Consider the following 115,343-nt stretch of genomic DNA (forward strand, 5'->3'; position numbering starts at 1 on the left):
GCGGCGACGGCAGCGGCGAGCATCCGCTAAGTGTCGCCCGGCGTGGGCATAAAGGAAGCCGTCAGATACCGGCTTCCTTTACCGACTGCATGACGACGAATGTCGAGGTATTTGCGACAGACGGCAGGCTGGAAATCTTTTCGCCCAGCACCCGCCTGTACTTGCGGATATCGCTTGTCCGGACCTTCAGCAGATAGTCGAAAGCGCCTGCGATCATGTGGCACTCTTCGACTTCCTTTATCTTGCGCACCGCTGCGTTGAATTCCTCCAGCGCCTTTTCCCGCGTGTCCGACAGCTTTACCTCGGTAAAAGCGATATGATCGACCCCCAGCTTCTGCTGATTCAGTACGGCGCGAAAGCCAAGAATGTAGCCATCATCCACCAGCCTTTTGAGGCGTGTCTGACAGGGTGTCTTTGAAAGACCGACTTTCCTGGCGAGTTGCAAAACGGACATACGTCCGTCTTCGCTGAGCGCTTCAATGATCTTGAGATCGAAATGATCCAGATCGGCTTCTTTTTTTGAAATTGCCATTCTTATTGACGCCTTTCAGGCCAAATAAAAGTTCGTATTTCCTATTTTACAGAAGAAATAAGGACATATCAATTTATCGGGCGATGATATTGTCACGGCAGAAAAATCACGGCCAGCTGGCGAGGAGCGGGCGCCGTCGATTTTAGCGAAACACCTTCTTCAGGATCATTCGAATGGCCGATGGCGTCAACACGACAGGTTTGAATACACCGCAGCATGCGGTTGGCATTTTTGAACAATTTGCGCCGCCCGTGCGCGAACAGAACGCGTTGCGCCAGGCGATCACCGCCGCCTATCGCCGCTCGGAACCGGAATGCCTCGTTCCGCTGCTGCAGGCGGCGACCGTCTCGTCCGAACAGGCAAGCGCCATTCGCGCCACGGCCCGCAGGCTGATCGAATCCCTGCGCACAAAGACCAAGGGTACGGGTGTCGAAGGTCTGGTGCAGGAATATTCCCTTTCCAGCCATGAGGGCGTGGCGCTGATGTGCCTCGCAGAAGCCCTTTTGCGTATTCCCGACACGGCGACGCGCGACGCGCTGATCCGCGACAAGATCGCCCGCGGCGACTGGAAATCCCATATCGGTGGCGGTCGTTCCCTGTTTGTGAATGCTGCGACCTGGGGTCTGGTCATTACCGGCAAGCTCACGTCCACCGTCAACGATAGCGGTCTTTCCTCCGCCCTCACAAAACTCATCGCACGCGCCGGTGAGCCGGTGATCCGCCGCGGCGTGGATATGGCCATGCGCATGATGGGGGAGCAGTTCGTCACCGGCGAAACGATCGCCGAGGCGATCAAGCGTTCGAAGCCGCTGGAAGAACAGGGCTTTCAATATTCCTATGACATGCTTGGCGAAGCCGCCACCACGGCGAAGGACGCGGAACGCTATTACCGCGATTACGAAAACGCCATTCATGCCATCGGCAAGGCCTCTGCCGGTCGAGGTATTTACGGTGGCCCGGGCATTTCCATCAAGCTGTCCGCCCTGCATCCGCGCTACTCGCGCTCGCAAGCAGCGCGGGTCATGGAAGAGCTTCTGCCGCGTGTGAAGTCGCTGATGCTGCTCTGCAAACAGTACGATATCGGTCTCAACATCGACGCAGAAGAAGCGGATCGCCTTGAACTGTCGCTCGATCTGCTCGAATCCCTCGCTCTCGATGCGGATCTGTCAGGCTGGAACGGCCTCGGCTTTGTCGTGCAGGCTTATGGCCGCCGCTGCCCCTTCGTGCTCGACTATATCATCGACCTGGCGCGGCGTGCCAACCGCCGCATCATGGTTCGCCTCGTGAAGGGCGCATACTGGGATGCGGAAATCAAACGTGCGCAGCTTGACGGGCTTGAGGATTTCCCGGTCTTTACCCGCAAGGTCCACACCGACGTCTCCTACATCGCATGCGCCCGCAAGCTGCTTGCAGCCCGTGACGTGATCTTCCCGCAATTCGCAACCCACAACGCCCAGTCCATGGCGACGATCTATCATCTCGCCGGCCCGGATTTCAAACTTGGCGATTACGAATTCCAGTGCCTGCACGGCATGGGTGAGCCGCTTTACAGCGAAGTCGTCGGCAAGAAGAATCTTGACCGACCATGCCGCTTCTATGCGCCTGTCGGCACGCACGAGACGCTGCTTGCCTATCTGGTCCGCCGCCTGCTGGAAAACGGTGCAAACTCCTCCTTCGTCAACCGCATTGCCGACCCCGCCGTGCCAGTCGACGCTCTGCTGGAAGATCCGGTTGCCGTGGTGAAAGCCATGCCGCAACCCGGCGCGCAGCATGACCGCATCGCCTCTCCCACCGGCCTGTTCGGGTCGGATCGAGCCAATTCCGCCGGTCTGGATCTGTCAAGCGAAACCACATTGACGACGCTGAACTCGATACTGAAGGAAAGCGCTGCCACGGAATGGAGAGCCTCCGCACCGGAGGCAACCGGTCAGACACGCCCGGTCCTCAACCCCGGCGACCACAAGGATATCGTGGGCTACGTGACGGAACCGACGGAAGCAGATGCCGAAAAGGCGATGCAGACGGCGGCGGCCTCCAGCTGGGCATCCACCCCGGTTGAGGAGCGCGCCGCGTGCCTTGATCGCGCCGCGGACCGGATGCAGGCGGATATGCCGATTCTCCTCGGCCTCATCATCCGTGAAGCTGGGAAATCCATGCCTAACGCTATCGCCGAAGTGCGCGAGGCAATCGACTTCCTACGTTATTACGCTGGAGAAGCTCGCAAGAACATTGGCGTACAGCAGCAGGCTCTTGGCCCGGTCGTCTGCATCAGCCCATGGAACTTCCCGCTGGCGATCTTCATCGGCCAGGTTGCCGCAGCGCTGGTTGCCGGCAACCCTGTTCTGGCAAAACCTGCCGAGGAAACACCTCTGATCGCAGCGCAGGGTGTGCGTCTGCTGCATGACGCGGGTGTTCCGCCGGATGCGGTGCAGCTTTTGCCGGGTGATGGCAAGACGGGTGCGGCTCTCGTCGGTTCGCCGCTCACCGCTGGCGTGATGTTCACCGGCTCGACCGAAGTTGCGCGACTGATCCAGCGCCAGCTTGCCGGGCGAGTTCTTGCCAACGGTCAGCCGGTACCGCTCATTGCCGAAACCGGCGGGCAGAACGCAATGATCGTAGACTCCTCGGCTCTTGCCGAACAGGTCGTTGCCGATGTGATCGCCTCGGCCTTCGACAGCGCCGGCCAGCGCTGCTCGGCGCTTCGCATCCTGTGCCTGCAGGACGACGTGGCGGACCGCACGCTGACAATGCTCAAGGGCGCCCTGCATGAATTGACAATCGGCCGCACCGATCGCCTGTGTGTCGATGTCGGCCCGGTCATCACCGCAGAAGCCAAAGGCATCATCGAAAACCACATCGAACAGATGCGCACCCTCGGCAATCGCATCGAACAGATCGATCTTGCAGGCGAAACCGGCAAGGGCACGTTCGTTCCTCCAACGATCATCGAGATGAAATCGCTTGCCGACCTGAAGCGCGAAGTCTTTGGACCGGTGCTGCATGTCATCCGCTTCAAGCGCAACGATCTCAACGGCCTGATCGACCAGATCAACGCCACGGGCTACGGCCTGACATTCGGCCTGCACACCCGTCTGGACGATACGATCAAGCACGTACTGTCACGCATCGAGGCAGGCAATCTGTATGTAAACCGCAACATCATCGGCGCAGTGGTTGGCGTACAGCCCTTCGGTGGACGTGGCCTTTCCGGCACCGGCCCCAAGGCCGGCGGTCCGCTCTATCTCGGCCGCATGACGCAGAAAGCACCCAAAATCGACCGAATTGCCAGCCAGCAGGATGAAGCAGCGACCGATCTTGCCCGCTGGTTGACGGAGAACGGCGACACCGTTGCTGCCGAGGCGGCACACGAAGCAGCCGCGCTCTCCGGTCTTGGCTTCGAAACCGAACTGGCCGGTCCTGTGGGCGAGCGTAATGTCTACGCGCTGCATCCACGCGGCAAGGTTCTCCTGATCCCGCAGACAGAGCAGGGACTTTATCGCCAGCTTGCCGCCGCGCTCGCGACTGGAAACAAGGTTGTGATCGACAATACTTCCGGGCTGGAAAAGACGACCTACGGATTGCCGGCAACCGTCACCTCCCGCATCACCTGGGTCGATAACTGGGAAAAATCCGGGCCCTTCGCGGGAGCGCTGGTGGAAGGTGACGCTCAGCGCGTTATTGAGATCAACAGGAAGATCGCCGCCCTCCCCGGCCCACTCGTTCTGGTGCAGGCAGCGACGACGGAAATGCTTTCAGGCGCAAGCCAGCCCTACACTCTCGACTGGCTGGTGGAGGAAGTGTCCGTCAGCGTCAACACCACCGCCGCAGGCGGCAACGCCAGCCTCATGAGCATTGGCTGACAATAAAAAGGCAGGGCTTCGGCCCTGCCTTTTCAAATGTCAGGCGCCATTTTCGCCGCGACCGAAAAGCTGGTCGAGAACCTGCTCCTCAAGTCGTGCGAACTCCGCCGTGCCATGGCGACGTGGACGCGGCAGCTTGACATCGAGATCGAGTGCAATACGGCCCTCATCGATGACGACGATGCGATCAGCAAGCGCCACCGCCTCGGAAACATCATGCGTCACGAGGACTGCGGTAAATTTCTGCTTGCGCCAGATGCGCTCCAGCAAAAGCTGCATCTCGATACGGGTCAACGCATCGAGGGCGCCGAGCGGCTCATCCAGCGCGAGAATCTGCGGATGGGCAACCAGCGCCCGTGCCAGCGCGACCCTCTGCTTCTGCCCGCCGGAGAGCACGTATGGCCACTCCCCTGCCCGGTCTTTCAACCCAACTTCCTCGAGGATCGCGAGCGCCTGTTCCCTTGCCTGTTCACCTTTGGCGATGCCAGTCAGGCCAACGGAGACGTTGTCCGCGATCCGCTCCCATGGCAACAGCCGGGGCTCCTGAAACATGATGCGGGTCCGATGTTGCGGATCCTTCGAAACGGTTCCCGACGTCGGCGCCTCAAGATCGGCAAGAATACGCAGCAGGGTACTTTTCCCACAGCCACTCTTGCCGATGATCGCTAGAAACTCACCTTCGCGAACATCGAGATCAATGCCGCGCAACACCGGCTTGTCGCCAAATGTTTTGACGACATTCCGGAAGCTGAAGGCGATCCTACCCTTCTCCTTGCCACCCGTCTTCGGCTCGGCTTTTGCCTCCACCGTTTCCGCCCGTCTCAGCGGCGTAACATTCCCCGTCGACATGGATATACCTCTCAGGCTTTCTTGAAGGCCGGATGCCATTGCAGGAAAATGCTTTCGAGGAAGCGCGCGAAACTATCCGCGAGCTTGCCGAGAAGCGCATAGATGAGGATCGACAGCACAACGACATCGATCAGCAGGAACTCTCGAGCCTGCATCGCCATGTAGCCAAGTCCCGAGGACGAAGAAATCGTTTCCGCCACGATGAGCGTGAGCCACATGATGCCCAGCGCGTAACGCAAGCCGGTGAAGATGGCCGGCAGAGCACCAGGAAGGATAACGCGGCGAAACAGGGTGAAAGGCGACATTCCGTAAGTACGTCCCATTTCCACCAGTTGCGGATCAACACCCTGAATACCAAGCAGTGTGTTGATGTAGATCGGGAAAAACACACCGAGAGCAACGAGGAAGAGCTTAGCCTCCTCATCGATACCGAACCACAAGATGACCAGCGGAATAAGCGCCAAATGCGGAATGTTGCGGATCATCTGCAACGTCGTGTCGGTAAAGCTACGGGAAAACCTCGACAGACCGTTGGCAAGCCCGAAGACGAAACCAATGGAGCCGCCGATTGCAAAGCCTGCCAGCGCACGCGCGGAACTCACGCCGATGTTGTTCAGGAGTTCGCCGGAAAGCAGCAAACGCCAGAAGGCTTCCGCCACGGCCGAAGGCGCAGGCAGTACGTTCGCGGAAATTAGCCCCGCCCGCGCTGCAACCTCCCACCCGACTATAATCAGCGCGGGTAAAAGCCAGCCAATGATGCTGCCGTTCACCGTCTGGATTTTCTTGCTCATGAAACTTCCCCAGCGCCGCGTTCAGTTCGTTGCGCCGGACCAGACGGCATCTTTGATGCTGATCTGCTTGGGAAGCAGGCCCAGACGATAGAACCGGTCGGCTGTTTCCTGCTGTCCGGCGATAATCTTGTCGTTGATCTTCGTAATTCCGAATTCCGAGCGGTTCGCTGCCAGCGTTTGCGCCTCCAGCGGCACACCCGTCACCTCATGCAACGCAGCAGCGACCTTGTCGCGGTTGGCAGCAGACCATTTTGCCGCCTCGCCGAGCGCATCCAGCGTGATGTTGATGGTGTCGGCATTGGACTTGGCGTAGTCACGGTTGGCGAGGAAATAAGTGTTCACATCCAGAACATCGGATGTACGGGCAAGCGTCACCGGCTTGTAGCGCGTTTCAGCAATCGCATAAAATGGATCCCATACGGCCCATGCGTCGATCTTGTCGCTGGCGAAAGCGGCTGCGGCATCGGCGGGGCTAAGATACACGACCTCGATATCTGAAAATTTCAGGCCGTTCTTTTCCACCGCGGCAACAAGAAGATTGTGCGCGCTGGTGCCTTTGCCGACGCCGACCTTCTTGCCCTTGAGATCGGCCACCGATTTGATGCCGCTTGTTTCCTTGGTGAAAATCGCCTCGCCTTTTCCGTTCGAGGGAAGTGCTGCCACATAAACAATTGCGGAACCGGCTGCTTGACCGAAGATCGGCGGCGCGTCGCCCGTCCAGCCGACATTGATGGAACCGACATTCAGAGCTTCCACCAAGGGTGGGCCTGCCGTGAATTCGACCCAGGAAACCTTGACGCCCTTCGCTTCAAGCGCCTTTTCAATAATGCCTTGCTGGCGGGCAATAACCGGCAACCCGGTCTTCTGGTAGCCGATTTTCAGCTCCTCGGCAGCAGCCGCCTTAAATGGCAGAAGGGAAGAAAGAACGGCAGCGAAAACGCTTCCGGAAAAGATACGGCGGGTGATGCGCTGCATTGCTGTCTCCTTTTCACTGACACGCTGCCAGTTTGCGATGTGGAGACATGCTAGGTTTTTCAATTCAATCGATAGAGAGAGGATTATTCAATAAATCGCGGGCAGCGGAAATATCATTCCGCGCAGGCCATCCTTCCGAAAAATTCCATGAGATGCCGCTGTCCGCACGATCCAAGTCCTCTGACACCAGGCATGCCCGCACGACGGTTTTATTCTCCACCGGGATGCGATAAGACCCTGCGACGCCCGCTTTCATTCACACCCGCGGGAACGGTTTATGCGAGAACGGAATGGATCCACGCAGACGGCTAATTCCCGATATCGTCACCTTGCAGGCTTTCGAATGCGCCGCAAGACATGGGAATTTTACGCGCGCGGCCGAAGAACTCAATCTCACGCAAAGCGCCGTCAGCCGACAGATCAGCGATCTGGAAGCACAGACGGGTATGCAGCTCTTCGAACGTATCCGCAAACGTGTGGTCCTGTCCGAAGCCGGGCGGAAATTTCTGCCCGACGTCCGGCGTCTGTTGCAGCAATCCGAACAGCTCATGGTCCGCGCCGTCTCGGCTGGCACCTCACACTCTTCGCTTTCGATCGCCACTCTGCCAACCTTTGGCAGCCGCTGGCTTATGCCGCGCCTGCACCACTTTCTGAGGGCCAACCCGCAGACCACTGTAACCGTCGGGTCGCGTTCTCATCCTTTCGATTTCGATGAGGAAGGCTTCGATCTTGCGATCCACTATGGTCAGCCGGTCTGGGCACACGGAACCTGCACCTTTCTTTGCGACGAGGTGATCGTGCCCGTCGCCAGCCCGGCATTGCTGCCACCAGACGGTAAGATTGCGCCACAAGAACTTGCAGACAAACCGCTGTTGCACCTGACCACGCGGCCGAAGTTGTGGACCGAGTGGATGGAGATGAACGGCGTCGTCACACAGAATGCCTATCGAGGCTGCCGTTTCGACCAGTTCTCCATGATTATCGAGGCGGCGGTCAGCGGCATCGGCTTTGCGCTGCTGCCGAAATATCTCATCGAAACGGAACTGGCTTCACAGCGCCTGACAATCGTTTTCGACGCTCCCTTGCAGACAGACAAGAGCTATTACGTTGCCTTACCGGAAGGCAGACAGGACAACGCGCTTGCCCGCTCGTTCCAGAGTTGGCTAGTGGAACAGGTTAGCAAGCCGATCTGAACTCCACCAGAGATCAGGCGCCGAACGCCTTTTGCAGGAAGTGACCGGCAATCATCGCGCCGTCCCGGGAAATGCTATGGCCGAGGCCCGGCATGACATGCAATTCGCTAACAACACCCGCGTCCATCAACACGGCGGAGGCCTTTTCGCTTTCACCGACCGGCATAATGGGATCGGCATTACCATGGATCAAAGCGAGCTTCGTCCTCACGGAGGGCGCCAAAGGCTGTGGGGAGGCGAGTCGTCCGGAAAAGGCAGCGACCGCCGCCACCGGCAACCGTCCCGAGGCAAGGACATCCAGAGCCATGATAGAACCCTGCGAGAAGCCGACGAGCGCCACACGCTCTAGGTTCTCTGAAAGCCGATGCGTGGCTATGATCTCACCGATCACGCGGTCGAACTCGCCACGTGCCGCCAACACGCGGCCTGCACGGTTTTCCTCCGTCACGCCTTCAATGCTGAACCATTGGTGTCCCGGGCCGCGACCGAAGGCAAACGGGCCATCGGGGCTGACAAAATCCGTATCAGGCAGCATGTCTTTCCAGAGGTTGCTAAGTGGGGCAAGATTGGCGCCACTGCTGCCGACGCCGTGGAGAAGGATAACGAGATTGCGTTGCCCTTGCGCGGTCATTGTGCAGCCCTTTGGACAGTGATGTCGTCAAGTCCCGGAAGATCGGGACCAACTGGCACGATTTTAGTCGGGTTCAGTGCCTTGATGGAATAATAGCCGCGTTTGATGTGATCGATATTGACCGTCTCGCGGACACCAGGGATGGCCAGCACGCCCATCATGTAGTCTTGCAGGGCAGGATAATCCGCTATGCGGCGCAGGTTGCATTTGAACAAGCCGAAATAGGCCGCATCGAACCGCACCAGCGTTACGAAAAGCCGGACATCCGTTTCGGTCAGGCTATTGCCAAAAAGGAAGGGGCCACCCGACGAGAGGCGATTTTCCAGCTCGTTCAGCGTAGCGAAGACGTCGGCGAAAGACTCCTCATAGGCAAGCTGTGTCGTGGCAAAACCTGTCCGGTAAACGCCGTTGTTCAAACGCGGATAGATGTAATCGTTGAGAACATCGATCTGGGCCTGCAAGTCCGCGGGATAAAGATCGATGCTGTTGTCGGCGAGATCCCCAAAACCTGAATTCAGCATGCGCAGAATGTCGGCGGATTCGTTGTTGACGATGGTTTTCGTTTTTTTGTCCCACAGGACAGGGACAGTTGCCCGGCCGGTATAATGCGGGTCGGCGCTCGTATAGACTTCGTGCATGTAGGTGAAGCCGTTCAGCGTGTCGCGATCCGCGCCCGGATAATCGCCAAATTTCCAGCCTTCGTCGGAGAGCGCCGGTTCGACCACCGAAACGGAAATGACATCCTCAAGCTTCTTGAGCTTACGACCGATCAGCGTGCGCGACGCCCATGGGCAGATCAACGCCACATAGAGGTGATAACGACCGGCCTCTGCCTTGAAGCCGCCTTCGCCTGTCGGCCCGGCAGAACCGTCCGGCGTGACCCAGTTGCGAAAGCCGGATGTCTGGCGAACGAAACCGCCTTTTTCATCGGTCGCCTGCACGGGATGCCATTCGGCCGTCCACTTTCCGTCCACGAGCATTTCCGGCTCTCCCTTCATCTATCGATGAAGGTCTTATGCCGCCGGTCTTGCCGTTACGGCAAGGCACACTCCGGTTGACACAGTGTTTCCCAACGGCGCGACAACGCGCAATTTGGCACTCATAGACGATTACGGAAGAATGGATTCCAGCGTACTGTCCCAAGCCTGACCTTCTCGCGGATCATCGTCAGAAGTCCCGATGCGGCGATGACGCCAAGCCCCATTATGGCAACCGCATCCGGGTATTCGTGAAAGAAGGTTGCGCCAATCGCCACAGCCCAGAGGATCTGCGAATAATGCGATGGCGCGATCTGGCTCGCGGGCGCGATTTTCGTTGCCACCAGAAGGGTGATCTGCCCGGTCGCGGTGCAAAGGCCGATAAAGGCAAAGGCAAGAAGCTGATGCAGATCAGGAATGACGAATTCGGGAATGGATGCGAGGCCGTTGAAGATAAGACCATACATCAGGAGCACTCCCATGATTGACGTCCGTTTTTCTTTTCCCGCGAGCGACCGTAGCAAAACGATGGTCAAAGCCGCCAGAAATGCGACGCCGATGGCTGCCACATGGCCCAGTTCGAGAGCCTTGAAACCCGGCCTCACGACCAGAAACACCCCAACGATACCCGCTAGCACCGCCGCCCAGCGCCACGGCCCGATATCTTCTTTCAACACGACGGCTGAAAGCACGGTCACGAACAGCGGTGACAGGAAGATCAACGCGTAGGCTTCCGCCAGCGGAATGGTCGTGAACGCATAAATACCGAGAATACCCGCAAAGAGGCCGGAGATCGCGCGACCATGCACGGCGAAAGGTCGGCTCATGCGCCAGAAATCACGCCACCTTTCATCACGTGGTCTGCTGAAATAGATAAAGATGCCGGAAAAAAGGATGCTGAAAAAACCGATCTGAAAAACGCCTATCTGCGACCCCAGCGATTTGATTGTAGCATCGCCGAAAGAAAAGCTGGCATAGGCAAACAAGCCGAGCAGAAAACCTTTTTGCATTTCACGAATCCCGAGCATCGGACAGGCGGGCAAGAAGGCTATCCGCGCAGGGAGCAATGGGCCGACAATGACGCTCATCAAGCATCGCCATAAGCACAATCGGTGCAGATTTTCTCCTCGTACCCATGGCTAGACCCGGCTTTCGCCGAGTGCAAGTCAACAAATGACGAAAACAAACCCGTTTACATGCGTGACGGCAGATCACCGGGAGGTGCGACAAATTTGTCCCAAAACATCGGGGAAGACAGCCCTTTAAAAGCGCATTTGCCGCGTCACATCCAATGCCGAAGCGTCATCACACAAGCTTCATGCAAAGCAAATAGGGCACTCTGAAGCTAGTGCTTGGCGGCTGACGTGAAGGCGGCTAAACAGCACGTGTGCGAAACGTCATCGTGTCCGACTCTTGCGGTACGCGACGCAAACGAAACGCGAGATGTCCGAAAGGAAAAAGAATGCGGATAGTCATGATCGGCTCTGGTTATGTGGGCCTTGTATCCGGCGCTTGCTTTGCCGATTTCGGCCATGACGTGATCTGCGTCGACAAGATGCCGGAGAAAATCGAAGCTCTGAAAAACGGGCATATCCCGATCTTCGAACCTGGCCTTGAGACAATCGTCGCCAGCAATGCCAGAGCAGGCCGCCTGAGTTTCACGACCGACCTCAACGAGGCTGTCAGCAATGCCGATGTCGTATTCATTGCCGTTGGCACCCCGTCGCGACGCGGCGATGGCCATGCCGATCTTGGGTACGTCTATGCGGCGGCCAAGGAAATTGCCCACGCGATCACCGGCTTTACCGTCATCGTCACCAAATCGACGGTTCCGGTTGGCACCGGCGACGAGGTTGAACGCATCATCCGCGAAGAAAATCCGTCAGCCGACTTTGCTGTCGTTTCCAACCCGGAGTTTCTGCGCGAAGGTGCGGCAATCGAGGATTTCAAGCGACCCGACCGCATCGTGGTCGGACTGTCGGACGAACGCGCCCGCCCGGTCATGACGGAAGTCTATCGTCCACTTTACCTCAATCAGTCTCCGTTGCTCTTCACGACAAGACGCACATCCGAACTCATCAAATATGCCGCCAACGCATTTCTGGCCATGAAGATCACCTTCATCAACGAAATGGCTGACCTGTGTGAAAAAGTTGGCGCAAACGTTCAGGATGTCTCGCGCGGCATCGGCCTCGACGGGCGCATCGGCGCAAAATTCCTGCATGCTGGTCCAGGCTACGGCGGATCCTGTTTCCCAAAGGATACGCTGGCGCTCGCCAAGACAGCGCAGGATTTCGACAGCCCGGTAAGATTGATAGAAACCACCATCGCCATCAACGACAATCGCAAACGCGCCATGGGACGCAAGGTCATCAACGCCGTAGGCGGCGATGTGCGCGGTAAAAAGATCGCCGTGCTCGGCCTGACCTTCAAGCCGAACACCGACGACATGCGCGACAGCCCGGCCATCGCCATCATCCAGACCTTGCAGGATGGCGGTGCGAAAGTGGTTGGTTACGACCCCGAAGGCATGGCAAATGCCCGCCACGTGATGGAAAGCATCGACTACGCGGAGGGGCCATACGAGGCCGCTGAAAACGCCGACGCCGTGGTGATCGTGACGGAGTGGAATCAGTTTCGCGCGCTCGATCTGCCGCGCCTGAAAACCATCATGAAAAGCCCGATCCTGGTCGATCTGCGCAACATCTATCGCTCCGACGAGGTAACGGCACATGGCTTCGCCTACGCCGCAATCGGCCGTCCACAATAGGGTCTTCCGGCATATGCGTTATCTGATAACCGGTACTGCGGGCTTCATCGGCTTTCACGTAGCAAAGCGCTTGCTCGATGAAGGACATTTTGTTGTCGGCTTCGACGGCATGACGAAGTACTACGATGTCAGCCTGAAAGAGAAACGTCATGCGATTCTCTGCCGGTCCAACGGCTTCAAGGCACAGATCGGAATGCTGGAAGACGCTGACGCGCTGAAAAAAGCCGCGGAAGCTGCAGAACCTGAAATCATCATTCATCTGGCGGCACAGGCGGGCGTTCGCTACAGCCTTGAAAACCCGAAAGCCTATATCGATTCCAACGTGACCGGATCGTGGAACGTGCTGGAGCTGGCCAAAAACCTCGGCGTCAAGCATCTGATGCTGGCGTCCACCTCCTCCATTTACGGCGCGAACGAGAAGGTTCCCTTTGCGGAAAGTGACAAGGCCGACGAGCCGATGACGCTTTACGCGGCGACGAAGAAATCCGTGGAGTTGATGGCGCACAGCTATGCGCATCTCTACCACTTGCCGATCACCGCATTCCGTTTCTTTACGGTCTACGGCCCGTGGGGGCGCCCCGATATGGCGCCGATCAAGTTCGTGGATGCGATTGCAAACGATAGGCCGATCGACATTTACGGCGAAGGCAACATGAGCCGCGACTTCACCTATATCGATGATCTTGTCGAAGGCATCGTGCGGCTGAGTCAGATCGTTCCGTCCGAGGACAATCGCGTGATGAACGAGGGTGTGGTCGACACGCTGTCGCGCCATGCTCCGTTCAGAATCGTCAATGTAGGCGGCGGCCAGCCGGTCGAACTGATGCGTTTCGTCGAGACGGTCGAAAAGGCTGTCGGGAAAGCGGCCATCCGCAACATGCTGCCCATGCAGCAGGGCGACGTGCCGCGTACCTTCGCCTCGCCCGATCTGTTAAGGGCATTGACCGGTTATGTGCCGCAAACCTCTATAGAACAGGGAATTGAGGCACTGGTGACCTGGTACCGTGACACGCAATCAGGCCGGGTCTGACCCGGGCCTTTCACGGACGTCGTCGCAACGCGTTCATGGCAATGTATATGCAATAACGTAATCGCCCGGCTTGGTTCCGACCGAACCGTGACCGCCCGCAACCATGACGACATATTGCTTGCCATCATCCAGCGCATAGGTCATCGGTGTCGCCTGACCGCCAGCTGGAAGGCGCGCATCCCAAAGTTGCTTCCCGGTCGTCAGGTCGTAGGCGCGCAGATAGTTGTCGACTGCGGCCCCCAGAAACGCAACGCCACCTTTGGTAATCATCGGCCCACCAATGCCCGGAACACCGATCTTGAAGGGAAGCGGCAGAGGCGTCATGTCGTAGACCGTGCCGTTCTTGTGTTTGTAAGCGATCTCTCCGGTCCGCAGATCGGCACCGGCAACATAACCCCATGGCGGCGCCTGGCACGGGATTTTCAGCGGGCCAAGAAACGGACCCATGAACACACCATAAGGTGCCCCATCGTTGCGGTTCAATCCCTGCTCGCTGCCCTTTTCATCCTGACCTTTCGGCGGGATCTGGTCGCGCGGCACAAGCCGCGAGGTGAAGGCGAGGTAGGTGGGCATACCGAACATGACCTGACGTTCGGGATCGATCGCCACACTACCCCAGTTGAAGGTACCGAAATTTCCGGGATAGACCAGCGTGCCCGTCAAGGACGGCGGCGTGTAGCGCCCCTTGTAGTTCAGCTTGTGGAAGCTGATGCGGCACGCCAGCTGATCGAACATGGAAACGCCCCACATGTTCTTTTCCTGAAGCGGCTCTGGCTTGAACGTCAGGGCGGAAGTGGGTTGTGTCGGCGCACTGAAATCCTCCGGTATCGCGCCGGCCGGCGCGGGCTCTTCGGTTATCGGCAAAAGCGGCTCGCCGGTGCGACGATCGAGCACATAGATGTCGCCCTGCTTTGTCGGCCCAACGAGAGCCGGCACAGTGGCGCCGTCCTGCCTGGTAATATCGAGCAAGACTGGCTGGGCGGGCACATCCATATCCCAGAGGTCGTGATGAACGGTCTGGCGGACCCAGCGGTCCTGGCCGGTGTTGATATCCAGCGCGACGATGGAGGACGAATATTTCTCCACGTTTTCGCTGCGCCCCATGCCAAGCTGGTCCGGGACCTGATTACCAAGCGGAATGTAGACGAGGCCCAGCCCTTCATCATAACTAAAGACAGACCAGCTGTTGGGCGAGTTGGTAGTATAGGTTTCCCCCGGCGCGAGCGGCTCGGTTCTCGCTGGGTTTCCCGAATCCCAGTTCCAGATAAGCGCTCCCGTATTGACATCGAAAGCGCGAATGACGCCGGACTGCTCCTGCGTCGAATAGTTGTCATTCACCGCTCCGCCGATGATGATCTTTCCCGCGACGATTACCGGTGGCGATGTGGAGTAGTAATATCCTGCGGGATTGTATTTCATGCCTTGCTCGAGATGCAGAACACCCTGATCGGCAAAAGACGTGCACACCTGACCCGTTGCAGCGTCGAGTGCTATGAGGCGGGCATCTGACGTGGGAAGATAGACCCGTTGCGCGCAAGCCGAACCCGGTGACGCTGACGGTTCGGCGTAATAGGATACGCCGCGGCAGGTTTGATGCTGACGATCCGGATTTAGTCCAACGTTGGGATCGTATTTCCACTTCTCCTTGCCGGTTGCCGCATCGATGGCAATCGCCCAATTGTGTGGAGTGCAGATGTAGAGCGATCCGCCGACCTTGAGTGGCGTGACCTGATAGGTCGTTTCACCGACATCATCCGGAAGCTTCACGTCGCCGGTCTGATAACGCCAAACTTCCTTCAGCTGGGAAACATTGTCGGTATTGATCTGGGCCAGGGGCGAATATCGCTGTCCATAAGGCGTGCGGCCATACTGGTGCCACTCGTTATCCGGTACATTTCCGCCATAGACAGGCGACGATACTAGCTGCTCCTGTGAAAGTGTTCCCGCCTGATCATGTGGATCCTGTGCCATCGAGTAACCCGCAACGAGGATTGCCGCCAGCACGGAAACGGCCAGTGGCCAGGCATTGGGACCGTACATCGTCCCTGTAGGGCTGGAAAAACCGAGCGGCCGCTTGATCCACGGCGTCAGTAGCCACATGCCGATCAGAATGATGATGCCGCCGCGTGGTCCAAGCTGCCACCAGTCAAAACCGACTTCCCATATTGCCCAGGCAAGTGTCGCCACTATGAGGACGGCATATGCGTGCAAGGCAGATCGGTCGCGCTTGAACAACAGTCCGGCTGTCAGAACAAACGCCAGTCCGGACAAAACGTAATAGAAGCTACCACCCAGCATAGCCAGCTGGGAACCGAAGCCAAACAAGGCCAGTCCCATAAGCGTGAGAATGACCGCAGTCGCCGTAACTGCCATGAAACGCCCCCAATCCTGTCACCCCGCACGTAACGGGATCAGAGGCATTTGGTTCCATGCCGATGTTTTTTTTCAATCAGAGCGGGATCAACGGTCTACTTCGCTGTCCACCCACCGTCGATGGAAATGGCCGTTCCCGTGATGGAACGGGCCATATCGCCACACAGATACAGCGCCATTTCGGCAATTTCCTCCGGTTGCACGAAGCGCTTGGTCGGTTGCGGCGCGAGAATGACCTTCTTCACCACCTCATCCTCGCTCATGCCATGGATACGGGCCTGGTCGACGACCTGCGCGGCTACCAGCGGCGTCCAGACATAACCGGGGCAGATTGCATTGCAGGTGATACCCTGTTCCGCCACTTCGAGCGCCACACTCTTGGTCAAACCCACCACGGCATGCTTGGTTGCAACATAAGGCGCCTTGAAAGGCGAGGCGCGCAGACCATGCGCCGATGCGATGTTGACGATGCGGCCCCATCCCCGTTTCTTCATGCCGGGCAAGGCGGCGTGGATGGTGTGAAACGCACTGTCCAGCGACACGGCAACGATGCGGGAAAAATCGGCGAAATCGAACTCATCGATCGGCGACACCTTCTGGACGCCAGCATTGTTCACCAGCACGTCGATACCGCCAAATTTGCCGATAACGGTTTCGGCAAGATGGGCACTCTCTTCGTATTTGGCGAGGTTTGCAGAAAAGTAGACAGGCGCATGCCTTGCGTTCTTCGCGACGGTTTCGACGATCTGGGCCGCGTCCGCGTTCGACTCTATTCCATGGACGGCCACAAGATAGCCAGCCTCCGCCAAGCGTTTTGCGATCGCCAGTCCTATGCCGCTCGTGGAACCCGTCACGAGGGCGATCTTCGGTTCCGTGTCTTCGCCCATGGCCTAATCCTTCAATTGCGGCAGGTTGCGAAATAGTTCGAGTGCTTCCGGATTGGCCAGCGCTTCGGTATTTTTCACCGGGCGATCGTGAATCGTGTCACGAACGGCAATCTCGGAAATTTTTCCTGAGCGGGTGCGGGGGATGGCGGTGACCGCGATGATTTTTGCCGGAACATGCCGAGGCGTAGCACCCGAACGGATACGCGCACGAATGGTCTTTTCCAGCGCCTCCGTCAGCACCTCGCCGTTCTTCAGACGCAGGAAAAGAATGACGCGCTGGTCGCCATCGATATCCTGCCCGACGGCAATCGCCTCCTCGACTTCAGGCACCGTTTCCACCTGACGATAGATTTCCGCCGTGCCGATACGAACGCCGCCCGGATTGAGAGTGGTGTCAGAGCGTCCGTGAATGACGTAACCTCCGGATGCACGTTTTTCGGCGAAATCGCCATGCGCCCAGATGCCCGGAAATCTGTCGAAGTAGGCAGCCTGATACCGTGAGCCGTCATCGTCACCCCAGAATTTGACCGGCATGGAGAGATGAGCGTTGCGGCAGACGAGTTCTCCCGGGACACCCATTATCGTCCGTCCCTCGTCGTCCAGCGTGTCGATATCCATGCCGAGCATCGCGCCCTGCAATTCGCCACGATGAACCGGCTGGAGAGGATTGCCACCGAGGAAGCAGGCGCAGATATCGGTGCCTCCCGATATGGAAGCAAGATGCACATCCGATTTCCAGTTCCGATAGATGTAATCGAACGACGCGGGGATCAGCGGCGAACCCGTGGAGAGAATCGTGCGCAGGGTTGAAAGATCATGGCTCTCCTGAGGCCTCACCCCGGCCTTGAGGCAGGCATCGATGAACTTCGCGGACGTTCCGAACGTGGCGATACCTTCTTCATCGATGAGATCGACCAGACGCGTGGACGACGGATAACCCGGATTGCCATCATAGGTGACAAGCGTTGCACCGAGCGCGAGGCCCGAGACCTGCCAGTTCCACATCATCCAGCCGCAGGTGGTGAAATAAAAGAAACACTCTCCCGGCTGAATGTCGCATTGCAGTTTCTGCTCCTTCATATGCTGGAGCAACAGGCCACCACCGGAATGGGTAATGCATTTCGGTTTGCCGGTCGTGCCGGAAGAATAGAGAATGACCAGCGGAGCTTCGAAAGGCAAGCGATTGAAGGCGATCTCACGCGCTTCATAAGGGGCGACGAAATCCCTGAGTGTCACACAGCCGAGGTCGGCCAATGCAGGTGGAACCGCGTCGCCGATCAACACGATCTTCTCAGGCCCCGCACTCTTGGCCACCGCACGGATTGTCGGAGCCACATCGATGCGCTTGCCCGCATAACCGTATTCCGGCACCGCGATAAGAATTTTCGGATCGATCTGCGACAGCCGGTCGGAAGCTCCCGCAGGTCCGAAATCCGGAGAGCACGACGACCAGATGGCCCCGATAGCACTCGTGGCGAGATAGGCGACGATAGCCTCTATATCATGGGTGACTATGGCCCCTACCCGGTCACCTTCCCCAACTCCTGCAGCTTGGAGAGCCTGCACCAGACGGGACACATCATCATAAAGCTCGCGGCGGGTGATCGTGCGACGGGTGCCGTCATCCCGATGAGCGATCACGGCCAGCCGACCATCGGCATCGCGCAGCAGGTTCTCGGCGTAGTTTAGCCGCGCTTGCGGATAAAATGCCGTGTCCCGGATCGTCTTTCCCGCGACAAATGACGTGTCGCCTCGCTCTCCAATGATCGCAAGCTCATCCCACAGAAGACCGTAAAAACCTTCCGGATCCCGGATCGACCATGACAGCAGTGCGGGATAATCATCCGGTTCGGCGCCATGCATAGACCTCGTTTTTTCCGCAAAACGATAGAGCGCCGATCGCCTCTGCCTGGCCTGTGGCGGAGCCCACAGAACATCCGACTGGGCAACCGCATTCATGCTTCACCTCCGCGCAACATCTCGACGATGGCCGAAAAATCGCGATCACCGCCGCCCTCACCGACGAAATCTCCATACAGCGATGTCGCCGCGGCACCCAGTGGCGTGGATGCACCCGACCCGCCTGCGGCATCCTGCGAAAGTTTCAGGTCCTTCAGCATCAGCGCGGAGGCGAACCCGGGTCGATAGTCGTTGTTGGCGGGCGACGTCGGCACCGGCCCCGGCACCGGACAATAGGTGGTAAGCGACCAGCATTGTCCGGATGAGGTGGAGGCGACATCGAAAAGCGCCTGATGGGAAAGGCCGAGCTTTTCGCCAAGCACGAAGGCTTCCGAAACGGCGATCATCGAAATGCCGAGGATCATGTTGTTGCAGATCTTGGCTGCCTGACCGTTACCACCCTTGCCGCAATGCACGATCTTTTTGCCCATCGCTTCAAGGATTGGCCGCGCGGAGGCAAACGCCTCTTCCGTTCCGCCACACATGAAGGTCAACGTACCGGCCGCGGCCCCGCCCGTACCGCCGGACACCGGCGCATCGACGGATGGGCAACCGGCGGACGCGGCCAGACCGTGCGCTTTCAGGGCGCTTGTCATATCCACGGTCGAGCAGTCGATCAGAAGCGTACCGGAAGAAACCTGTCTCTGCAGATCGCCGTAAACAGCAACCACATGCTCACCCTTAGGCAGCATGGTGATGACGACATCCGCCGCCGTGACGGCGTCATTCGTACTAGCTGTTACAGGCACGCCAGCCGCCCTTGCCGCTGAAAGGCACGCCTCGGAAAGGTCGAAACCTTTGACGGTGTAGCCAGCCTTGACCAGATTGGCTGCCATGGGCAGCCCCATATGTCCCAGCCCGATAAAAGCGACGGTCTGCATGGTCTTTTCCTCTCATCGATTATCCGCCAGGATCATGTCGGCGGCCTTTTCCGCGATCATGATCGTCGGCGAATTGGTATTGCCCGAAGTGATCCGAGGCATGACGGAAGCATCGGCCACCCGTAACCCACGAAGCTTTCGAAATTTCAGCCGTGCGTCAACGACGCTCTCGATGTCCGACCCCATCCGCAGCGTGCCGACGGGGTGGAAAATCGTCGTGCCGATATCGCCGGCCGCCTGCGCCAGATCGTTGTCGTTTTCATAGGACGGACCTGGCTTGTACTCCTGCGGCTGGAAGCGGGCGAAGGCTGGCTGTGCGACAATACGGCGCGTCAGTCGCATGGCGTCAATCGCCACCTGCCGGTCGCCTTCGGTCGCCAGATAGTTCGGCCGGATTTCCGGCTGCATGGCGAAATCCGGGCCTTTGACATGCACCGAACCACGGCTTTCCGGCCGCAGATTGCAAACGCTGGCCGTGATTGCCGGGAAAGTGTGAACCTGCTCCCCGAACTTTTCGAGGGAAACCGGCTGGACGTGATACTCGAGATCCGCCGTTTCCTTGTCCGGTGAGGAGCGGGTGAAAACGCCGAGCTGGCTGGGCGCCATTGCCATCGGGCCGGAGCGCGTCAACGCATATTCGATGCCGATCCGGGCTTTCCCAAATAGGGTCGACGCTTTTTCGTTCAGTGTCGGAACACCGGAAACCTTGTAGATCATGCGCAGTTGCAGATGATCCTGAAGGTTTTCGCCAACGCCTGCCACTTCCACAATAGGATCGATACCAGCCTGGCGAAGCACCTCTCCCCGCCCGACGCCGGAAAGCTCGAGAATATGCGGCGAACCGATGGCGCCGGCAGAAAGGACGGTTTCCCGTCGCGCCCGCACGGTCTTCAACACGCCGTCGTGGTGAAACTCTACGCCTTTGACCGCGCCTTCTTCGATAATGAGCCGCTTCACATGCGCCTTGGTAAGAACGGTGAGGTTTGCACGTCCGCGCGCAGGTTTCAGAAATGCCTTGGCCGTGTTCCAGCGCCAGCCGGAGCGCTGGTTCACATCGAAATAACCCGCACCTTCATTGTCTCCCCGGTTGAAATCCTCGGTGGATGGAATGCCTGCCTCGGCTGCCGCTTTCTGAAACGCATCCAGTACATCCCAGCGCACGCGGGCCTTCTCGACCCGCCATTCGCCACCGGTTGAATGCAGATTGCTTTTGCCGCGATAGAAGTCCTCAGACTTCAGGAAATAAGGAAGCACGTCGTCCCAGCCCCAGCCTTCACAGCCGAGTTGCCGCCACATATCGTAATCGCGCGCCTGGCCGCGCATGTAGATCATGCCGTTGATCGAAGAGCAGCCGCCAAGCACCTTGCCACGCGGGTAGATCAATGAGCGACCATTCAGCCCCGGCTCTTCCGCCGTCTTGAAGCACCAGTCCGTGCGCGGGTTGTTGATGCAGTAGAGATAACCGACCGGGATGTGGATCCAGTGATAATTGTCACTGCCGCCCGCTTCCAGCAGCAGCACACGATTATTCGGATCTTTCGAGAGGCGGTTGGCGAGAACGCAACCAGCGCTGCCCGCTCCGATGACGATATAGTCATATTCGCCCATGTTTTTCTCCGTACGGTCCCCTTCCCGCGCTGGACAAGCGCTGGCCGGACCTTTTCATCTCGATTTTGACAAAGCCTATCCGCGATGCTGGAAACCGAGTTTCCGGCCAAGGCGGGATGCATAGAACTCACCGATCAGGCCGCGGCGGAAAACCAGTACGCATGCCATGAAGACGAGACCGGTAATGATCGTGACCGGGAAATCGGACGTCGCCAGATAGTTCTGAAGCGTGACCACAAGGCCAGCCCCGAAGATCGGCCCGATCATGGTGCCGATTCCGCCGAGCAGCGTCATCAGGATGACTTCGCCGGACATCTGCCAGGTCACATCGGTCAGCGTCGCGAACTGGAAGACCAGCGCCTTGAGGCCGCCCGCAAGACCGGCGAGCGTGGCCGACATCACGAAAGCGCCGAGCTTGTAGCGCTGCACGCTGTAACCCAATGAGATGGCGCGCTGCTCGTTTTCGCGGATGGACTTCAGGATCATGCCGAACGGCGAATTGACAAAACGCCAGATGACGAGGAGCGCGATCACGAACGCCGCCAATACCGTGTAATACATGTTGGTCGTCGCGTTGAGATCGAGAATACCGAAGAGATGACCACGCGGCACGCCCTGGAGCCCGTCCTCACCATGGGTGAAGGGTGCCTGCAGGCAGAAGAAATAGAACATCTGCGACAAGGCGAGCGTAATCATCGCGAAATAGATGCCTTGCCGGCGGATCGCGAAAAAGCCGATGACAAGACCAAGAAGCGCCGCCCCTGCCATGCCGATAACAAGGCCGATCTCCGGCGTCACGCCCCACTCCTTCACCGAATAGGCGGTGAAATAGGCAGCCCCTCCGAAGAACGCCGCATGTCCGAAGGATAGAAGCCCGGTATAGCCTATCAGCAGATTGAAGGCGCAGGCAAACAGCGCGAAGCAAAGGAGCTTCATCAGGAAGATCGGATAGATGAACATCGGCGCGACAGCCAGCACCGCAAGCCCGGCGACGATCAACACCGTCTTGATGGTTCCGGCGGTTGCGGACACGTCCGCGGGAGGAATGGCAGCAGCAGAATTGTGAATGGCTTTGGACATATCAGGCGTCCTTTCCGAAGAGTCCGGCTGGGCGGATGAGAAGCACAAAGGCCATGATGACGAAGATGACGATGTTGGAGGCTTCCGGATAAAAGACCTTGGTCAAACCTTCAGCGATACCGAGCATGTAACCGGTGACGATCGCCCCCATGATCGAACCCATGCCGCCGACCACGACCACGGCGAACACCACGATGATGAGGTTCGTGCCCATAAGGGGCGACACCTGATAGATCGGCGCGGCCAGCACGCCGGTGAAACCGGCGAGCCCGGCACCGAGCGCGTAGGTCAGCGTCAGCAACACCGGTACATTGATACCGAATGCCTGCACGAGCGTCGGGTTTTCCGTGGCTGCCCGAAGGTAGGAACCGAGGCGGGTTTTCTCGATAAGCGCCCATGTAGCAAGGCAGGCGATGAGCGAAATCACCACGACGAAGGCTCGGTAGTTGGGCAGGAACATGAAACCGAGATTGGTGCCGCCCGCCAGCTGCGGAGGGACGGAGTACGGCTGACCTGCCGCACCATAGAGCCAACGGAACGTTCCTTCCACAACCAGAGCAAGGCCGAAGGTGAACAGCAGGCCATAAAGCGGATCGAGATCATAAAGCCTCGACAGCATGAATCGTTCGATGATTGCCCCGAAGGCAGCCACAACAAGCGGCGTGACAACCAGCGCAACCCAAAAGCTGATGCCGAAATATTGCAGCCCGAGAAAGGCAACGAAAGCACCGAGCATGTATTGTGCGCCATGCGCAAAATTGATGACGCGCAGCAGGCCGAAAATGACGGCCAGGCCAAGCGACAGCAAGGCGTAGAAAGAACCGTTGATGAGGCCCACAAGCAATTGCCCCAGAAGAGCCTGAACAGGAATGCCGAAGATCATCGTCATAATCAAACCCCCAGCACTTTATTGAGTTCGCCCATACGTTCGGGAAGCTCCCTGACGGGAAAATCTCCGACCATGTGACCGTGGTCCATCAGGTAAAACCGATCGGCAATCTTGCTGGCGAAACGGAAATTCTGCTCGACGAGAACCACCGTCATGCCCCGGCTCTTGAGCTTTTGCAGTACCTCGCCGATGCGCTGGACGATGACGGGCGCCAAGCCTTCCGTCGGCTCGTCCAGCAGCAGGACCCTGACACCGGTGCGGAGGATGCGCGCCATGGCAAGCATCTGCTGCTCGCCGCCAGAGAGCTTCGTTCCTGGGCTGCCGCGACGTTCATAAAGGTTGGGAAACAGCTCATAGATTTCGTCGATGCTCATGCCGCCCTCGGCAACGACCGGCGGCAGCTTGAGGTTCTCTTCCACGCTCAGCGTCGCGAAAATACCGCGCTCTTCCGGTACGAAACCTATTCCGTGCTTTGCCGTGCGATGCAGCGGCACCGGCATCATGTCCTTGCCCGCCAGCTTGATCGTGCCCTTGCGGTTGCGGATGATCCCCATGATGGTGCGCAGCGTCGTGGTCTTTCCGACGCCGTTACGCCCGAGGATGGTGATGGTTTCGCCTTCGCCGACCTTGAGATCGACGCCATGCAGCGCCTGGCTTTCGCCATACCAGGATTTCAGATTTGAAACTTCGAGAAGTGCCGTCATATCAGGCTTCCTCCGTACCCATATAGGCCGTCCGCACGCGCGGATCGGCAGAAACGGCGGCGTAGTCGCCTTCCGCAAGGATTTCGCCACGCTGCAGCACCGTGACGTGATGGCAGATGTCGGCCACGACCTTGAGGTTGTGTTCCACCATCAGCACCGCGCGGGTTTTCGCCACTTCGCGGATCAAATCCGCGACATGTGCGACGTCCTCGCCGCCCATACCCGCCATCGGCTCATCCAGCAGCAGAACCTTGGGATCGAGCGCCAGTGTGGTGGCGATTTCCAGCACACGTTTACGGCCATAGGAAAGATCGGCTGCGAGGGCGTCTTTTTCCCGCGTCAAACCAACCAGACCGATCAGTTCCTCGGCCCGCGCATTGAGCGTGTCCAGCGACGAAAGCGGCAGCCAGAACTGGGTGGCGAGATTGTTCGGTCGTTGCAGCGCGACCCGCACGTTCTCCAGAACCGTGAGGTGTGGAAACACCGCCGAGATCTGGAAGGAACGTACGAGGCCGAGCCGCGCCACCTTGTCCGGTGGCGTTTTTGTTATATCCGTTCCCATGAAGGTGATCGTCCCGCCCGTCGGCTGGAGAAACTTGGTCAACAGATTGAAGACCGTGGTTTTCCCCGCACCGTTAGGACCGATCAGGGCATGCACGCGGGCATGTTGGACGTCGAGATCGACGTTTTTCACGGCCGCGAATGCGCCGAAAGTCTTGGAGAGCCCACGCGCCGAAAGCACGACGCGGTGGTCCTCCTGTCTGGCAAGGACGGGAGCGATCGTCATGAAGTATCCCCTTACTGCGTTACCAGAGAGCAACCGCTCTTGGCGGGGTCCATGAAGGCTTCCTTGCCGGGGATGGTGGCAAGCACCTTGTAGTAGTCCCAGGCCTGTTTGCTTTCTTCCGGCTTCTTCACTTCCATGAGGTACATGTCGTGGATCATACGGCCATTGGCGGCAACCTGACCGTCCTTGGCGAACACGTCGTTGACCGGCATCTCCTTCATGGCCTTTGCAACGGCATCGGCATCATCCGTGCCTGCCTTTTCGATGGCCTTCAGATAATGCAGAACAGCCGAATAGGTGCCGGTATGGACCATGTTGGGCATGGCGCCGGTGCGCTCCTTGAAGCGTTCACCGAATTTGCGGGACTCGTCGTCACGATCCCAATAGAAACCTTCCGTCAGCGTCAGGCCCTGTGCGGCTTCAAGGCCGAGGCCGTGCACTTCCGCAAGCGTGAAGAGAAGTGCGGCGAGACGCTGTCCTCCTGCGACGATACCGAATTCCGCGGCCTGCTTGATGGCGTTGGAGGTATCGAGACCGGCGTTGGCCAAACCGATGACCTTAGCGCCGGAGGACTGTGCCTGCAGCAGGAAGGAGGAATAGTCCGTGCTCGCCAACGGATGACGGACCGACCCAAGCACCTTACCGCCGTTAGACTTGACGAAGTTGCTGGTGTTTTCTTCCAGCGAGTAGCCGAACGCATAGTCAGCCGTCAGGAAGAACCAGCTGTCGCCGCCCTGCTTGACGAGCGCGCCGCCCGTACCGACAGCCAGCGAATAGGTGTCATAGGCCCAGTGGAAGCCATAGGGGCTGCACTGCTTGCCGGTCAGTTCGGTGGTTGCCGCACCGGTATTGATGGTGATCTTCTTCTTGTCCTTGGACAGCGCCTGCACAGCAAGGCCGACCGACGAGGACGTCAGTTCCATGATACTATCGACCTGTTCGGTATCGTACCACTGGCGGGCAATGTTGGACGCAACGTCGGCCTTGTTCTGGTGGTCGGCGGTCACAACCTCGACAGGTGAGCCCAGAACCTTGCCACCATAGTCCTCCACCGCCATCTTGGCGGCTTCATAGGAATATTTACCGCCAAAGTTGGCATAGACCCCGGACTGATCGTTCAGAATGCCGATCTTGACCTTGCCATCCGAAACCTCGGCGGCATAGGCGGCAGTTCCCGCGGCCAACGCCATGGCCGTGGACAAAATAATGCTCTTGCGCATTGACTTCTCCTCCCAGAGATCGATTGCGAGCCTCAAATTTGATCTGTGCAGCAGTGGACGGAACACCCGCCCCGATCTGCACTGAAACGGTCACACCACCATCCTCAAAGCGGTGCATCCTGACGCTAGACTTCTCGAATTCGAGCGTTGACACAAGACGGCTGCATCATCAAATTGCGAACAGGAACTGTTCATTTTTGAACAGAAGTGGAGAGACGAGGACAATATGGCAACGCCTTTCACCTGGGACGACCTGCAATATTTCCTCGCAGTGGCGCGCACCGGTCAGCTTTCGTCCGCCGCCCGCAGCCTGCGCACCAGCCACGCCACGGTTTCCCGTCACATCGACCGGTTGGAATTTTCCCTGAAAACCAAGCTGTTTGAGCGCAATCCACGCGGTTACGAACTGACGACGGTGGGGAGGCGACTTGTCGATACGGTCGAGCGTATCGAGGCGGAGGCCGAGCGGCTTCAATCCGACATTTCGGAAAGCGGCAGCCTGTTGCGCGGCGTCGTGCGTCTCAGCGCACCGGAAGGTTTCGCAAACTTTTTCTTTGTGGAAAGACTGAAAGACTTCGCCACAACGCATCCCCACATCATGGTGGAACTGGTGACGATCCAGCAGATCATGGCGCTTTCGAGAAAAGAGGCCGACGTGGCCGTGACACTCGATCCACCGAAAGCCGGTCCATATGTGAGTGAACAGATCATCGACTACACGCTGCATATCTATGCATCACGATCCTATCTCACGGGTCGCCCGAAGATCACACGCCGGGAAGATCTGCCCGACCACTTCTTCATCGGCTACGTACAGGATCTGATCTTTTCGCCGGGCCTTGATTACATGCGGGACGTGTTGCCGGGGCTAAGGCCTAACTTCCAATCCTCCAGCATTTTTGCGCAGCTCACGGCGACGCTCAGCGGCCGAGGCCTCTGCATACTGCCGAACTTCATTGCGGCACGTTTCCCGGATCTTCAGATGGTGCTGCCGGAAGAGGTAGAGCTGCGGCGAGGATACTGGCTGACCAGCCATCACGATTTTGCCGATGTTCCACGCGTTCGTTCACTGATCGACTTCATCCTGACTACGGTGCGCTCGCACGAAAATCTTTTCGTCCTTGACCGCAAATCGCTTACCTGAACGCCCGTCGTTCACAATTCGGCAACACCCTGTTTCCGTTTGCCGGATTGGTTAAGTCGTTGCGATGCCTATATGACTGGCAACAACGAAACCGGCGCTCCCTCCGGTACCCCTCCAACGTTTCGAAGGTCATCATGAAAAAGATCGGATTCTTGTCGTTCGGGCACTGGACGCCCTCTCCCCAGTCACAGACGCGTTCTGCCGCAGATACGCTGCTGCAATCCATCGACCTTGCGGTTGCGGCAGAAGAGCTTGGAGCCGACGGCGCTTACTTCCGCGTTCACCACTTCGCCCGCCAGCTTGCCTCACCTTTCCCGCTGCTTGCCGCTGTCGGCGCCAGAACCCGGACCATCGAGATCGGCACCGGCGTCATCGACATGCGTTACGAAAACCCGTTTTATATGGCCGAAGATGCCGGTTCCGCGGATCTGATCTCCGGCGGGCGCCTTCAACTTGGCATCAGCCGCGGATCGCCGGAGCAGGTCATCGACGGCTGGCGATATTTTGGCTATCGCCCGGCGGAAGGGCAGACCGACGAGGATATGGCACGTCAACACACCGAAGTCTTTCTGGAACTGCTGAAAGGTGAAGGGTTCGCTCAGCCCAATCCCCGCCCGATGTTCCCCAACCCGCCCGGCCTGCTTCGGCTGGAGCCGCATTCCGATGGCCTGCGTGAGCGCATCTGGTGGGGTTCGAGCTCGAACGCAACGGCGGAGTGGGCGGCCAAGCTTGGCATGAACCTGCAAAGCTCGACGCTGAAGACCGACGAAACGGGTCAGCCGTTTCACGTTCAGCAGGCCGAGCAGATCCGCGCCTACCGCGCCGCATGGAAAGAAGCAGGCCACGCCCGTGAACCACGCGTCTCGGTCAGCCGCAGCATCTTCGCGCTCGTCAACGACATGGACCGGACCTATTTCGGCTATGGCAACAAGGAAGACGATTCCGTCGGCTTCATCGATGACAAGACGCGGGCGATCTTCGGGCGCAGCTATGCCGCCGAGCCAGACAAGCTCATAGAGCAACTCAAGGCCGATGAGGCAATCGCCGAGGCTGACACGCTGCTTCTCACCGTGCCGAACCAGCTTGGCGTCGCGTATAACACACATGTGATCGAAACGATCCTGAAGCAGGTGGCGCCAGCACTCGGCTGGCGCTGATCCTAGACCAGCTTCACCTCATCTGACTGGCTTGCCGTAGCGTTCCACGCTCGCGGCAAGTGGCGTCGTGCTGGCGCCCGGCTGTTCCGGGCGCCGGTAAATGCCGTCCGTCACGTTGGCAGGCTCCTTGAAATGATCCTTGATCCACGGAATGTATTCCAGAATGGTGGAGGCCGGGTGCCAGTAGCTCATATGCACATGCACTTGGCTCATCTCCCCGGCATGCGGCACGACGGGCAAACGATGCGCAAGCGCCAGATCGGCAACCTGAATATATTCGGTAATGCCGCCAAGCCTTGTCACGTCGGGCTGCACGTAGGCGACAGCGCCAGCATCTATGAAGGATCGGAAGGCATCGACACTGTAAAGCTGTTCTCCAAGCGCAATCGGAATTGATGTGTTCCGTGCAAGTCGGGCGTGGCTCGTCACGTCGTCGTACCACATTGGCTCCTCGAACCAATATATATCCAGATCGCGGGCGGACGCGCAGAACCGCTGGCAGGTTGGCAGATCCCATTTGCCGTTGCCGTCTATAGCAATGCGGACGGATGAGCCGACGCGTTTGCGAACCGCCGCGAGACGCGCGACATCGACATTCGGATCGTCATGACCAACCTTGATCTTGAGGCGTGTGAAACCATCCTCCTCCACGGCCTTCGCGCTGCCCGCCAACAGATTTTCGAGACTGAAGGAAAGCCAGCCGATATCGGTATTATAGGCTTCCAGCGCATTGGTTCTGGCACCGCCGAGATGATGCCAAAGCGGAACCCCGGCCTTCTTGGCATTCAGATCCCACAGCGCGACATCGACGGCAGCCAGCGCCAGATGCGTGATACCGGCGCGACCGACCCATTGCAGCGAAGGATGACGTGCAAGCTTCGTCCAGAGCCGTGTGTGTTCGGACGCATCCTCTTCCACCAGCAACGGCGCATAACAATCGCTGATGCAGGAGGTTATCAGCCGGTCCGACGGCAGATGCGCATGTGTACCCGTAAAGCCGTAGCCCTCAAGACCGTCGCTGGTGGTTATCTTTGCCCCAACCACGCCCCAATGGGTGATGCTGTGCGTGGAATCGGAGATGGAATCCGATGTCAGGGGCAGATGCAGGATAAAGGGCTCGACGGATTTGATTTTCATGAGACGCACACTCCCTTGCGATGAACAGAATATCGGAGGCCTGAGATGATCGCTGCGCCGGGGTCCGCATACCGAACGACAAGAAGCCCCAAAACCAGCGCCATCAGACACCGACAGCCCCCTCCTCCAGAGGCTGTCGGCAATCTACTCCCCATCCGTAGCGCAAAAATCCTGCACAAAAAATAAAAAATTTTTTATTTTTAATTTTGATATGTTGCCCATCGTTTTGTCTTGAGCAATGATGCTGCCATGAACACGCTGGTTAAAGTCACCCTCGCCGAACAGGCGCATCAGGAACTGCGCGCCCGCATCGTCAGCGGAAGGCTCCGTGGCGGCGAGCGCCTGCTACCGAACGAACTCGCCAATGCCCTCGGCATCAGCCCCACCCCGGTCAAGGAAGCCTGTCTGAAGCTTGAAGCCGATGGACTCGTCGTAAATTCTTCCCGGCGCGGCATGGTGGTGAGAGACTTCACCGTAGAGGATATCGAGGAAATCTACGCAGCCAGAATGCTTATCGAGAAGGGCGCGGTGGAGGTCGCCTTCGACGCGGGAAAGCTGGATGACGCCCTGCATTCGAAGCTCTTGCAAAGCCTGCAGAAACATCGCGAATTCTCAAAGGGCACGACACTGGATGACCTGTCCCAGGCTCTTTTTCATGACCGGTCTTTTCATACCCTGCTGGTGGAGGCCGCGCATATTCCGGTTATTTCAGGCTCGCACGAGCGCATCCTCGACCAGACCCATACGGTTTTCGTTTCGATCCTGGGAGACTATGCCCGTTCCGTCGATGAGCACCAGAACATCGCCGACGCCATTGCAGCAAAGAGCAAGGCGCAGATCATCGACGCGCTGTGGCGACATCTCGAGCGCAGCCGGCAAAACACGCTGCGACAGGTCCGTCTGCTGAAGCAAAGCGGAGAATAACCGCGGGGCACGGTGCGGAAACATGGGAGGAAACAAAATTGACGCCAGAACAACTGAATGCCGCTGCGAGCCCCCAGAAAATAAGGGGAAGGCTTTCAAAGCAGTCCTTATCCCAACTCCCACGATCCATCGAAATTCCGGAATATGACCGGGACGCAGTAACGCCGGGCATCGTTCATCTCGGAGTAGGCGCGTTTCATCGCGCCCATCAGGCGGTTTTTATCGACGATTGCCTCAAGCGCGGTGAAACACAGTGGGGCATCGTGGCTGCTTCGCTCAGAAGCACCGAAACACGTGACGCCATAGAGCATCAGGACAATCTCTATACATTCAACCTGCGCGACGGTGATGGCGAGCGGTTTCGTGTGATCGGCTCCATTCTGGAGACAATCGTCGCACCGGAAAGTCCGGAACGCTTGATCGATCGCCTTTCCGATCCAAGGGTACGGCTCGTCACGCTGACCGTAACTGAAAAAGGCTATGTCACCAATCTCGCCAGCAAGACCCTGCTGCGCGACCATCCGGATATCATACACGATCTCGCAAACCCGGATAGGCCACGAACAATCTATGGCTTCATACTTGCCGCGACCAGACGCCGAAAGTCTGAAGGGTCCGTACCGCTTACCCTCCTGTCGTGCGACAACCTTCCCTCCAACGGGCATGTCCTGCGCAAACTGCTGCTGGAATTTGCTGCGCTAGCAGACGCAGAATTGGCGGAGTTCGTCACCAGGCACATCGCCTGCCCATGCTCCATGGTCGACCGGATCGTTCCCGCAACGACGGACGATGATCGGGAAACGATTGCGTCGGCTCTTGGGGTCGAGGACGCATGGCCTGTGGTGGCGGAACCCTATTTTCGCTTTGTGATCGAGGATCGTTTCCCACACGGGCGACCGGCACTCGAAAAATCCGGCGTCGAATTCGTCGCTGATGTCGAGCCGTACGAACACATGAAGCTGCGAATGCTGAATGGTGCGCATACCGCCATGGCGGCGGCGGGGCAAATCGCCGGACTGGCAACCGTTGCAGATGCCTGGCGCGAACCCACCATCCGCAACTTCATCGATTCCTATTGGCAGGCCGTTGGCAAAACGCTCGATCCGTCTGTGGATGGCGAGGCATTCGCGGCAGGTCTACGGGATCGTTTCGGCAATCCTGCGCTCCAGCACAAAACCATGCAGATCGCTTCCGATGCTTCACAAAAATTGCCGCAACGCATTCTGGGAGCGCTACGCGAACTGATGGAGAGCGACACCGACAGCCGCCCGCTTGTGCTCGCCTTGGCACTCTGGATACGGTCCTGCGCTAAACTGGATGAAAGCGGCCAGCCGATTACCATTCTCGACCCGGCCTTCAATGACTGGGATGCACCGGATCAGGCCGCCACTGAGCCGGACGTCGTTGTCGAACGTTTCCTGACCTTTACGCGAACGTTCGGCGATGATCTTCCAAAGAACCTGGTCTTCGTGACAGCGTTGAAAGCAGCCTATCGTGACATCCGGGAAAACGGTGCACTTGGCGCCATCGACAATTTTCTGAACTCATAAAAAAGGCCGGAAATCCGGCCTCTTTTCATCTTCAGAAAGGCTTACGCCGGCGCTGCAAGCCGAGCGGCCTTGCGTCGTTCGACACGGGCGCGGATAGCCTCGACATCCGTGATTGGCGTAGCAGCGAAAAGCTGGCGCGTGTAGGGATGCTTCGGATCGGCGAAAAGCTCCTCGCGCGTTCCCTGTTCCACCGCTTCGCCCTTCGAGATCACCATCACGTCGTCGGCAATGTAACGCACCACGGAAAGATCGTGACTGACGAACACATAGGTCAGCTGGAATTCTTCCTGCAGGTCGGCCAGAAGGTTGAGAACTTGCGCCTGAACCGAAAGGTCGAGCGCCGAAACCGGCTCATCCAGCACCAGAAGCGTCGGATTGAGCATTAGGGCGCGCGCGATTGCGATGCGCTGACGCTGACCACCCGAGAACATATGGGGATAGCGGTTGAAGTGCTCTGGTCCAAGACCGACCTTCACCAGCATGGCTTCTGCCCGCTCGCGACGCTCGGCTGCCGGAACCGACGTATTGATGACCAGCGGTTCCATCAGCACGTCGCCAACTTTCTGACGAGGGTTGAGGCTGCCGTACGGATTCTGGAACACCATCTGCACCTTGGAGCGCATATCCGGACCCGGACGACGCTTGGCGATATCGACGGCCTGTCCTTCGATCTTCAACTCACCGCCGGATGCCGGATCGATCAGCGCGATGATACGCGCAAGAGTCGATTTTCCCGAGCCGGATTCACCGACGATGGCGAGCGTCTTGCCGCGTTCGACGGAAAAATCGATGCCCTTGAGCGCCTGTACCGTCTTGGAGCCGCCGAACATGCCGCCCGGAACGTGGTAGTGACGCGTGATACCCTTGCCTTCGACGACAACACTCATTGCACGCCCTCCTTGCCGAAGAAATCGGAAACCGTCGGCAGACGGTCACCGGTTGCGTTTTCCGGCAGCGCCGAGAGGAGCGCCCTCGTGTAGGGGTGCTGCGGCGCCTCGAACAGGCTCAGCACATCTGCTTCTTCCATCTTGCGACCCTTGTACTGCACGACAACGCGGTCAGCGGTTTCCGCAACCACGCCCATGTCATGGGTAATCAGGATCAGCGCCATGCCGTACTCTTCCTGAAGCTTCATCAGGAGATCGAGAATCTGCTTCTGGATAGTCACATCGAGCGCCGTCGTAGGCTCGTCCGCGATGAGCAGGCGTGGCTTGGATGCGATGGCGATGGCGATCATGACACGCTGGCACTGACCGCCAGACATCTGGTGCGGATAGGCATTGAGCTTGGTTTCCGGCTCCGGAATGCCCACCGCCCTGAAGAGTTCCAGGGCACGGGCGCGCGCCGCGGATTTGCTCATGCCGAGATTGAGGCGAAGGACCTCCTCGATCTGGAACCCGACCGTGAAGGACGGGTTGAGCGAGGCAATCGGCTCCTGGAAGATCATGGTGATCTCCCGGCCGATCAGCCTGCGACGTTCCTGTGGCGAGAGCGTCAGAAGGTTCTTGCCGTCGAAGGTCATCTCGTCGGCAGTGATCATCGCCGTGTCCGGCAGCAGGCCCATGACCGCCAGCATCGACACCGACTTGCCCGAACCGGACTCACCGACGATCGCCAGCACTTCGTGTTTGTCGACCGATACATCGATGCCGTCCACGGCCGTGAAGGAACCGGTGGCAGTGGCGAACTTCACCGTAAGGTTTTTGATTTTCAGCAGGCTCATCGCTCAGCTCCGCTTCAATTTCGGGTCGAGCGCATCACGCAGCCCGTCACCCATCAGGTTGATGGCCAGCACCGAGATGAGGATTGCAAGACCCGGGAGTGTTACAACCCACCATGCACGCAAAATGAATTCGCGAGCCTCAGCCAGCATCGTGCCCCACTCGGACGCGGGCGGCTGCGCGCCCATGCCGAGGAAGCCGAGGGCTGCCGCATCGAGAACCGCCGACGAGAACGACAGCGTTGCCTGAACGATCAGCGGCGCAAGGCAGTTCGGCAGAATGGTCTTGAACATCAACCGCAGATTACCCGCACCGGCAACGCGCGCTGCCGTGACATATTCGCGGCGAAGCTCGCTCATCACAGCGGCGCGGGTCAGACGCGCAAAGTGCGGCTGATACACGATGGCAATCGCGATCATCGCGTTGGTCAGGCCAGGTCCGAGGATCGCAACCAGAACCAGCGCCAGAAGCAGCGATGGGAACGCGAGAATGACATCCATCACGCGCATGATGACATTGTCCACCCAGCCGCCGAAGAAACCGGCGATAAGGCCAATGACGATGCCGCCGACGAGTGCGATGGAAACGACGACGATACCGATGAACAGCGAGTATTGTGCGCCGTAGATCAGGCGCGAAAGCATGTCACGTCCGACGGCATCGGTGCCGAACAGGAAGTCGACGCGGCCACCCTCCTGCCAGAATGGCGGGATGAGCAGTGCATCACGATACTGCTGGGTCGGATCATGCGGCGCAAGCAGCGATGCGAAAACCGCAACCAGCACCAGCAGAATAAAGACGGCGAGGCCGATGACGGCGCCACGGTTCTGGCGGAAATAGAACCAGAAATCGGCAATCATCCGGCGGCGAATGGCGGCGTCGGAAAGCTTGACGCCACTTGTGGGGGTCGTGGTCACATCGCTCATTTGTGACGGATCCTTGGGTTGATGAGGCCGTAGGTCAGATCGACGAGCAGGTTGACGATCATCACCATGCCCGCAGTCAGAAGCAGGCCGCTCTGCACCACGGGATAGTCGCGGCGCGAGATGGAATCGATCATCCACTTGCCGATGCCCGGCCAGGAGAAGATTGTTTCAGTCAGGATGGCACCCGCCATCAGCACGCCGATCTGGAGGCCGATGGTGGTGATGACCGGGATCATGGCGTTGCGCAGTGCATGAACGCCGACGACGCGTGTGGCAGACATGCCCTTGGCGCGTGCGGTGCGTACATAGTCCTCACCCATCACTTCCAGCATCGCGGAACGCGTCTGGCGCGCGATGACAGCAAGCGGAATGGTGGCAAGCACGACGGAAGGCAGAATGAGGTGCGACAACGCCGAGACAAATGCGCCCTTCTGGCCGGAAATCAGGCTGTCGATCAGCATGAAACCCGTAACGGAAGGGAAGAAATACATCAGCGAGATGCGTCCCGATACCGGCGTCCACTGGAGGATGCCGGAGAACATGATGATGAGCAGAAGCCCCCACCAGAAGATCGGCATGGAGAAACCGACCAGCGCCGTCGTCATCGAAATCTGATCGAACCAGGATCCACGCCGGATCGCAGCAAGAACGCCGACAGGGACGCCGATTGCGGTTGCGATGATGATGGCAACGAGGCCAAGCTCGACCGTTGCTGGAAACAGCGACAGGAACTCGGTCAGAACAGGCTTCTTGGTGACAAGCGAATTGCCGAGATCACCCTGCAGAAGCCGTCCGAGAAACTGGAGATATTGCTGCCAGATGGGCTGGCTGAAACCGAGCTGTTCGGCAAGCTGCGCGTGCCGCTCGGGCGAAATACCGCGCTCGCCAGCCATCAGCAGCACGGGATCGCCGGGCAGCACGCGCACGAACGCGAAGGCAACGAGGGTAATCCCGAGGAAGGTCGGAATGAGATAGAGAAATTTGCCGAGAATGAACCGGATCATGGTCTTTTTCCTGAAAAGACGCGCGGAAGAACGTCGTTCTCCCGCGCGTCCTGTTGTTTGGGATTACTCCGCGATGTCTACCGTGTCGAATACGAAGTCGCCAAGCGGGCTCATCTGGAAGCCCGTGACATTCTTGCGCATCGGTACGTACTGCGTCGAGTGGTCGAGGGTTGCCCAAGGAGCCTGATCCTTGAAGATGACCTGTGCCTGCTCATAAAGCTTCGTACGCTCGGCAACGTCGCTCGTCTGCTTGGCCTTGGTCAGGAGATCGGAGAACTCCTGATTGCACCAGAAAGCGCGGTTTGCACCACCCGGCTGAGCCGAGGCGCAGGAGAGCAGAACGCTGAGGAAGTTGTCCGGGTCACCGTTGTCACCCGTCCAGCCGAGGATGACGGCGCCGTCACGGCCCGGTTCCATCGACTTCTTCAGGTATTCACCCCACTCATAGGAGACGATTTCAACCTTGACGCCAACCTTGGCGAAGTCCGACTGCAGAAGCTCGGCGGTACGGCGCGCGTTCGGCATGTAAGGACGCTGAACAGGCATCGCCCAGATCTTCATCGAAAGATCCTTGACGCCAGCTTCCTCGAGAAGCTTCTTGGCGGCTTCCGGATCGTACGGATCGTCCTTGATGTTGTCGTTGTACGACCACATCGTCGGCGGGATCGGGTTTTTGGCGACCTGGCCATTGCCCTGGAACACGGCGTCGATGATGGCCTGCTTGTTCATGGCCATGTTGAGTGCCTTGCGAACCTTCGGGTCATCGAACGGCTTCAATGTCGTGTTGTAGGCAAGATAGCCAACGTTGAGGCCGGACTGTTCGTCGAGCTTCAGGTTGGAATCTGCGCGAATGGAAGCAAGGTCGGCCGGTGCCGGATAAGGCATCAGGTGGCATTCGCCAGCCTTCAGCTTCTGCAGGCGAACAGCGGCATCAGGAGTGATCGCGAAGATCAGGTCGTCGATCTTAGGTGCCGTGCCCCAGTAATCGGCGTTCTTCTGGTAGCGGATAACCGCGTCCTTCTGATAGGCCACGAACTTGAACGGACCCGTGCCGATCGGCAGGTTGTTGAAGTCTTCCTTCGTACCAGCCTTGTCGAGCGTGTCGGCATATTCCTTCGATACAATCGAAGCGAACGGCATGGCGATGTTGGCGAGGAACGGCGCTTCCGGGTGCTTCAGCACGAACTTGACCGTGTAATCGTCAACCTTGACGATTTCCTTGATCAGCGACGGCATTTCCATCGAGGAATAATACTCGTAGGTGATGCCGGCGATGTACTGGTGCCACGGGTTCTTGTCGTTGCCCTGGCGATCGTAGCTGAAAATCACGTCGTCAGCGTTGAAATCGCGGCTCGGCGTGAACTTGTCGTTGGAGTGCCACTTCACGCCCTTGCGCAGCTGGAAGGTGTACTCGAGGCCATCAGCGGAAATTTCCCACTTCTCGGCGAGAGCAGGTTCGATTTCAGTCGTGCCCTTCTTGAACTCAACGAGACGGTTGAAGACCGGGTGCGCCGACGCATCGAACGTACCGCCGCCGGTATAAGGCGCCGGATCAAAGCCCTCGGGCGAAGCCTCGGAGCAATAAACGAAAGTTTTCGCCATGGCGGGCATGGCGGAAGTCATCGCAATCGCAGAAGCGATCAGCAAACTGCGGGTCAGCGTTTTCATCTGGTGGTCCTTTCCCTCTTTATCTGAGTCCTGTTTCGGCCCTTTCACGGGCCTTTTTTCTGGTCAGTGGCAACACACCATGCGTGTTGCCCATCGGACTATTGCCTCCCGACCAATTACCTTGCGTCCGGCTGAAAAAGCCGGTCGAGGTTCTTTTCCGGAGGGCAGAACCAGCGCGGTCCAGCCTCCGTCATGTAAGCGATATCTTCGAGGCGCACGCCACACTCTCCATAAACGCACAGCATCGGCTCGATGGAGAAGCACATGCCTGGTTCAAGCGGCGTATCGTTTCCAGCAACGATATATGGTTCTTCGTGAATATCCAGTCCAAGACCATGCCCCGTACGATGTGGCAAGCCCGGAACAGCATAGCCGGGACCAAAGCCAGCACCCGCCAGCGCCTGACGCGCAGCTGCATCCACTTCGGAACACGGGGCGCCGTTGCGTGCCGCGGCAAATGCCGCAGCCTGCGCATCACGCTCGGTATTCCAGATGAAACGCTGACGTTCGGTCGGCTGACCGAATACATACGTCCGGGTAATGTCCGACCGGTAACCGTGCAGGATACCGCCGAGATCGACCAGAACCATGTCGCCTTCATTCAGCGTCTGGGCATAGGGAACGCCGTGCGGATAGGCCGTCGCCTCCCCGAACTGTACAGCGACAAAAAGCGGCTTCATCCCGAGTGCGATATGGGCAGCATTAACGAAATCAGCAACTTCAGTGGTTGAAACACCGGCCCGCAGATTTTCAAAAACAGCCTTTTGCACGCCGTAGCTGGCGTCCATCGCCGTCTGGATGATAGCGATTTCGGTAGCAGATTTGACCTGCCGCTGCTTCACGATCATCGGCTGAGCGGAAATCACACGGCCTTCCAGACGCTGCATCAATGCGGATGCAAAGACGAATGGCGTTGCAGGGTCAATCGCGATACGCACGCCGGGACAGGCAAATGCCTCAACATGGCGCACCATGATATCGAAGGGATTTTCATCCTCTTCCCATACCGCAATCCGACCCGGAACACGGATCAGGGTTTGCAGTTTGGGCTCTTCGAAAGCCGGGCTGACATAAAGCAGATCACCTTCAGCGGGCACAAAGGCACCGTGAATCCGCTCGGAAAGACCAAGCGACAGTCCGGTATAGTACGTGAGAGAGGATGATGCATCGAGCCACACCACCTTCACGTCTTCCCGGATCATTTGCATTTGCAGATTGCGCAGGCGCAACCTCAATTCATTTTCAGCGATCGGCTGCACGCCAACCGGCTGAAAGCGCTTCAGCGCCTCTGTAAAGTCTGCCATTCTCTCCCCGCCGCTTTGGGGCGCGCATACACCAGCGTGCAGGCCAACTTCCCAAGCGTTCTTTTGACTATGCATAACACACGCGAAAGGCGAGGCAATGGGCCAAAGCCAACGAGAGCAACAAAACTGTGCATATTTATCTATACAAAGGCAAAATACGCTCGTCAAAGGCCGGATTGCGCAGCCTCTTGCCTTGACGCCCCGCTAAAAATTCACTCGCGATTTTGTGAAGCCCCCCCCTGCAACCACCGGACAACGGGCCGGATATTCCTCAAAACGACTGAAGGAGCACAGATGCATCTTCGGTCAACGGGGGGGGGATTAAAACCTGAAAAAAGAAAAAGCCTGCCGCGGGAGGAGGTGCGGCAGGCTTCAAACTTGATCGACGATTGGGAGGAGGAGTACCGTCGATCCACATCGGATCGGCGCTGGGAGGAGGAGTGCGCCGCTTCGATGATTTGAATATAGTTGCATCACTGACCTTTTAACAGAGCCAGTCTCGCAATGCAGCAATGCAATTTTGCATGACCTCGGTAGCATAGCATGTTTTTCAGCACACGCCCCAGAAGCCTGATTCTATTAGCTCTCGCGATACACCTGAAAACCGGCGAAAGATTGATTGACCGGCATCAGCTCGAGGCTGTTGATGTTGATATGCTTGGGTTGAGAGGCGACCCAATGGATCGTGTTGGCAATGTCATCGGCCGTGATCGGATTTACGCCCTTGTAAAGATTGTCCGATGCTTCCTGATTGCCACCTGTACGAACAAGTGTGAACTCGGTTTCACACATGCCGGGCTCAATGGACGTCACGCGAACACCCTTGCCATGCATATCGGAACGCAGACCAAGTGAAAACTGCCGCAGAAATGCTTTCGTGCCACCATAGACGTTGCCACCCAGGTAGGGGTAAGTCGCCGCGACTGACGCAAGGTTGATCACCATGCCCCGACGCTCGATCAGTGTCGGCAACAGCTGGTGGGTGATATTCAGGAGGCCGGTGATATTGGTCGCCACCATCGTGTGCCAGTCCCTCAGCGGCACCTGCGGCGCGGGCGATGTGCCCAAGGCAAGACCAGCATTGTTCACGAGAACATCGATGTCTCGGAAACCTGCTGGCAGCTCAGAGATCGCTGCCTGCATCGCTGCTTCGTCCGTAATGTCGAAAGCGGCACCATAAAAGCTGGCGCCGAGTTCCTCGGCAAGCGCCGTTAGGCGCTCCGCGCGGCGACCGGTCCCCACGACCTTCCAGCCCTCGCGCACAAAACGCCTTGCCGTTGCCTGTCCGAAACCGGATGTCGCGCCCGTGATGAAAATGGTTCCGGTCATGAAAGTGCCTCCACTCTGTTCTGTATGTCCGTCTGTGTGTTTTGAAGAAGCTTTTCAGCCGCCAGCTTCAGGCAGCACTTGAAAGCATCAACATCGGTATAAAGCGCTCCTTCGGGCGCGTTGCCGACAACGACGACACCACCGCGCCGAAGGATACCGCCGTGCAGCATCAGATTGTCGGCCATGTCGAAGTTCTCGATCGACAACCCGTCCGGCCCGCGAAAGCGCCCCGTCTCGTCCTGAATGATGTCACCGCCGTAATAGGTCGTTATCCGGCTGAAATGGCTGGCGGCCACATTCGTGTAAGCGAAAACCGGCTTGCCCAGCGCGCACATGAAGCCGAGTTCGTAGCTCGTTCCCGTGTCGGCGGCGATACCTCTGAACGGCGTGAGGTTGGCGATGACCGCATCCGCCTCCATCATCATCTGCTCATCGACGGCATTGATATTGCAGCCATGCTGGATTTTCGTGTCGGCGGGCGGAATCTGCAGATCCCCCGGCGAAAGCGGAATAAAACCGGTTTCGCGTGCGAGGGCTGCCTTGAGATCAAGCATTTCGCGAGCATTCGAGAGAAAAACTTCCGGCCCTGCGAGATAGATTTTTTTTGTCATGGGAATTTCATGCATATCAGAATGAATGTTGCGGGAACCTAACCCGCCGACATTGCAGAACGCAAGCATCAAGGCGCGGACGGGCGCGGGATAAAACAACGGTATCGCCTACCCGCTGTTTCGGTTATACGCCATTCGACAGACGCGACACGACCGGAGAAGCTCATGCCTGCCACCATCCGTTATCACGAAGGCGATATTTCAGCGGAAGATGCTGCACGCTATACCGGCGCCATAGCGATCGATACGGAAACGCTCGGGCTGGTTCCCCGTAGAGATCGCCTCTGTGTCGTACAGCTCTCGCCCGGTGATGGATCGGCGGATGTCATCCGCATTGCTGCCGGGCAGAAGGAAGCGCCCAATCTGGTGGCGATGCTTGCCGATCCGTCTCGAGAAAAGATTTTCCATTACGGGCGCTTCGATATCGCCGTTCTGTTCCATACCTTCGGCGTGACCACGGCATCGGTTTTCTGCACGAAGATCGCCTCCCGCCTGGTGCGCACCTACACGGACAGGCACGGCCTGAAGGACAATCTGAAAGAGATGCTCGAAGTTGACATCTCAAAGGCGCAGCAGTCTTCGGATTGGGCTGCGGCAACGCTGTCACCCGCCCAGCTCGAATATGCGGCTTCCGATGTACTTTACCTGCACGCCCTGCGCGACAAGCTGATCCAACGCCTGGTGCGCGACGGCCGCATGGACCACGCCACGGCCTGTTTCGCGTTCCTGCCGACACGCGCCAAGCTAGACCTTCTGGGCTGGGAAGAAACCGACATTTTTGCCCACAGCTGAAACCGGCGGCCTGAACGGCGAGACTCTTAACATCTGGTTTACCGCATTCGCATAATCTCGGCCGCAACTCTACGTCGCAGCCGGGATTTTCTCCATGATTACCCCTCTTCAGCAAACAGCCGGTATCGCAGTCGGCGACCTGATGCGGTCCATGATCGAAACGATCGAGGAACGTCAGCGTGAAGAGCAGGAAAAAGCAAACGGTACGAAACACGACGAGACAGTCAAAGCCGCGCAACCGCAGCCGGATCAGTCCCAGCGCGCCGCCAACGAAAAAATCAGCGCCTATCTCTTCGGCGCCATGCGGCCCGATCCCGATGCATTTGCCTCTCTCGTTGCCCGCTTTTCCTCCGCCCTTGGCGTGACACAGGGAAATGACGAGACGAACGCTGCTTTCGCACAACGGCTGCAAGACGCCCTGACCCTGACGGACAACTTCGAGAAAACCGATTATCAGGGCAACCCGACCAAGATTTCCCTCAAGTCTCTCGGCGTTTCGGAAGCTCAGGTCATCGACGTGATGAATGGCGCCGTTACATCCTGGACCGATCCGATGGCCTCCCTTGCGGCACGCATCGCAAAAAATGCGGGCCTGACCGGTCAGGAGGAAGACTTCGGCGAGCAGATGACGAAGGCCATCATGGCGGCACGTGCTTCTTTGCCAAAAAGCGTCAACGATCTTGAAGAAAGTACCGGAATTAAGGAACTCGGCATCAGCGCCGAACAGATGATCTCGGCAATCGCCAATCCGTGGAGCGAGACCGCGCGCGCCGTGAAAGAGGCGCTCAACGAGCAGGCACAAAGCGGCGGTATGACGACACGCGAGACGCTGAAGGTTATCCAGCGCCTTGAAGATGTCGCCGATCCGAAAACCAAGGAAGAACTGCAAGCGGAGCGGGATGACAATCGCATAGGCGAAGTGAATGACGCCGAGGTGTCGGCCGAACGCGAGGCCGACATCAGGAATTTCGATGCCAAGGGAAAACTGGAAGACGTACAGAAACTTCAGGATGCGGTGAAAGAACATATCGACGCCTCGAAAGATGCCGGTTCAGATGATGCCCAGGAGGCCGGACCCCTCGATATCGATAGCGAAATGGCGATGATTTCCGCTCCGTCGTCCGTGACGACAGGCAGCGTCCAGGCTTCCCCCACCGACGAGGCTGAGGACAACCAGCCTGCTGAGATAAGATCTTCAACTGAAGCGGATGATGTAAACGACGCCGAAAAGCTGCTCGACGCGCAGACCGTGGTAGAAGAAGGCCAGAAACACATTCTACCGATATCGATCGATGAAAACGGTCTTTATGAATTGTTGCGGAAAAAAGCAGCCTGACGACAGGTTTTCAAAACATTTGAGCGAAACATGATGTGAGTTCAAAGATGCCCCATACTCCCCGACTCCCCGGAGGCAACGGCCATGAGGCCGAACTGGACATCGCAAGCGCACTTCTTGCCATGGCTGCGCCATCAACCGTTCCCGGTGACGACCTATTCGCCGAGGAGACGGTAGACCAAGCGCCAAGCCCCAAACCCGAAAGAGGGTTTCCGAAAGCAAGCTGGCTCGATGCCCTGCCGTCGGAAGCATTTGAAACAAGGCGAACCGAGCCCGCTCGCATTTCCTCCGTCAATTCGGACGATAACGGCCTCTATCGCATGTTCGTCGGCGTTTCGCCTTAGATTACCACCTCTGCCGCATGGTTAGCGAAATATTAACCTCATGACCGCAGTCTGGAGTTTGATGATTCTGCGTGCTGCAAGGCAACGGGCATTTTCCACGTTGCGCACCACAACGCTCCCGCATGAGCGGGCGAGATGACACCTGTGCATCACCGTCGCGACAAACACCAACAATCTGGCCAAATGGCCAGCAGCACAGACCCTTGAACGGTCAGCGACGGCTATCGATACGAACGGAGCGAATCATGTTACCGCCTGTACCGAAATTGCCTGCAGCAGATGCATCGTACACCGCGACAACCGCAGCGGCTGGCCGCACGCAACCGGCTGGCACCGTTCCAGCGCCGATAGCGGTATCCGCGGCTGAAATGGACGGCAGCCTTTTCGCCAAGGCGACCATCGCGTCGCTCGCGAGTGAATATCAGCTGTCCCGCAGTACCTTCGTCCTGTCCGAAACACTCGGCAAACTGATGAACCTTCCCCGCCAGGACGGAGAGGCAATAGAAGCATATGTCGCGCGGCTGGCAGATGCGCTACGGGCCCTGCCAGCACCACAGCGGGCAGCACTCGAACAGCAGGTCAGCAAAGCCTTGCAGGGGCTGACGCTTTCAATGCTGACGGACATTCTGAAAAATCCGGCGGGACCGGATGCAGCACGTCTTGCCCTGCTAATCGAACTTTCCCGCTACAAGGGGCTCGATCTCGCCGCGAAAGCAGTCGTCACCTCATATCAGCAAAATAACAGAACGGATCTACCGACCTCCCTAGCATCCTCTCGAATGCCGGATGCACAGAAGCCCGCTCCGGTCGGGGAACAAGCCCCTCCTGTCACGAACCAGGCGGCGCTTGGCAGCCCCGCAAACAAGCTTGTTGCGCAGGTCTTCGCCCAGTTGACACAACTCGCCGCGCCGATGAAAGACGTCATGACTGCCCGCGTTGCTTTGCCTGAAGTTCCCAACAGGCCAAACGTTCAGAATGCTGACAGCGGCGTGCAAGCCCCCAAACCAGCCAGGCAGGACGTCAATATCGAACCTTCTGCAAAGGTTGCGCACCAAGATCAGAAGGCAGAATCGGCAAAGGCCACGTCGGCCGGAACACGGTCCGATAATCTGACGAAATCGGAAAACGGACGCCCCCAGAGTGCCGGGCAAAACCATGAAGCAGCGGCTCGCCCTCGCGCAGAGATGCGGCCGGCGCCAAATGCCTCTCCCAACCAGATAGCACTCCAGATCGAGGAAGCGGAAAGTTTCCTGTTTGCCGCGCTGACCGGGAAAGGCCCTTCGACGGCATCCACTCATGAACGCCCCTTACCCGTTGCGAGCGGGACCGCTCCTGCGACCCCTGAAAACCTGCCGGGAGAAAAAACCGATGCGCCCCTGTCCACGGCCCAAACGGCAAGGAGCGAGCCCGAAACGCCCGAACAGCACTCCGTAAGCCAGACCGTTACAAGAGTACTATCCGAGCAGGAGTTGAAGACAGCGACATTCGAGCAGGCAGCAACTCAACCGCTCATCGCCTCCCTCCTTGCCAAGGAAGGTACACCACTGCCCTTTGTCTCCTACCCTCCTGCAAAGGACGAGCCGGAATCAGAGACGCCGCATCGAGGCCATCCCCCGTTCTCGGAGGGCGACGCTGATGAAAATGCCGAAGAACAGGGTGAACCTGGTGAAATGGAAGAACGCGCTGCCGCCAACGACGCAGCAGAAGTGCAGACGGCTGAAGACCCAGGTGCCGGCATGAACGATGAGAGCGCGGAACACTATTATCTGCGAATGGGCGGGATCGTCTGAAAGATCCTCTCGCTCGACGGGCCTTGGCAAGACAACAAAAAACCCGCCGGATCGCTCCGGCGGGTTCTTCATTTCAAAAGATCAGGCGATTACTCGCCGCGGTTCTTCAGAGCCGCGCCGAGGATGTCGCCGAGCGAAGCGCCCGAGTCGGACGAACCGAACTGAGCAACGGCTTCCTTCTCTTCAGCGATTTCCAGAGCCTTGATCGAAAGCATGACCTTGCGGTCCTTCTTCGAGAAGTTGACAACGCGAGCGTCGACAACCTGGCCAACCGAGAAGCGCTCAGGACGCTGCTCGTCACGGTCACGGGAAAGGTCAGCGCGACGGATGAACGAGGTGAGGTCTTCGTGGTTTACGAGCTTCACTTCGATGCCGCCGTCGTTGACGCCGATGACTTCAGCGGAAACAACTGCGTTCTTGCGCAGGTCGCCGGAAGAAGCGGCTTCGCCGACGGAGTCCTTGCCGAGCTGCTTGATGCCGAGCGAGATTCGTTCCTTCTCGACGTCAACGTCGAGAACGACAGCCTTGACGACGTCACCCTTGTTGTACTCTTCGATGACCTGTTCGCCCGGACGGTTCCAGTCCAGATCGGACAGGTGAACCATGCCGTCGACGTCGCCTTCGAGGCCAATGAACAGGCCGAATTCGGTCTTGTTCTTGACTTCGCCTTCGACTTCAGTGCCGGCCGGATGGCTGTAGGCAAATGCCTGCCACGGGTTTTCCAGCGTCTGCTTCAGGCCAAGCGAGATACGGCGCTTGGACGGATCGACTTCGAGAACGACAACGTCGACTTCCTGGCTCGTGGACAGGATCTTGCCGGGATGTACGTTCTTCTTGGTCCAGGACATTTCGGAAATGTGGATCAGGCCTTCAATGCCCGGCTCCAGCTCAACGAATGCACCGTAGTCGGTGATGTTCGTGACGGTACCGGAGATTTTCTTGCCAACCGGGTACTTGGCGGAGATGCCATCCCACGGATCGGACTCGAGCTGCTTCATGCCGAGCGAGATGCGGTGGGTTTCCTGGTTGATGCGGATGATCTGAACCTTGACCTGCTGGCCAATGTTGAGGATTTCCGAAGGATGGTTGACGCGGCGCCATGCCATGTCGGTGACGTGCAGCAGGCCGTCGATGCCGCCGAGGTCAACGAACGCACCGTAATCGGTGATGTTCTTGACGACGCCGTCAACAACCTGGCCTTCTTCGAGGTTCTGAACGATTTCAGAACGCTGCTCGGCGCGGGACTCTTCGAGAACCGTACGACGCGAAACAACGATGTTGCCGCGACGCTTGTCCATCTTGAGGATTTCGAAGGGCTGTGGGTTGTGCATCAGCGGAGTTACGTCGCGGATCGGACGGATGTCGACCTGCGAACGCGGAAGGAAGGCAACGGCGCCATCCAGATCGACGGTGAAGCCACCCTTGACCTGGTTGAAGATAACGCCTTCGACGCGCTCGCCAGCTTCGAACTTGGCTTCGAGCTTGACCCAGCTCTCTTCGCGGCGAGCCTTCTCGCGCGACAGAACAGCTTCGCCGAGAGCGTTTTCGATGCGCTCAACGTAAACTTCGACTTCGTCGCCGACCTTCAGCGTGCCGTCCTTGGACTTCGCGCCGAATTCCTTCAACGGAACGCGGCCTTCAACCTTGAGGCCGACGTCGACGATGGCAACGTCCTTCTCGATTGCCGTTACGATACCCTTGGCAACATAGCCTTCGGCGAGATCGTTAGAGGCAAAGGATTCTTCGAGAAGCGCTGCGAAATCTTCGCGCGTGGGGGTAGATACAGACATGAAATCTCCTGAGTGCATCCGATTGTGACGGATACAGAAGCGCCGGTGGGCTAGCGTTGATGATACCCGAACTCATGCCCGCCTTTTCAAAAGGCTTTCCGGCGCGAGGACATGTCTTCGGGCAATTCCGGTCTGAACGCGAAACAATTGATGCGGTTCCGCGAGGAATCTATTTCTTCAGAGCAGCATCGATGATCGATTTCGCGGCTTGAAACGCCGCTTCTATACTCATTTCCGACGTATCTAGCAAGTGTGCGTCTTCAGCCGGCTTCATCGGGCTGTCAGCACGCCCCATATCACGCTCATCACGCTTCTTCACATCGGCGAAAACCACATCGTAATCGGCAGCGACGCCGTTGGCGACGATCTCGTCATAACGCCGTTTCGCGCGAACCTCCGGGGAAGCGGTGACATAGAGCTTCACCGGCGCATCCGGGCAGACCACCGTTCCGATGTCCCGTCCATCCAGAACCGTGCCGGGCTCGGTTCGCGCAAACCGCTGCTGCGCCGTGACAAGGGCACGTCGCACCGGCGTCATGACAGCAACCTTCGAAGCCGCTTCCCCGATATCGTGCCGCGACAGCACCGAACGATCGAGACCGCCGAGATCAAGCTCAAGCGCAATCTTCTCAGCGACGGCCTCATCATCAAGCGGCAGGCCGGCGTCGATCAACGCCTTGGCAGTGGCGCGGTAGGTCAGCCCGGTATCGAGATGGTGGAAGCCGTAGGTCTCGGCAATCCGGCGCGAGAGCGTTCCCTTGCCGGCGGCCGCGGGACCATCGATGGCGATCGTAAAAGTCATGAAACTGCCTTGCCCGTTCATGGATATATATAGAGTGTGTCGAAACGTCTTCCTGTCACATCCATGATTGCCTTGATGGCAAAGGATGCGCCAAGATGAAAGCATCGGAAGTTTGTCTTTGACACGAAAGACCGCAACGATTAAGGGGACCGGCTATAAATTTTACCGTCTATGCCGGTTTTACGGCGTACACACCGAAACTCATCCGACAATTTGAGGCTTAGACAGTGGCAAAAGCGGAACTTGGTACCAAGCGTACAGATCCAGATACCGGCAAGAAGTTCTACGACCTGAACCGTGATCCGGTCGTTTCCCCCTACACCGGCAAATCCTGGCCGCTCTCCTTCTTCGAGGAAAGCACCGCACAGGCAAAGCTCGAGCAGGCTGAAGAAGAAGACGTCCAGGAAGTCGATACCGAAAACACGGAAGTCGAACTCGTCTCGCTCGAAGACGCCGATGGCGACAACGGCGGCGATGACATTCCGGATATGGGCGATGATGACGACGTCGAAATCGGCGACGACGACGACACCTTCCTCGAAACCGACGAAGATGACGACGATGACGATATGTCCGGCATCATCGGCGTAACCGGTGACGACGAAGAAGTTTGATTTTGTTGATGAAAACGGCCCGACGACAAAAAAATGACGTCGGGCTGTTTTTTTGGCTTGCGCTCTTCGGAAAGCCGAAGTACTAAGCCGCCACCGAACGGAACAACAGCCGCTTCGGTTCCCGGAACCGGACAAAATTGCCGGAACCCTTATGGGGCTATAGCTCAGCTGGGAGAGCGCTTGCATGGCATGCAAGAGGTCAGCGGTTCGATCCCGCTTAGCTCCACCAAACCTTTGTATATTTCCAAATTTGATAGATATATCAATTCCTTAGGGACGCGATCCGCAAAACCCTCCGACCTATTCCTACCAACATTTCCAACCAAGTTTTTTCGGGCTCATGTTTTTGCCACTTCAGAGGCTTTCGGCCGCTGACCGGCTGTCTTGATTTGCCCAACTTGAGCCCACCGGCCACGAAGCTGGCTTTCAAATGCCTTCCTATGGCCAGCAGAGGCAGTACGCGTGAGCTCATCACGCACCTTGGCGATCTTCGCATGTTGACGATCAGGCGGCTGAAGAAGGAACTGGCTCGTGTCACCGAGGAGCGAGACATCCTAAAAAAAGCGGCCGCGTATTTCGCCAGGGATGCAAGATGATAGTCAAGCGTTCATTGTCCTGCATCTCCCGCAGTGTTCGGCGCGTGCGATGTGCCGCCTTCTGCGGATTCATCCCAGTGGATTTTACGCTTGGTTGAAGAACCCGCTAAGCAGGCGCGCCAGCGAGGACAAACGACAGACCGATCCGCTCCTGAAGGCGTGGGACGAGAGCGGTAAGGTCCACGGTTACCACAACCTGCACGACGACCTTCTCAATCAGGGCAACATGTGCTGCCCGAAAAGGGTCGCACGTCTGACCCGTCTCGCCGCGATCAAGGCACAGATCGGGTAGAGTGATAGGCGCTGAGTTCAACTGAGACCAGGCTGGGACTGGTTAGATCACCATCGACAGCTTGTGACCCATCGAGATGCAAGCCCCTGTTCTTCCTTTTTCCGTGTTGACAACCGCAATATCGACTCATATTTTAAGTTTAAAATAAATTGTGCTCGCCACAAGGAGAAGGGAACGTACATGCGTATCGTTTGTATCGGCGGAGGCCCGGCAGGGCTCTATTTCAGCCTGCTGATGAAGAAACTTCACCCTGAGCATCACATCCGTGTCGTTGAGCGTAACCGCCCCTACGACACATTCGGCTGGGGCGTCGTCTTCTCCGACCAGACCATGGCGTCGATGCAGAAGTGGGATAAGGAAAGCGCTGATGAAATTCAGCAGGCCTTCAACCACTGGGACGATATCGAAGTGCTCTTCAAAGGTACGCGCCAGCGTACCACCGGCCACGGCTTCGTCGGCATTGGCCGCAAAAAGCTTCTCAATATTCTACAGAGCCGCTGCGAGGCGCTCGGCGTGGAACTCGTCTTCGAAACCGATGCCGGTGGCGACCAGGATTTCCCCGATGCCGATCTGGTCATCGCGTCCGATGGCTTCAACTCCAAGATTCGCAACCGCTATCCGGAAATCTTCGAGCCGGATCTCGTCAAGCGCCCGAACCGCTATATCTGGCTCGGCACAAACAAGCTGTTCGACGCGTTCACCTTCGACTTCCGCAAGACCGACCACGGCTGGTTCCAGGCACATATCTACAAGTTCGACGAGAATACCTCGACCTTCATCGTTGAAACCACCGATAAAGCCTATGAGGCGCACGGTCTCGGCCAGATGAGCCAGCAGGAATCAATCGAGTTTTGTCAGAGCCTCTTCGCTGAAACGCTTGAGGGTGCGGAGCTGATGACCAATGCTCGGCACTTGGTCGGCTCAGCCTGGCTGAACTTCAACCGGCTGATCTGCGGCAAGTGGAGCCACTTCAACGGTGATTCCCATGTGGCGCTGATGGGCGACGCCGCTCACACCGCTCACTTCGCCATCGGCTCGGGGACGAAGCTTGCCATTGACGATGCGATCGAGCTTGCCAACCAGTTCAACAAGGCCGGTCACGGCAAAGGCAGCATTGCCGACGTTCTAAAGACCTATGAGGACATCCGTCGCGTGGACGTGGCACGCATTCAGAACGCCGCCCGCAACGCCATGGAATGGTTCGAAGTCGTCGGCGATCGCTATGCCGACACGCTCCCCCCGGAACAGTTCATGTACTCGATGCTAACCCGCTCCCAGCGCATCAGCCACGAGAACCTGCGCCTGCGCGACAAGGAATGGCTTGAGGGTTACGAGCACTGGTTTGCCCGCCAATCCGGCCTCGCCGTCAAGGAAAACGAGCGCTGCCTGCCGCCGATGTTCACGCCCTATACGGCGCGCGGCACGACGCTGCCAAACCGCATCGTTGTCTCTCCCATGGCCATGTATTCGGCGACAGACGGTCTTCTCGATGATTTCCATATGGTGCATCTTGGCGCCCGTGCACTCGGCGGTGCCGGTCTGGTCTTTGCTGAAATGACCTGCGTCTCTGCCGATGCACGCATCACCCCCGGTTGCCTGGGGCTGTGGAATGACGAACAGACAAAAGGCTGGAAGCGCTTTATCGACTTCGCCCACACCAATAGCGCGGCCAAGGTCGGCATCCAGCTCGGTCATGCCGGACGAAAGGGTGCGACGAAACGGGCTTGGGATGGCATCGATCAGCCGCTGGAGGAAGGCGGATGGCCGCTTCTCTCCGCCTCGGCGATCCCCTATTTAAAACACAGCGCCGTTCCGAAAGCGATGGACCGTGCCGATATGGACCGGGTGAAAGGCGATTTCGTCGCCGCGACGCGGCGTGCGGCAGAAGCCGGTGCCGACTGGCTCGAATTCCACGCAGCCCACGGGTATCTGATTTCATCCTTCCTGTCGCCGCTGACCAACCGGCGCGAGGACGAATATGGTGGATCTTACGAGAACCGGGCTCGCTATCCGCTGGAAGTCTTCGCCGCCGTGCGTGAATCCTGGCCGGAAGACAAGCCGATCTCGGTTCGTCTTTCCTGCCACGACTGGACGGAAGGCGGCAACACGCCGGAAGATGCCGCGATCTTCGCCAAGATGTTCAAGGATGCAGGCGCAGACCTCATCGACTGCTCATCGGGTCAGGTCTGGAAAGAGGAAAAGCCGGTCTACGGACGCCTGTTCCAGACGCCGTTCTCCGACAAGATCCGCAACGAAATCGGCATTCCAACCATAGCGGTCGGGGCCATTTCCGAGGCAGACCACGCCAATTCGATCATCTCCGCAGGCCGTGCAGACCTCTGCGCGGTGGCGCGGCCTCATCTGGCCGATCCCGCCTGGGTTCTGCACGAAGCAGCGAAGATCGGTCTGAAGAATGTTCCGTGGCCGAAGCAGTACATGTCCGGTAAGTTCCAGTACGAGGCGAACCTCGAACGCGCCGCTGCGGCAAAGTGAAAGAGCCATGTTGAACGCTCTTCCCCTTGAAGGACAGCACGCGCTCGTCACCGGAGCCGGAAGCGGCATCGGTGCTGCCATCGCCCGCACACTGGCGAAGGCTGGAGCGAATGTGACGCTGGCCGGACGCCGCCGCGAGCCCTTGAATGCTGTCGCAGCCGAAATTGGCACACGAGCTTTGGTGCTGGATAGCTTTGACGTGACGAGTACGGGCGCAATTGCTGATGGTTTGGAGAAAGCCCGGAGAACCTTCGGCACCGTCTCCATTCTCGTCAATAATGCCGGTGAAGCCCCAAGCGCGCCTTTTGAAAAGACATCCTCCGAGATGTGGAGCCATGTTCTCTCGGTCGACCTGACGGGTGTCTTCAATGTGACGCAAGCCGTGCTGCCTGATCTTAAGGCCCATGGCGAGCGAGCGCGCATCATCAACGTCGCGTCAACTGCGGGGCTGACGGGTTACGCCTACGTTTCCGCCTACTGTGCCGCCAAGCATGGTGTGGTCGGTCTGACGAGAGCCTTGGCACTGGAGCTGGCGAAGAAGGGTGTAACCGTCAATGCCGTCTGTCCCGGCTTTACAGATACACCGATCATCCAGCAGTCGCTTGACACCATCATGCAGAAAACCGGGCGCAGCCGTGAGGAAGCGCTGGCGGAATTCACCAAATCCAACCCGCAAGGGCGGCTGATCCAGCCGCAGGAAGTGGCGGACGCCACGCTGTGGCTTGCCTCGCCTTCGGCGGGTTCCGTGACCGGCCAGGCAATCGCGATTGCGGGCGGCGAGGTCATGGCAGGCTAAACGGAGTTAAAGACAAAATGCCCTTCACCCATTCCAAACCGATGCGCTTTGGCGACTGCGACCTGACGGGGATTGCCTATCATCCGGCCTATCTCTCCATGCTTGTCGATGTCAACGAAGCGATGTTCGCCTCCTTCGGCGTCACCTGGAAAGAACTCATGTTCGAGCGCAGGCTCGGCCTGCCCACGGTGACCATGAACCTCGAATTCAAGAAGCCCTCCGTCTATGGCGACACGCTCGATTTCGCCGTGCATGTGCGCGCAATCGGTCGGGCCTCACTCGATCTCGAAACCATCGTCACCGTCCGTGGCGACATCATCTGGTCGGTCAAGCAGAGGATCGTGATGACCTCGCTTGAAGACCACAAATCCCATCCATGGCCTGACGACGTGCGCGCAGGTCTCTCTCTTTATCTGGAGCCAAGACATGATGCATGAAATCATCCAGCCGCACGGCTGGGCAAAGCCTATTGGTTACTCGAACGGGATCAGTGCGCGCGGTCGCATCGTACAGGTCGGCGGTCAGATCGGCTGGGACGAGCATTGCCAGTTCCATTCCGACGATTTCGTCGAGCAGGTGCGCCAGACGCTTCTCAACATCGTCAGCGTGCTGAAGGCGGCGGATGCGAAGCCCGAACACCTTATCCAGATGACCTGGTACTTTACAGATCGCGTCTCCTACAAATCGCGCATGAAGGAAATCGGGGCGATCTACCGCGAGATCATCGGCCGTCACTTCCCGCCGATGGCGGCAGTCCAAGTCGTCTCCTTGATGGAAGACCGCGCCAAGATCGAGATTCAGGCGCTGGCCGTCGTTCCCGATTGATAGAGGCCTGCAGAGGAGGAGAAATTCCATGAGCAATACCCTTAGACCATTCATTACCCGCAAAGGTCAGGAAGACACCGGCACCGGCCAGTCCGGCGGCTGCGTGCGCATTTCGGGCGTCAGCCCGCAGCACACGCCTGCCACCAGGATCTGGTTCGGCAAGGTCTCCAACGAACCTGGCTACCGGTCCTATCCGCATCACCATGGCGAAGCCGAGACCGGCGGCTATGTGCTGAAAGGCAAGGCGCGCATCTACTTCGGCGAGAACTGGAAAGAGTATCTCGACATGGAGGAAGGCGACTTCATCTTCGTGCCGCCGAACTGGCCGCATATCGAAGTCAACATGTCGACAACCGAGGAGCTGGTCTGGCTGACCACCCGTACGCCGGACAACATCGTCGTCAACCTGCCGGATGTGGAAGATTCCGTTCTCGAAGGTTTCAGGAGAGCTTGATGAAACTGTTGCGATACGGCCCGGCAGGCGCTGAAAAGCCCGCCATCGTTGCCCAGGATGGAACTGTACGTGACCTTTCCGGCGTCATCGCCGACTTCACCCGCGATGTCTTGTCCGACGACGGGCTTGCGCGGCTTGCGGCCATCGAGCCCATGACCCTGCCGCATGTGTCGGTCGAACGTATAGGGGCATGCGTACCGCGTCCGGGCAAATTCATCTGCGTCGGTCTCAACTACGCAGACCATGCGAAGGAAACCGGCAAGGCACCACCGGAGGAGCCGATCCTGTTCATGAAGGCGACCTCTGCCGTCGTCGGTCCGAATGACGACGTCGAAATCCCGCGTGGATCGAAGAAGGCTGACTGGGAGGTCGAGCTTGGCGTCATCATCGGCACGCGGGCGAAATATGTCAGCGAGGCGGATGCTCTAAACCACGTCGCAGGCTATTGCGTGGTCAATGATGTGTCCGAGCGCGCCTTCCAGTCCGAGCGCGGCGGCCAGTGGACCAAGGGCAAGAGCCACGACACGTTCGGCCCCACGGGCCCTTGGCTCGTCACACGCGACGAGGTGCCCGATCCTCAGAAGCTTGCATTATGGCTGGATGTGGACGGCGTGCGCCGGCAGACGGGCAACACCAATACGATGATCTTCGGCGTCGCGCATCTGGTCAGCTATATCAGCCAGTTCATGACGCTGGAGCCCGGAGACGTGATCGCCACCGGCACGCCGCCCGGCGTCGGCATGGGTATCAAGCCGGAACCCATCTTCCTGAAACCGGGCCAAGTCATGACGCTCGGCATCGAAGGTCTGGGTGAGCAGCGGCAGCAAACCGTAGAAGCGAGCGACTGAGCCATGACCGATCTTTCAGGACGTCTTGCCATCATCACCGGTGGCGCTCGCGGACAGGGCGGGGCTGAAGCCCGTCTTTTTGCCTCCAAGGGTGCCGCCGTTATCATCGCCGACGTACTGGCCGAAGAAGGTCAGGCGCTCGCGGAAGCCCTGCAAAAGGAAGGGTACGAGGCCCGCTTCATCCATCTCGATGTCACCGACCCAACAAGTTGGGCAGGCGTTGTGGCGCTTGCCACCGAGTGGAAAGGCCGCATCGATATTCTCGTCAACAATGCCGGCATCATCAACCGCACGATCGTTGAGTCTACCAGCCTCGAGGCTTGGGAGCGCGTGCTGAAGGTCAATCTCACGGGTGCCTTTCTTGGCATTCAGGCGGTGATGGAGTTGATGGACAAGACCGGCGGCGGCTCGATCATCAACATCTCCTCCAATAGCGGCTATTCCGGTCACTACGACCCGGCCTACACGGCCAGCAAGTGGGGCTTGCGCGGGCTCACGCGCAGCGCTGCCATGGAGCTGACGACAAAAGGGATACGCGTCAACGCCGTCTGCCCCGGCCTTGTCGTGACCGGTCTGAACGCCAACAGTCCTCACCTGAAGCCGATGATCGACATGACGCCGATGAAGCGCAGCGGCAAGCCGGAAGAGATCGCCGAACTGGTGCTATTCTTGGCGTCTGACGCCTCTAGCTTCATCACCGGTGAAGACTTCGTCATCGACGGCGGCTTCACTGCCGGTGCGGCATACAGACGTGTCGCAACGCAGACAAATATCTTCCCCGAAACCTAAGGCCAATTTCTTTTCTCTCTTTCGGACGCGGCAGGCCGCGTTGCGTCCGAAATAAAAAATATAAATTCCTCACGAGAGGAAGTCAGCTTTCCCAGCAGATAGCAAGGATTGCAATGCGCTGGCATGCCAGATGTTCCTTGAATGTTCAAACATGTTGAGGTAAGTCAGTGTTTGGCACTCAACTGCGTGCAAGGGGCGGGACTTTGTCGGCGGTCGATCTCGAAATCATTGTCAGCGATACGCAAGAGGGTAAGAAGCAGGAGCTTCGCCTCTGGCTGCGACTCCTGTCCACCACCAAGCTGATCTCGCAGGAAATACGCCGCCGCCTGCGGCGCGAATTCGGAGCCACCCTGCCGCAATTCGATCTACTCTCCCAACTGTACCGGGAGCCGGAAGGACTGCGTCTCGGCGAATTGTCAAAACGAACTATGGTGACGAACGGCAACATCACCGGCCTCGTGGAACGGCTGGAACTGGACGGCCTCGTGTTGCGCGAACGGCCAGCCGATGACCGCCGCGTCATCGTCGCACGCCTGACAGACAAGGGCCGGACGATATTCGAGGCTATGGCGGAAGCGCACGGCGGCTGGCTAGAAGATATGATGGCGGATGTGGACCCGATCGTGCTCTCCGGCCTTCTCACCCACGTTGGACAGGTCAAACGCTCGGCGCACAACCATCTTTCTGCCGATGAAGGCGACGACCTTTAAGGCAACGACCCTTGCCACGCCTTGATAATTTTAGGTCCTGAACGCAGTCTTGGCACGTCTCAGAGAGCCTGCGAGAGACACAAGACCCTGTTCAAATCTCAATGCTCTCACCTGGCGTTCGACCAGCAAAATTAAAATCAAAAGAACGTGCCTTTAAGCGGCAACGCATATTTCCGTCAGCGCGATGCACAAGGCTCGAATAAGCCGCTTGCTGCAGACCGCCAAAGGTCAATCCTCGCATCAGAAATCTATTAAAAACTGTGCATTTTCAGTGCGCACCAAAAATCTAATTGCCCAGTAAATCGGCGTTTCGGCAATCAAATTTGAATATATTTAAAGCGCCAACATACCAATTTCAGGTCTCAGAAAAAAATATTACAAACTTAAACTTTCTCTCTTGCCAGAGCCAAATTCCGGTGCAATTCTGGACAAAAGGCAAAAAGCCACATCGATAAGAATAACTGGGAACATAACCATGCTGGGACCGTCAGGCCATCAGGATACCTTTGCCCGCGACAATCTTCCGCCCTTCGAAGAATGGCCGGAAATCAAGCTCGATGGGTTCGACTACCCCGAATGGATGAATGCAGGTGTCGAGCTGACGGACCGAATGGTCGAGCGTGGTTTCGGCGATCATACCGCCCTTATCGGCAATGGCCGCCGTCGCACCTATAAGGAACTTGCTGACTGGACGAACCGCATCGCCCGGGCGCTGACCGAGGATTATGGTGTCAAGCCGGGCAACCGTATTCTGATCCGCTCCGCCAACAACCCTGCCATGGTCGCGTGCTGGCTGGCCGCAATGAAGGCGGGCGCCGTGGTCGTCAACACCATGCCGATGCTGCGTGCTGGCGAGATGACCAAGATCATCGACAAGGCAGAAATCACCATCGCGCTCTGCGACACCCGCCTGATGGATGAACTGGTGATGGCGGCAAAGGAAAGCGCCTACCTCACCCAGGTTATCGGTTTCGATGGCACCGCCAATCATGATGCCGAACTGGATCGGGCAGCGCTCAACAAACCGGTTCGGTTCGAACCAGTCAAAACCGGTCGCGATGACGTCGCTTTGCTTGGCTTCACCTCGGGTTCAACCGGTGTCCCTAAAGCGACGATGCACTTCCATCGCGATATTCTCATTATTGCCGATGCCTATGCAAAGGAAGTGCTGAATGTTCAGCCAGAGGATATCTTCGTCGGCTCGCCACCCTTGGCATTCACGTTCGGCCTTGGCGGTCTCGCGGTTTTCCCTCTCCGCTTCGGCGCAAGTGCAGCCCTTCTGGAAACGGCCACGCCGGCCAAGATGATCGAGATCATCGAAACCTATAAGGCGACCATATGTTTCACGGCCCCCACCGCTTATCGCGCCATGATGGCCGCGATGGATGCAGGAGCTGATCTCTCCTCGCTTAGAATTGCCGTTTCCGCTGGAGAAACGCTGCCCGCGCCTGTCTTCGATGAATGGGTGAAAAAGACCGGAAAGCCGATCCTCGATGGCATCGGCGGTACCGAAATGCTACATATTTTCATCTCCAACCGTCAGGACGATTTCAAACCGGGATGCACGGGCAAACCGCTAACCGGCTATGAAGCGATGGTGGTTGATGCCGACATGAACGAGGTGCCGCGCGGCACGCCCGGCCATCTCGTCGTCAAAGGCCCCATCGGTTGCCGTTACCTTGCCGACGACCGGCAGAGCAAATTCGTTCGCAATGGCTGGAATCTGCCGGGTGACACTTTCGTGCAGGATGACGACGGTTACTTTCATTTCGCCGCCCGCTCTGACGATATGATCGTTTCCGCCGGTTACAATATTGCCGGTCCGGAAGTCGAGGCGGCGCTTCTCAAACACGCCGCCGTTTCGGAATGTGCGGTCATCGGCGCTGCCGACGATGCGCGCGGCATGATAGTTCAGGCTCATATAGTGCTTGGGCCGGGATATGAGGCCAGCGATGCGATGGCCAAGGAATTGCAGGAGCATGTGAAGGCCGTCATCGCGCCGTATAAATATCCGCGCTCGGTCGCCTTCACCGATGCCTTGCCGAAAACCGAGTCCGGCAAGATCCAACGCTTCCGGCTGAAGCCAGCTCAGACAATGTAATCAGCTTATATCTAGCTTTCGTCATGATGTGACATTGCAAGTCTTTCCGTGTTTGTGGAAGGTAACGGTTCCACCCGGCAGTCAGCCGGGCAGGGCACAAAAATCAAAAAGGGGAATATTTCGATGAGGAAGATGCTTCTAACCGCCACGATGGCGCTCAGCCTTGGCGTATCCAGCCTGGCCGTAGCCGAACCACTGAAAATCGGCATGATTACAACGCTTTCGGGCGGTGGTGCGGGTCTTGGCGTGGATACGCGTGACGGGTTCATGCTGGCCATCAAGCAGTCCGGCAACAAGGACGTTACCGTTGTTACGGAAGACGACGCGCAGAAGCCGGAACTCGCCGTGCAGATCGCCGACAAGATGATCCAGAGCGACAATGTCGATGTGCTGACCGGCATTGTCTGGTCGAACCTGTTGGTGGCTGTCGTGCCGGGCGCAGTCGCCCAGGGCAAGTTCTATGTCTCCACCAATGCGGCACCGGCAACACTGGCTGGCAAGGGCTGCAACAAACTTTACTTCAACGCCGCCTATCAGAATGACAATCTTCACGAAGCCATGGGCCAATATGCCAACAAGGACTTCAAGAAGATGTTCATCCTGGCGCCAAACTATCCCGCCGGCAAGGATTCGCTCGCCGGCTTCAAGCGCTATTATAAGGGAGAGGTCGTCTCCGAAGTCTATACCAAGGTCGGCCAGACGGATTATGCCGCTGAAATTGCGCAGATGCGCGCATCCGGAGCTGACGGCATCTTCACATTCCTTCCAGGCGGCATGGGCATTGCCTTCATGAAGCAGTTTGCCCAGTCAGGCGTCAAAATTCCGGTCATGGGTCCCGGTTTCTCCTTCAGCCAGGATGTTTTGCCTGCTATCGGTGATGCGGCCATCGGCGCAAAGGCTTCTGGCCAGTGGGTGCCGGATTTCGATAACGAGGTCAGCAAGAAATTCCTTGCCGATTTCCAGAAAGAATATAACCGTCTGCCGTCCATCTACGCCGTCCAGGCCTATGACGCGGCACAGTTGGTCCTGTCCGCTGCCGCAAAAGTCAGCGTCAAGGATACCGATGCCTTCCGCGCCGAGTTGTTGAAGGCCGATATCAAGTCTCCGCGCGGCAACTTCAAGTTCAACACCAACCAGCACCCCATCCAGGATCTCTACATCACCGAAGTGGTGAAGAAAGACGGCGTGCTGACCAACAAGACGGTCGAGAAAATCTTCTCGGATCACGGTGACGCCTACGCCCAAGACTGCAAGATCTAAGGACGTAGCGTGACTATGGCACTTGCTATCGAACAGTTGCTGAACGGCATCCAGCTCGGCGTCATGTTGTTTCTCATGGCTGCCGGATTGACACTGATATTCGGCGTCATGGGGCTGATCAACCTGGCTCATGGCTCGCTCTATATGGTTGGCGCATTTGCTTGCGCCACCGTTGCCGCGTGGACCGGCTCGTTCTGGCTTGGCCTCGTCGCAAGCCTCATCTGTGCGGCAGCGGCTGGTGCGATTGTCGAACTGGCCGTCATCCGGCGGCTCTATGACCGGGACCATCTGGATCAGGTTCTGGCCACCTTCGCGCTCATACTGATCTTTTCGGAAGGTACCCGCTGGATGTTCGGATCCTTCCCGCTCTACCTCGATATACCGCCGCTTCTGCAGGGCGCTGTCACTCTGCCGGGCGATGCAAGCTATCCGGTCTATCGTCTGGCGATCATCGCCGTCGGTGCTCTTGTCGCATTCGGTCTTTACCTCCTCATCGGCAAGACGCGTCTCGGAATGCGCATTCGCGCTGGCGAGAGCGACCGCGAGATGATCGGGGCACTCGGCGTCGATATCCGCACGCTCTACACACTGGTCTTCGCACTCGGTTCAGCTCTGGCTGGCCTTGCCGGGGCATTGGTGGGCGCGCTGCAATCGGTGCAGGTCGGCATGGGTGAACCGGTGCTCATCCTCGCCTTCGTCGTGATCGTCATCGGCGGTATTGGCTCCATCAAGGGCGCTCTTTTGGGTGCGCTTCTGGTCGGCATCACGGATACGCTTGGGCGCCTTTTGCTGCCGCAACTGCTCAGTCTCTTTGTCGATCCGTCGCAAGCAGGCATGATCGGTGGTGCTGCGGCATCCATGCTGATCTATGTCGTTATGGCCGTCATTCTGGCTGTCAAACCGCGCGGGCTCTTTCCGCCAGCCCATGCGTGAGGCCCCATGCTGACCCGTGAAAATACAGTCAATCTGCTGCTTGCTGCTTTACTGCTGGCAGCCCCGCTCATCGCAAACTCTCTCGGCCAACCCTTTTACGTGACACTTGCCGCGCGCATTGCCATTCTTGCGCTGGCGGCGCTCGGCCTCAACCTGGCGCTGGGCCTAGGAGGTCTCGTGTCTTTCGGCCATGCGGCTTTCTTCGGCATTGGCGGATATGCCGCTGGCATTCTCGCGAGCCATGGCTTTTCCGGCGAATCGATGATCTTCGGCCTGTCAGGCACGGTTCAGATGCAGGTGATCTGGATCGTCGCAGCGTGCGCGTCCGGGCTGGTCGCTTTTTTGATCGGCCTCATCAGTCTGCGCACGACCGGCGTCTACTTCATCATGATCACGCTCGCCTTCGCGCAGATGATCTATTATTTCGCGATTTCCTGGCCTGCATATGGCGGTGAGGATGGCCTCTCCATTCTGGTGCGTAACCAGTTCCCGGGCATCAACACCATGAAGCCTCTGAGCTTCTTCCTCGTCAGTTACGTGATGCTTATGGCGGCTATAGGCCTCTTTGCGCTGATCCGTGCTTCCCGCTTCGGAGCGGCTTTGCAGGCGGCACGACAGAACGAGACACGCGTTGCGACGGTCGGCATCCATCCTTACCGCATCCGCCTCGTGGGCTTCGTCATCTCGGCGATGATTACCGCTCTGGCTGGCGCGCTCTATGCCGACCTCAACCGCTTTGTTAGTCCCTCCATGCTGTCCTGGCATATGTCAGGCGAACTGATCGTCCTCATCATTCTCGGTGGAACGGGAAGGCTGTTTGGCCCGCTTGCCGGAGCTGCACTCTTCGTCGCCTTCGAATTCGCATTGGGCGGCCTGACTGAACGCTGGCAATTCTTCCTTGGCCTCATCCTTCTCGGTGTCGTGTTGTTTGCCCGGGGTGGCTTGCTCGGCCTCTTGGCCGGAAAGGCAAAACATGGCTGACGCTGTTCTTCAGATAGACAATCTCGTCAAGAATTTCGGAGCGCTGCGCGCAACGGATGGTGTGACCCTCGATCTGCGCGCCGGCGAAATTCACGCGTTGATCGGCCCGAATGGTGCTGGGAAATCCACGCTCATTCACCAGATTTGTGGCACGCTGAGACAGAATTCCGGAACGATCCGCTTTGCTGGTGAGGACATAGGGGCGCTCAACCCTGCCGAGCGCGCACAACGCGGTCTGGGCAGAACGTTTCAGGTGTCGTCGCTCGCACCGGAATTCTCCGCACTGCGCAACGTCATGTTGGCGGTGCAGGCAAAGCAGGGAACGAGCTTTCGTTTCTTCAAACCGGTCATGCATGACAAATCGCTTGTGGATCCATCCATGGCGATCCTGGAAAGGGTCGGATTGGCTGAGCGCGCGCGCCTGCCGACCGCTAAACTTTCGCATGGCGAACGCCGCCAGTTGGAAATCGCAATGGCGCTGGCGCTTCAGTCGAAAGCCTTCCTGCTAGATGAGCCGATGGCTGGCATGGGGCCGGAGGGCTCGAAAAAACTGACCGGCTTCCTCGATACGTTGCGCCAAGAAGCGCCGATCCTGCTGGTCGAACACGATATGGACGCGGTCTTCGCGCTCGCAGACAGGATTTCCGTTCTCGTCTATGGCAAGCTCATCGCAACCGGTACCGTGGATGAAATCCGCAACAATCCGACCGTTCGCACCGCCTATCTGGGAGATCACGCCTGATGCTGTTGAATGTGCAGGACATCACCACCTATTACGGCGCCAGCCAGGCGCTTTTCGGTGTCGATTTCAACGTGGCCGAGGGCGAGGTCGTTGCGCTGATGGGTCGCAACGGGATGGGCAAATCGACGACGATCAAGTCGATCTGCAACCTCATGCCGCCCAAGACGGGTCGCATCTCATTCAATGGCAAAGGAACAGGCAGCCTCGTGCCCTACAAGGTCGCACGTCTGGGTGTTGGCCTTGTGCCCGAGGGGCGACGTTGTTTCCCAAACCTCTCAGTCCATGAAAATCTGGTAGCGGCGGCAAGACCCGGTCCATGGACGCTGGAAAAGGTCAATGCGCTTTTTCCACGCCTGAAGGAGCGGTATGCCCAGATGGCCAAATCGCTCTCCGGTGGCGAGCAGCAAATGCTGGCCATCGGCCGCGCGTTAATGACCAATCCACGGCTCCTCATCCTCGATGAAGCAACCGAGGGGCTGGCCCCCGTCATTCGGCAGGATATCTGGCGAGCGATACGCCAACTCAAGGCCGAGGGCCTGTCCATTCTCGTCGTGGATAAGACGCTGAGCGAATTACTCCCGGTTGCCGATAAGTGTATAATCCTTGAGAATGGTAAAAACGTGTGGTGTGGCCCACCACAAGGGCTGACCTCTGTCGTTCAAGATCGTTACCTGGGTGTTTAAAAGCCTTTGGCCGACGACTTTGAGACCAGCCGCCTCTTCAGTTTCCGCGTTTCATAAGCACTGCCGACTTGCCTTAATCGCAACCGAGACTTGGGGCAAAGCCATCGTCGGGCGGCGTGTGTGAAGGTCCGACCATGACGTTCGCCTTATCCGATCGGTCTAAATATCTGCCAGCCTGAGCGTTCGTTTGCGGTCGGTTCGTCGTCAAAAACTATTGTGCATATGAAGGAGAATGTTTTGCACTATCGGATAACAGATTGGGACAACGCTTATGCCAATGGTGCCAATATAGCCAAAGGCGAGCGTTGGCCGGACGCGTGGGTAGGACCCGCACGTGCTTATCGCGAGGAACTCAGGTCATCGGGGCGGGCAAAGTTCGACGTAGCATATGGTCAGAAGCCTAGAAATACCCTGGATATTTTCCACCCGTCCAAACCTGCGCTGGGTTTGGTTGTATTCGTTCACGGTGGGTTTTGGATAAATCTCGACAAGAGCTACTGGTCGCATTTTGCAAGAGGAGCGATCGAGCGGGGTTATGCAGTGGCGATGCCTTCTTATACTCTTGCGCCAGAAGCTCGAATTGGTGAGATAACAATAGAAGTTGCCCAATCGATCGAGGTGGCGGCGCGAGAGGTGGATGGCTCCATTTATCTCATCGGTCACTCGGCTGGTGGGCATCTAGTAACACGAATGATCACTACTACGTCACCTCTGTCAGAGGGTGTGCAAAAGCGGATTGTGAATACCGTCAGCCTTTCGGGTCTTCACGACCTTCGTCCGCTGATGAACCTTTCATCGAACGCGAAAATGAGAATTGATAGAACCGAAGCTTATAAAGAAAGCCCGGCGCTCTTGGAGCCTTTCGCAAACACCAGGCTGGTTTGCTGGGCCGGTGCGGCCGAACGTGCGGAATTCGTGCGTCAAAACGCGCTTCTTGCCAATATATGGAAGGGATTGGGTGCGCAGACGCTTGTCGTGGAAGAGCCGGACAAGCACCATTTCTCGATTTTAGACGGGCTTGAAGACCCGTCGCATCCACTAATGGATGCATTGGTGCTCTGACCCCTTTTTTCGAGCCAACTCCGATTAATTGCGGCCCTCACGCCCCGTTGCTCACATCTGGGTGCGAGCAATCATGCACGTCGTGAACGCTTGGCGCTGCTGGCGTAACCTGATCACTCACAGCATCGTTCCCTGCGGCTGGGGGTGTTCTATGGGAAGCGAGATTAACTGCTCATCCGGAAGAGGACGTTCAAGGGATTGGAGAATCTTCTCCGCAGTTCGTCCGACGACCCAAAATCGCTTGATCGATTCCCAATCACTTGTGAAAACATCATAGACTTCCCCTGACATCGCCTGCCGGTTCAGATGATTTCGCCCCCTTGTTGCGGAGGTCTGGATGCAGGTTCTGGTGCCAATTTGTTCGGGCGACTTGTCACGCTTTACGCGGCAGGTCTCGGTGCATGCTGTCGCCACCAAGTTCGACGCAATGTGTATATAGAGGAGGCAAGCCCGGATTGCTTGGGCATAGGTCTGGTCCTCCAGTGACGCCATGCCAGGCGAAGCTGGGGAGTTGGCTCGTAATGATAGTTGGGCGACAGCCGTAGCGGGGTACGTATTGCTCACGCCGGGGATCTCGGGCGGATGCTTCTCACCGGTCATGTCTGTCACCCTGACTACAGCGACCTCCGATGGCGTCTCGGCGGTGAACCGAGCGTGCTCACCAGATGTTCTAGTTTGGGCAATCTACATTAGCGAAGCAGACCTTGACCGCCGTCAACCCAGATGGGAGAGCCGGTAATATGTCGTGATCCATCTGACGCAAGGAAGGCAATCACCTTTGCCACATCTTTGCTCGTGCCCGGACGCCCTCCTGTGATGGGAACCTGCCCATCTGGCCACACCACCGGTATCGCCGTCTCGTCCTCTTTTCTGAGGTCGGTGTTTGCTGCGATATTCGTATCGATCTCACCCGGGCACACAGCATTGATCCGGATGTGATGACGTGCAAGCTCCAAGGCAAGCTGCTGCACCATGGCGACCTGGCCCGCTTTCGTCGCCGTATAGGCCGTCGCCCCGGGAGTCGTAAACGTCCTCGTCCCGTTTATGGATGACACGACAATTATAGAGCCGCCGCCCGAACGTTTTAGTTCGGGTACGGTAGCACGGAGCGTCAGGAATGTGCCCGTGAGATTAACCGAGATCGTGGCGTTCCATTCAGCCAGTTTCAGATCATCGATTGGCGCCCACACGCCATTGATGCCGGCATTGGCGACGACAACATCTAGTCGTCTATATTGCTCCACGAGCCGTCGAACGGCGGCAGCCATTTCCGCTTCATCTGCTACATCTGCCAGCAGAGGGACGGCTTGTCCGCCATTTCCTTCGATTTCTTTCACCGTGGAGGAAATATCTTCCAGCGTGTGTCCGAGCACCCCTATCTTTAGGCCATCCGCGGCCAAAGCAAGCGCTGCTGCTTTGCCGATCCCTGATCCCGCTCCGGTGACGATGGCAACTGCTGGTTTCATGACGCACTCCCGACCGGTTGAACAGTCGGTGTAACCTTTGGGCCGCATCGAAGTTCCAACGCAGCACATCTTGGTACGGTTCAGGGCAGGTCCATCCACCGGATGCGCGATCATGATCCGGTTGGCGAGACTAATGCCGATCCCGTTAAGCACAAGGTCACCGATGCGATGGAAACAAAAGACGATTTGGCACGCGTCGGCATGAGACGAAGCACGGCCATCCATCACCGCTTTCGCGGGCTGTTGCTGGTCGTGACTATTGCCGCGGCGATCCTACAAGGATCGAAACTGCATCGAGCGGATTGTCAACCGCCTCAAGCAGTTTCGCCGCGTAGCCACTCGCTATGATAAAACGGCGAGGTCGTTCCTGGCATTCCCTGCTCTGACCGCGTGGGTACCGAGCCGGCAAACTCTCCCCAGATAACCTGCCGCGTGTTCTCAGCCAAGGAGGCTTAATCAGAGCCCGAAAGCTGGCCATCGTGTGTTCCAACCACTCAAGTCATTCCCCCCTTCAAAGGTAGCCTCAAACCATTCGTGCCCCAGTTTTGACGATTTGACTGTCGTGACCACCCAGCGTGCTCCTAAAAAACGAGGAGCCAAAAGTCGCAGCAAGTCTCTGAGATCAAGCGCAATAAGTGGATTTTTGAGACCATAGACCCTAAGCGTCGGCATGGTGTCGCCCATGCTCCCACCATCTCATTGGCAGAATGCACTTTGTCAACAGAACCTAGACACAGATGGATGCATGTCCACTTCTTGGCGCATGCACGAACCCGCTGCGCGGGAGGGCGCAAAGCTGCCGTGCGCCCGAGAAAGCGAAAGCCGAAGGTGAATCCAACAGCCGCGCCCTCTCTACCCTTGCAACCCGGCCCGGCCGGTCCGTTCAGGGGCTGATTGTGCGAGCCAGTGTCACACTTTTAACGGGCCGACGGCATGGCATCTCTCATCAGCTTTAACAGTTGCTTCCCATTATTGCGCACGCTCCAGGACACGTATGGAATCCTCATCCACAGGGAAAACTCAACGAAATTTGCGCAATGCATCCTTGGCGTGTATTGGTTGACGTGACAATAGCTCTGGGGGAGAGTATGGGTTGCAAATATTGGGTGATTTCAAATCGTGACGGCACAAAGTCTGCCGACACGAATTACTCAGGTCGTTTTACTGCGACCGCTCTTTTGGCCGCGAGCGTTTCCGTTGTAGCAGTCTCGGCTATGGCGAATGAAATCATTGATGGTGGCGGAGTGCGGAATGTACCTGCCGGTGTCCAGTTTGATGCTGCCGGATATCTCATTGTTGGTGGAACAGGCCTCGGCCAACTCAATATCAATGGGGGAGAGGTCACCAACACCGATGCATATATCGGCTTCCAGGGTTCCAGCCACGGCGAGGTATTTGTTTCCGGCGCTAACGCAGTTTGGAGCAACAACGGATTTCTCTCGATAGGCTGGGATGGTCAAGCCTTCGTAATGTTGGACGATGGCGCCAGAATAATTGCACGTGACGGAACCGATCTCGCAGCAGCCTCTACCAGCTACGCCCAGTTGACGCTGAGCGGTAACGGAGGCGGTAGGGGGGTGTTTTCGACGCCCTACATCATGAAAGGGGCAGGTACCGGACTGTTGCAGTGGGACGGCGGCATTTTGCAAGCCAGAAGTAACGAGACCGAGTTTTTCCCCAACTTCGCTTTTGGTGATATCGATATACAGGCAAATGGTGCATTCTTCGATACGAACGGCTTTAATGTCGGCATCCAGACACCGGATATCCTTATTGGTGCTGGCGGCCTGACCAAACTGGGCGCTGGCACGCTTTCCATCGCCGGCGGCAACTCCTGGAGTGGCGACACAACAGTAACTGCGGGTACATTGACGCTGGACAGTTATCTCCAAAGTGGCGGCCAGTTTCTCACGCTTGGCATTACTGACGGGTCGAATTACGGCAAGCTCAATGTCAACGGTGTCGCAACCTTCAACAACGGCAATCTTGCGGTTGATGTCATCGGAAGCCCGGCGCTCGCCAACAACCTTTCCCTGACAGGTGTCATTACTGCCGGGACTTTGAATGCTTCTACTTTCACGGTAACGGATAACTCTGCCCTGTTCGATTTTGCGGCCACAGTAAACAGCAACTCGGTTGACCTCAATGTCAGCACGAGTGGCATTGGCACTACTGTTTACGGTTCGGTTCTCAACAATCGTCTGTACCCTGCGCTCGGTGCAGCCAGTGTGCTCGATACGCAGGTTCAGGGAACGCCAACCGGCGATATGGCGAACGTCGTTACAGCCCTCGGTCGCTTGCCAGATGAAAGCAGCGTCGCTCGAGCCGCGGCGCAGACACTGCCCTTCAATGCTGGCGCTGATGCCACGCTGGGCGCACTTGGTACAATTAATTCGACCTTCGCGAACCGGTTTGCCCCTGACCACAATGGCATGCCTGCTGCTGACGGTCGAAACTTCTGGATCAAGCCTTTGGGGTCCCGTGCTGATCACAAAGATACGGATAACAATGCATCAGGCTACGATGCTGATACCTGGGGTCTGGCGGCAGGTATCGAAGGTGAACTCGGGAATGCCCTCATTGGTGTGGCTTATGCCTACGCCAACACTCGGGTCGATGGAAACACTTATCTGAGCGGGGCGGAAACCCGCGCCGATATCGACAGCAACGTTTTTGCTGCTTACGGTAGGCGTCCAATCGGTGACATGACCCTCGGCTTCCAAGTTGACCTGGGGTGGAACAACACCGAAAGCAACCGCACTCTTAGTTTCGGTGGGCTCGATAGATCTGCAAGTGCCGATTACAACAGCTGGAACGTTCATCTGGGCGCTGATCTATCCAAAACAATCGCACTCGATCAGGATAGCAAATTTATTCCGACATTCCGTGCTGATTACACCCAACTTAGAAGTCAGTCCTATACTGAAGACGGTGCCGGAGCTTTGAACCTAGGCGTTCGTGCAAGCACTGTCGATGCTCTGACTTTAGGCGTGGACGGGCGCCTCGTGCACGCGCTCAACCGCAATGCAGAACTCGAGGCTGTTGTCGGAGTTAGCTATGACGCGATCAACGATCAGGGAACTCTGATGGCTGCGTATTCGGGTACGCCTAGCCAGAGCTTTTTGGCATCCGGTATCGATCACGGCCCCTGGCTCGCTAAAGCAGGAATGGGCTTCAATTACAATCTCGTTAACGGGATGGATGTGTCAGTTCGCTACGATGCAGGCTGGCGAAAGGACTATTTGAATCACGCCGTTTCGTTCAAGGCTCAGTGGAAGTTCTAGGCTGTGTTGACAAAGTGGATTCCCAAACCTGCGGAAGCATGATTCAAGACTGCCTTTTAGGGGACTTTTTGGGTCGCGGCGATCTCACGGATATGGAATGGCGGATCATCGATGGGGCTGTTGCCTACCGAACGTGGAAGGAAATCCCGGACCTCGCACGATCATCAACGATCCCTGAACGGTATGCTGAATGTTCTTTGGGTCTGATGCCCTTGGCGCGACATGCATCAGCACTAGGGAAAGTGGAATCCGTCTATGTCCGCTTCGGCCGCTGGGCCAAGCAGGGCGTTTGGGATGCTCTTCTTGAAACACTCGTCGAAATGGGGCTGACAGATGACGGGCAGCCTATGATCGAGAGCACCACAATTCGCGGCCATTCTCAGGCTGCGGGCGCTAAAGGGAGATTTATAAGGAGGCTTTTGGTCGATCACGCGGCAGCTTTACCCGGAAGAACCCGCCTGCATGCGACTTTAGAGCCTACAAGGATCGAAACCGCATCGAGCGGATGTTCAACCGCCTCAAGCAGTTTCGCCGCGTAGCTACTCGCTATGATAAAATGGCGAGGTCGTTCCTGGCATTCCCTGCTCTGACCGCGTGGGTGCCGAGCCGGCAAACTCTCCCCAAGCGCTCCCACGACCCTACCACTCGATCCTGGAGCCGTCATAGGCGAAGAATTGTCCCGTCTGGGCGGGGGTGAGTCTATCTATCGTCGCCAGGAGACGTGCTGCAGATTGTTTTGGGGGGAAACGGTCCCGGCCGTTTGAAAAGGCTTGGGAGAGGTCAGTAGCGACAGTTCCCGGATGTAGCGCCACCACGACGGACTGCGGGTGGGTACGCGCAATTTCGATCGCTGCGGTTCGGATGATCTGGTTCTGGCCCGCTTTAGACGCCCTGTAGGAAATCCAGCCGCCCAATCTATTGTCTCCTATCGACCCGACGCGGGCAGATAAGGAGGCAAAAACGCATCTTTCCTCCCGCTTCAAAAGCGGTGCAAAATGTTTCAGCAGCAGGGCTGGCCCGATCGAATTGACCGCGAACTGTCTGGCCATCTGAAAAGGATCGATCGCCTTAATCGACTTTTCCGGTCCGACGCCATTGATCGTAAGGGCACCCGTCGCATTGAAGACCAGATCGAACGAGCCACGCTGATCCGAAAGGCGGTCGGCAGTCGCGGCAACGCTCGCCTCGTCGGTGATATCAATATCCCCCCTGCTGCGCGAGAGCGGCAAAGCGAACGCGCAGCGAGGATCGGTTTCAAGGAGAGACAGCAAAGCCCCTCCTATGCCACCGGATGCCCCTATGACGATAACCCTGTAACCATTTGCAAGGGAATGCAGCATCGACGGGTTCCTTTAGCGCTGCGCTGGAAACTCAAGCTTGTTGACGTCGTAACCCAGCTCTTGTGTTTTCACGATCATTCTGTGGAGCCGCCCCGGATTGTGCGCTTCTGGCGTAGATCCACACGTCATCGGTGGAGCGATTGGCGCTGATGAACCGCGATTTGTACCAACGCGATCCGTAACTTTGTCAAGCAACGAAAAGGCTGGCGTTGTCTGGAAACGCAATACGACAGACGGGCGGATCATTACCTTGTCTGGCTCAACTTGCAGCCAGGAGGATCTGGATCCCATCAGATATGAGTCCGTGTCTTGGGAAGCGAAAAAGTCTGATTCAAGCCTCAGTGCAGCTTGAATTCGCCATCGACGCGTCGCCATTCGTTGGGCCCGATCAGGCGCTGGTGGCTAAAGCGAACCGAGTGCAACGGCCCATCTAGGGACCTCTGCCAGAAATCAAGAAATTTGCGCATTTCGGGGAAGTCGGGGGCGAGATCGTAGTCTTGCCAGACGTAGGTCTGCAGGACGGATTCAAATTCTGGGATGCCGTAGAGAATATGGGCAGTCGTCAGCCCATACCCGTTGAGCTGGCACTCAAACTCGGAAGAAAATCGCATGTTTCATCTCCCTTGGGTGTCGGAGGAAAATGATGCAGAAATTGTGCGCCGATTTCAACACCCTATTGCAATTAAACGAAATTTATCTTGCGTTTCCATTGTGTTAGCAGCCATGAAATACAAGTGCTAGTTTTTCTGAATCAACCTCTTGAAATCAAAAAATCCCGAAAATAAATCTTTCCACGCGAACGCTCGATCGAGGTTCGAACCCGTCCGGATTGGTCACCCGGTCCGGTAGGGGATCTTGCGTCATCTTTTTTGTCCAATGGAGGAAAACATGTCGTTCCGACCGCTTCATGACCGTATTCTCGTCCGCCGGATCGAATCCGAAGAAAAGACCAAGGGCGGTATCATCATCCCTGACACGGCCAAAGAAAAACCGCAGGAAGGCGAAGTTGTCGCCGTCGGGCCTGGTGCACGCAACGAGGCGGGCCAGATCCAGGCGCTGGACGTCAAGGCTGGCGACCGCATCCTGTTTGGCAAATGGTCAGGCACCGAAATAAAGATCAAAGGTGAAGATCTGTTGATCATGAAGGAAAGCGACGTACTGGGCATTATCGAAGCCCAGGCCGAGCAAAAGCAGGCTGCTTAATCACGCGCCGCTCCCCCCCATCAGTCAAAAAAGCTGCCTATTGAAGGAGTGAAAAAATGGCTGCGAAAGAAGTCAAATTCAACACCGATGCTCGCGAACGCATGCTGCGCGGGGTGGACGTCCTGGCCAATGCGGTCAAAGTGACGCTTGGTCCGAAGGGACGTAACGTGGTCATCGACAGGTCGTTCGGCGCGCCGCGCATTACCAAAGACGGCGTTTCGGTTGCCAAGGAAATCGAACTGGAAGACAAGTTCGAAAACATGGGTGCCCAGATGCTGCGCGAAGTTGCGTCAAAGACCAACGATCTCGCCGGCGACGGTACTACCACCGCAACTGTTCTTGCCCAGGCGATCGTTAAGGAAGGCGCCAAGGCGGTTGCGTCGGGCATGAATCCGATGGATCTGAAGCGCGGCATCGATATCGCAGTGGATGCAGTCGTTAAAGAGCTGAAAGCGAACGCCCGCAAAATTACCAGCAATTCGGAAATCGCTCAGGTTGGAACGATCTCGGCCAATGGTGACGACGAAATTGGCAAGTATCTCGCTGAAGCGATGGAGAAGGTCGGCAATGAAGGTGTGATCACCGTCGAGGAAGCCAAGACTGCCGAGACCGAGCTGGAAGTCGTCGAAGGGATGCAGTTCGACCGAGGTTATCTGTCGCCCTACTTCGTTACCAATCAGGACAAGATGCGGGTCGAACTCGAGGAGCCTTACATTCTCATCCATGAGAAAAAGCTCTCCAATCTGCAGTCTTTGCTGCCGATACTCGAATCTGTGGTGAAGTCCGGCAAACCGCTGCTGATCATCGCTGAAGACGTAGAAGGTGAAGCGCTCGCAACGCTCGTCGTCAACAAGTTGCGTGGCGGCCTGAAGATTGCCGCGGTTAAGGCTCCGGGCTTCGGCGATCGCCGCAAGGCGATGCTGGAAGACATCGCGATCCTAACTGGGGGCACCGTCATCTCCGAAGACGTCGGCATCAAGCTGGAGAACGTCACGTTGAACATGCTCGGCCGCGCCAAGAAGGTCGCGATCGAGAAGGAAAACACGACCATCATCGATGGCGTCGGTTCCAAGGCCGAGATCGACGGCCGCGTGGCTCAGATCCGTGCTCAGATCGAGGAGACGACATCCGACTACGACCGCGAAAAGCTGCAGGAGCGTCTTGCGAAGCTCGCAGGCGGTGTCGCCGTCATTCGCGTCGGCGGCTCGACCGAAGTCGAGGTGAAAGAGAAGAAGGACCGCGTCGATGACGCCCTTCATGCGACCCGCGCAGCCGTCGAAGAGGGTATCCTGCCCGGCGGGGGCGTGGCGCTCCTGCGGGCGGTGAAGGCGCTTGAGGGCCTAGCGACAGCGAATGACGATCAGCGCGTTGGTATCGAGATCGTTCGCCGGGCAATCGAGGCACCTGTGCGACAGATTGCTGAAAATGCCGGCGCCGAAGGTTCGATCGTCGTCGGAAAGCTTCGGGAAAAGACAGATCTGTCGTTTGGGTGGAACGCCCAAACGGGCGAATATGGTGATCTTTATGCCCAAGGGGTCATCGATCCGGTGAAGGTGGTTCGCACTGCCCTGCAGGATGCCGCCTCTGTCGCCGGCCTGCTTGTCACGACGGAAGCGATGATCGCCGAAAAGCCAAAGGATGCCGCGCCTGCAATGCCAGCTGCCGCCGGAATGGACTTTTAAAGAGAGATATGGTCCGCCGCTTCCACGCGGCGGGCCATATCGGAACGGTAAAGATCGTCGTACCGATTTCGAGAGAAGAGGCTCGCGCCGGCATCGGTCGATATCTGACTTGTACGATAATCCATTGCCACAGGAGTTGCATCACGGCAGGCTCCACGGCAACGCTAGACGCTCTGATCGGGGAATCCAGATTGCCGAGGGCTCATCCCCGAATGGCATCGCAGCTCCTTCGAAGGCGGAAAACCTATTCTCCTTCCAGGATCGCGACGATCTCCGTGTAGCCTCTGTTTTGCGCATGCTCGATCGGGGTCACGTTATCGCGGTCTGCAAGTTCTACATCTGCACCCGCATCGACAAGGCGCTTTACGATCTGAACATGCTTTGGCCCACCATCGCTCAAAATGATGGCCTCGAGCAGCGCAGTCCATCCGAGATTGTTAACATGGTTTACATCGACACCTGCTGAGATAAGCGTGTCAACAGTCTCCACATGGCCACGCTCTGATGCTGGTATCAGCGCCGTGCCTCCGTATCGATTGGTGCTTCGCAGGTCCGCCCCATGGGCTAGCGTCAGCTTGAGGATTTCCAGATGCCCTCGTGCGCCAGCGTACAGATACGGACTATCCTGAATATCGTCTTTTGCATTTACATCCGCGCCAGCCTCGATCAACACGCGGGCAATTGCGACGTTGTTTGCATGCGTAGCAACAAGCAAAGCAGTTTGCCGCCGTTCGTTCCGGACGTCGACATTCATTCCGGCCTTCAGCATTGACGCAACAGCAGGCGCATCACCCTGCTCGACCGCTTTAATCAGGCGATAATCATCACTCTGCGACATCGCGGCTCCCAGGGTCATCAACAGAACGACGGCCGCCAAACACAGCATGCGACCAGAGACAACCAGCACTGTTACCCCTCGAGATAGCATGAATTCCGCCCTCCTTTGCCTATGAGAGGAACCTGGTATGACGTTAAGCAACGCAGACGCATCGAAAACAGAATAGCATCCTCCTCGACACGCTGATCAGGATTTCCAAGCATTTCTCCGAGGCCATCCGTCCAGGCTAGCAAGCAGTTACCCAGTAACAATCCGAATGTTCAACGGCGCCGCGCCGTCAATGATTTCTAGCAACCGATCGATATTGGGGTGAGCGCCAGGGCGCTTCTTTGCATCGTCACTGTGTTCGGCGAAAACATCAACCGCGTGGGTGGCAGCCTCCACATTGAGCACACCGAAGCATTGCTGGAGATATTGGTAGACAGCGAGCGAGCCCTGTTTGCCAGGCTGGTTTTCAATCGTCGCGACAATCACACCAGCCCGGTCGGTGAGGTCTATCCGAGCGACACCTTCAATGGACGGCAGAAGTTGCAGATTTTCCTGAAACGAAGTTGTCGGCTGAATCATGATGGTTCCTTTTCCTGCGTCGATTGGCGCTGCGTTTAGCAGCTTCGGCTGCCGGTCGCTACGCTGGATCGATTCTCCGGTGCCATGGCTATCATCACCTTCGCGTTAGCCCTTGGGTGGTCACCGATAAAAGTCGCAGCCGGGCTGTCTACCGCGAAGGGAGTGCGTTTATCGTCGCGCTGGATCAAAGGCCTGTACAGGAAGATCGGCCTTTTTTACTGCGTAGGACCAGAACCGGAAAAGCAGCGTCGTCTCACGACGGCGGCGTCAATTCGTTACAATCGCCTTACGAACCTTTTCCGGGGTCAGTGGCATATGCGTGAAGCGCACACCGGTTGCATCAGCCAGCGCATTGGCCAGTGCTGCCGATGTCGGGCCTTGGCCACACTCTGCGACTCCGAGGAAAGGTTTACCCGGCTGTTCGATTACCGCCACGTCGACTTTGAGCGGAACTTCGAGGAACCTGAGGATCGGATAAGCGCTCCAATCGAAGCTCGTCCGCACCTTGCCGTCATTGAGTGAGGCCTCGTGCACACACCAACTAAGCGACTGCAAAATTGCACCTTCCACCTGATTGATTACACCGTTCGGCGACACGACCTCGCCACAGTCGGTCGCCGCATTGACTCTCTCAACTGTGATCATGCCGGTGTCGCGATCTACAGAAATCTCCATGAATACCGCGCAATAGGCGCCAAGGTTTTTATATCTTGCAAAGGCCATACCAAAGCCGTTCAGCGGCCGGGATTTCTTTCGCTTTTCCCATCCAAACCTGTCGGCTGCGGCCAGCATGACGCCGCGTGCGCGCGCGTCAGACATATGATTCAGCCGCAATTCCAGCGGATCAACGTTGCCCGCTAATGCCAGTTCATCAAGGGTGCTCTCGATTGAAAAGACGTTCAAATGTGCTCCCAAGGAGCGTAATGCCGAGACGCGGATCGGCATGTCCTTGATGAAGTGATAGATCACATTCATGTTCGGCAGATCGTAAAGCGGGTTCGAATTGCGACTGCCGTCACCTTCCGGCATCGGAATTGGCTTGCCCTCCGGAGCTTCAAATGGTGGAACCACTTCATTACCCACAAGAACGCCGCCCGCGCCAACCGGCCGATTATTGTGCGGATTGCTCCATACACCGTAGTCCCAGCGAACAATGCGGTTTGTTTCGTCCAGAGCAGCGTCCACCTCGGTAACCATGCCCGGCCCCAAAGGCTCCCACCCGAACTCCTGCTCTCTCATCCACTGCAGTCGCACCGGCCGGCCTGGCACAGACATGGCGAGGAGCGCGGCTTCGGCAGCGACGTCATCAGCACCGTTCTGCCCGTAGCATCCCGCACCTTCAGCATGAATTGCGCGGATCTTCTCGATCGGACGATTGAGGAGTTCGGCGGCAACGCGACGAACATCGTAAGTGCCTTGGCTATGTGTCCAGATCGTCAGCAAATCGTCCTTCAACCACGCGACAGCACAGGAGGGACCAATCGAGCCGTGGCTGATCCAATGACGGGAATAGCTGTGCTTGACCGACTTGACCGGGTTGGCGACTGCATTGTTCGTATCGAGAATGACGATGTCCCTTGACGGAAGAGACTTCAGCGTCTCCGATACCGGGCCGTGCGGGAAAGGTTTTGGTGCGGTATCGTAAGGTAGGGCTTGCAGGACGCGCATCGCCGTGATCGCGTCCCATTCCTTCTCTGCGAGGATGGCGGCAAACTTGCCGTTCTGGACAAATTTCACCACACCCGGCATCACCTCGATCTCGCGGGCCGGAGGCAATTGAAGGCGAGTACCTTCGCTTGGCCCTCGCAGGACTCTGGCATGAAGCATATACGGCAGGCGCATGTCATGGATAAACGCGGCTCCGCCTGTCGTTTTCGCTGGGATATCGACGCGCGGCAGGTTTTGCCCCATCGTTCTGAATTCAGCGGTCTGTCGAAGCGGTGCGTCGGGAACCGCTTCGACGTGCAAATCCATTGTCCGGGCGATCTCGCCGTAACTCAAGCGACGACCGTCCTTGGCCGTGACCGAGCCTTGACCATTGGTCACCAGATCACCGACGGGGATGCCAAGCTCGATCGATGCTTTCTGAAGTAACAGCATGCGCACATTGGCAGCAGCGTTGCGAATTGCGGTTCCACTATCCTGCATCGAGTGGCTACCGGCGGTTAGACCCTCATCGGGGGTGCGCGACGTGTCTACCGTCACAAGATGGAGATCTGAAGGCTTCAGATCGAGTTCTTCGGCCGCCACCTGCATCAGGGCCGTCCGAATACCTTGGCCGAGTTCCGCTTTTCCAGTGTAGACGGTGGCCTTGCCTTGCTCATCGATCTGGATCCAGGAATCGAGGAAAGGAAACGATTTGAGACTGCCGGGCAGGTTTGCCGCAACGACAGTTGGTCCCGGGCCACCCTCCCCGCCACCAGCCAGTTGCGCCAACGCGGGACGTGTAATGGAAAATGCAACAGCGATGCCGCCAGCAGCAAGGAACGAGCGCCTTGTCATTTGATGATTCATGGCTTTACCCCTGCTTGACGAGTTCATCGCTCGCACGCCGTACGGCGCGCAGGATGCGCACATGTGTTCCGCATCTGCAGAGATTGGGCTGCATATGGGTTCGAATTTCCTCGTCTGTGGGCCGAGGGTTCTTATCCAGCAAAGATTGAGCGCGCATTATCATGCCCGCAATACAGTAACCGCACTGAGCGGCCTGTTCGTCCTGAAACGCCTTCTGCAACACGCCGGGTGCATCAATCGTTCCGAGACCTTCAAGTGTGCGGACCTGGCGGTCTCCAATCGCTCCAACAGGAGTGAGGCATGAAAAAACAGCCGTGCCGTTTATATGTACGGTGCAAGCACCGCACTGGCCCAATCCGCAACCATACTTTGCGCCGTTGAGTTCCAGCTCATCGCGAAGAACATAGAGCAATGGCGTGTCCGGACTCGACTCGATGTCGTGCTGCTTTCCGTTTACCACTATCGACACCGTCATTCCTGATTCTCCTTTCGGATGTCGCGGATAATCTTTTCAAGATCCGGCCATGGGGCCTTTGAGGTGAACCGTGAGCGTGCATAGCCCAACAGTGCGGCAATCTGGCTGTCCGTTAGAATGTCAGCGAATGAGGGCATATATGGTGCATTGCTGCCGACGGGAGCATGGATCCCCTGAAGCACCGCTTGGATTGAATTTCGAGGATCATCCGCGTTCAAATCCGATGTGGCGGAGAGAAGTGGTCGCCCGCGTATCGCCATTGGGCTCCTCGGTTCATGGCAACCCGCGCATGCGCCCTGAAAGAGATGAGCCGCGCCGCTCTGGGCGGATCTCTCCTTTGAATTGTCGACGTTGGCGTTATGAGTAGCAAATTGAGCGGTGCCGGGAGGATGCATCACGGTATCGATGTAGGTCGCGATCGCGTGAACATCTTTCTCGTTTAGCCTCGACAGCCCTTCTGTCACCGGTCCCATTGGACCAGCCGCAGTGCTGTGAGCAGCGCTCGTCCCGGTCGTGAGATACTCGGTGAGGGCGTCCACATTCCATCGTGCGGCCGAAGGATTGTCCGCGGTCAAGGCTGGTGCGTTCCAACCTTCGGCTATACCCCCCTCAAACTCGTCGCCCCATTTCTCGCCGCCGAGCAAATTTCGAGGGGTGTGACAAGCGCCGCAGTGAGCCAGGCCATCTACAAGATATTTGCCTCGATTCCACTCTGGCGATTTCGTTGGATCATCCTCTGACTGGCCGCGGTGGAGGAACAGGAGCTTCCATCCAGCGAGAGACTGACGTATCCCAAGACCCGGTAAAAGCTGGTTGTCCGGAGCCACTTCGGAAACCGCTTCGCGCGACATCAGGAATGCATAGATCGCATCGACGTCGGCGTCATTGACCTTGGTGAAATGTTCGTAAGGAAGAGCCGGATAAAGGTGACTGCCATCGCGCCCGACGCCTTCTTTTACGGCGCGTCGAAAAGCTTCGACAGACCAGTTTCCGATTCCCGTTTCCTCATCCGGCGTGATATTAGTTGAGTAAAGGGTTCCGAAAGGTGTCGGCAGAGCGCGCGAACCCGCAAAAGGTGCTCCGTTATCTTTCGTATGGCAGACGATGCAATCCCCTACTGTCGCAAGCTGCTCACCGCGTTTGATCTGGTCGGCCGGGAATGCCGAAGCCTGCGGACGGGGGATTTTTGGAATTTCCGGCTCATACACCACCCATGCGGCGATGCCGAGAGCCAACACGCCGGCTGCGCTGATTACCGCCACCGCCTGAAGCAATCGTTTGCGTGGATACATATTCCCTCTCGTGGCGCCAGGAGTATTGCCCTGTGGCAAGCGTCATCGCCCATCATGGAAAAATCCTAGAGAACTTTGCCCGAAGTCGATGCTACACTTATGGATAGGTTCCAAACTCCAGGCTTTGGGCCAAATTCCATGCCATTGAAATCTGGCTTTCGGATACCAATTCGTGGTCCGACGTTTGGGATAAGGCGTTCCCCCGCAACTCAAACCAGACACGTTGATCAGGCTGGCGTCCGTCTGGTCCTACACTTGTCGAATGTATGGAAATTAGGTGCGGCGTTGCGGCGACTGGCTATGTGAAATTGGAAAAGAACGACATCACCGGTGAAGATTGGCGAATGGTAATACTATGGCGCCCACCACCCTACATGTACTGAGAGAGCGGTGGATCGTAATGATGAATAGCGATGAAACAATTCTGAGAACACCCGTACGGGCAATTCTCACTGACGATCCTCTCGAGATACTAAAATTCGCGATTCAATCTTACAGGACAAATGATGTGGCGCTTGCGACACTTGTGCAAATCCGAGGCGGCGGTGCTCGCGCGCTGGGTGCACAAATAGCGGTGACAGACGACGGTAACTTTTGTGGGTATGTTTCGGGAGGATGTGTTGAAGCCGCCGTTGCAATGGAGGCGATGGAAGCTATCGCCGCCAGAAGAGACAGAACGGTTATGTTCGGGGCAGAGTCCCCGTTCTTCGACATAGCCCTGCCCTGCGGTGGCACGATCACTGTCGCAATTCATGTTCTTCGGAAGTCGGAGGCGCTCCAGCGTCTGCTTGATGAAGTTGGCAATCGGAAGATTACAGCGTTACGCTATTGTCCTTCAGCTCAAGAACTCTCCCTCGTTGATCCGCCGGCACGGGACGGATGGGATTCAGATGGGTTTGTCACCATCTACCGGCCTTCCATCCGATTGCTCGTTTCAAACCGGTCCGTCGATGCGGATGCGGTATCGCGTGTCGCGTCGGCGGCAGGCCTTGATGTCAGATTTGTTGGAATAAATGACGGGGGCGACGTGGCACAATTGATCGATCCAATGACGGCGGTAGTGCTACTCGAGCACGATATAGAACGTGAAATCCCGTTGTTGACGAAGGCACTTAGATCGTCAGCATTCTACATTGGCGCTTTGGGCAGCACAAAAACACACCGCAGGAGATGTGATCGCCTGAGAGCTGAAGGTTTCTCGAAGTCGGAGATCACAAGGCTCAGGGCACCTGTGGGAATGTTCGCACCGACCAAGGATTCCGCGTCGCTGGCAGTTTCAATCGTGGCTGACGTGATCGCTGCTAAGCTCGCCGTTTACTCATGAGATTCGATAACGAAGATATTTTAGTTGATGAGGTTCAATGAAATCGATCGGCGCAGTCCTTCTCGCAGCCGGCTGCTCGACTCGCATGTCCCACGGCCGACACAAGCTGCTTGTTGAGATTAACGGTATCCCGTTGGTTCGGCGGTCGGCGTTAACTTTGCTCGACACAGGCCTTTCGAAAATTGTTGCTGTGACAGGTCATAGACATGAGAAGGTCAGCACAGCTCTTTCCGGTCTCCCCCTTTATATTGGTAGAAATCCGGACTACGCGAAAGGGATGGGGACGTCGCTTGCCGTAGGCTTCTCCCAGCCCCAGTTCGCGGACGTTGATGGAATTCTGGTAATGCTTGCCGATATGCCAGATTTGCGAGCTTTGGACATTCAGAAGCTCATCCGGTGCTTTGAGGCTGACAACGGCAGGAGCGTTGTGCGTGCTTGTTACCGTCGCTCGCCAGGGCATCCGGTAATTCTTCCTAGAGGATGCTTTGCAGCGGTGAGATTGCTTGATGCAGATCGAGGGGCGACAAACGTAATTCGCGATTCAGGGCTCCCGGTCAGTTTTTGTGACATAGGCCCAGGCGCCCTGAGCGACATTGATACAACGGAAGACGCAATTCGTGCAGGAGCTGTCTTGCCTTGTCCCGCCCGCCGTAACTCTCGATGACATCCTGCCGACGGGAGGTCACGGCAGATGGCATATGGTCCATCCACCGCAACGTCCGTCGCTCCGGACAAATCTTAAAGCCGGTCAGAAAATTCTGAGCGAGTATTCCTGTTATCGCCGCGGCTCGCCTTTGATTATGCCATCTGCGGCAGTTTTCCCGTCGTTCCCGACAGAACCTTGCGGCGGATGACGATCTCACCTTCGGTTGTTGCGACACCCATCGCGTGAAGGCCATGCTCTGCACCGTTGAAGCGCAGGTTCAGGCTGCTGGCGTGAACACCAAGATAGTCACTCATCTCTTCTTCCGTTCCGCCAAGTTCTACCCATGTGACGCCACGGGCCGTTTTCGTGCCGTACTGCGTCGGCATCCTGGATGGGTGCTTGGTCATGTCGGTTGGAAAGAAGAAATTCGGCAAACCGACCGCCCAGCAAGGTATGGTTTCCGGCGTCCTGACGGCAACACCGAGTACACCATCGGGCCGCTGGCGAAGGCCAGTCTCGAAAACGTCAGCTCCGAGACGCTTCGCCACCTGCTCGAGTTCGGCACGGCTGTCCACGCGCGCGCACCAACCGATGAACACGTCTCCGTCACGGCATTTGTCACGGAAGAAACGAGCGGCCTGATTGCCGTTCTCGTACTCGTGAACATCCACTACACTTTCAACCTCGATGTAGGTATCTCCGCCCGTGGGGAAAATCTTGTTGGCAAGGCCCAGTTTTGGAAACCAGCCACCCTCATAGAATCCCAGACCGGTTTCCGATTTCAAACGTTCGGCACCCTCCCAGAGATTGCGTGTTCCGAGGCAAACGTGGTCAAAGTGCATCATTTCATAAAACTCCTATAGGCATTGAATATATTGTTGTCATGACTTCACCCCTGCACACGGGGGCAGCAAAGACGTTTTCAGAAACCCGCACATGCCTTGGCCTGAGCCACAACCGCCTGGCGATCGAAGTTATTGATTTTTTCGAAGAAGGCGGCGTCGTCCGGGACTACCTTTGCGGTATCGATGACCTGGGAAATCAGCTTGTTTTCAAGCAGGAAGTTCTGCAGCTTGCCAAGACCATCCTTGGAGACATTGGCGTAGAACTTACCTCCGGCGCGATCAAAGGAGATCCTGGCCTCGGCAAGGTTGGATTTGGCAATGTCCGTATCCTGTTCGAGTGTCAGTGTGCGGTTCGCGCCATAGTTTTTACGGAAAATCCTTGCAACGCATTCGGGATTTGCCGCGGCGAAGACCTGCGCCTTGGCAATGCCCCGCGCCAGCGCCTCGACCATCTTCGGATTATCCTTCAGAATCTGTTGCGTTGCGACAAGACCATAATCCGGGAAGTCCAGCCAGTTTTCATCGTAGTAGAATGCAGCGTCGTTCCCGAGCGCCTTGAAGTTGGCGATTTCAGACATGAAGGTAAGGCTTGCGTCCACCCGCCCCATCTTCAACGCTTCATACGATTGCGCGCCAAGCCCGATCACGGCTTGACGGACATCACGCTGAGGATCAACGCCTTCCTTGGTGAGTACACTGTTCAGGTACATCGTACCGCCGGAGCCAGCGACCGCGATGCCGACCGTTTTACCCTTGAGATCCTTCGCGGTCTTGATCGGTTTATCTGCCATGGTCAGCAGGCGCCAGGAGGTGTTACGCATCGTGGCGACCATGCGAATGTCGGCAAGTCCCTTGCTGTCGGCAGCCAGCCAGGGTGTGCTGTTCATCATGCCAATATCGCCGCTGCCGCCGATGATGCTTTGAACAGCAGCAGCCGAACCCTGCGAGAAGACCACCTCAACGTTGTAACCTTCATCCTTCCACCATCCCATGGCCAACGGAACGTAGAGTTCGAATACCGCGTTGATCATCAACGGATTGCCGTGAATGATCCGGACGTTTTCTTCAGCATGTGCTGTTTGCGAAAAAGCAGGCACGCCAAAGGTCATTGCGGCCAGCAGCGCTGCCGCCTTGGAAATCGATTTCATATTTTTGTTCCCTTTGATTGTTGTTTGGATTTATCGCTTCTGACTGCTCATCCAGAACACCAGATGACGGCCAATCGCCTGCACCCCGGCACTTGCGCCGGCAGCAATGAGCGTAAGCAGCGTGATCGCCGCGAAGACGCCCGCCGTGTCGAGCGCAAAACCCGCGCGCATGATGGCCGCGCCGATGCCCTCCTGCGCCCCCACGAACTCGGCAACGATGGCTCCGATCACACTGAGCGTGACACCGACATTCAACCCGCCGAAGACATAGGGAAGCGAATTGGGAACCTTGAGATGTAGGAAACGCTTCCAGGCACTGGAACCATAGACATCAAACAATTCGTGCTGCTCTGCCGGTGTCGCACGCAGCCCGATGACTGCATTTACGAAAACCGGGAAAAATGTGATTAGCGCGACGATGATGACTTTTGACGTCATGCCGAAGCCGAACCAGACAACGAACAAAGGCGCGATAGCGACTTTGGGTATCGCCTGCAGCGCCACGATGTATGGCGACAGTATGCGCTCCGCAGTCCGCGACCCAGCAACGGGGATGGCGAGGAGAAACCCGATAATCGAACCCGATGCGTAGCCCGCCGCAACCTCCGTAAGCGTGATAACCGTATCTGACAGCAGATATCCCTCAGTCATACCATTCCAGAGCGCGAGCGCGATTGCACTCGGCTTCGGCAGGAGTGCCGGACTGATCTGAAGCAGCGGGATAAGAACCCATTCCCAAGAGGCAAGGAAGAGCATGAGCACGCCGAGCGAAACCAACGATACGGTATCGAACTGAGGCAGACTGATACGTCTGGTTTTCCGGGTAACTGCCGGTGCTGTTGTCATGAGAGAGTCGGTCATTGGACAGCCTCCTCCGCTTCGAAATGACGGCGCACTGCCGCCGCATAGTCGCCAAACTCCCTGGAGTTAATCATTTCGAGTGTCCGGGGTCGCGGCAGGTCGATGGCAATATCATCCACGACACGTCCTGGGCGTGGGGCGAGAACGATTACCCGGTCGGCCAGAAAAACCGCTTCCTGAATGCTGTGCGTGACGAAGATGACTGTCTTTTCGCTGCTCATCCACAACGCCTGCAATTCCACCTGCAAGCGATCACGCGTCATGGCATCGAGCGCCGAAAAAGGCTCATCCATCAACAGCACTTTCGGATCGTGCACCAATGCCCGGGTGATGCCGACACGCTGCTGCATACCGCCCGAAAGTTCCGACGGATATTTATTTTCAAATCCGGACAGGCCCACCATGCTGAGGTAATGGCGAGCCCGATCAGCGATTGCCGCACGATCAAAGCGACCGATATCTGATGCGATCGTCACATTTTCAAAGACCGTCCGCCAGGGCAGCAGTACCGGCGCCTGGAAAACCATACCGATACCGGACGTCGGCCCCTTGACCTCCTCACCGGAGATCGACACGCTTCCGGTCGACTTCTCAATCAGACCACCGATCATCCGCAACAGCGTACTCTTGCCGCAGCCACTTGGGCCGACAAGCGTGACAAATTTACCTTTATCGATTGATAAATATATGTCGCTTAAAGCGATGATCTTCTCACCTGAGCGGGTCGCGAAGGCTTTGGAAGCCCTGTCGATCCGTATATATGCATTTTCTGGTTGCATTTCATTCCCCTGTTGTGGTCTTTGGCTGCACCACCCATTGAACGGAGCACGGATATCAAGTTATGCACTGCATGGTGCAGTGCATTTTTTCTTAAAAAAATGGAGAACTTCCAAATGTCTGTTTCAGAAACGCTACCGCCACTCGACACGCGAGAAATGATCCTCGATGCGGCTGTTCGGTTGCTGCTGGCCAATGGAATAGATGCCGTCAGCATGGCACGGATTGCGACTGAGGCCGGCGTCTCACGGCGCACGGTCTTCAACCAGTTTGCGAGCAAGGAAGGCGTATTCGCTGCCGCCATGCAGCGTGTATGGACCCGCATCCCAATGCTGGAAATTACCAGTGATAGCAAAGCCTTGACGGAACCTACGGAAACGCTTCGGGAAATCGGCAGGGCCATCATGCATTTCTGGCTTCCGCAGGAAGCAGTCGATACGGCACGCATGGTCATAAGAGAAAGCATTCGTTACCCCGATCTAGCCGCCACATACATCAATCGCGGAAAACGTCCGACACTTGAGGCGCTGATCAACTACATGAAGCGACTGAAAGCCGCCGATATCGTCGACATTGACGACCCCGATCTTGCTGCCCGACAGTTCGTTGGGCTGATTAATGAACCCCTCGTTTTTTATCGAGTCCTCGGACTTTCCGAAGCTCCTCGTCTGGAACAGGCGCGATATGTGGTCGACCAAGCCGTCAAGGTCTTTTTCGCCCGTTACCCGCTGAAAATAGTTCTCGATGATCATCGTGACTCGGACCCGGAGCTGCATCTTTAGGTCATTCGGCATGGGAAAGCTTATATTGAAATTATCATTTGATAATTTATATAAAGAGCCACCAACGCCCCCTTGTCAATGCGCCATGACAAAAAAAGCGTCGAGGCATTCTTGCCAGCTGATCCGAACAGCAAAAGCGTGGCGTCTCGGAGAATGACGAGGACAAGCGTTGAAGCCGCACGCTAGGACGTGTTGCACAACTGGTACAGCTAGGGCTTGAAACCTGTATGAGCCGTGACGTACTGGGCCTCGAATGCCGCCCTCTCCAGTCCTGCCCCTCTGCTCCGATCGCAAAGCGAAACTGCGAATGTCACGAGAAACGCGAGGGGGACTGAGAAGAGAGCCGGATTATCATAGGGAAACGGAGCAGCGCCCAGCCGCAAAACATTCGTCCAGACTGCTGGCCCAAGGGCGACCAGAAGCAGCGCCGTTACCAACCCGACTATCGAACCGGCAACAGCACCGCGTGTCGTCAGGTTACGCCACATAACCGACAGCAATATCACCGGAAAATTTGCGCTCGCAGCAATCGCGAAAACCAGTCCAACTAGGAAGGCAATGTTCTGATTTTCGAACGCGATGCCCAAACCGATGGCAAACAGGCTGATTACGACAGCGGAGAGCTTTGAAACGAGGATTTCAGCGCGCTCCGAAATTTTCCCTCGATATATCGCCCGTGCGAACAGATCGTGTCCAGCAGCAGACGCACCTGCCATTGTCAATCCCGATACGACGGCGAGAATGGTTGCAAAGGCGACAGCGGATATGAAGCCCATCAAAACCGATCCCCCCAGCTTATCGGCAAGCTGGATCGCCACCATGTTGCTCCCGCCCAGAATGGCGCCCGCTGCGTCTTTGTAAGACGGATCTGTCGTCAGAAGGGCTATGGCTCCGAAGCCGAGTATGAACAGCAACGTATAGAAAACGGTGATGAAGCCCGTCGCGACCAAAACGGATGTTCTTGCCTGTCGCCCGTCAGCCACCGTAAAAAAACGCATCAGAATATGTGGCAAACCGGCTGTTCCAAAGATCAGGGCGGTTCCAAGTGAAATCGCAGAAACCGGATCCTTGACCAGTCCGCCTGGCCCAATAATAGCCGATCCCTTCGGATGCACAGAGATAGCACTGCTGAACAGGGTTTCGAGACTAAACCCGAACTGCGCCAGAATAAGGAAAGACATCAGCAACGTTCCCGACAGCAGCAGAACTGCCTTGGTAATCTGAACCCACGTCGTTGCCAGCATTCCTCCGAACGTCACATAGAGCATCATCAGAGCGCCCACGAGAACCACGGCGACCCAGTAGGGTAAACCGAAGAGGAGTTCGATAAGCTTTCCTGCCCCGACCATCTGGGCGATCAGATAAAACAGCACGATCACGAGTGTGTTTATGCCCGCCACCGTCCTTACTGGCCTTTCGGAAAGCCGGTAGGCAGCAAGATCGGCAAAAGTGAATCTACCCAGATTGCGGAGCGGCTCTGCAACGAGGAAAAGGATCATCGGAAAACCTACAAGGAAGCCGATCGCATAGATCATGCCATCATATCCGGCGCCATAAACGAGCGCCGTGACACCTAGAAAGGTAGCTGCCGACGTATAGTCACCCGCAATGGCCAGGCCATTCTGCAATCCGTTCAGGCCTTCGCCAGCCGCATAAAAGTCTCTGGCGGTGCGTGTTCCGCGCCGCGCTGCCCATATCGTCAAAGCAAGACTGGCCAACACGAAGACAAGAAACATGGCAATCGCAAGTGGATTAACGGGCTGGCGCTTCACTTCGCCGGAAACGGCATCGGCAAAAGCGGAAGACGATGAGAGGACCGAGACACAAATCGCGGCCCGAATTACGTTCTTATGCATCATGGTTCCCTCCTGAGAGCTTCAACCATCGGGTCAAGACGCCGTGACGCGTAGATCACGTAGATTGCTGTCAGAATGAAGCCCGTCACCATGATCCCGACTCCCACTGCGATACCGATGCTGATCGATGACCCGGCGAAAATCGGTCGCCCGAGCGCCCCGGGCGAAAAGGCCACCGTGCTGATAAAGGCAAAGTAGATCGTCGCCATGGCAATTGCGAGTACCGTACCGAGGCGATTGCGTGCAGAACACAGCTTGTTGAAGCTGCTGCGGGCAGCGATGCTTTCGAGACTTTTTTTTCGTACATTGTCCATGGCCGAACTCCAGTCTGAGCGATCTTCAACAGGCCTAAATGGCGAGCGGTGCGTTGGCACTGTCCTTGAACTCGACGGTCGTGAACACGAGATCGGTATCGCCGATATTCTCAAGATCATGTGTCATAAACTCGCCACGACCGAAGCTGAAATGCTTCGTGTCGCCAGGAGCATAGGTCGTCTCCCCAACGCGGCCATCCCCGTAGTGTGAGCGTGCAGCGCCCCCTGTCACCGCGGTCCAGAAATAATCCAGGACGTGCGTGTGAAAGCCGATGCGCTCCGACGGTTTAAGTGTCAATGACCAGACGCGCACCCTGTCGGTTTCCGAGACGAGGTTGCTTCCCACCCGGCCGTTTCCAGCGTTTGCAGTAAACTCCGCGGACCTGGCCTTATCCATGCTCTCTGGAGCGGCAGGCCAGCGTTCGAATACAAAATCACCCATATCCAATTTCCTTCCAAATATGTTTCAGGCTGCGATACCGGTCGAAACGGCCGTCTCGCTCATGATCGCGTCGGGATGGCGATGGCGCTCCGCCATCGCCCTTTCTTCCTCGGTGAGGATTTGTGCCTGCATGTAAGCTCCGAGATGGCGAGCCCGCCGGATGACGGCGGCACCATAGGCAAGGCGGTTCGCTTCGAATTTCGACAGCGCTTCTGCGATATCCTCCGTACGTCCCAGCTCTTCAGCAAGTTCGAACGCATCAACTGCCGCTTTCGTCACGCCCATACCGACATGGGGGCGAGCGACAAACGCTGCATCACCGATTAAAACAACGTTGCTGCCAATCACCATGCGGGGTGTCTCCAGATCCTGAATAGCCTGTATGAACGGCTGCTGCGTCTTCTCGACCACCTCGGCGAACTGCGGTGCAAGCGTACGCCGTGCAGCATCCCGCATTTCGCTGATCACCTCCGGCCGGATCTTGTTCGGGGGAATGGAGAGCGCATGGGTCGTGCCATCGGTGTCGGTGAGAATGGATTGCAAAGCTCCGTTCTGTGCTGCGGGGCGATACCAGACGAAATTGAAACGGCGCTCGCCAACCTCAATTGATTCATTCGCACCGGCAACCGGATATCCCAGCATCTGTTCTCCCGAAGGGAGCGAAAACGCAAAATGGTTGCAAATCGCATCACGGGTGGCATGCGAGAGGTCGGCTTCATCCACAAGACCGCGCCAGGCGATGTAACCCACGTAGTTCGGCATGGCGTCTGGCATGAACTGCAGCCGCACGGTGGAAAAAATCCCGTCGGCACCAATCAACAGATCGCCAGTCGCGGTGCCGCCATCGCCAAATTCGGTTGTGACCGTCGTTTCATCCTGTATGACGCGCGTCAGGTTCCGACCATAATGGTAACAGCCTTCCGGTAACGTATCCCTCAGAATGGCATAGAGTTTCCCCCACGAGGTGAGAACCTGCGGAAGCGCGAGTTCTGCCGCGATGTGTCCCTCAATATCGAAAACGCGGCGCCCTTCGACGCTGACACCAACCTTTGCCGCCGCGCTATCGATCCCGCAGGCGTCCAGCACATCGAATAGTTCTCGATGGGTGACAATCCCTGCTCCGCGTCCCGCAAGCTCCGATGATATCCGTTCGTAGATGCTGACAGTCCATCCCTTGCGGAGGAGTAGATGTGCCGCGAAGAGGCCGCTCATTGAACCGCCTATGATGATTGCATGTTTGATCCGTGTCATGTGTCATTCTCCTTGACCGGCGGGGCTGGCGTTCAGTGGACGCCCAAAAGGCTTTCCAATAGCTGCTCGTTGGCGACGACCGTTTCGGCTTTCTCTCGCAGCACGATTTCCCCGGTCGAGATAATCACCACGTCATCAGCAAGCTTCAGTGCGAAGCTCGTGTGCTGCTCGACCAGAACAATCGTCAGTCCCAGCATTTTGAGCTTTGTAATGATCGAGCCGACCTCCGCGACGATCTGCGGAGCGAGCCCTTCCGTCGGCTCGTCCATCAGCAGGACAGCCGGACTGGTCATCAACGCGCGCCCGATCGCGAGCATCTGTTGCTCCCCGCCTGAAAGGAGGCCAGCATGATGGCTCTTGCGTTCGCCAAGACGGGGAAACAGCCCGAATATATCGTCAATGGTCCAGCGGATGCGATCGGGCGGTGTTTTTTGTACCTGTGCAACCTTGAGATTTTCGGTGACCGTCAAGTTTCGGAATATCCGCCGCCCCTGTGGAACCAGCGCGATCCCGGCCCGGCAGATCGTTTCGGGCGACTGGCCATCGACAAAGCGACCAGAGATGGAGATTTTGCCATCCCGCGGCTTCATCAAGCCCGCCACCGTGTTCATGCAGGTGGTCTTTCCGGCACCATTGCGACCGAGCAGAGCCAGTATGCGGCCCTGCGGGACAGAAAACGAGACGTCCTGAAGAATGTGGCTGTCTCCGTAATAACTGTTTACGCCCTGCAGAACGAGAGCTTGTGTATTATTGGGCAAGATAGGCCTCCTTCGTGCGCCGGTCGGCAATCACCTCATCACGGCTGCCATCCACCAGCAGCTTGCCGTGATGGAGCAGCGCAATACGTTCAGCGAACGCAAGGGCCACATCCATGTCATGTTCGATCATCAGAATGGTGAGGTTCCGGGGCAACTCATCGAGCAGGCACTCGACTGTCTTTCGTTCCTCGCGTGACAAACCGGCCAGCGGTTCATCGAGCAGCAGAAGTACCGGCTTTTGCGCAAGTGCCATGGCAATTTCGAGCCGCCGACGCTCCCCGTAGGAGGTTTCCGAGACCTGACGTCTGGCAAGATGACCGAGATGTACCCGATTAAGGATATCCATGGCGAACTCGACCAATTCCGCATCCTTGTCCATGCTTCTAAGCGGGTGCCAACGCTGTGGCGAACGCCCAAGCGCCGCCAGCATCACGTTCCTGAGAAGGGTTTCGCCTGCAAACAGCGTCAGGATCTGGAAGGTTCGCCCGATACCGCAAGCGGCACGACGATGCGTCGGCAGCGATGAAAGATCCTGATCGCCGAGGACAATACGACCGGCACTCGGTTTCAGATCACCGGCGATCAGATTGAACAGAGTGGTCTTTCCCGCGCCATTCGGGCCAAGGATCAGGCGACGCTCTCCCGGCATGACCGAGAAAGAAATACCCTGGATGACATGCAATCCACCAAAGCTCTTGGCGAGATCGGTAACCTCGAGTGCGGCCATCAACGTGCCTCCTGCGATGTCTGGACATAGGGGGACGACTTCGATGCGCGATGTCCGAAGTGACCGAGAGAAGCACGACCCAAACGCTTGAGACCGGGAAGCAGACCGTCAGGCATGACCAGAATGATGAACAGGAAAATCAAGCCTAGCAGTGTCGGCCAGCGATCCGTATAAGCACTCGCCACATTTTTAAGGAGCACCACGATACCCGCACCGACGACTGGTCCGAACAGGGTGCCGATCCCGCCAGAAATCACCATCAGGATGCCTTCTGACGATGCCGTCAGCGACAGGGCGTGCGGGCTGATGAAGCGGAATATCTGGATATAGAGAATACCTGCCAGTGCCGCAGTTGCGCCGGAGAGAACATAAGCGATGTATCGGATCGCCCAGGTATTATATCCAAGCGTGCTCATACGCCGGGGTTGATCCCGCACGCCATTCAGCGCGGCCCCCAGGGGGGAACGCACGAATACGGCTAGCGCGGTGAGAACAAAACATAGCACCCCCAGGCAAAGATAATAACGGCCAAGCGGGGATGCCGCGAGCAGGCCTTCGGCTGGCAGGCTGATACCATTGTCACCGTTGGTCAGGCTCGTATAGCGGAACGCGACACCCCAGACGATCTGCCCCAGCGCAAGGGTTATCATCAGGAAACTGAGACCTTTGGTCCGCAATGCAATGATCCCGAATAACGCGGCGACCGCAGTACCGATCAAAAGGGTCGTGATGGCCGCCGTTATCGGGTTCAGCGCGTAACTGTTGACGAGAATGGCATACGCGTAAGCCGCTACTCCCAGAAAGCCCGCATGACCGAGGGAGACCATTCCACCAAATCCAGCCAGGATGTTCACGCTGACGGCAAACAGGCCGAAAACGAGAATCTGCGTGGCAATGCCAAGATAGAATTCACCTGGCACCATGAACGGAATGGTAAGGCCGAAGACGAGTGAGAGAACTCCAGCAAAACGGGTCATGCCGAAACCCTCCCAAGCAGGCCTTCCGGGCGCACCGCGAGAACAAGCACCATGGGGAGGAAGAGAATGACGTAAGCAAGATCTGGCAGGAGCATCTGGCCAAATGTGTAGATGATCCCGATCGCGACACTTCCGATCAAGGAGCCTGCGAGGCTGCCGATCCCGCCGAGAATAACCACCAGCAACGCAAGCGGCAGCATTTCGACATCCAGGCCCGGATAAACTGACATAACGGGCGCCGCCAGAGCGCCACCGGCCCCTGCAAGGGCTGAGCCGAGACAAAAGACGGTCGTGAAGAGCTTCGAAACGGGAATACCAACGGCGCGTGCCATATCGCGGTCATCGACCGCTGCACGGATGCGAGCACCGAGTGTCGTACGCTCGACCAGAAGCCAGAGTGCAATTGCAATCGCGGCGGCCGCACCGATGAGGAAAAGACGGTAAACAGGGAAAGCGAAGAAGCCTGCCCGCACGGCGCCCTGAAGATAGCTCGGAGCGGACACCGCGACTGGATCGCCTCCCCAGACCAGCAAGCACTGGTCCGCGATGATGAACGACAATCCCAGCGTAGCGAGAACCTGGGCAAGTTCCTTCCCGGCGAGCCGCTGCATCAGCACATATTGGACGACACCGCCAAGCAATGCGCATCCCAGCGCCGCAGCAAGCACTGCGGGAAAGAAGCCCAATCCCGCCGTTGAAGCAGCCAGATAGCCACCCAGCATGAAGAACGCGCCGTGAGTGAGATTTGCCACACGCAAAAGACCGAAAATCAGCGAGAACCCTGCCGCAAGCACGAACAATATCGCAGCGAAGGCCAGACTGTTGAAAAGGCCAGTAATCCAGTACATCCAATCTCCTCCCAGAGTTGGGCGAACGAGACCGGTCCCGGAAATCAACAAAGAGTTCCGGAAGCACGGTGGTCCGATCGCTATAATGATGGCGCAGAGATTGCGCCGATGACGCCAGTGGCGACTTGTCAGTTCAATCTGATCTCGGTGGCTGCCATGTCATACCAGTCGAACGGGCGATCCCCGACATTGACCATGACAGCCTTGACATCGAAATAAGCCTCGAATGCTTCCTTGCCGAACTCGCGACCCGTTCCTGAAAGCTTGAAACCACCCCATGGGGAAGCGGCGTCAACCCTGTGATGGTCATTGATCCAAACGATGCCCGCTTCAATGTTGTCCGCCATCCGATGCGCACGGGCAACGTCACGGGTACGCACAGCCGCAGCAAGACCATAGGGACTGTCATTCGCAATGCGAACGGCATCCGCTTCGCTGTCGAAGGGGATCACCACTGTGAACGGGCCGAAGACCTCCTCTTGTGCGACACGCATATCCGCACTCACATCCGCAAAGACCGTGGGTTCGACAAAGAAGCCGCTATTACTACCGAGGCTTTCGGGAATCTTACCGCCAGCAACCAGCCGTGCTCCTTCCCTTTTGCCGATCTCGACATATTCGAGTACGCGGGCGCGCTGTCGTTCAGAAATGACCGGCCCCATTTGCGTATCGTGACTGAAAGGATCGCCGACCCGGATCGCTTTCGTCTTCTCAGCCAGCTTCTCTACGAACTCATCGTATACGGAGCGCTGGACAATATGACGGGCTGCGCAGACGCATGTTTGACCGGCACCGACGAAAGCGCCAAAGGCAGCGTAGTTAACCGCCTGGTCAAGATCATAGTCTTCGAAAACGACAACGGGCGTCTTGCCCCCGAGCTCGAGCGTCTGCCGCGCGAAATTCGACGCTGCGGCAGCACCAGCAAGACGACCGGCCTCCGTACCGCCGGTCAAAACCAGCTTGCGGATGCCTGGATGGCTCGTCAGAGCCTTGCCGGTTACAGCACCGTTACCGGTGACGATGTTGAACACACCTGGCGGGAGGCCTGCTTCCGAAAATATTTCCGCAAGCCGCATCGTTGTCAGCGGGGTATATTCGGATGGCTTGACCACCGTTGTACAACCCGATGCAAAGGTCGGCGCAAGATTGCGGCAGGCAATCAGCAGAGGATGATTGAAGGGCGTGATGTTTGCCACGACCCCGACCGGCAAACGCTTCGTATAAGTCAGATAGTCGCCTTCGACAGGAATAACATCATCACGCTTCGCCAGCGCCAGACCCGCATTGTAGCGGAACAGATCCGGCACCCGCGCCAGCTGCGCCCGCGTCTCCCTGATAGGGCGACCATTATTCAGCGTTTCGAGCTCATAGAGTTCCTCGAGATGCGCCTCCATGACGTCTGCAAGCTTGTTGATAAGGCGCGCGCGCGTGCGGACGGACATTTTTGCCCAGTCCGCTGACCGGAATGCCTGGCCTGCGCTTTGAACAGCAAGGTCCACATCCGTCTCAGTCGCCAGCGCGACCTTTTCGATGATTTGACCGGTTGCCGGTGACCGTATCTCCATCAGTTCACCACCGGAAGAGGCGCGGAAAGCACCATCGACGTAGATACCGCGGATCGTCTGCAGAACGTCGCTGGATAATTTTGTTTGAAGATCAGCCGGCATTTGCGAGCCTCCTGGGAGTGATTGCGGAGCACAGTTCGATAGCGTTTCCTGAAAGGATACGAGCGCGGTCCTGTTCAGTTATGCCCGCTCCCGAAATCGTCTTCATCGGATCCAGATCGGCCATGTCGAACGGGATGTCGGTTCCAAGCAGAACATGATCGGCGCCTGCAAAATCCACGAGATAGCGCAGTGCCTGCGGATCATGGGTGATGCTGTCGAAATAGAAGCGCTTCAGAAGCTCTTTGGGGGATAAAGCGGGTGTCTTTGTTTCCGGCCGAACGTTCCAGCCGTGTACGAGACGACCAACCTGATAGGGTGCAAAACCACCACCATGCGAGAGGCAGATTTTCAGGTCGGGGATTTCTTCCATCGCACCGGAAAAGATCAAATGCGCCGCCATCACAGTCGTATCAAGCGGATTGCCGATCAGGTTCGTGAGATAATAGGGCTCGAGGCCGGGCTTCGAGCCAAAATAATACGGATGCGTCAGGATAAACACGCCGCGCGCAGCGGCGTGCCTGAGAACCGGGCGCAGAGACGGATCAGCGAGCTGCACACCGTCGATGTGCGTCCCAATCATCACCGATCGAATTCCAAGACTGTCGACCAGATAGTCAATCTCGGCAATCGAGGCTTCTGGCGACTGCATAGGCAGCGTTCCCATACCGATCAGGCGATCAGGGGCAGATCGCACGAAAGCGGCTATCTCCTCGTTGAGCAGGCGAACGAACTCGGCATTGCGTTCATCAAGTATGCGATAGAAGAACAGCGTCGGCGATGGCGATATGACTGCCATATCCAGCCCACGCTCATCGAGCTTGCGAACCTTCTCAACCGGATCGAGAAATTCGCTGAACATGGGATAGGCAAAGCCTTCCCGGTGAATCAACCGGCGGGAATCTCCTGAACCGCCGATCGTCACCCCGAAGGTGTCAACGTCCTTCTCGAGATATGTGATGATACTCTCGGGAATAACGTGATTATGCGCGTCGACAATCATCCGACGACATCCTTTCTTTCTTGATGTGGTTCTGGTCAGATCCGTGTCGGATCGTTTCGCGAGTAGACCGGCTCTTTGAGAAATGCCTCAGGCGGATAGGTCCAGAACTGCGTGACGTTGTCGTAAGTCTTGACGACCGAGTTCACGAGCCGACCGTCCTTGCGTTCGACCTTGCGGATATAGATGTTCTGAACGGGATTACCGTAAGCATCCACCCGCCATGGACCGCGCGGATCGTTGGGAATGACCGCTTTCTTCAGCGCCGCCATCAGCGCATTTTTGTCCTCAGCCTTGCCGCCAATTTCAGTCAGTGCCTTTTCAAGCGCCAATCCGGCAGAGTAGGCTCCAGCCGAGTAAAAGCCGGGATCGACACCGGCAACACCACGCAGCGCCGATACAAATTTGGTATTTTCGGGCGTATCGAGCGCTGCGGAATACCAGCCAGCGGAGACGATACCGAGCGCCTCATCTCCCATGCTATGAAGTACGCCCTCATCCACGGTGGTCATCGCGGCGATAACAGGGATCTGATCCTTCATCCCATATTCGTTGTACTGCTTGAGAAAACGCAGCCCGTTCGCGCCTGCAAAAGCCGCAAATACCGCATCGACGTCAGAAAGCTGGGAGATGTAAGAGCCGTAATCTGCCGCATTGAGAGGCGCCCAGAGCTTGGTCGTGATCGACCCGCCACCTGCTTCGAAAACACGTTGAAAACCTGCGGTCTGCTCCTGCCCGAATGCGAAATCGTCTGCGATCGTCGCAATGCGCTTGTAACCCAACTCTTTCGCAGCGTGGTCGCCGAGGGCGTGGCACGGCTGCGCGGAGGTGGATGAGGTTCGGATGAACCAGGGATTGAGCTTGCGTTGCGTCAAATCTTCAGCCGCTGCTGAGCAGCAGATAAACGGAATCTGCGCCTCCTGGAAATAGTCGTTGATTGCCAGAGCTTCGAACGCGGCGACCGGCCCAACAACCATGTGAACACCGGATCGCTGTATCAATTCCTGCGCCTTGGTCTTCGCCTGTGCAGGCTGGCCCGCGGTATCGGCCACGATCAACTCGACCGGCCTCCCTGCAATGGTATTTCCACGCTCCCTGAGGAACAGACTGAAACCATCCTCCATCTGCCTCCCGCCTGCGGCAAGCGCACCCGATTTGACGCTCAGCATCCCGATCCTGATCGGCGACGACTGGCTCCATGCTGGCTGCGCCATCTGCATTGTCGCCAGACTGGCGGTGCCCAGCATAAACTCTCTTCTCCTCACCATAGAAATCCTCCAATCTCTATTTATCATACGATAAATATAAAGCGGATTTGATGGCCGTCAAGGCGAAAATTTTGGTGAGAATCAACAAATAGGCCATAAAAACATGCGGTATGCTTGCAAGGCATTGATAACTAGTCGATAAATTAATCACAGATGCGGCTGAGGATGAGCTTATGAAAGACAAGCAACAGAAGAGACGGCTGGCACCGGATGAAAGGGAGCAGGAAATCGTTCGTGGGGCCGTCAGCTTTTTTGCCGAGTTCGGCTTTGAAGGCCAGACTCGCGAGCTTGCCAAGCGGCTAGGCATCACCCAACCGCTGCTCTACCGATATTTCCCGAATAAGGAGGCATTGGTTGAAAGGGTCTATCAGGAAGGATTCGTCAGGCGCTGGAATCCTTTCTGGGAAGACGTCATCAAGGATCGCAACCGTCCCCTTGAGGATCGTCTCCGGGAGTTTTACCGCGATTACTCCGATGCAATTCTCACATATGAGTGGGTTCGTCTTTTCATGTTTTCGGGCCTCAAAGGTCTTGATTTCAACGCGCGATATCTCGGCCTTCTCAAGGAGCGTATATTCTCACTGATTATCGACGAGTTGCGTCACGAGCACGGTAAACGGCCCGTCTCAGAAGTGGCCGCTTCCCCAATGGAGGTTGAAGCGGTCTGGGGACTTCACGCAGCAATATTCTACCTTGGTGTTCGGAAGTTCATATACAATCTTCCTGTGAACGACATCAAAGGCGTTGTGGAGATGGAGCTGAGAGTGTTCCTGCACGGTGTTCGGGCAGCGATGCCAGCCGAAGCATAATGATTGCGGCGCTGCGGGGCCGTGCCAGCAAAATGGCATCAAGCAGCGCAAAAATCCTTGTCGAAAGCCGAATTTGTGTAGGCCGACCTACAGAGGCTGGAGTTTGATGGGATATGAACCTTCGGCCAATCGTTACAAGTTCCCGTAGGCAGGGAGGCTGCTCGGGCCGACGCACGTGTGTACCCTCATTCGTCGCAGCGACAGATAGACGAAAGGCATGCTTTAGGGTTAGCTGCGGCGATGATCGATCTCCGAAATATTGAAACCTTCTTCTGGGCCGCAGCGTTAGGCAGCCTTCGCGCTGCCGCCGAAAAGCTCGGGACAACCCAACCTGCCGTCTCACAGCGCATCGCTGCGCTCGAGCTTGCGCTCGGGGTCAAGTTATTTGACCGGGCTGCCCGTGGAGTAAGGTTGACCGCCAAGGGGCAAGAACTTCTTGCCCACGCGGAGCAATTGATACAGGCCCGCAACGGAATGATTGAAGCTGCGCGCGACAGCACTGCCATGACCGGGCGCCTTAATCTCGGAGTGGCAGAGACAATCGTTCAGACGTGGTTGCCTCAGCTTATTGCTGAAATTCATAATGCCTATCCCGACCTGACACTTGAGATCGAGGTCGACACCAGTGAAATGCTACAGTCTCACCTGATGAGCAGGCGGATCGATCTGGCCTTTTTGATGGGACCGGTCCTGGAACCGCGTGTCGCCAACCGGCCACTCTGCACCTATCCACTTGCATGGATTGCCAAGCCAGGCCTTTATTCTTCGGAAGGGAGTGTCTCGGTCGAGACCATATCCGCCCTGCCCGTGATCACCTACGGCTCCAACAGCACGCCCTATCGGCAGGTCCGCGACATATTGCAGCGGTATCGCTTCCCGGCACCTCGCATGTATGGAAGTGCGTCGTTATCGATGATTGCCAAAATGGCATTGGACGGCATTGGAACAGCCGTCATAACCCCCGTCTTTCTCGGCGCAGAAATCGAGCGGGGCGAGTTGGAAATCCTGAACGTGGATGCGGAGCCACTCAACGATCTGCACTTCACCGCAAGTTGGATCGACGGGCCCGATAGCCATGCCGCACGGGTCATTACCAATATGGCTCAACAAATCGCGCGAGATAGCGCCGGAAACGTCCTCGCCACATCGCCAGCCCTCGATGAGATATAAATTTTACTTATGCCTCCCTTCCAAACATACGATTGGACAAGCTGGCTGGATCGACATCTAATCCGACAAAACAAAAGCGATATAAATCGTACGCATGGGAACAGGCTGATATAGCATCAGGCAAGGGCGTATTTGGGACATCGTCCCGTCTCCGCTCTCGCTCGCCTTTTCTCGTGCTCGGAAGATCGAACCAGAGAAAAGGGAACGACATGAAACTACTCTCCTTTGCTACCGCACTCCTCATTTCTGGCGCAGCAACTGCCCAGGAACTGCCCAAAACCCAGTTGCAAATCGTCGGCGGCCTCAGCAACCTCACTGCCTATCAGCAGTTCGAGCAGCCTTTCTGGACCAAGACCATCCCGGAGAAATCTGGTGGTCAGGTGACAGCAACGATCAAGGGCTTCAACGAAATGGGTCTGAAGGGTCCAGAACTGATGCGCCTGATGTCACAGGGTGTAATCCCTTTCGGCACGGCGACGCTGTCTTATTTTGCCAGCGACAACCCGATCAATGAAGCTATCGATCTTCCGGGACTTGCGCCGGATGTCGAGACTGCCCGCAAGGTGACAGAGGCCTTCCAGCCGGTTTACGAAAAGTTTTACGGCGAAGGTTCCAAGGTAAAGCTGCTCGGAATTTCGACCTATCCAGCGCAGGTTGTCTTCTGCAACGCCGACATCAAGGGTATTGCTGACCTGAAGGGCAAGAAGGTTCGCACCTCCGGTCGCACGCAGGCGGAATTCGTCGAAGCGTTTGGCGGCACCAGCGTCACTATGGCGTTCGGTGAAGTGGTTCCAGCCCTGCAGAACAAAGTCGTCGATTGCGCCATTACCGGCTCTCTCTCCGGCTACTCGGCCAAGTGGTACGAGGTTTCGACACATCTCCTCGCGCTGCCGATCAACTGGAACCAGCAGATCCACGCCGTGAACCAGTCTGTCTGGGACAAGCTGGACCCGAAGGTGCAGGCGTTCCTCGAAGAAAACATCGCAACGCTGATGGACGACATCTGGAAGGCTGCCGGCACACAGACGCAAGAAGGTTATGATTGCAATACCGGCGCTGCCGCCTGCACTCAGTCTGTCAAAGGCAAGATGACACTGGTCGTTCCCACCGATGAGGACAAGGCACTTCTGAACGCCACGCTGAAGGATAAGATTCTTCCAACCTGGGCCGCGCGTTGCTCCGCCGATTGCGTGAAGGACTTCAACGATACGATCGGTGCCTCCTTCGGATTGACGGCCTCCAAGTAACCCTGCCTCGGACACGGCTGCATCAGGCTGTAGCCGTGTCACCTCCTCTCAAGCCGGATCGAAGACCATGACAGGATCAATCCCTCTATTCACCTCGCTGTACGGCTTTGCCGAGAAAGCTGCCCGTTGGGCGGTGCTTGCCAGCGGCGCGCTGACCATCGCCAGTGTCCTGCTGATCACAGTCGATGTGCTGCTGCGCAAACTTTTCGGCTGGACGGTGGGCGGCTCCGATGAATTGTCGAGCTACGCCTTTGCGATCAGCACCACATGGTCACTTGCCTATGCAACGCTACAGCGCGCGAATGTGCGAGTGGACGTCATCTACCAATATCTGCCCGTCCGGGTTTCGGCGATGCTTGATTGGCTGTCGCTGGCCTGCCTTGGCGTCTTCATCGGCTTCGTGACCTACTACGGCTTTGGCGTTGTCGCAGAGTCGATAAATAACAGCTCGCAGGCCAACACGCCTCTGGGCACACCGCTGGCCATTCCGCAAGGTCTGTGGTTTGCCGGGCTTGTCTTCATGTGTCTGATCCTTGCCCTCATGCTGATCCGCGCGTCGGTCGCACTGGTCACCGGCGATATCGCGACCGTCAAGGCAATCGCCGGGGTACGCTCCACGCAGGAAGAAGCAGAAGAGGAAGCTGCAGCTGGCGAGCGCCTGATCGAAGGAGAACGCAAATGATCGCCACCACTCTCATTCTCCTTCTTGTATTGATTGGCCTGTCCATTCCGGTTGCGGCCGCGCTCGGTGTGCTTGGTCTTGTCCTCGATCCTGCATTTTCCATGCTTCCGCTTACCCGCGCCATTGGGGAGCTTGCATGGAGCACCAACAACGAGTTCCTGCTCGTGGCCATTCCGCTTTTCATTCTGCTCGGAGAAATCCTGCTGCGTGCGGGGTTCGCCGAACGCATGTATAGCGCAATGAGCCTGTGGCTCTCCTGGCTACCGGGCGGACTGATGCATGCCAATATCGGCGCGTCCGCCCTGTTTGCCGCAACCTCCGGCTCCAGCGTCGCGACCGCCGCAACTGTCGGCACCGTCGCGATCCCGCAGATCAAGAAACACGGCTATAACGAGCCTCTCTTTCTGGGCAGCCTTGCCGCGGGCGGTACGCTCGGCATCCTTATCCCGCCATCGATCAATATGGTCCTCTACGGCGTGTTGACCAACACATCCGTACCAAAACTCTATCTTGCTGGCGTGATCCCTGGCCTGCTGCTGACCGTGCTGTTCATGCTGACCATCATTGCTGGCTGCATCATTGTGCCTGCCTGGGGTGGTGCACGCGTCAATGGCACATGGAGCAAGCGTTTTGCCAGCCTGGTCCATCTGGCGCCTCCACTCGGCATATTCCTTCTGGTGGTCGGCTCGATCTATGCCGGTATTGCAACACCAACGGAAGCAGCCGCACTCGGTGTCAGCGGTGCAATGATCCTCGCTGCCTGCTTTGGCCGCCTCAACTTCGCCATGCTGTCGGAAGCCATTGAAGGCACGATGAAGTCATCGGCCATGATCCTTCTGATCATTATCGCTTCCGGTTTTCTCAACTTCGTCATGTCGGCCACCGGCATCACCGATGTCATTACCAGCTCGATCTCCGGCCTTGGCCTGTCGCCTGTCGCGATGATCCTGGTCGTGGTGATCTTCTACCTGATCCTCGGCTGCTTCATGGAATCGCTGTCGATGATGATTACCACGATCCCGATCGTCGCTCCCATCATGCTGGCTCTCGGTTTCGATCCGATCTGGACGGGCATCCTCATCATCGTGCTCGTCGAAGCCGCTCTCATAACACCACCGGTTGGCCTGAACCTCTTCGTCGTCCACAGCCTTCGCAAAAGCGGCTCGATGACGCCTGTCATCACCGGCTCACTTCCCTTTGTGGGAGCCATGGCCCTGCTGATCCTGCTGCTTTCGATCTTCCCCTCGATCGCGCTCTATCTTCCGAGCCTTGCCGAATAAGGCACTTCGTTAGAACTTAACACTGGAATATACCTCATGAAACTGCATTTCACGATCGAAACCGCATCGTCCCAATCTGAACTCGATATCGAAATCGATCAGCTCGTCGTTGCAGGCTGGGCCGGGCGTGACCGGGCGGCCATCGATCATCATATTGAAGAATTGGCGGCAATCGGCGTGCCGCGCCCGAGCACCGTGCCGCTCTTTTACCGCGTTTCCGAGAACAGTGCCGTCCAGACGGACTCGATACAATCGGTCGGCACAGAAAGCTCCGGAGAAGTCGAAACCTTCATCTTCCGCTCCGGTAACGATCTCTATGTTTCGCTTGCCTCCGATCATACGGACCGCAAACTCGAATCCTATAGCGTGGCGCTGTCAAAGCAAATCTGCCCTAAGCCAATCGCCAGCATCGCCTGGCCCTTTGCCGAGGTCGCGGACCATTGGGATCAACTGATCATCCGCTCCTGGATTGACGAGAACGATGCCCAGACGCTCTATCAGGAGGGGCCACTTTCCAGCCTGCGCACGCCACAGGATCTGATCGTCGGCCTTACCGGCGGCGAGTCCACATTGCCCGAAAAAACCGGCATGATCTGCGGTACGGTTGGCGCCATCGGCGGCATTCGTCCTTCCGCTCGCTTTACCATGGAGCTGTTCGATCCCGTATTAAATCGCAGCATCCACCACGGCTACATGATCGAAACCCTGCCAGAGGTTCAGTGAGATGACCCGCTACCCGACGATTGCAGACGTGTCAGCATCGCTTGCCAGCGGGCAAACCACCAGCCGCAAGCTTGTCGATGCCGCAATTGCGGCAATCGATGATCCGTCAGGTCAGGGGGCAAAAACCTTCATCCGTCGCAATGACGCCCGTGCACGTGCCATGGCGGATGCCTCCGATCTGATGCGCAGCGTCGGTCAGGTCCGCTCCCCGCTCGAAGGCATCGCGATCTCCGTGAAGGATCTGTTCGATCTTGCCGGTGAAGTGACGACGGCCGGCAGTGTTGCCAACAACCAGTCGGCGCCTGCGACCACCGATGCTCCGGTAGTACAGGCACTTGTCCGCGCAGGTGCGGTCATAACCGGCACGACCAATATGAGCGAGTTCGCCTTTTCCGGCCTCGGCCTCAATCCACATTACGGAACGCCGCTCAACATTTACGATCGATCTACCGGACGCATTCCGGGTGGTTCATCCTCCGGTGCTGCAGTCTCCGTCACAGACGGCATGGCGGTCGCTGCAATCGGAACAGATACCGGTGGCTCGATCCGGATTCCTGCAGCGCTCTGCGGCCTCACCGGTTTCAAGCCGACCGCGCACCGGGTTAGCCGCGAGGCGGTTCTGCCGCTTTCAACTTCACTCGATTCCATTGGCCCGATAGCATCTAGTGTTGCCTGCTGCGCCCTGCTCGACGCCATTATCTCTGGCGAAGCCGACCGATCAATCAAATCGATGCCGCTGGCCGGCCTGCGGTTCGCCGTGCCGCAGACCATCGTTCTCAACGACATGGACGAACATGTTGCGGCGTCGTTTGCAGCAACCCTGAACCTTCTGTCGGAAGCGGGCGCGCGCATCGTCGAGCTCAACGTACCGGAATTTGCCCAACTTGCGACGATCAATGCCAAAGGTGGTCTGATTGCAGCCGAAGCCTGGCACTGGCATCGCAATCTGCTTGAAAGCCGTGGCGACACCTATGACCAGCGTGTCCGTGGCCGCATCCTGCGCGGCCGTGACATCAGCGCTGCGGATTATCTCGATGTGCTTGAGGCCCGCAACGCATGGCAGTTGGGCGTCAATGACAAGCTAGCATCCTTCGATGCCATCCTGCTGCCGACCGTGCCGACCATCGCGCCGACCATCGCCTCGCTCGAAGCCGATGACGCAACCTTCTTCGCCACCAACGGATTGATGTTGCGCAACCCAACGATGATCAACTTCCTCGATGGATGTGCGCTTTCGGTACCCTGCCACACCGCCGGTTCAGCGCCTGTCGGCCTGATGATCGCCGGCTGTCCAATGGCAGATGCAAAAATCCTGTCGGTTGGCCTTGCCGTCGAACATGCATTGAATGCAAGGGCTGAATGATATGACGTTCGCACCGGGCTCCGCTGCCCATCTCGCCCTGCTCAAGGCGCGCTCCGGCGGGCTTTCCGGACCGACCGCCAATCTGGTGCCCGGTTTCGTCCATGCCAATCTGGCAATCCTGCCGCACGATCCTGCCGAAATCGGCATCAAGGATATTGCACGACCAGACTATGGCGATGCCGTGAGGATAGAGGCTGGCGAAATTCCGGTGTTCTGGGCCTGTGGCGTGCCCCCGCAGGCAGCAATCGCCAAAGCCTCGCCGTTGTTTTCGATCACCCATGCACCGGGACACATGCTGGTCACGGACCTCGTAAATGGTGATCTTTCAATCTGAAACGGTTCGGAATCAGCGTAATGGGAGAACGCAAACATATGTCACATGATCCAGAAGTGCGCCTAACCGTGGGAACATTATCTGAGGACGTATTTTCCTGCTTCGGCGTCATGCTCGGAAAACCCTATCCGGCAGCAGGTGGTCCGGCGGCGTTCTCGAACACTGCCACCGATTTCTGGCAGGAGCACCTTTTCGATGTTGGGCAAGGTGGTGAAGTCGAGATCCTCTGGGTGAATTATCGCAATGACGATCCATCGATTGCCGTCTTTGAAAAACACCTGCTGACCGAACAGGCCGCCGTTCCGTTGACCGGTTCGATCGTTCAGGTCGTCGCCATGTCCGGGCAGGACGGTGCTCCGGATCTTTCCACCGCGCGCGCCTTTCACATTCAACCGGGGCAAGGCGTCTGCATGAAACCTGGCGTCTGGCATGCGACACGCAGCAGTGGTTCGACTTGTCTCATGTTGACGCGCCGTTCGACCACCTTGGCTCTCGTGGCGCAACTCAACCAGTTGCCGCATGCCGATGAAACCATCCTGTATGAAGTAGGAGAAGAACGAGTCTCCATCGATCTATAATTAACAGCACCATTGAAGCGCTGGGCAAGCTCTTGAAAGGAACCCAGCCAAGCAGCCTGTTAATGCTTGAAGGTATTCTCGCGATACCATCTCAGAAACTGGGGATGCCGGCGTTCGTGGACACCTGCCGGCACGATAGCTCTTCCGGTCTTGTTGATAAGGCCTTGGAGGCTATCGCGATCGTTTGCATGACGAGAAATGAGAACCTCAAGATTGTCCGACAGGCCGACAAGGCCACGATCGAACATCCAGTGGACAGTTCCGGAAAGCGCAATACCGTTTGACAGAATGTCCGGACCGCTCGCTTCAACGGGGCGAATATGGGCGGGGCATCGACCTCAGCGCAGCCGCCGCCATTAATAAGCTTCCAGCCTGTTATCGCGCATCGCTCATCGTAGGCCTGCAAAATCAAACGGCGAAACAGTCGATCACGGACGATACGCGACGATTGCCTCTCCCGATCGAGTTAGTTCAGGTTGATCTTCCGCCAGCCCAATCGACAGAATGCGATTGAAATCAACGGATGAGACTGGCCGCACAGCTGCTTGAGCCCGTCCTGAAATCCGACCCGCTTCGATCGAAACTCAGTTCGATCTTGGAAAAGAATTCGTGCTGCGACAAAGCTGGCATTTGGCGGACGCCTTCGTTGACGCCGGTGTCAGCGGCTCGTCATTTGAGACGCGGCCAAGGCTCCAGGCCACTTTGGCCAAGTCGAACATTGGCGCCTCCGACGTTATTCTCTGCCTCAAAATCAGGAAAGAAGGCGTCTACAAATCTCGGGGCTATTCAGACTGTCCGTCATTCGAGACCTCTTGAGCTTGGTTCCCAGCTCCCCTGAAGTTTACGCGGGACATCCACTACCATCCGCCACTGCGAGCCGTGCCACTCAACGTACCAATTTCCCAAGCAGTATAAAAATGGACATTACGCCTCGGCAGATCGACAAGCGTCATCCTTTAACTATCCCAACAGAACCATCTCAATACGGCAGTCATCGAGACGCCGAACGCTTCGAATAAGAATCACTTAGCTATCCAGCGCAAATCGCAACTTCGGGCGCTTGGAATTCAAAAAACGGGATCTCTGATCGATGCGCTTTCCGACCGCATAGATGACTTCAGCACCGGAACAAATAGCGTCCCGAATGCCAAGGCACGAGACAGTCCGTGCAGCACGCAGCGCAAGGCGATCGCCGTCATCCCGCCCCAATGTCCGCGCAGGACCGTTGTGGCCTGCAGCCGATCCAATATGCGGCCCGGTCTACACCAGCTGAAGGTCGAGTTGCGGATACAGCTTTTTCAGGTTGGGAAGCGATTTGGTTTGCCAAGGATACTGGCTCGTCCCTTTGATCACCAGCTGCACCTCCGGTCGCTTGCGCGCCTCGATTGTCAGCTTGGCAAGCAGATTGATACCGGACGAGTTGAGGAATTCCAGGCCCGTCAGATCGAAAGTTACCCGGCTGTGGTGGCCACCCAGGACACCGGATGCCAGGGAGTATATCGGAGCGTAGGCATCCGGTCCTGCCAATCTCAGAACGCCGTCGAAGAAAACCGCACCTTCTTCTGCCCAAACCCTGAAGTTTTCGTCGCTGATTTCCATTTTTAAACTCACATGTTGGAGGCGATCGGTATTGAAATTTCTGCGGTCGTCGTCAGGATCACGCTGCGCTCATCCACATCATCGAATTCCCACGCCATTCTGGCGCCGTAGTCACTCAAAAGAGTGAGCAGACCAAGCCCGGAAGCATTGTCGTCGGAAAGAGCGTTCGCCTCGATCTGCTGGATCAGCAGTTCACCGGGGTCACGATCGAGGATTTGACGAAGCTTGTGCTGGAACAGCACGGACGTCTCGGCATCGACTGCATTTTTCACACGGATGAGGACAGTCGTCGCCGCAAGGCACGCCTCTATGACGATCTCCGAGGGCAGGCGGAATTTTACCGCGTTCTCGATCAGCTCATTGGTAAGATATGCGATGCTGTGATGCACGACGGCGTAGTCGTTTTTTGCGAAGGCATAGGGCATCGACATGACTTCCGCGATGAAGTCCGAGGTAAGTCCGGAATGCCGCCAGCCGATCTGAAGAGGGCCGTCGCAGAGGATCAGCCGGGCGCCTTGCTCAAGATTCGCATCTATCAATTCCTCGGCACCGTATAAAACTCTGGCCATAAGTCACCTATGCCGCAATACAAGGAGGGTGATGTCGTCATGAATCTTCTGCGTTCCGACATATGCCATCAGGGTATCCACGATCCCGGAAACGACAGCATCGGCGCTCTCGCCTTTCAGACGGGTTGCCTCCGCGCATAACCGGTCGATTCCAAAAAGCTCTCCGGCGCTGTTTTCCGCTTCGGTCACGCCATCCGTGTGGAGCAGGATGTAATCTCCCTGTTCAAAGGGAATTTTCATCGAATGCACGAATGGCGCGATATCTGCCTCAAGCCCGATCGGCAATCCGAGGTCCATCGTGTCTATGCGTTCCAGCTTTCCATTTGATCGCACCACGATAACCTCCTCGTGCTGACCAGACAGGATCATTTCTTTTCCATCGTAATCGAGGAACGCCAGGGTCATATGCTTGTCGATCTTCGTCCGTGTGATGTTTTTGAACAGGGCGCTGTTCAGATCCGTCAGGAATTTCAGCGGATCTGTGTTGCCTGCCTCCTGAAGCGCGCGTGCAACGGATTGTACCATCAGCATCAGCACACCGCTTTCCAGTCCGTGACCGGTAACGTCACCAATGCCGATCTTCAGACGATTGCCGTTTTCAAGAACGTCGTAATAATCTCCTCCAACCTCTTCCGCAGCTCTCATATAGGCCGCAACGTCCAGTCTCTTCGCGGCCTCAAGCTCCGACGCCAGGGGAAGGACCATCATCTGGATCCGCTCGGCCACGGCCAGTTCCGTTCCCAATCGCCGGTTTTCCCGTTCAAGCTGGGCATTGAGGGCTGAAATTTCCTCCTTGGCTTCCTCGATCTCGGCAGTCCGCTCACTGACAAGCTGCTCGAGGTTTTCGGTATGATAGCTGATCTCTTCGGCCATCTTGTTGAAAGCATCACCGGCTTCGCCAACCTCATCCCGGCTGGTTACCGCGACACGGACCGAGTAGTCCTTGGCCTGGATGCGTTGCGCTGCATCCGCCAGAGCCGTGACACCTCCCGTGATGCGCTTGGAGGCTGCGAGCACCGCCACGGCCACGATCATCAGGGAGGCGAGGATGGCGAGGATCTGATATGCGACGATGCGGTTCGTCGCTTCGGTGATCTTGCCCTGCGCGGCGAAAAGCGACGCGTAGATCTCCTGCTCCGGCACGACGATCCCCAGCGACATGGCTTCCGCCCTCACTGGCCCCGATGACCAGAGATTGCTTGGCCGCAGCTTTTTCATGATGACCAGAAAGGGCACCTTGCTGCCGTTCATATCGAGCGAGATGTGTCTGATACCTTCCTGCTCACTTGCCGCGAGCTTCGCGATCTCCGGCTGGCTACTTGCTTTCAGAGATCGCTCGACGCCTGTGACACCGCTGCCTTTGCCACCGCTTGCGGAGTTCAGCCCTATGGTCGCTTCACCCGCCTTGTTGATTGCGATGACGTTTCCGTCCGACATGGCGAGAAAGCCAAAACCGGACTGCGCGACCTTTACATTCTCGACAATCGCGGCCAGCTGATCGAGCGTTATATCCGCACCCACCGTTCCCGCCACGCCTTTCCGGTCAGCCGTCCAGAGCGGATGAAAGAAACTGACGATGAGTTTGCCGGTAATGGCGTCTGTATACGGTGCCGTCTGGGTAATGTCTTCGTTGACCGGATGCCGCGCGGGTTCTTCTGCCCAGCCTTGCCAGGATTCGTAGAGGCCCGGGAAAAAGAAGTCCCAAAAATTCGCGTCATTATGGCCGGGATAGAGACGGTCGAACGTCTGCGCCTGATCTGTGTAGGGGGCAGTCCTGAAAATTGGCCGCTCCTTCGGCCCGATATAATACATCTGCAACTTCGCGGAGCCGCTTTTCAGCAGGCTTGGAGCCACGATATCGAGGATGGCGCTTGCCTCGACGTCTGCCTGAACATCCGGGCGCGGTAACTTGTCGGCTCCCAGCAGATAACCCCAGACGCTGACAACCGATGGGCTACCCGGAGGATTTTGCGCCCAGCCGCCGACTGGATCATAAGCCAGACGCACGCTGTCGGGTGAATGCCTCGCTACAGATGCGCCAATATCGGCAGCGCGTACGGGATCGTCGATCTCCGCCTGCAGAACGCCTGCAAGTGTGGTGACTTCGCTGTGTACCTGCCCGAGCAGTAACGACACCTGCGCCGCTGTCGAGTTCGCGTAGGTCTGGATGTAATCCTGACTGGCATTCTCCAGCCCATGACCGACCTCGGCGGTCGCGTCCCGGGACAATCTCTGTACGTTCCATAGAGCAAGTCCGCCGCTAACAAGCAGATCGAACAGAACGGCTCCGCCAACGAGAAGAATGAATTTTGCCCGAAAGGAGCCCCAACGGAAGGTTTGCTTTGTCGGTGTTTTCTCCATCAGTACGGCTTCCGTGCCGATGCCGCCCAGATTGGCCAGCCAGCGTAGCCCTTAGGATGCAGCGCAGCCAGAACATGGTCCTTGAAACCCTGGCGGAATTTCCGGATAAACTCTGGTGAATCTCCTCTTCGCACAGCCATCACACCCGCATAGACGTTTTCCCAGGCCTCGATCACGTCGGCGAAGTCGCGCGGGTCGCCATCGAGGTTGGTGACCATGAAACACTCCACTTTTATGTCATCGAAGCCAGCATCCGTCAGCAGACGCCTGCTCTTCGGGCCTAGTTCAACATCCATATCAAAGTGATCGAACAGTTTTGCGACCTCGTTATATGTCCATCTGATTGTTTCGGAATGCGGTTCTCCAAGACAGTGAGAGTTCTTCTCGTTGGTGATGTAGACCCTGCCCCCCGGTTTGCAGATGCGTTTGAGTTCACTCAGCAAAATATCGGGCCGGTCGAAAATCTGAAGGGAATGCCGACATGTGACGAAATCGAAGTGATTGTCCTCCAGCAGCATCTGCGAAGCGTCACCATAGGTATATTCAATGGTCTTGAGCCCGAAATCCGCGGCAACCCGGCGTGCATATTCAAGACTGCGCTTCGAATGATCCAGAGCCACCAGGCGAGAGGGACTGAATTCCTTCTGGATGAGAGTTGCGAAATCCCCTATTCCGCAACAGATATCGGCAACGGCCACGCCTCTTTTCAGCCCGTGCCGCACGAGAATTTCCCGCTCGTGCCGCCAGGTCATTTTGGTCTGCGTCCGCAAAATCGGTATGAAGCTCTCATCCTCCACGAAGGTTTGCCCGGGATAGAACGCGGAGTCATAGACCTGTACATCCAGGTTGGGCGCTCGTAGCGTCAACGTGTCGAACAGCTTAATCGACCATGCGATGACGCTGGAGGTGACGATGATGACCTTGAGATCGGGCCGGCTGTGGCATCCGGCGACGAGAACGTCGCTCAAAGCGTCGAAAGCGGTTCGGTTGATGTGCGTCAGACGCTTGACGTTGAGATAGACGACACCGTTGCACGCAACAAGACTGTCTCGCACAATGGCAAGAACTGCGTTGAGATCAGACGGGAGGCGCGGCCGCATCCTGCCGACGAGCGCGATTTCCTGATTTGTAGGGTCGAACTGTGCGGTAAGCTGGCTCACTGAAAATCCTCGGCCCGACGAAACGCTGCCGAAATGGTTATCCGGTCAGGCAATCGGCTCCGTGCGGTCAGGTCAACCAGACATACCTTTGCAAACTCCACCACACGGGAAACATCATCTGCTACTCTTCCAACTGCAGGATGAACCTGCTTTTCCCTGCCGTCACCGGAAATGGCGAAAACCGCCGCCTCGCAGACATTCTGGGCACACGAAAAGCTGATGTCCACGCGAACGTGCTCCGCACTCTGATGAACCTCAAACTTGATGGTTCCGGCATCCAGCGTCGCACGATATGCGAACTCTATGAGTTCGTTGACCATCACAGAAACAAAATTTGCATATCGCGCGGCATCAGAATGAGATTGACCTGCGATACTGGAGAGATACTCGGCCACCCTGTCGCAAAGCGACCATTCCGATTTCAGCAGACGCGCATTTATCTCCAGCGCGGCCATTGGCTCGAATGCGTTTCCTTGAGAGCTGATTGCTGTCACATCCATATTGGCTCCACTAAGGTCAAATCACCTCGATCACCACGACCTGAGCGTGATGGGCACACGCGACGTTCATTCCAGAAAGACATGTCCCAGTTGCGGTTGCGGGGCCTGCAGGAATGTCGCTATGACGCCACCGGAAAGAGGCCCGCTGATCAGAAAACCCTGAATGCGATCACACCCCAGATTCCAGAGCCATTGTGCCTGTGCACGCGTCTCGACGCCTTCGGCGGTTATCTGCATGCCCAGATCGTGCGCCAGCGTGACAACGGCGCGTATGATCGCGCGGCTTTTTGGATTGCCCTCGAGATCCAGAATGAAATATTTGTCGATCTTCAGCGTGTCGAAAGGAAAGTTCTTCAGATAGCTGAGCGATGAATACTGCGTTCCGAAATCATCAAGCGCGATACGGATTCCCAGAACGCTGAGCGTATTCAGCGTATCAAGGTTGTTCACGGTCCTTTCAAGCAGAACGCTTTCGGTAATTTCCAGCTCGAGCCGGTCTGCGGGCAGGCCCACCTCGTCAAGCGTCTGGGAGATACGGTCGGTCAGGCCGCTGGAAAGAAACTCGGCAGGGGAAACATTAACGGCGACGATAAAGTCTGCCGGCCAGTTGAGCGCCTCACGGCAGGCATGCTCCAGAACCCAAAGCCCTATCTCGGGCATGAGGCCATCCGCTTCGGCCATCGGAATGAAGACGGAAGGTGGAATCGTCCCGAGCAACGGATGCTCCCATCTGAGCAACGCCTCAAAGCCCACCACACCACTTGTTTCGACGATGGGCTGATACTCGATGAGGAACTGCCGGTTTTCCAGAGCCATCCTCAAGCTGCGCCGCAGAAGCTCACGCTGTTCTATGATGTAGAGCATCGTGGCATCGAAAGTGCTTGCCCGCCCCCTGCCTTCTGTTTTCGCGGCATAAAGGGCGATGTCGGAAGCCTTCATCAGTTTTTCGGGATCGGCACCGTCGCGCGGAGCAATCGAAATTCCCACGCTTATTCCGACGAAAACCGCAATTCCATCGAGCGTGAACGGCTCCTTGAACGCGTGGACCAGCCTCTCTCCCAGTTCCCGGCTCCGTCCCGGGTGCCCATCTCCACGCGCGATGACGGCAAACTCATCCCCGGCAAGGCGATAGGCCTGATCCTCCTTCGTTATGCAGCTTTTGATGCGGCTTGCTGCAAACTGCAGCAGCTTGTCGCCAGCGGGATGACCGAGCGTGTCGTTGACCGGCTTGAAATCATCAAGGTCCAGCTGCATCAGTGAAATTGCGCGGTCATTTCCTTCTATGCCACACAGAGCTTCACTAAGATCGCTGCTGAACTGCCGACGGTTGGGCAGGCCGGTCAACGGGTCGTGCGTTGCCTGGTGCAAAAGCGTCGCACGCTCGTCGTCATCCAGGCTTCGGTGCGACTGCACCATGCCGAGCATGTCCCCGATGGAATAAAAGGTGAGATCCGTGAAGTGGCCGTCGCCCAGATCATGACTGAGGCGTAAAGGGGCGGCATTGCCCGACCTCAGATGAGCAGCGATAACCGATATATCCAGATGAGGATACAGTTGCCGTAGGGAAAAACCCTCATTAAGCCCAAGCGCCCCCAGCGCGACCGAACTGGGTTCGATTAAATTGAAATGACGGTCGAAGAGAAAAAGTCTGTCTGTTGAAACCTCGGTAGCCGGTAGCGAACGTTTGGCAGTGGGCCACGTTGATTGGGGACTTCTCATACTTCGGCCCTCTGGTCTGCTTCAGGCTGAATGAAAATCTCAATGCAATCTCAGAGCAAATATTAGTACCGGCTTTTTAAGAATCTGAAAACGGAAAATGCAGAAATGTATCTGTTGAAAAATTGCCGATGATTTTCTCCGAGGCTTGCCTTTTCCCCATATTTTCCGTCCGTTAGGAAAACTCGTCAAACTGCTCCCCGACGGCGAAGACGTAACGCTGATTTTAGCCAGCAAATATTACGTGCAAAGATGAAACGGCGCCCGGCGGCTGGGGTATTCCGAAAGGATATCGGCTCAATCTGCTGAACCGGCTCACCAAGCACCGTCCCCCGCTGGGGCCGCCGAAGACATCACGATACAATCGCAGGACGCCAGAACAGAGGTCACGAAACGAATTCGCCAGCGTCCCGTGGCAACGAGAGCGCTGGCGAAAAATTCAGACCGACCGATCGATCAGTGCATCTTCACAGGTGTGCTGAAGCGGCTGGAGTCAATCGCGATCGCGCCGGGCTTGAAGCTTGCCGTGGAGGCCGAAGCCGTGTCGTGGCTGAGCATGCGGTTTGCCACAACGCGCGGCGCCTTGACGGAGCGGGCTGTCGTCCCCTTGCTCTGGTTGAGAGCCCAGTCGGAAATAAGGTTCTGCGTCAGGCGACCGCCACCGACCATGGCCTGCTGGGAGACGGCAGCGTCTTCCCTGTTCGGACGACCGCCTTTGGCAGGCAGGCCTGCACTCAGGCCACCATTGCTGGATGGCTTGGGATCGAAAGCGTCGCCAAAGCCATTCATCGGTTCAGCCTTGGCGGTCTGGACAGGGGGAGCGGCTGGCCTCTGTGCCGCTGTCGGGAATGGAGCGGCCGTTGGCGTGGATGCGGCCTGGATCTGCGTACGGGACGCCTGGCTGCTCTGCTCGAGAGCCGCAACCACCGTCGGAGACAGCGTATCTTCCTGCGCTTCCGCGAGATCGTCTTCGTTTTCCGCGTCGGCATTAGCAGCCGCGAGCAGCGCTTCTGCAACGGCTGGACGGTTGGCAGGAACAGGCACTGCTGCAAGCTCACCAGCCATAGCAGGTGTCATTGCGTCAGCGGACGCCGTCAGCACGCCACCTTCCGCATCTCCCCTCATGCCGCGAGGGCCAAGAAGGGTCGGTACGGGAACGGATACCGCAGCGAGATCGGCAAATTGCTGGCGATCAGCCGGAGCCGATGTGGGGGTTGGTGTGGTTGCCGCCTGCAACGCATCCTGCGCTGCATTGCGGGCCGGAGAATAGAGCGCCGTTGCAAGGCCAGCGCCATCAGGCTGGTTGCCAAAGGCGGGACGGGCAGTCGGAAGCGGAGCACTTACACCGGGAAGCTGTTCTGCGGATGCAACGGCAACCGGCTGCTCAACCTGAGGCTCGGAGGGCTGCGGTGCAGCCGGTCTGGCCACGGCAGGACGCTCCGCGGGTGCTGGCGCTGCGATGCTGTCTGCATCTTCGTTTTCGTCGCCACCGCCACCGAAAAGTGTCTGCAGAAGGGTTCTGCGCTTGCCGCCACCGGATTCTGCCGGTCCAGCACCCGCGCTGGAGGCGACCTGAACGGACGACGAGCTGACGCGCTTCTTATAATCGGCAAGAGCCTGTTCGTAACCGGGCAACGGCTTTCCATCAGACGGAAGATGCAGCGTATTGCCATTCGGGAAAATCCGAACGAGTTCCTGACGGCTCATGCGCGGCCATGCACGAACGCCACCGACGTCCATATGGACGAAAGGAGAACCGGATGAGGGATAGAAACCGACGCCACCGATCTGCAACTGCATGCCGACTTCACGCAGGCGCGAAAGCTTTACACCTGGAATATAGAAGTCCATGGCCTTGCCGAGCGTATGCTGGCTTTTTTCCGCTACACCCTTGGTGCGCGAGCGCAGCATGCCATTGGTTTCGGGTGAACGGAAAGCCGAAACGACATTGATGTAGTCAGTCGCGCCACTGCGACGATAGACTTCCCATACAAGATCGAAAAGACGAGGATCCATCCGCGTGGGCTGGTTGCGACGCCAGTCACGCAGGAATCGGTTAAGTTCCTGCAAGCCCTTCTGATCATACTTGCCATTGCGCTTGAAGGTGATGACCGCCTTCTCGCGTGTATGGATGTAGTAGAGTTTGAGACTACGTGTTTCGGCGGCGGCTTCCGTCGCCGAGACTCCTACGAAAGGCATTGCGGCGAGCATCAGGCAGGCAAAGGTGACAGCGCGGGCCGGCAGCTTCGTGCATATATCCTTGATCAAGCCGCGCGCGACCTTGGCTGATAGCGCGATATTCCGATGCAGATATGGCAATTCGATCCCCGCCTGAAGACAATTTCTGTCACATTGTCTCAAATGAACGTCAAATACGGTGACACGATGGCAAAATTGCCACACATAGACAACCTTCCTCTATATAGTGAATCGACCACTAACAAGAGGTTTATAGACGGTAAGCGGATATCCTTGCTCAGAAGTTAACGAATCTGCCCTTGTGGCCGCAAACGCAAGTTTTGCGGGATCATGCCACGTCTCTTAGTGGATCATCAGGATCAATGCCGTAATCCTTCAACTTTCGGTAGAGCGTGGAGCGGCCGATGCCCAGTTTTCGCGCCACCTGGCTCATCTGGCCACGATAGAAGCGCAGGGCGAAACGAATCAGCTCTTCCTCGATTTCCGCCAGCTTGCGAACGTTGCCGGTATCGTCCGTGCTCGAAATGAGAGTTCCACCACGATAGATCGTCGTGGACTGTTCGGCGTCATCAGGCTGCTCGTCGTCCTGCATCTTCCGGTTTTCGCCACCAGACGCTGCCGACGTCATGGAAGTGGATTTGAGCGACGGAGCGGACACGAGACGAAGAGGTTCATCGAATTCGCTCTGAGATGCGAATTCTGGCACCTGAAAGGCAATCTGCGGAAAATCGGCATCCGTAAGCTCTTCACCCTGAGACAGAACCACCGCGCGGAAAACCGCATTTTCGAGCTGCCGGATGTTGCCGGGCCAGTCATAGGCAGTCAGAAGCGCAAGCGCACCGGCATTGAGGCCGATCGGACGCGGCAGTTTCTGCTCCGCTGAGAAACGTTCCGCGAACACGCGCGCCAGATGCGGAATATCCTCCTTGCGGCGACGCAACGCCGGAATGGTAATGGGGAAGACGTTGAGGCGATAATAGAGATCCTCACGGAATCGTCCTTCCTTCACCTCATCGATCAGGTTCTTGTTTGTCGCAGAGATAAGCCGGACATTCACCTTCTGCACACGCGCGGATCCGACGGTTTCGATTTCGCCCTGCTGCACGGCGCGCAGAAGCTTGACCTGAACCTCAAGCGGCAGGTCGCCGATCTCGTCGAGGAAAAGTGTACCGCCATCAGCTTCCATAAACTTGCCGACATGTTTTTCGGTCGCACCTGTGAAGGCGCCCTTTTCATGCCCGAACAGGATGCTCTCAACCAGATTGTGCGGGATCGCACCACAGTTGACCGTGATGAACGGCTTGCTGGCACGGTCACCAGCCGACTGGATAGCACGAGCGACCATTTCCTTGCCGACACCGGATTCACCTTCAAGAACCACCGGAATGCTGGATTGTGAC

105 protein-coding genes, 1 tRNA gene and 4 pseudogenes (2 of these 110 only partly in view) are annotated in these 115,343 nt (G+C 57.2%); 49 read left to right on the forward strand and 61 right to left on the reverse strand.

Annotation, left to right across the window (positions count from 1 at the left end):
- On the forward strand, nucleotides 1–30 hold the final stretch of the coding sequence (locus tag N7578_RS01070) for a sigma-70 family RNA polymerase sigma factor (protein WP_311108476.1). Its footprint begins 537 nt before the window's first position; 30 of the gene's 567 nt are visible here — the last part of the coding sequence; its start codon lies beyond the left edge, outside the window; the stop codon is at nucleotides 28–30.
- A gap of 31 nt (nucleotides 31–61) precedes the next feature.
- On the opposite strand, the gene N7578_RS01075 is transcribed toward N7578_RS01070, so the two are convergent.
- Nucleotides 62–532: an Lrp/AsnC ligand binding domain-containing protein gene (locus N7578_RS01075; protein WP_311108477.1), complete on the reverse strand. Its 471-nt coding sequence runs from the start codon at nucleotides 530–532 to the stop codon at nucleotides 62–64.
- Between the two features lie 173 nt (nucleotides 533–705).
- Here N7578_RS01075 and putA point away from each other — a divergent pair, with 173 nt between their 5' ends.
- Entirely contained in the window at nucleotides 706–4,392 is a 3,687-nt protein-coding gene (gene putA / locus N7578_RS01080) for a trifunctional transcriptional regulator/proline dehydrogenase/L-glutamate gamma-semialdehyde dehydrogenase (protein WP_311108478.1), read from the forward strand.
- A 39-nt stretch (nucleotides 4,393–4,431) separates the two neighbouring features.
- On the opposite strand, the gene N7578_RS01085 is transcribed toward putA, so the two are convergent.
- The 3 genes from N7578_RS01085 to N7578_RS01095 are packed head-to-tail and all read right to left on the reverse strand — an operon-like array spanning nucleotide 4,432 to nucleotide 7,007.
- Complete coding sequence (locus tag N7578_RS01085; RefSeq protein WP_311108479.1) at nucleotides 4,432–5,241, reverse strand: ABC transporter ATP-binding protein; 810 nt, start codon at nucleotides 5,239–5,241, stop codon at nucleotides 4,432–4,434.
- An 11-nt stretch (nucleotides 5,242–5,252) separates the two neighbouring features.
- Nucleotides 5,253–6,032 (reverse strand): ABC transporter permease subunit, encoded by a 780-nt coding sequence (locus N7578_RS01090; protein ID WP_311108480.1) that lies wholly within the window; start codon nucleotides 6,030–6,032, stop codon nucleotides 5,253–5,255.
- Between the two features lie 21 nt (nucleotides 6,033–6,053).
- Nucleotides 6,054–7,007, reverse strand: coding sequence for an aliphatic sulfonate ABC transporter substrate-binding protein (locus N7578_RS01095; RefSeq protein ID WP_311108481.1), 954 nt, complete (start codon nucleotides 7,005–7,007; stop codon nucleotides 6,054–6,056).
- Nucleotides 7,008–7,297: 290 nt separating this feature from the next.
- On the opposite strand from N7578_RS01095, the gene N7578_RS01100 reads away from it, so the two are divergent.
- Nucleotides 7,298–8,200, forward strand: coding sequence for a LysR family transcriptional regulator (locus tag N7578_RS01100; RefSeq protein WP_311108482.1), 903 nt, complete (start codon nucleotides 7,298–7,300; stop codon nucleotides 8,198–8,200).
- 13 nt (nucleotides 8,201–8,213) lie between these two features.
- On the opposite strand, the gene N7578_RS01105 is transcribed toward N7578_RS01100, so the two are convergent.
- The 3 genes from N7578_RS01105 to N7578_RS01115 all read right to left on the reverse strand — a co-directional run bounded on the left by N7578_RS01105 (nucleotide 8,214) and on the right by N7578_RS01115 (nucleotide 10,818).
- Entirely contained in the window at nucleotides 8,214–8,831 is a 618-nt protein-coding gene (locus N7578_RS01105; protein WP_311108483.1) for a dienelactone hydrolase family protein, read from the reverse strand.
- Nucleotides 8,828–9,811, reverse strand: a complete 984-nt coding sequence (locus tag N7578_RS01110; protein WP_311108484.1) for a glutathione S-transferase family protein — start codon at nucleotides 9,809–9,811, stop codon at nucleotides 8,828–8,830. Before N7578_RS01110 ends, N7578_RS01105 begins: the two co-directional genes overlap by 4 nt.
- 119 nt (nucleotides 9,812–9,930) lie before the next feature.
- Nucleotides 9,931–10,818, reverse strand: coding sequence for a DMT family transporter (locus N7578_RS01115; protein WP_311108485.1), 888 nt, complete (start codon nucleotides 10,816–10,818; stop codon nucleotides 9,931–9,933).
- A gap of 452 nt (nucleotides 10,819–11,270) precedes the next feature.
- Here N7578_RS01115 and N7578_RS01120 point away from each other — a divergent pair, with 452 nt between their 5' ends.
- Both N7578_RS01120 and N7578_RS01125 read left to right on the forward strand, forming a co-directional pair.
- A complete protein-coding gene (locus N7578_RS01120) occupies nucleotides 11,271–12,578 on the forward strand; it encodes a UDP-glucose/GDP-mannose dehydrogenase family protein (protein ID WP_311108486.1) in 1,308 nt (435 codons plus the stop codon).
- A gap of 13 nt (nucleotides 12,579–12,591) precedes the next feature.
- On the forward strand, nucleotides 12,592–13,608 hold the full coding sequence (locus N7578_RS01125; protein WP_311110017.1) for an NAD-dependent epimerase: 1,017 nt from the start codon (nucleotides 12,592–12,594) through the stop codon (nucleotides 13,606–13,608).
- A 33-nt stretch (nucleotides 13,609–13,641) separates the two neighbouring features.
- On the opposite strand, the gene N7578_RS01130 is transcribed toward N7578_RS01125, so the two are convergent.
- From N7578_RS01130 to N7578_RS01175, 10 genes are all read right to left on the reverse strand, one after another.
- Nucleotides 13,642–15,981 (reverse strand): glucose/quinate/shikimate family membrane-bound PQQ-dependent dehydrogenase, encoded by a 2,340-nt coding sequence (locus N7578_RS01130; RefSeq protein ID WP_311108487.1) that lies wholly within the window; start codon nucleotides 15,979–15,981, stop codon nucleotides 13,642–13,644.
- Between the two features lie 95 nt (nucleotides 15,982–16,076).
- Nucleotides 16,077–16,868, reverse strand: coding sequence for a 3-hydroxybutyrate dehydrogenase (locus N7578_RS01135; protein ID WP_311108488.1), 792 nt, complete (start codon nucleotides 16,866–16,868; stop codon nucleotides 16,077–16,079).
- A 3-nt stretch (nucleotides 16,869–16,871) separates the two neighbouring features.
- Nucleotides 16,872–18,827 (reverse strand): acetoacetate--CoA ligase, encoded by a 1,956-nt coding sequence (locus N7578_RS01140; RefSeq protein ID WP_311108489.1) that lies wholly within the window; start codon nucleotides 18,825–18,827, stop codon nucleotides 16,872–16,874.
- A complete protein-coding gene (mmsB, locus tag N7578_RS01145) occupies nucleotides 18,824–19,708 on the reverse strand; it encodes a 3-hydroxyisobutyrate dehydrogenase (protein WP_311108490.1) in 885 nt (294 codons plus the stop codon). Before mmsB ends, N7578_RS01140 begins: the two co-directional genes overlap by 4 nt.
- A 12-nt stretch (nucleotides 19,709–19,720) precedes the next feature.
- Nucleotides 19,721–21,316 carry a GMC family oxidoreductase N-terminal domain-containing protein gene (locus tag N7578_RS01150; protein WP_311108491.1) on the reverse strand — a complete coding sequence of 532 codons (1,596 nt, stop codon included), beginning with the start codon at nucleotides 21,314–21,316 and terminating at the stop codon, nucleotides 19,721–19,723.
- Nucleotides 21,317–21,391: 75 nt separating this feature from the next.
- Entirely contained in the window at nucleotides 21,392–22,396 is a 1,005-nt protein-coding gene (locus tag N7578_RS01155; protein ID WP_311108492.1) for a branched-chain amino acid ABC transporter permease, read from the reverse strand.
- 1 nt (nucleotide 22,397) lies between these two features.
- Complete coding sequence (locus N7578_RS01160) at nucleotides 22,398–23,285, reverse strand: branched-chain amino acid ABC transporter permease (RefSeq protein ID WP_311108493.1); 888 nt, start codon at nucleotides 23,283–23,285, stop codon at nucleotides 22,398–22,400.
- A 2-nt stretch (nucleotides 23,286–23,287) separates the two neighbouring features.
- Complete coding sequence (locus N7578_RS01165; protein ID WP_311108494.1) at nucleotides 23,288–23,989, reverse strand: ABC transporter ATP-binding protein; 702 nt, start codon at nucleotides 23,987–23,989, stop codon at nucleotides 23,288–23,290.
- A 1-nt stretch (nucleotide 23,990) separates the two neighbouring features.
- Nucleotides 23,991–24,776, reverse strand: a complete 786-nt coding sequence (locus N7578_RS01170) for an ABC transporter ATP-binding protein (RefSeq protein ID WP_311108495.1) — start codon at nucleotides 24,774–24,776, stop codon at nucleotides 23,991–23,993.
- An 11-nt stretch (nucleotides 24,777–24,787) separates the two neighbouring features.
- Complete coding sequence (locus N7578_RS01175; protein ID WP_311108496.1) at nucleotides 24,788–25,996, reverse strand: ABC transporter substrate-binding protein; 1,209 nt, start codon at nucleotides 25,994–25,996, stop codon at nucleotides 24,788–24,790.
- Between the two features lie 226 nt (nucleotides 25,997–26,222).
- Here N7578_RS01175 and N7578_RS01180 point away from each other — a divergent pair, with 226 nt between their 5' ends.
- Nucleotides 26,223–27,140 carry a LysR family transcriptional regulator gene (locus N7578_RS01180; RefSeq protein ID WP_311108497.1) on the forward strand — a complete coding sequence of 306 codons (918 nt, stop codon included), beginning with the start codon at nucleotides 26,223–26,225 and terminating at the stop codon, nucleotides 27,138–27,140.
- 134 nt (nucleotides 27,141–27,274) lie between these two features.
- Nucleotides 27,275–28,297 carry an LLM class flavin-dependent oxidoreductase gene (locus tag N7578_RS01185; RefSeq protein WP_311108498.1) on the forward strand — a complete coding sequence of 341 codons (1,023 nt, stop codon included), beginning with the start codon at nucleotides 27,275–27,277 and terminating at the stop codon, nucleotides 28,295–28,297.
- An 18-nt stretch (nucleotides 28,298–28,315) separates the two neighbouring features.
- Here N7578_RS01185 and N7578_RS01190 read toward each other — a convergent pair whose 3' ends face one another.
- Nucleotides 28,316–29,434: a mandelate racemase/muconate lactonizing enzyme family protein gene (locus N7578_RS01190; protein WP_311108499.1), complete on the reverse strand. Its 1,119-nt coding sequence runs from the start codon at nucleotides 29,432–29,434 to the stop codon at nucleotides 28,316–28,318.
- Nucleotides 29,435–29,683: 249 nt separating this feature from the next.
- Here N7578_RS01190 and N7578_RS01195 point away from each other — a divergent pair, with 249 nt between their 5' ends.
- Nucleotides 29,684–30,358 (forward strand): GntR family transcriptional regulator, encoded by a 675-nt coding sequence (locus N7578_RS01195; RefSeq protein WP_311108500.1) that lies wholly within the window; start codon nucleotides 29,684–29,686, stop codon nucleotides 30,356–30,358.
- An 80-nt stretch (nucleotides 30,359–30,438) separates the two neighbouring features.
- Nucleotides 30,439–31,908 carry a mannitol dehydrogenase family protein gene (locus N7578_RS01200; protein ID WP_311110018.1) on the forward strand — a complete coding sequence of 490 codons (1,470 nt, stop codon included), beginning with the start codon at nucleotides 30,439–30,441 and terminating at the stop codon, nucleotides 31,906–31,908.
- Nucleotides 31,909–31,949: 41 nt separating this feature from the next.
- On the opposite strand, the gene N7578_RS01205 is transcribed toward N7578_RS01200, so the two are convergent.
- From N7578_RS01205 to N7578_RS01240, 8 genes are all read right to left on the reverse strand, one after another.
- Entirely contained in the window at nucleotides 31,950–32,795 is an 846-nt protein-coding gene (locus N7578_RS01205; RefSeq protein WP_311108501.1) for a dipeptide ABC transporter ATP-binding protein, read from the reverse strand.
- Nucleotides 32,792–33,631, reverse strand: a complete 840-nt coding sequence (locus N7578_RS01210) for an ABC transporter ATP-binding protein (protein ID WP_311108502.1) — start codon at nucleotides 33,629–33,631, stop codon at nucleotides 32,792–32,794. Before N7578_RS01210 ends, N7578_RS01205 begins: the two co-directional genes overlap by 4 nt.
- A gap of 3 nt (nucleotides 33,632–33,634) precedes the next feature.
- Nucleotides 33,635–34,555 (reverse strand): ABC transporter permease subunit, encoded by a 921-nt coding sequence (locus tag N7578_RS01215; RefSeq protein ID WP_311108503.1) that lies wholly within the window; start codon nucleotides 34,553–34,555, stop codon nucleotides 33,635–33,637.
- Complete coding sequence (locus N7578_RS01220; protein ID WP_311108504.1) at nucleotides 34,552–35,559, reverse strand: ABC transporter permease subunit; 1,008 nt, start codon at nucleotides 35,557–35,559, stop codon at nucleotides 34,552–34,554. The genes N7578_RS01215 and N7578_RS01220 overlap by 4 nt, the downstream gene beginning before the upstream one ends.
- Before the next feature lie 63 nt (nucleotides 35,560–35,622).
- On the reverse strand, nucleotides 35,623–37,227 hold the full coding sequence (locus tag N7578_RS01225) for an ABC transporter substrate-binding protein (protein ID WP_311108505.1): 1,605 nt from the start codon (nucleotides 37,225–37,227) through the stop codon (nucleotides 35,623–35,625).
- Nucleotides 37,228–37,343: 116 nt separating this feature from the next.
- Nucleotides 37,344–38,531 (reverse strand): Xaa-Pro peptidase family protein, encoded by a 1,188-nt coding sequence (locus tag N7578_RS01230; RefSeq protein WP_311108506.1) that lies wholly within the window; start codon nucleotides 38,529–38,531, stop codon nucleotides 37,344–37,346.
- 579 nt (nucleotides 38,532–39,110) lie between these two features.
- On the reverse strand, nucleotides 39,111–39,860 hold the full coding sequence (locus tag N7578_RS01235) for an SDR family oxidoreductase (RefSeq protein ID WP_311108507.1): 750 nt from the start codon (nucleotides 39,858–39,860) through the stop codon (nucleotides 39,111–39,113).
- Nucleotides 39,857–40,471: a nucleoside 2-deoxyribosyltransferase gene (locus N7578_RS01240; protein ID WP_311108508.1), complete on the reverse strand. Its 615-nt coding sequence runs from the start codon at nucleotides 40,469–40,471 to the stop codon at nucleotides 39,857–39,859. Before N7578_RS01240 ends, N7578_RS01235 begins: the two co-directional genes overlap by 4 nt.
- Nucleotides 40,472–40,636: 165 nt before the next feature.
- Between N7578_RS01240 and N7578_RS01245 the strand changes: the two genes are divergently transcribed.
- The 4 genes from N7578_RS01245 to N7578_RS01260 all read left to right on the forward strand — a co-directional run bounded on the left by N7578_RS01245 (nucleotide 40,637) and on the right by N7578_RS01260 (nucleotide 44,733).
- On the forward strand, nucleotides 40,637–41,263 hold the full coding sequence (locus N7578_RS01245; RefSeq protein WP_311108509.1) for a ribonuclease D: 627 nt from the start codon (nucleotides 40,637–40,639) through the stop codon (nucleotides 41,261–41,263).
- Nucleotides 41,264–41,357: 94 nt separating this feature from the next.
- Complete coding sequence (locus tag N7578_RS01250) at nucleotides 41,358–42,599, forward strand: hypothetical protein (protein ID WP_311108510.1); 1,242 nt, start codon at nucleotides 41,358–41,360, stop codon at nucleotides 42,597–42,599.
- 47 nt (nucleotides 42,600–42,646) lie between these two features.
- Nucleotides 42,647–42,943, forward strand: coding sequence for a hypothetical protein (locus N7578_RS01255; protein WP_311108511.1), 297 nt, complete (start codon nucleotides 42,647–42,649; stop codon nucleotides 42,941–42,943).
- A 245-nt stretch (nucleotides 42,944–43,188) separates the two neighbouring features.
- The gene (locus tag N7578_RS01260) at nucleotides 43,189–44,733 is read left to right on the forward strand and encodes a hypothetical protein (RefSeq protein ID WP_311108512.1); all 1,545 of its coding nucleotides are present in this window, start codon (nucleotides 43,189–43,191) and stop codon (nucleotides 44,731–44,733) included.
- 89 nt (nucleotides 44,734–44,822) lie between these two features.
- Here N7578_RS01260 and rpsA read toward each other — a convergent pair whose 3' ends face one another.
- The gene (gene rpsA, locus N7578_RS01265; RefSeq protein ID WP_269831886.1) at nucleotides 44,823–46,523 is read right to left on the reverse strand and encodes a 30S ribosomal protein S1; all 1,701 of its coding nucleotides are present in this window, start codon (nucleotides 46,521–46,523) and stop codon (nucleotides 44,823–44,825) included.
- Nucleotides 46,524–46,692: 169 nt separating this feature from the next.
- Nucleotides 46,693–47,325, reverse strand: a complete 633-nt coding sequence (gene cmk / locus N7578_RS01270; protein ID WP_311108513.1) for a (d)CMP kinase — start codon at nucleotides 47,323–47,325, stop codon at nucleotides 46,693–46,695.
- A 227-nt stretch (nucleotides 47,326–47,552) separates the two neighbouring features.
- Between cmk and N7578_RS01275 the strand changes: the two genes are divergently transcribed.
- The 18 genes and pseudogenes from N7578_RS01275 to N7578_RS01360 all read left to right on the forward strand — a co-directional run bounded on the left by N7578_RS01275 (nucleotide 47,553) and on the right by N7578_RS01360 (nucleotide 63,504).
- On the forward strand, nucleotides 47,553–47,939 hold the full coding sequence (locus N7578_RS01275; RefSeq protein ID WP_311108514.1) for a TIGR02300 family protein: 387 nt from the start codon (nucleotides 47,553–47,555) through the stop codon (nucleotides 47,937–47,939).
- Nucleotides 47,940–48,092: 153 nt separating this feature from the next.
- Nucleotides 48,093–48,168, forward strand: a tRNA-Ala gene (locus tag N7578_RS01280).
- 274 nt (nucleotides 48,169–48,442) lie between these two features.
- A pseudogene (locus N7578_RS01285) lies at nucleotides 48,443–48,824 on the forward strand (IS3 family transposase); the annotation flags it as partial.
- Between the two features lie 183 nt (nucleotides 48,825–49,007).
- Entirely contained in the window at nucleotides 49,008–51,320 is a 2,313-nt protein-coding gene (locus N7578_RS01290) for a bifunctional salicylyl-CoA 5-hydroxylase/oxidoreductase (RefSeq protein WP_311108515.1), read from the forward strand.
- Nucleotides 51,321–51,327: 7 nt separating this feature from the next.
- A complete protein-coding gene (locus tag N7578_RS01295) occupies nucleotides 51,328–52,116 on the forward strand; it encodes an SDR family NAD(P)-dependent oxidoreductase (protein ID WP_311108516.1) in 789 nt (262 codons plus the stop codon).
- A gap of 17 nt (nucleotides 52,117–52,133) precedes the next feature.
- Nucleotides 52,134–52,553 carry a thioesterase family protein gene (locus tag N7578_RS01300; RefSeq protein WP_311108517.1) on the forward strand — a complete coding sequence of 140 codons (420 nt, stop codon included), beginning with the start codon at nucleotides 52,134–52,136 and terminating at the stop codon, nucleotides 52,551–52,553.
- Entirely contained in the window at nucleotides 52,546–52,941 is a 396-nt protein-coding gene (locus N7578_RS01305) for a RidA family protein (RefSeq protein WP_187772307.1), read from the forward strand. Before N7578_RS01300 ends, N7578_RS01305 begins: the two co-directional genes overlap by 8 nt.
- A 28-nt stretch (nucleotides 52,942–52,969) precedes the next feature.
- Entirely contained in the window at nucleotides 52,970–53,395 is a 426-nt protein-coding gene (locus N7578_RS01310; protein WP_311108518.1) for a cupin domain-containing protein, read from the forward strand.
- Nucleotides 53,395–54,243 (forward strand): fumarylacetoacetate hydrolase family protein, encoded by an 849-nt coding sequence (locus N7578_RS01315; RefSeq protein WP_311108519.1) that lies wholly within the window; start codon nucleotides 53,395–53,397, stop codon nucleotides 54,241–54,243. The genes N7578_RS01310 and N7578_RS01315 overlap by 1 nt, the downstream gene beginning before the upstream one ends.
- Before the next feature lie 3 nt (nucleotides 54,244–54,246).
- Nucleotides 54,247–55,032 carry a glucose 1-dehydrogenase gene (locus N7578_RS01320; protein WP_311108520.1) on the forward strand — a complete coding sequence of 262 codons (786 nt, stop codon included), beginning with the start codon at nucleotides 54,247–54,249 and terminating at the stop codon, nucleotides 55,030–55,032.
- Nucleotides 55,033–55,199: 167 nt separating this feature from the next.
- Nucleotides 55,200–55,742: a MarR family transcriptional regulator gene (locus tag N7578_RS01325; RefSeq protein ID WP_311108521.1), complete on the forward strand. Its 543-nt coding sequence runs from the start codon at nucleotides 55,200–55,202 to the stop codon at nucleotides 55,740–55,742.
- 475 nt (nucleotides 55,743–56,217) lie between these two features.
- Entirely contained in the window at nucleotides 56,218–57,843 is a 1,626-nt protein-coding gene (locus tag N7578_RS01330; RefSeq protein WP_311108522.1) for an AMP-binding protein, read from the forward strand.
- 123 nt (nucleotides 57,844–57,966) lie between these two features.
- Nucleotides 57,967–59,103: an ABC transporter substrate-binding protein gene (locus N7578_RS01335; RefSeq protein ID WP_311108523.1), complete on the forward strand. Its 1,137-nt coding sequence runs from the start codon at nucleotides 57,967–57,969 to the stop codon at nucleotides 59,101–59,103.
- A 9-nt stretch (nucleotides 59,104–59,112) separates the two neighbouring features.
- Nucleotides 59,113–60,036, forward strand: a complete 924-nt coding sequence (locus tag N7578_RS01340; RefSeq protein ID WP_311108524.1) for a branched-chain amino acid ABC transporter permease — start codon at nucleotides 59,113–59,115, stop codon at nucleotides 60,034–60,036.
- Between the two features lie 6 nt (nucleotides 60,037–60,042).
- Nucleotides 60,043–61,017, forward strand: coding sequence for a branched-chain amino acid ABC transporter permease (locus N7578_RS01345; protein WP_311108525.1), 975 nt, complete (start codon nucleotides 60,043–60,045; stop codon nucleotides 61,015–61,017).
- Complete coding sequence (locus N7578_RS01350) at nucleotides 61,010–61,759, forward strand: ABC transporter ATP-binding protein (protein WP_311108526.1); 750 nt, start codon at nucleotides 61,010–61,012, stop codon at nucleotides 61,757–61,759. The genes N7578_RS01345 and N7578_RS01350 overlap by 8 nt, the downstream gene beginning before the upstream one ends.
- Nucleotides 61,756–62,442: an ABC transporter ATP-binding protein gene (locus N7578_RS01355; RefSeq protein ID WP_311110019.1), complete on the forward strand. Its 687-nt coding sequence runs from the start codon at nucleotides 61,756–61,758 to the stop codon at nucleotides 62,440–62,442. The genes N7578_RS01350 and N7578_RS01355 overlap by 4 nt, the downstream gene beginning before the upstream one ends.
- 222 nt (nucleotides 62,443–62,664) lie before the next feature.
- Nucleotides 62,665–63,504: an alpha/beta hydrolase gene (locus N7578_RS01360; protein ID WP_311108527.1), complete on the forward strand. Its 840-nt coding sequence runs from the start codon at nucleotides 62,665–62,667 to the stop codon at nucleotides 63,502–63,504.
- Nucleotides 63,505–63,621: 117 nt separating this feature from the next.
- Here N7578_RS01360 and N7578_RS01365 read toward each other — a convergent pair whose 3' ends face one another.
- Nucleotides 63,622–64,104, reverse strand: coding sequence for a hypothetical protein (locus N7578_RS01365; RefSeq protein WP_311108528.1), 483 nt, complete (start codon nucleotides 64,102–64,104; stop codon nucleotides 63,622–63,624).
- Nucleotides 64,105–64,193: 89 nt separating this feature from the next.
- Nucleotides 64,194–64,970, reverse strand: a complete 777-nt coding sequence (locus N7578_RS01370) for an SDR family NAD(P)-dependent oxidoreductase (protein ID WP_311108529.1) — start codon at nucleotides 64,968–64,970, stop codon at nucleotides 64,194–64,196.
- Nucleotides 64,971–66,058: 1,088 nt separating this feature from the next.
- On the opposite strand from N7578_RS01370, the gene N7578_RS01375 reads away from it, so the two are divergent.
- The 3 genes and pseudogenes from N7578_RS01375 to N7578_RS01380 form a co-directional block, all read left to right on the forward strand.
- Nucleotides 66,059–68,254 carry an autotransporter domain-containing protein gene (locus tag N7578_RS01375; protein WP_311108530.1) on the forward strand — a complete coding sequence of 732 codons (2,196 nt, stop codon included), beginning with the start codon at nucleotides 66,059–66,061 and terminating at the stop codon, nucleotides 68,252–68,254.
- Nucleotides 68,255–68,292: 38 nt separating this feature from the next.
- Entirely contained in the window at nucleotides 68,293–68,793 is a 501-nt protein-coding gene (locus N7578_RS23735; RefSeq protein ID WP_422646652.1) for a hypothetical protein, read from the forward strand.
- A pseudogene (locus N7578_RS01380) lies at nucleotides 68,754–68,849 on the forward strand (IS5/IS1182 family transposase); the annotation flags it as partial. The gene N7578_RS23735 and the pseudogene N7578_RS01380, both read left to right, overlap by 40 nt.
- Before the next feature lie 43 nt (nucleotides 68,850–68,892).
- On the opposite strand, the gene N7578_RS01385 reads toward N7578_RS01380, so the two are convergent.
- Complete coding sequence (locus tag N7578_RS01385) at nucleotides 68,893–69,594, reverse strand: SDR family NAD(P)-dependent oxidoreductase (RefSeq protein WP_311108531.1); 702 nt, start codon at nucleotides 69,592–69,594, stop codon at nucleotides 68,893–68,895.
- Nucleotides 69,595–69,932: 338 nt separating this feature from the next.
- Entirely contained in the window at nucleotides 69,933–70,205 is a 273-nt protein-coding gene (locus tag N7578_RS01390) for an usg protein (RefSeq protein ID WP_311108532.1), read from the reverse strand.
- Between the two features lie 277 nt (nucleotides 70,206–70,482).
- Here N7578_RS01390 and groES point away from each other — a divergent pair, with 277 nt between their 5' ends.
- Both groES and groL read left to right on the forward strand, forming a co-directional pair.
- Nucleotides 70,483–70,797, forward strand: a complete 315-nt coding sequence (gene groES / locus N7578_RS01395; RefSeq protein WP_311108533.1) for a co-chaperone GroES — start codon at nucleotides 70,483–70,485, stop codon at nucleotides 70,795–70,797.
- Nucleotides 70,798–70,853: 56 nt separating this feature from the next.
- Complete coding sequence (gene groL, locus N7578_RS01400; RefSeq protein WP_311108534.1) at nucleotides 70,854–72,479, forward strand: chaperonin GroEL; 1,626 nt, start codon at nucleotides 70,854–70,856, stop codon at nucleotides 72,477–72,479.
- A gap of 244 nt (nucleotides 72,480–72,723) precedes the next feature.
- Here the strand turns inward: groL and N7578_RS01405 are convergent, their stop codons facing one another.
- The 5 genes from N7578_RS01405 to N7578_RS01425 form a co-directional block, all read right to left on the reverse strand.
- The gene (locus tag N7578_RS01405) at nucleotides 72,724–73,335 is read right to left on the reverse strand and encodes an ankyrin repeat domain-containing protein (RefSeq protein ID WP_422646683.1); all 612 of its coding nucleotides are present in this window, start codon (nucleotides 73,333–73,335) and stop codon (nucleotides 72,724–72,726) included.
- A 219-nt stretch (nucleotides 73,336–73,554) separates the two neighbouring features.
- Nucleotides 73,555–73,884: a DUF2322 family protein gene (locus tag N7578_RS01410; RefSeq protein WP_311108535.1), complete on the reverse strand. Its 330-nt coding sequence runs from the start codon at nucleotides 73,882–73,884 to the stop codon at nucleotides 73,555–73,557.
- Between the two features lie 267 nt (nucleotides 73,885–74,151).
- Entirely contained in the window at nucleotides 74,152–76,398 is a 2,247-nt protein-coding gene (locus N7578_RS01415; protein ID WP_311108536.1) for a molybdopterin cofactor-binding domain-containing protein, read from the reverse strand.
- Nucleotides 76,399–76,402: 4 nt separating this feature from the next.
- Complete coding sequence (locus tag N7578_RS01420) at nucleotides 76,403–76,873, reverse strand: 2Fe-2S iron-sulfur cluster-binding protein (RefSeq protein ID WP_311108537.1); 471 nt, start codon at nucleotides 76,871–76,873, stop codon at nucleotides 76,403–76,405.
- Nucleotides 76,870–78,165 carry a cytochrome c gene (locus tag N7578_RS01425; RefSeq protein WP_311108538.1) on the reverse strand — a complete coding sequence of 432 codons (1,296 nt, stop codon included), beginning with the start codon at nucleotides 78,163–78,165 and terminating at the stop codon, nucleotides 76,870–76,872. Before N7578_RS01425 ends, N7578_RS01420 begins: the two co-directional genes overlap by 4 nt.
- A 400-nt stretch (nucleotides 78,166–78,565) precedes the next feature.
- On the opposite strand from N7578_RS01425, the gene N7578_RS01430 reads away from it, so the two are divergent.
- A complete protein-coding gene (locus N7578_RS01430; RefSeq protein WP_311108539.1) occupies nucleotides 78,566–79,489 on the forward strand; it encodes an XdhC family protein in 924 nt (307 codons plus the stop codon).
- A gap of 37 nt (nucleotides 79,490–79,526) precedes the next feature.
- Nucleotides 79,527–80,153, forward strand: a complete 627-nt coding sequence (locus N7578_RS23740; protein ID WP_422646653.1) for an NTP transferase domain-containing protein — start codon at nucleotides 79,527–79,529, stop codon at nucleotides 80,151–80,153.
- Between the two features lie 134 nt (nucleotides 80,154–80,287).
- Here N7578_RS23740 and N7578_RS01435 read toward each other — a convergent pair whose 3' ends face one another.
- From N7578_RS01435 to N7578_RS01450, 4 genes are all read right to left on the reverse strand, one after another.
- Nucleotides 80,288–80,980 carry a VOC family protein gene (locus tag N7578_RS01435; protein ID WP_311108540.1) on the reverse strand — a complete coding sequence of 231 codons (693 nt, stop codon included), beginning with the start codon at nucleotides 80,978–80,980 and terminating at the stop codon, nucleotides 80,288–80,290.
- A gap of 77 nt (nucleotides 80,981–81,057) precedes the next feature.
- Nucleotides 81,058–82,128: an ABC transporter substrate-binding protein gene (locus N7578_RS01440; protein ID WP_311108541.1), complete on the reverse strand. Its 1,071-nt coding sequence runs from the start codon at nucleotides 82,126–82,128 to the stop codon at nucleotides 81,058–81,060.
- A 30-nt stretch (nucleotides 82,129–82,158) separates the two neighbouring features.
- Nucleotides 82,159–82,989 carry an ABC transporter permease gene (locus N7578_RS01445; protein WP_311108542.1) on the reverse strand — a complete coding sequence of 277 codons (831 nt, stop codon included), beginning with the start codon at nucleotides 82,987–82,989 and terminating at the stop codon, nucleotides 82,159–82,161.
- Entirely contained in the window at nucleotides 82,986–83,768 is a 783-nt protein-coding gene (locus N7578_RS01450) for an ABC transporter ATP-binding protein (protein ID WP_311108543.1), read from the reverse strand. Before N7578_RS01450 ends, N7578_RS01445 begins: the two co-directional genes overlap by 4 nt.
- A gap of 114 nt (nucleotides 83,769–83,882) precedes the next feature.
- On the opposite strand from N7578_RS01450, the gene N7578_RS01455 reads away from it, so the two are divergent.
- A complete protein-coding gene (locus N7578_RS01455) occupies nucleotides 83,883–84,548 on the forward strand; it encodes a TetR/AcrR family transcriptional regulator (RefSeq protein ID WP_311108544.1) in 666 nt (221 codons plus the stop codon).
- Nucleotides 84,549–84,757: 209 nt separating this feature from the next.
- On the opposite strand, the gene actP is transcribed toward N7578_RS01455, so the two are convergent.
- The 11 genes from actP to N7578_RS01510 form a co-directional block, all read right to left on the reverse strand.
- Nucleotides 84,758–86,404, reverse strand: coding sequence for a cation/acetate symporter ActP (gene actP, locus N7578_RS01460; RefSeq protein WP_422646684.1), 1,647 nt, complete (start codon nucleotides 86,402–86,404; stop codon nucleotides 84,758–84,760).
- Nucleotides 86,404–86,718, reverse strand: coding sequence for a DUF485 domain-containing protein (locus N7578_RS01465; RefSeq protein WP_311108546.1), 315 nt, complete (start codon nucleotides 86,716–86,718; stop codon nucleotides 86,404–86,406). Before N7578_RS01465 ends, actP begins: the two co-directional genes overlap by 1 nt.
- Nucleotides 86,719–86,752: 34 nt before the next feature.
- Complete coding sequence (locus N7578_RS01470) at nucleotides 86,753–87,160, reverse strand: hypothetical protein (protein WP_311108547.1); 408 nt, start codon at nucleotides 87,158–87,160, stop codon at nucleotides 86,753–86,755.
- A 24-nt stretch (nucleotides 87,161–87,184) separates the two neighbouring features.
- Nucleotides 87,185–88,411 (reverse strand): FAD binding domain-containing protein, encoded by a 1,227-nt coding sequence (locus N7578_RS01475; protein WP_311108548.1) that lies wholly within the window; start codon nucleotides 88,409–88,411, stop codon nucleotides 87,185–87,187.
- 32 nt (nucleotides 88,412–88,443) lie between these two features.
- The gene (locus tag N7578_RS01480; RefSeq protein ID WP_311108549.1) at nucleotides 88,444–89,169 is read right to left on the reverse strand and encodes an ABC transporter ATP-binding protein; all 726 of its coding nucleotides are present in this window, start codon (nucleotides 89,167–89,169) and stop codon (nucleotides 88,444–88,446) included.
- Nucleotides 89,159–89,896 (reverse strand): ABC transporter ATP-binding protein, encoded by a 738-nt coding sequence (locus tag N7578_RS01485; RefSeq protein WP_311108550.1) that lies wholly within the window; start codon nucleotides 89,894–89,896, stop codon nucleotides 89,159–89,161. The genes N7578_RS01480 and N7578_RS01485 overlap by 11 nt, the downstream gene beginning before the upstream one ends.
- Nucleotides 89,896–90,873 carry a branched-chain amino acid ABC transporter permease gene (locus tag N7578_RS01490; RefSeq protein ID WP_311108551.1) on the reverse strand — a complete coding sequence of 326 codons (978 nt, stop codon included), beginning with the start codon at nucleotides 90,871–90,873 and terminating at the stop codon, nucleotides 89,896–89,898. Before N7578_RS01490 ends, N7578_RS01485 begins: the two co-directional genes overlap by 1 nt.
- Nucleotides 90,870–91,721, reverse strand: a complete 852-nt coding sequence (locus N7578_RS01495) for a branched-chain amino acid ABC transporter permease (protein ID WP_311108552.1) — start codon at nucleotides 91,719–91,721, stop codon at nucleotides 90,870–90,872. The genes N7578_RS01490 and N7578_RS01495 overlap by 4 nt, the downstream gene beginning before the upstream one ends.
- 128 nt (nucleotides 91,722–91,849) lie before the next feature.
- A complete protein-coding gene (locus tag N7578_RS01500; RefSeq protein ID WP_311108553.1) occupies nucleotides 91,850–93,388 on the reverse strand; it encodes an aldehyde dehydrogenase in 1,539 nt (512 codons plus the stop codon).
- Nucleotides 93,378–94,388 (reverse strand): amidohydrolase family protein, encoded by a 1,011-nt coding sequence (locus N7578_RS01505; protein ID WP_311108554.1) that lies wholly within the window; start codon nucleotides 94,386–94,388, stop codon nucleotides 93,378–93,380. Before N7578_RS01505 ends, N7578_RS01500 begins: the two co-directional genes overlap by 11 nt.
- 35 nt (nucleotides 94,389–94,423) lie before the next feature.
- Nucleotides 94,424–95,632, reverse strand: coding sequence for an ABC transporter substrate-binding protein (locus N7578_RS01510; RefSeq protein ID WP_311108555.1), 1,209 nt, complete (start codon nucleotides 95,630–95,632; stop codon nucleotides 94,424–94,426).
- Nucleotides 95,633–95,826: 194 nt separating this feature from the next.
- On the opposite strand from N7578_RS01510, the gene N7578_RS01515 reads away from it, so the two are divergent.
- The 9 genes and pseudogenes from N7578_RS01515 (at nucleotide 95,827) to N7578_RS01555 (ending at nucleotide 103,839) form a co-directional block, all read left to right on the forward strand.
- A complete protein-coding gene (locus N7578_RS01515) occupies nucleotides 95,827–96,462 on the forward strand; it encodes a TetR/AcrR family transcriptional regulator (RefSeq protein ID WP_311108556.1) in 636 nt (211 codons plus the stop codon).
- Between the two features lie 240 nt (nucleotides 96,463–96,702).
- Nucleotides 96,703–97,632, forward strand: coding sequence for a LysR family transcriptional regulator (locus N7578_RS01520; RefSeq protein WP_311108557.1), 930 nt, complete (start codon nucleotides 96,703–96,705; stop codon nucleotides 97,630–97,632).
- 209 nt (nucleotides 97,633–97,841) lie between these two features.
- Entirely contained in the window at nucleotides 97,842–98,879 is a 1,038-nt protein-coding gene (locus N7578_RS01525; RefSeq protein ID WP_311108558.1) for a TRAP transporter substrate-binding protein, read from the forward strand.
- Nucleotides 98,880–98,946: 67 nt separating this feature from the next.
- The gene (locus tag N7578_RS01530) at nucleotides 98,947–99,561 is read left to right on the forward strand and encodes a TRAP transporter small permease (RefSeq protein ID WP_311108559.1); all 615 of its coding nucleotides are present in this window, start codon (nucleotides 98,947–98,949) and stop codon (nucleotides 99,559–99,561) included.
- Nucleotides 99,558–100,841, forward strand: a complete 1,284-nt coding sequence (locus tag N7578_RS01535) for a TRAP transporter large permease (protein WP_311108560.1) — start codon at nucleotides 99,558–99,560, stop codon at nucleotides 100,839–100,841. Before N7578_RS01530 ends, N7578_RS01535 begins: the two co-directional genes overlap by 4 nt.
- A 36-nt stretch (nucleotides 100,842–100,877) precedes the next feature.
- The gene (locus N7578_RS01540) at nucleotides 100,878–101,564 is read left to right on the forward strand and encodes a DUF2848 domain-containing protein (protein WP_311108561.1); all 687 of its coding nucleotides are present in this window, start codon (nucleotides 100,878–100,880) and stop codon (nucleotides 101,562–101,564) included.
- Nucleotide 101,565: 1 nt separating this feature from the next.
- Entirely contained in the window at nucleotides 101,566–102,927 is a 1,362-nt protein-coding gene (locus tag N7578_RS01545; protein ID WP_311108562.1) for an amidase, read from the forward strand.
- Nucleotides 102,928–103,057: 130 nt separating this feature from the next.
- Nucleotides 103,058–103,261 (forward strand): annotated as a pseudogene (locus N7578_RS01550) (D-glutamate cyclase family protein); the annotation flags it as partial.
- Between the two features lie 38 nt (nucleotides 103,262–103,299).
- Complete coding sequence (locus N7578_RS01555) at nucleotides 103,300–103,839, forward strand: ureidoglycolate lyase (RefSeq protein ID WP_311108563.1); 540 nt, start codon at nucleotides 103,300–103,302, stop codon at nucleotides 103,837–103,839.
- Nucleotides 103,840–103,898: 59 nt separating this feature from the next.
- Here the strand turns inward: N7578_RS01555 and N7578_RS01560 are convergent.
- A pseudogene (locus N7578_RS01560) lies at nucleotides 103,899–104,414 on the reverse strand (HNH endonuclease); the annotation flags it as partial.
- Nucleotides 104,415–104,448: 34 nt separating this feature from the next.
- Here N7578_RS01560 and N7578_RS01565 point away from each other — a divergent pair.
- Entirely contained in the window at nucleotides 104,449–104,655 is a 207-nt protein-coding gene (locus N7578_RS01565; RefSeq protein WP_311108564.1) for a hypothetical protein, read from the forward strand.
- A gap of 444 nt (nucleotides 104,656–105,099) precedes the next feature.
- Here N7578_RS01565 and N7578_RS01570 read toward each other — a convergent pair whose 3' ends face one another.
- From N7578_RS01570 to N7578_RS01605, 8 genes are all read right to left on the reverse strand, one after another.
- Complete coding sequence (locus N7578_RS01570) at nucleotides 105,100–105,438, reverse strand: slr1659 superfamily regulator (RefSeq protein ID WP_311108565.1); 339 nt, start codon at nucleotides 105,436–105,438, stop codon at nucleotides 105,100–105,102.
- Nucleotides 105,439–105,446: 8 nt separating this feature from the next.
- Nucleotides 105,447–106,007, reverse strand: coding sequence for a slr1658 superfamily regulator (locus N7578_RS01575; RefSeq protein ID WP_311108566.1), 561 nt, complete (start codon nucleotides 106,005–106,007; stop codon nucleotides 105,447–105,449).
- Between the two features lie 3 nt (nucleotides 106,008–106,010).
- On the reverse strand, nucleotides 106,011–108,368 hold the full coding sequence (locus N7578_RS01580; protein WP_311108567.1) for a SpoIIE family protein phosphatase: 2,358 nt from the start codon (nucleotides 108,366–108,368) through the stop codon (nucleotides 106,011–106,013).
- A complete protein-coding gene (locus tag N7578_RS01585) occupies nucleotides 108,368–109,468 on the reverse strand; it encodes a class I SAM-dependent methyltransferase (protein WP_311110021.1) in 1,101 nt (366 codons plus the stop codon). Before N7578_RS01585 ends, N7578_RS01580 begins: the two co-directional genes overlap by 1 nt.
- A 56-nt stretch (nucleotides 109,469–109,524) precedes the next feature.
- The gene (locus N7578_RS01590; RefSeq protein WP_311108568.1) at nucleotides 109,525–110,028 is read right to left on the reverse strand and encodes a hypothetical protein; all 504 of its coding nucleotides are present in this window, start codon (nucleotides 110,026–110,028) and stop codon (nucleotides 109,525–109,527) included.
- A gap of 66 nt (nucleotides 110,029–110,094) precedes the next feature.
- On the reverse strand, nucleotides 110,095–111,747 hold the full coding sequence (locus tag N7578_RS01595; protein WP_311108569.1) for a bifunctional diguanylate cyclase/phosphodiesterase: 1,653 nt from the start codon (nucleotides 111,745–111,747) through the stop codon (nucleotides 110,095–110,097).
- 453 nt (nucleotides 111,748–112,200) lie between these two features.
- A complete protein-coding gene (locus tag N7578_RS01600; RefSeq protein WP_311108570.1) occupies nucleotides 112,201–114,063 on the reverse strand; it encodes a DUF882 domain-containing protein in 1,863 nt (620 codons plus the stop codon).
- Nucleotides 114,064–114,271: 208 nt separating this feature from the next.
- Nucleotides 114,272–115,343: the 3' portion of a sigma-54 dependent transcriptional regulator gene (locus N7578_RS01605; protein ID WP_311108571.1), read on the reverse strand. The gene runs 485 nt beyond the window's last position; 1,072 of the gene's 1,557 nt are visible here — the last part of the coding sequence; the start codon falls outside the window, past its right edge; its stop codon occupies nucleotides 114,272–114,274.

This window comes from Agrobacterium tumefaciens (assembly GCF_031801495.1).
Lineage (GTDB): Bacteria > Pseudomonadota > Alphaproteobacteria > Rhizobiales > Rhizobiaceae > Agrobacterium > Agrobacterium tumefaciens_K.

Coding starts and splice junctions, on each gene's coding strand:
- N7578_RS01075 (WP_311108477.1), bottom strand. CDS start 532: ATGGCAATTTCAAAAAAAGAAGCCGATCTGGATCATTTCGATCTCAAG.
- putA (WP_311108478.1), top strand. CDS start 706: ATGGCCGATGGCGTCAACACGACAGGTTTGAATACACCGCAGCATGCG.
- N7578_RS01085 (WP_311108479.1), bottom strand. CDS start 5,241: ATGTCGACGGGGAATGTTACGCCGCTGAGACGGGCGGAAACGGTGGAG.
- N7578_RS01090 (WP_311108480.1), bottom strand. CDS start 6,032: ATGAGCAAGAAAATCCAGACGGTGAACGGCAGCATCATTGGCTGGCTT.
- N7578_RS01095 (WP_311108481.1), bottom strand. CDS start 7,007: ATGCAGCGCATCACCCGCCGTATCTTTTCCGGAAGCGTTTTCGCTGCC.
- N7578_RS01100 (WP_311108482.1), top strand. CDS start 7,298: ATGGATCCACGCAGACGGCTAATTCCCGATATCGTCACCTTGCAGGCT.
- N7578_RS01105 (WP_311108483.1), bottom strand. CDS start 8,831: ATGACCGCGCAAGGGCAACGCAATCTCGTTATCCTTCTCCACGGCGTC.
- N7578_RS01110 (WP_311108484.1), bottom strand. CDS start 9,811: ATGCTCGTGGACGGAAAGTGGACGGCCGAATGGCATCCCGTGCAGGCG.
- N7578_RS01115 (WP_311108485.1), bottom strand. CDS start 10,818: ATGCAAAAAGGTTTTCTGCTCGGCTTGTTTGCCTATGCCAGCTTTTCT.
- N7578_RS01120 (WP_311108486.1), top strand. CDS start 11,271: ATGCGGATAGTCATGATCGGCTCTGGTTATGTGGGCCTTGTATCCGGC.
- N7578_RS01125 (WP_311110017.1), top strand. CDS start 12,592: ATGCGTTATCTGATAACCGGTACTGCGGGCTTCATCGGCTTTCACGTA.
- N7578_RS01130 (WP_311108487.1), bottom strand. CDS start 15,981: ATGGCAGTTACGGCGACTGCGGTCATTCTCACGCTTATGGGACTGGCC.
- N7578_RS01135 (WP_311108488.1), bottom strand. CDS start 16,868: ATGGGCGAAGACACGGAACCGAAGATCGCCCTCGTGACGGGTTCCACG.
- N7578_RS01140 (WP_311108489.1), bottom strand. CDS start 18,827: ATGAATGCGGTTGCCCAGTCGGATGTTCTGTGGGCTCCGCCACAGGCC.
- mmsB (WP_311108490.1), bottom strand. CDS start 19,708: ATGCAGACCGTCGCTTTTATCGGGCTGGGACATATGGGGCTGCCCATG.
- N7578_RS01150 (WP_311108491.1), bottom strand. CDS start 21,316: ATGGGCGAATATGACTATATCGTCATCGGAGCGGGCAGCGCTGGTTGC.
- N7578_RS01155 (WP_311108492.1), bottom strand. CDS start 22,396: ATGTCCAAAGCCATTCACAATTCTGCTGCTGCCATTCCTCCCGCGGAC.
- N7578_RS01160 (WP_311108493.1), bottom strand. CDS start 23,285: ATGACGATGATCTTCGGCATTCCTGTTCAGGCTCTTCTGGGGCAATTG.
- N7578_RS01165 (WP_311108494.1), bottom strand. CDS start 23,989: ATGACGGCACTTCTCGAAGTTTCAAATCTGAAATCCTGGTATGGCGAA.
- N7578_RS01170 (WP_311108495.1), bottom strand. CDS start 24,776: ATGACGATCGCTCCCGTCCTTGCCAGACAGGAGGACCACCGCGTCGTG.
- N7578_RS01175 (WP_311108496.1), bottom strand. CDS start 25,996: ATGCGCAAGAGCATTATTTTGTCCACGGCCATGGCGTTGGCCGCGGGA.
- N7578_RS01180 (WP_311108497.1), top strand. CDS start 26,223: ATGGCAACGCCTTTCACCTGGGACGACCTGCAATATTTCCTCGCAGTG.
- N7578_RS01185 (WP_311108498.1), top strand. CDS start 27,275: ATGAAAAAGATCGGATTCTTGTCGTTCGGGCACTGGACGCCCTCTCCC.
- N7578_RS01190 (WP_311108499.1), bottom strand. CDS start 29,434: ATGAAAATCAAATCCGTCGAGCCCTTTATCCTGCATCTGCCCCTGACA.
- N7578_RS01195 (WP_311108500.1), top strand. CDS start 29,684: ATGAACACGCTGGTTAAAGTCACCCTCGCCGAACAGGCGCATCAGGAA.
- N7578_RS01205 (WP_311108501.1), bottom strand. CDS start 32,795: ATGAGTGTTGTCGTCGAAGGCAAGGGTATCACGCGTCACTACCACGTT.
- N7578_RS01210 (WP_311108502.1), bottom strand. CDS start 33,631: ATGAGCCTGCTGAAAATCAAAAACCTTACGGTGAAGTTCGCCACTGCC.
- N7578_RS01215 (WP_311108503.1), bottom strand. CDS start 34,555: ATGAGCGATGTGACCACGACCCCCACAAGTGGCGTCAAGCTTTCCGAC.
- N7578_RS01220 (WP_311108504.1), bottom strand. CDS start 35,559: ATGATCCGGTTCATTCTCGGCAAATTTCTCTATCTCATTCCGACCTTC.
- N7578_RS01225 (WP_311108505.1), bottom strand. CDS start 37,227: ATGAAAACGCTGACCCGCAGTTTGCTGATCGCTTCTGCGATTGCGATG.
- N7578_RS01230 (WP_311108506.1), bottom strand. CDS start 38,531: ATGGCAGACTTTACAGAGGCGCTGAAGCGCTTTCAGCCGGTTGGCGTG.
- N7578_RS01235 (WP_311108507.1), bottom strand. CDS start 39,860: ATGACCGGAACCATTTTCATCACGGGCGCGACATCCGGTTTCGGACAG.
- N7578_RS01240 (WP_311108508.1), bottom strand. CDS start 40,471: ATGACAAAAAAAATCTATCTCGCAGGGCCGGAAGTTTTTCTCTCGAAT.
- N7578_RS01245 (WP_311108509.1), top strand. CDS start 40,637: ATGCCTGCCACCATCCGTTATCACGAAGGCGATATTTCAGCGGAAGAT.
- N7578_RS01250 (WP_311108510.1), top strand. CDS start 41,358: ATGATTACCCCTCTTCAGCAAACAGCCGGTATCGCAGTCGGCGACCTG.
- N7578_RS01255 (WP_311108511.1), top strand. CDS start 42,647: ATGCCCCATACTCCCCGACTCCCCGGAGGCAACGGCCATGAGGCCGAA.
- N7578_RS01260 (WP_311108512.1), top strand. CDS start 43,189: ATGTTACCGCCTGTACCGAAATTGCCTGCAGCAGATGCATCGTACACC.
- rpsA (WP_269831886.1), bottom strand. CDS start 46,523: ATGTCTGTATCTACCCCCACGCGCGAAGATTTCGCAGCGCTTCTCGAA.
- cmk (WP_311108513.1), bottom strand. CDS start 47,325: ATGACTTTTACGATCGCCATCGATGGTCCCGCGGCCGCCGGCAAGGGA.
- N7578_RS01290 (WP_311108515.1), top strand. CDS start 49,008: ATGCGTATCGTTTGTATCGGCGGAGGCCCGGCAGGGCTCTATTTCAGC.
- N7578_RS01295 (WP_311108516.1), top strand. CDS start 51,328: ATGTTGAACGCTCTTCCCCTTGAAGGACAGCACGCGCTCGTCACCGGA.
- N7578_RS01300 (WP_311108517.1), top strand. CDS start 52,134: ATGCCCTTCACCCATTCCAAACCGATGCGCTTTGGCGACTGCGACCTG.
- N7578_RS01305 (WP_187772307.1), top strand. CDS start 52,546: ATGCATGAAATCATCCAGCCGCACGGCTGGGCAAAGCCTATTGGTTAC.
- N7578_RS01310 (WP_311108518.1), top strand. CDS start 52,970: ATGAGCAATACCCTTAGACCATTCATTACCCGCAAAGGTCAGGAAGAC.
- N7578_RS01315 (WP_311108519.1), top strand. CDS start 53,395: ATGAAACTGTTGCGATACGGCCCGGCAGGCGCTGAAAAGCCCGCCATC.
- N7578_RS01320 (WP_311108520.1), top strand. CDS start 54,247: ATGACCGATCTTTCAGGACGTCTTGCCATCATCACCGGTGGCGCTCGC.
- N7578_RS01330 (WP_311108522.1), top strand. CDS start 56,218: ATGCTGGGACCGTCAGGCCATCAGGATACCTTTGCCCGCGACAATCTT.
- N7578_RS01335 (WP_311108523.1), top strand. CDS start 57,967: ATGAGGAAGATGCTTCTAACCGCCACGATGGCGCTCAGCCTTGGCGTA.
- N7578_RS01345 (WP_311108525.1), top strand. CDS start 60,043: ATGCTGACCCGTGAAAATACAGTCAATCTGCTGCTTGCTGCTTTACTG.
- N7578_RS01350 (WP_311108526.1), top strand. CDS start 61,010: ATGGCTGACGCTGTTCTTCAGATAGACAATCTCGTCAAGAATTTCGGA.
- N7578_RS01360 (WP_311108527.1), top strand. CDS start 62,665: ATGAAGGAGAATGTTTTGCACTATCGGATAACAGATTGGGACAACGCT.
- N7578_RS01365 (WP_311108528.1), bottom strand. CDS start 64,104: ATGACCGGTGAGAAGCATCCGCCCGAGATCCCCGGCGTGAGCAATACG.
- N7578_RS01370 (WP_311108529.1), bottom strand. CDS start 64,970: ATGAAACCAGCAGTTGCCATCGTCACCGGAGCGGGATCAGGGATCGGC.
- N7578_RS01375 (WP_311108530.1), top strand. CDS start 66,059: ATGGGTTGCAAATATTGGGTGATTTCAAATCGTGACGGCACAAAGTCT.
- N7578_RS23735 (WP_422646652.1), top strand. CDS start 68,293: ATGATTCAAGACTGCCTTTTAGGGGACTTTTTGGGTCGCGGCGATCTC.
- N7578_RS01385 (WP_311108531.1), bottom strand. CDS start 69,594: ATGCTGCATTCCCTTGCAAATGGTTACAGGGTTATCGTCATAGGGGCA.
- N7578_RS01390 (WP_311108532.1), bottom strand. CDS start 70,205: ATGCGATTTTCTTCCGAGTTTGAGTGCCAGCTCAACGGGTATGGGCTG.
- groES (WP_311108533.1), top strand. CDS start 70,483: ATGTCGTTCCGACCGCTTCATGACCGTATTCTCGTCCGCCGGATCGAA.
- groL (WP_311108534.1), top strand. CDS start 70,854: ATGGCTGCGAAAGAAGTCAAATTCAACACCGATGCTCGCGAACGCATG.
- N7578_RS01405 (WP_422646683.1), bottom strand. CDS start 73,335: ATGACCCTGGGAGCCGCGATGTCGCAGAGTGATGATTATCGCCTGATT.
- N7578_RS01410 (WP_311108535.1), bottom strand. CDS start 73,884: ATGATTCAGCCGACAACTTCGTTTCAGGAAAATCTGCAACTTCTGCCG.
- N7578_RS01415 (WP_311108536.1), bottom strand. CDS start 76,398: ATGAATCATCAAATGACAAGGCGCTCGTTCCTTGCTGCTGGCGGCATC.
- N7578_RS01420 (WP_311108537.1), bottom strand. CDS start 76,873: ATGACGGTGTCGATAGTGGTAAACGGAAAGCAGCACGACATCGAGTCG.
- N7578_RS01425 (WP_311108538.1), bottom strand. CDS start 78,165: ATGTATCCACGCAAACGATTGCTTCAGGCGGTGGCGGTAATCAGCGCA.
- N7578_RS01430 (WP_311108539.1), top strand. CDS start 78,566: ATGATGAATAGCGATGAAACAATTCTGAGAACACCCGTACGGGCAATT.
- N7578_RS23740 (WP_422646653.1), top strand. CDS start 79,527: ATGAAATCGATCGGCGCAGTCCTTCTCGCAGCCGGCTGCTCGACTCGC.
- N7578_RS01435 (WP_311108540.1), bottom strand. CDS start 80,980: ATGATGCACTTTGACCACGTTTGCCTCGGAACACGCAATCTCTGGGAG.
- N7578_RS01440 (WP_311108541.1), bottom strand. CDS start 82,128: ATGAAATCGATTTCCAAGGCGGCAGCGCTGCTGGCCGCAATGACCTTT.
- N7578_RS01445 (WP_311108542.1), bottom strand. CDS start 82,989: ATGACCGACTCTCTCATGACAACAGCACCGGCAGTTACCCGGAAAACC.
- N7578_RS01450 (WP_311108543.1), bottom strand. CDS start 83,768: ATGCAACCAGAAAATGCATATATACGGATCGACAGGGCTTCCAAAGCC.
- N7578_RS01455 (WP_311108544.1), top strand. CDS start 83,883: ATGTCTGTTTCAGAAACGCTACCGCCACTCGACACGCGAGAAATGATC.
- actP (WP_422646684.1), bottom strand. CDS start 86,404: ATGCATAAGAACGTAATTCGGGCCGCGATTTGTGTCTCGGTCCTCTCA.
- N7578_RS01465 (WP_311108546.1), bottom strand. CDS start 86,718: ATGGACAATGTACGAAAAAAAAGTCTCGAAAGCATCGCTGCCCGCAGC.
- N7578_RS01470 (WP_311108547.1), bottom strand. CDS start 87,160: ATGGGTGATTTTGTATTCGAACGCTGGCCTGCCGCTCCAGAGAGCATG.
- N7578_RS01475 (WP_311108548.1), bottom strand. CDS start 88,411: ATGACACGGATCAAACATGCAATCATCATAGGCGGTTCAATGAGCGGC.
- N7578_RS01485 (WP_311108550.1), bottom strand. CDS start 89,896: ATGGCCGCACTCGAGGTTACCGATCTCGCCAAGAGCTTTGGTGGATTG.
- N7578_RS01490 (WP_311108551.1), bottom strand. CDS start 90,873: ATGACCCGTTTTGCTGGAGTTCTCTCACTCGTCTTCGGCCTTACCATT.
- N7578_RS01495 (WP_311108552.1), bottom strand. CDS start 91,721: ATGTACTGGATTACTGGCCTTTTCAACAGTCTGGCCTTCGCTGCGATA.
- N7578_RS01500 (WP_311108553.1), bottom strand. CDS start 93,388: ATGCCGGCTGATCTTCAAACAAAATTATCCAGCGACGTTCTGCAGACG.
- N7578_RS01505 (WP_311108554.1), bottom strand. CDS start 94,388: ATGATTGTCGACGCGCATAATCACGTTATTCCCGAGAGTATCATCACA.
- N7578_RS01510 (WP_311108555.1), bottom strand. CDS start 95,632: ATGCTGGGCACCGCCAGTCTGGCGACAATGCAGATGGCGCAGCCAGCA.
- N7578_RS01515 (WP_311108556.1), top strand. CDS start 95,827: ATGAAAGACAAGCAACAGAAGAGACGGCTGGCACCGGATGAAAGGGAG.
- N7578_RS01520 (WP_311108557.1), top strand. CDS start 96,703: ATGATCGATCTCCGAAATATTGAAACCTTCTTCTGGGCCGCAGCGTTA.
- N7578_RS01525 (WP_311108558.1), top strand. CDS start 97,842: ATGAAACTACTCTCCTTTGCTACCGCACTCCTCATTTCTGGCGCAGCA.
- N7578_RS01530 (WP_311108559.1), top strand. CDS start 98,947: ATGACAGGATCAATCCCTCTATTCACCTCGCTGTACGGCTTTGCCGAG.
- N7578_RS01535 (WP_311108560.1), top strand. CDS start 99,558: ATGATCGCCACCACTCTCATTCTCCTTCTTGTATTGATTGGCCTGTCC.
- N7578_RS01540 (WP_311108561.1), top strand. CDS start 100,878: ATGAAACTGCATTTCACGATCGAAACCGCATCGTCCCAATCTGAACTC.
- N7578_RS01545 (WP_311108562.1), top strand. CDS start 101,566: ATGACCCGCTACCCGACGATTGCAGACGTGTCAGCATCGCTTGCCAGC.
- N7578_RS01555 (WP_311108563.1), top strand. CDS start 103,300: ATGTCACATGATCCAGAAGTGCGCCTAACCGTGGGAACATTATCTGAG.
- N7578_RS01570 (WP_311108565.1), bottom strand. CDS start 105,438: ATGGAAATCAGCGACGAAAACTTCAGGGTTTGGGCAGAAGAAGGTGCG.
- N7578_RS01575 (WP_311108566.1), bottom strand. CDS start 106,007: ATGGCCAGAGTTTTATACGGTGCCGAGGAATTGATAGATGCGAATCTT.
- N7578_RS01580 (WP_311108567.1), bottom strand. CDS start 108,368: ATGGAGAAAACACCGACAAAGCAAACCTTCCGTTGGGGCTCCTTTCGG.
- N7578_RS01585 (WP_311110021.1), bottom strand. CDS start 109,468: ATGCGGCCGCGCCTCCCGTCTGATCTCAACGCAGTTCTTGCCATTGTG.
- N7578_RS01590 (WP_311108568.1), bottom strand. CDS start 110,028: ATGGATGTGACAGCAATCAGCTCTCAAGGAAACGCATTCGAGCCAATG.
- N7578_RS01595 (WP_311108569.1), bottom strand. CDS start 111,747: ATGAGAAGTCCCCAATCAACGTGGCCCACTGCCAAACGTTCGCTACCG.